95 protein-coding genes, 4 pseudogenes, 1 riboswitch and 1 other annotated feature (2 of these 101 running past the window's edge) are annotated in these 115,343 nt (G+C 52.1%); of the genes and pseudogenes, 48 read left to right on the top strand and 51 right to left on the bottom strand.

Annotation, left to right across the window (positions count from 1 at the left end):
* Positions 1–954, bottom strand: partial view of an FUSC family protein gene (locus AAH446_RS10405; RefSeq protein ID WP_342906637.1) — the 5' portion only. Its footprint begins 105 nt before the window's first position; the window shows 954 of its 1,059 coding nt (coding positions 1–954); the start codon lies at positions 952–954; the stop codon falls past the left edge of the window.
* A 220-nt stretch (positions 955–1,174) separates the two neighbouring features.
* Here AAH446_RS10405 and AAH446_RS10400 point away from each other — a divergent pair, with 220 nt between their 5' ends.
* The 3 genes from AAH446_RS10400 to AAH446_RS10390 are packed head-to-tail and all read left to right on the top strand — an operon-like array spanning position 1,175 to position 4,921.
* A complete protein-coding gene (locus tag AAH446_RS10400) occupies positions 1,175–1,930 on the top strand; it encodes a gluconate 2-dehydrogenase subunit 3 family protein (RefSeq protein WP_342906636.1) in 756 nt (251 codons plus the stop codon).
* 1 nt (position 1,931) lies between these two features.
* Positions 1,932–3,698, top strand: coding sequence for a GMC family oxidoreductase (locus AAH446_RS10395; protein ID WP_342906635.1), 1,767 nt, complete (start codon positions 1,932–1,934; stop codon positions 3,696–3,698).
* Entirely contained in the window at positions 3,695–4,921 is a 1,227-nt protein-coding gene (locus AAH446_RS10390; protein WP_342906634.1) for a c-type cytochrome, read from the top strand. The genes AAH446_RS10395 and AAH446_RS10390 overlap by 4 nt, the downstream gene beginning before the upstream one ends.
* A 49-nt stretch (positions 4,922–4,970) precedes the next feature.
* Here AAH446_RS10390 and sbmC read toward each other — a convergent pair whose 3' ends face one another.
* The 3 genes and pseudogenes from sbmC to AAH446_RS10375 all read right to left on the bottom strand — a co-directional run.
* Positions 4,971–5,438, bottom strand: coding sequence for a DNA gyrase inhibitor SbmC (gene sbmC, locus AAH446_RS10385; protein ID WP_342906633.1), 468 nt, complete (start codon positions 5,436–5,438; stop codon positions 4,971–4,973).
* A gap of 607 nt (positions 5,439–6,045) precedes the next feature.
* On the bottom strand, positions 6,046–7,098 hold the full coding sequence (locus tag AAH446_RS10380; RefSeq protein WP_342906632.1) for an acyltransferase family protein: 1,053 nt from the start codon (positions 7,096–7,098) through the stop codon (positions 6,046–6,048).
* A 511-nt stretch (positions 7,099–7,609) separates the two neighbouring features.
* A pseudogene (locus AAH446_RS10375) lies at positions 7,610–7,836 on the bottom strand (Arm DNA-binding domain-containing protein); the annotation flags it as partial.
* A gap of 176 nt (positions 7,837–8,012) precedes the next feature.
* On the opposite strand from AAH446_RS10375, the gene sbcB reads away from it, so the two are divergent.
* Positions 8,013–9,440, top strand: coding sequence for an exodeoxyribonuclease I (sbcB, locus tag AAH446_RS10370; protein WP_342906631.1), 1,428 nt, complete (start codon positions 8,013–8,015; stop codon positions 9,438–9,440).
* An 89-nt stretch (positions 9,441–9,529) separates the two neighbouring features.
* Here sbcB and AAH446_RS10365 read toward each other — a convergent pair whose 3' ends face one another.
* The 3 genes from AAH446_RS10365 to AAH446_RS10355 all read right to left on the bottom strand — a co-directional run bounded on the left by AAH446_RS10365 (position 9,530) and on the right by AAH446_RS10355 (position 13,947).
* Positions 9,530–10,897, bottom strand: a complete 1,368-nt coding sequence (locus tag AAH446_RS10365) for an APC family permease (protein WP_342906630.1) — start codon at positions 10,895–10,897, stop codon at positions 9,530–9,532.
* 321 nt (positions 10,898–11,218) lie between these two features.
* Complete coding sequence (gabT, locus tag AAH446_RS10360) at positions 11,219–12,517, bottom strand: 4-aminobutyrate--2-oxoglutarate transaminase (RefSeq protein ID WP_342906629.1); 1,299 nt, start codon at positions 12,515–12,517, stop codon at positions 11,219–11,221.
* Positions 12,518–12,528: 11 nt separating this feature from the next.
* The gene (locus AAH446_RS10355; protein WP_342906628.1) at positions 12,529–13,947 is read right to left on the bottom strand and encodes a glutamine synthetase family protein; all 1,419 of its coding nucleotides are present in this window, start codon (positions 13,945–13,947) and stop codon (positions 12,529–12,531) included.
* A gap of 223 nt (positions 13,948–14,170) precedes the next feature.
* On the opposite strand from AAH446_RS10355, the gene puuD reads away from it, so the two are divergent.
* The 3 genes from puuD (at position 14,171) to AAH446_RS10340 (ending at position 16,839) form a co-directional block, all read left to right on the top strand.
* Positions 14,171–14,935: a gamma-glutamyl-gamma-aminobutyrate hydrolase gene (puuD, locus tag AAH446_RS10350; RefSeq protein ID WP_342906627.1), complete on the top strand. Its 765-nt coding sequence runs from the start codon at positions 14,171–14,173 to the stop codon at positions 14,933–14,935.
* On the top strand, positions 14,932–15,489 hold the full coding sequence (gene puuR / locus AAH446_RS10345) for an HTH-type transcriptional regulator PuuR (protein ID WP_342906626.1): 558 nt from the start codon (positions 14,932–14,934) through the stop codon (positions 15,487–15,489). The genes puuD and puuR overlap by 4 nt, the downstream gene beginning before the upstream one ends.
* A 72-nt stretch (positions 15,490–15,561) precedes the next feature.
* Entirely contained in the window at positions 15,562–16,839 is a 1,278-nt protein-coding gene (locus AAH446_RS10340; RefSeq protein WP_342906625.1) for an NAD(P)/FAD-dependent oxidoreductase, read from the top strand.
* Positions 16,840–16,873: 34 nt separating this feature from the next.
* Here the strand turns inward: AAH446_RS10340 and AAH446_RS10335 are convergent, their stop codons facing one another.
* Positions 16,874–17,701, bottom strand: a complete 828-nt coding sequence (locus AAH446_RS10335) for an SDR family oxidoreductase (RefSeq protein WP_342906761.1) — start codon at positions 17,699–17,701, stop codon at positions 16,874–16,876.
* Between the two features lie 176 nt (positions 17,702–17,877).
* Here AAH446_RS10335 and hisL point away from each other — a divergent pair, with 176 nt between their 5' ends.
* The 9 genes from hisL (at position 17,878) to hisIE (ending at position 25,157) form a co-directional block, all read left to right on the top strand.
* Positions 17,878–17,925, top strand: coding sequence for a his operon leader peptide (hisL, locus tag AAH446_RS10330; protein ID WP_100396937.1), 48 nt, complete (start codon positions 17,878–17,880; stop codon positions 17,923–17,925).
* Positions 17,901–18,022, top strand: a sequence feature (His leader region). (Overlaps the previous gene by 25 nt.)
* Before the next feature lie 79 nt (positions 18,023–18,101).
* A complete protein-coding gene (gene hisG, locus AAH446_RS10325) occupies positions 18,102–19,001 on the top strand; it encodes an ATP phosphoribosyltransferase (protein WP_342906624.1) in 900 nt (299 codons plus the stop codon).
* A 6-nt stretch (positions 19,002–19,007) separates the two neighbouring features.
* Positions 19,008–20,312, top strand: coding sequence for a histidinol dehydrogenase (gene hisD, locus AAH446_RS10320; protein WP_342906623.1), 1,305 nt, complete (start codon positions 19,008–19,010; stop codon positions 20,310–20,312).
* Positions 20,312–21,403: a histidinol-phosphate transaminase gene (hisC, locus tag AAH446_RS10315; RefSeq protein ID WP_342906622.1), complete on the top strand. Its 1,092-nt coding sequence runs from the start codon at positions 20,312–20,314 to the stop codon at positions 21,401–21,403. The genes hisD and hisC overlap by 1 nt, the downstream gene beginning before the upstream one ends.
* Complete coding sequence (gene hisB, locus AAH446_RS10310) at positions 21,400–22,467, top strand: bifunctional histidinol-phosphatase/imidazoleglycerol-phosphate dehydratase HisB (RefSeq protein ID WP_342906621.1); 1,068 nt, start codon at positions 21,400–21,402, stop codon at positions 22,465–22,467. Before hisC ends, hisB begins: the two co-directional genes overlap by 4 nt.
* Complete coding sequence (gene hisH, locus AAH446_RS10305; RefSeq protein ID WP_342906620.1) at positions 22,467–23,057, top strand: imidazole glycerol phosphate synthase subunit HisH; 591 nt, start codon at positions 22,467–22,469, stop codon at positions 23,055–23,057. Before hisB ends, hisH begins: the two co-directional genes overlap by 1 nt.
* Positions 23,058–23,059: 2 nt before the next feature.
* Positions 23,060–23,794, top strand: a complete 735-nt coding sequence (gene hisA / locus AAH446_RS10300) for a 1-(5-phosphoribosyl)-5-[(5-phosphoribosylamino)methylideneamino]imidazole-4-carboxamide isomerase (protein WP_342906619.1) — start codon at positions 23,060–23,062, stop codon at positions 23,792–23,794.
* Positions 23,776–24,552, top strand: coding sequence for an imidazole glycerol phosphate synthase subunit HisF (gene hisF / locus AAH446_RS10295; RefSeq protein WP_342906618.1), 777 nt, complete (start codon positions 23,776–23,778; stop codon positions 24,550–24,552). The genes hisA and hisF overlap by 19 nt, the downstream gene beginning before the upstream one ends.
* Positions 24,546–25,157 carry a bifunctional phosphoribosyl-AMP cyclohydrolase/phosphoribosyl-ATP diphosphatase HisIE gene (hisIE, locus tag AAH446_RS10290; protein WP_342906617.1) on the top strand — a complete coding sequence of 204 codons (612 nt, stop codon included), beginning with the start codon at positions 24,546–24,548 and terminating at the stop codon, positions 25,155–25,157. The genes hisF and hisIE overlap by 7 nt, the downstream gene beginning before the upstream one ends.
* A 139-nt stretch (positions 25,158–25,296) precedes the next feature.
* Here hisIE and AAH446_RS10285 read toward each other — a convergent pair whose 3' ends face one another.
* Positions 25,297–26,001 carry an SGNH/GDSL hydrolase family protein gene (locus AAH446_RS10285; protein ID WP_342906616.1) on the bottom strand — a complete coding sequence of 235 codons (705 nt, stop codon included), beginning with the start codon at positions 25,999–26,001 and terminating at the stop codon, positions 25,297–25,299.
* Between the two features lie 754 nt (positions 26,002–26,755).
* On the opposite strand from AAH446_RS10285, the gene AAH446_RS10280 reads away from it, so the two are divergent.
* Complete coding sequence (locus AAH446_RS10280; protein WP_342906615.1) at positions 26,756–27,886, top strand: acyltransferase family protein; 1,131 nt, start codon at positions 26,756–26,758, stop codon at positions 27,884–27,886.
* Positions 27,887–28,315: 429 nt separating this feature from the next.
* Here AAH446_RS10280 and wzzB read toward each other — a convergent pair whose 3' ends face one another.
* From wzzB to wbaP, 32 genes are all read right to left on the bottom strand, one after another.
* Positions 28,316–29,326 carry an LPS O-antigen chain length determinant protein WzzB gene (wzzB, locus tag AAH446_RS10275; protein WP_342906614.1) on the bottom strand — a complete coding sequence of 337 codons (1,011 nt, stop codon included), beginning with the start codon at positions 29,324–29,326 and terminating at the stop codon, positions 28,316–28,318.
* Positions 29,327–29,463: 137 nt separating this feature from the next.
* On the bottom strand, positions 29,464–30,870 hold the full coding sequence (gene gndA / locus AAH446_RS10270) for an NADP-dependent phosphogluconate dehydrogenase (RefSeq protein ID WP_342906613.1): 1,407 nt from the start codon (positions 30,868–30,870) through the stop codon (positions 29,464–29,466).
* A gap of 170 nt (positions 30,871–31,040) precedes the next feature.
* Positions 31,041–31,454: a WbuC family cupin fold metalloprotein gene (locus AAH446_RS10265; RefSeq protein WP_342906612.1), complete on the bottom strand. Its 414-nt coding sequence runs from the start codon at positions 31,452–31,454 to the stop codon at positions 31,041–31,043.
* The gene (locus AAH446_RS10260; protein WP_342906611.1) at positions 31,441–32,655 is read right to left on the bottom strand and encodes a glycosyltransferase family 4 protein; all 1,215 of its coding nucleotides are present in this window, start codon (positions 32,653–32,655) and stop codon (positions 31,441–31,443) included. The genes AAH446_RS10265 and AAH446_RS10260 overlap by 14 nt, the downstream gene beginning before the upstream one ends.
* Positions 32,655–33,785 (bottom strand): non-hydrolyzing UDP-N-acetylglucosamine 2-epimerase, encoded by a 1,131-nt coding sequence (gene wecB / locus AAH446_RS10255; protein WP_342906610.1) that lies wholly within the window; start codon positions 33,783–33,785, stop codon positions 32,655–32,657. The genes AAH446_RS10260 and wecB overlap by 1 nt, the downstream gene beginning before the upstream one ends.
* The gene (gene wbjC / locus AAH446_RS10250) at positions 33,782–34,888 is read right to left on the bottom strand and encodes a UDP-2-acetamido-2,6-beta-L-arabino-hexul-4-ose reductase (protein ID WP_342906609.1); all 1,107 of its coding nucleotides are present in this window, start codon (positions 34,886–34,888) and stop codon (positions 33,782–33,784) included. The genes wecB and wbjC overlap by 4 nt, the downstream gene beginning before the upstream one ends.
* Before the next feature lies 1 nt (position 34,889).
* A complete protein-coding gene (fnlA, locus tag AAH446_RS10245) occupies positions 34,890–35,924 on the bottom strand; it encodes a UDP-N-acetylglucosamine 4,6-dehydratase/5-epimerase (RefSeq protein WP_342906608.1) in 1,035 nt (344 codons plus the stop codon).
* Between the two features lie 28 nt (positions 35,925–35,952).
* Positions 35,953–37,224 carry an oligosaccharide flippase family protein gene (locus AAH446_RS10240; RefSeq protein ID WP_342906607.1) on the bottom strand — a complete coding sequence of 424 codons (1,272 nt, stop codon included), beginning with the start codon at positions 37,222–37,224 and terminating at the stop codon, positions 35,953–35,955.
* Positions 37,225–37,226: 2 nt separating this feature from the next.
* Positions 37,227–38,303, bottom strand: a complete 1,077-nt coding sequence (locus AAH446_RS10235) for a hypothetical protein (RefSeq protein ID WP_342906606.1) — start codon at positions 38,301–38,303, stop codon at positions 37,227–37,229.
* A complete protein-coding gene (locus AAH446_RS10230) occupies positions 38,300–39,445 on the bottom strand; it encodes an LTA synthase family protein (protein ID WP_342906605.1) in 1,146 nt (381 codons plus the stop codon). The genes AAH446_RS10235 and AAH446_RS10230 overlap by 4 nt, the downstream gene beginning before the upstream one ends.
* Before the next feature lie 199 nt (positions 39,446–39,644).
* Entirely contained in the window at positions 39,645–40,403 is a 759-nt protein-coding gene (locus AAH446_RS10225) for an oxidoreductase (RefSeq protein ID WP_342906604.1), read from the bottom strand.
* Positions 40,390–41,094, bottom strand: a complete 705-nt coding sequence (locus tag AAH446_RS10220; protein WP_342906603.1) for an acylneuraminate cytidylyltransferase family protein — start codon at positions 41,092–41,094, stop codon at positions 40,390–40,392. Before AAH446_RS10220 ends, AAH446_RS10225 begins: the two co-directional genes overlap by 14 nt.
* Position 41,095: 1 nt before the next feature.
* A complete protein-coding gene (locus AAH446_RS10215) occupies positions 41,096–42,049 on the bottom strand; it encodes a Gfo/Idh/MocA family protein (protein WP_342906602.1) in 954 nt (317 codons plus the stop codon).
* On the bottom strand, positions 42,042–43,109 hold the full coding sequence (locus AAH446_RS10210; RefSeq protein ID WP_342906601.1) for a nucleotidyltransferase family protein: 1,068 nt from the start codon (positions 43,107–43,109) through the stop codon (positions 42,042–42,044). Before AAH446_RS10210 ends, AAH446_RS10215 begins: the two co-directional genes overlap by 8 nt.
* Positions 43,096–43,746 (bottom strand): acetyltransferase, encoded by a 651-nt coding sequence (locus tag AAH446_RS10205; protein WP_342906600.1) that lies wholly within the window; start codon positions 43,744–43,746, stop codon positions 43,096–43,098. The genes AAH446_RS10210 and AAH446_RS10205 overlap by 14 nt, the downstream gene beginning before the upstream one ends.
* A complete protein-coding gene (neuB, locus tag AAH446_RS10200; protein ID WP_342906599.1) occupies positions 43,739–44,818 on the bottom strand; it encodes an N-acetylneuraminate synthase in 1,080 nt (359 codons plus the stop codon). The genes AAH446_RS10205 and neuB overlap by 8 nt, the downstream gene beginning before the upstream one ends.
* Positions 44,819–44,834: 16 nt before the next feature.
* Complete coding sequence (gene neuC / locus AAH446_RS10195; RefSeq protein ID WP_342906598.1) at positions 44,835–45,986, bottom strand: UDP-N-acetylglucosamine 2-epimerase; 1,152 nt, start codon at positions 45,984–45,986, stop codon at positions 44,835–44,837.
* Complete coding sequence (locus AAH446_RS10190) at positions 45,986–47,140, bottom strand: LegC family aminotransferase (protein ID WP_342906597.1); 1,155 nt, start codon at positions 47,138–47,140, stop codon at positions 45,986–45,988. Before AAH446_RS10190 ends, neuC begins: the two co-directional genes overlap by 1 nt.
* 7 nt (positions 47,141–47,147) lie before the next feature.
* On the bottom strand, positions 47,148–48,335 hold the full coding sequence (locus tag AAH446_RS10185; protein WP_342906596.1) for a UDP-N-acetylglucosamine 4,6-dehydratase: 1,188 nt from the start codon (positions 48,333–48,335) through the stop codon (positions 47,148–47,150).
* A 509-nt stretch (positions 48,336–48,844) separates the two neighbouring features.
* The gene (gene galE, locus AAH446_RS10180) at positions 48,845–49,858 is read right to left on the bottom strand and encodes a UDP-glucose 4-epimerase GalE (protein ID WP_342906595.1); all 1,014 of its coding nucleotides are present in this window, start codon (positions 49,856–49,858) and stop codon (positions 48,845–48,847) included.
* A gap of 51 nt (positions 49,859–49,909) precedes the next feature.
* A complete protein-coding gene (gene galF / locus AAH446_RS10175) occupies positions 49,910–50,806 on the bottom strand; it encodes a UTP--glucose-1-phosphate uridylyltransferase GalF (protein ID WP_342906594.1) in 897 nt (298 codons plus the stop codon).
* 596 nt (positions 50,807–51,402) lie between these two features.
* The gene (locus AAH446_RS10170) at positions 51,403–52,626 is read right to left on the bottom strand and encodes a glycosyltransferase (RefSeq protein ID WP_342906593.1); all 1,224 of its coding nucleotides are present in this window, start codon (positions 52,624–52,626) and stop codon (positions 51,403–51,405) included.
* Positions 52,627–52,635: 9 nt separating this feature from the next.
* The gene (locus AAH446_RS10165; RefSeq protein WP_342906592.1) at positions 52,636–52,893 is read right to left on the bottom strand and encodes a hypothetical protein; all 258 of its coding nucleotides are present in this window, start codon (positions 52,891–52,893) and stop codon (positions 52,636–52,638) included.
* A gap of 389 nt (positions 52,894–53,282) precedes the next feature.
* Positions 53,283–55,508: a phage tailspike protein gene (locus AAH446_RS10160; protein WP_342906591.1), complete on the bottom strand. Its 2,226-nt coding sequence runs from the start codon at positions 55,506–55,508 to the stop codon at positions 53,283–53,285.
* Positions 55,509–55,701: 193 nt separating this feature from the next.
* Positions 55,702–56,502 carry a glycosyltransferase gene (locus AAH446_RS10155; RefSeq protein ID WP_342906590.1) on the bottom strand — a complete coding sequence of 267 codons (801 nt, stop codon included), beginning with the start codon at positions 56,500–56,502 and terminating at the stop codon, positions 55,702–55,704.
* A gap of 12 nt (positions 56,503–56,514) precedes the next feature.
* Complete coding sequence (locus tag AAH446_RS10150) at positions 56,515–57,570, bottom strand: glycosyltransferase family 4 protein (RefSeq protein WP_342906589.1); 1,056 nt, start codon at positions 57,568–57,570, stop codon at positions 56,515–56,517.
* A gap of 178 nt (positions 57,571–57,748) precedes the next feature.
* A complete protein-coding gene (locus AAH446_RS10145) occupies positions 57,749–58,876 on the bottom strand; it encodes an EpsG family protein (RefSeq protein WP_342906588.1) in 1,128 nt (375 codons plus the stop codon).
* A gap of 33 nt (positions 58,877–58,909) precedes the next feature.
* The gene (locus AAH446_RS10140; protein WP_342906587.1) at positions 58,910–59,815 is read right to left on the bottom strand and encodes a glycosyltransferase family 2 protein; all 906 of its coding nucleotides are present in this window, start codon (positions 59,813–59,815) and stop codon (positions 58,910–58,912) included.
* 96 nt (positions 59,816–59,911) lie between these two features.
* Positions 59,912–62,092: a tyrosine-protein kinase Wzc gene (wzc, locus tag AAH446_RS10135; protein ID WP_342906586.1), complete on the bottom strand. Its 2,181-nt coding sequence runs from the start codon at positions 62,090–62,092 to the stop codon at positions 59,912–59,914.
* Positions 62,093–62,104: 12 nt separating this feature from the next.
* Entirely contained in the window at positions 62,105–62,539 is a 435-nt protein-coding gene (locus AAH446_RS10130; RefSeq protein WP_342906760.1) for an arsenate reductase/protein-tyrosine-phosphatase family protein, read from the bottom strand.
* A 15-nt stretch (positions 62,540–62,554) separates the two neighbouring features.
* Positions 62,555–63,688, bottom strand: a complete 1,134-nt coding sequence (locus tag AAH446_RS10125; protein ID WP_342906585.1) for a polysaccharide export protein — start codon at positions 63,686–63,688, stop codon at positions 62,555–62,557.
* 277 nt (positions 63,689–63,965) lie between these two features.
* Complete coding sequence (wbaP, locus tag AAH446_RS10120) at positions 63,966–65,399, bottom strand: undecaprenyl-phosphate galactose phosphotransferase WbaP (RefSeq protein WP_342906584.1); 1,434 nt, start codon at positions 65,397–65,399, stop codon at positions 63,966–63,968.
* 809 nt (positions 65,400–66,208) lie between these two features.
* Here wbaP and AAH446_RS10115 point away from each other — a divergent pair.
* Positions 66,209–67,789: a TerC family protein gene (locus AAH446_RS10115; protein WP_342906583.1), complete on the top strand. Its 1,581-nt coding sequence runs from the start codon at positions 66,209–66,211 to the stop codon at positions 67,787–67,789.
* A gap of 37 nt (positions 67,790–67,826) precedes the next feature.
* Here the strand turns inward: AAH446_RS10115 and asmA are convergent, their stop codons facing one another.
* The 3 genes from asmA to udk form a co-directional block, all read right to left on the bottom strand.
* Positions 67,827–69,668 carry an outer membrane assembly protein AsmA gene (gene asmA, locus AAH446_RS10110; RefSeq protein ID WP_342906582.1) on the bottom strand — a complete coding sequence of 614 codons (1,842 nt, stop codon included), beginning with the start codon at positions 69,666–69,668 and terminating at the stop codon, positions 67,827–67,829.
* Between the two features lie 114 nt (positions 69,669–69,782).
* Positions 69,783–70,364 (bottom strand): dCTP deaminase, encoded by a 582-nt coding sequence (gene dcd / locus AAH446_RS10105; protein ID WP_024965040.1) that lies wholly within the window; start codon positions 70,362–70,364, stop codon positions 69,783–69,785.
* Between the two features lie 112 nt (positions 70,365–70,476).
* Positions 70,477–71,118 carry a uridine kinase gene (gene udk / locus AAH446_RS10100; RefSeq protein ID WP_342906581.1) on the bottom strand — a complete coding sequence of 214 codons (642 nt, stop codon included), beginning with the start codon at positions 71,116–71,118 and terminating at the stop codon, positions 70,477–70,479.
* Between the two features lie 276 nt (positions 71,119–71,394).
* Here udk and AAH446_RS10095 point away from each other — a divergent pair, with 276 nt between their 5' ends.
* The 16 genes from AAH446_RS10095 (at position 71,395) to AAH446_RS10020 (ending at position 96,804) form a co-directional block, all read left to right on the top strand.
* Positions 71,395–72,024, top strand: coding sequence for a phosphatase PAP2 family protein (locus tag AAH446_RS10095; RefSeq protein ID WP_342906759.1), 630 nt, complete (start codon positions 71,395–71,397; stop codon positions 72,022–72,024).
* Positions 72,025–72,178: 154 nt separating this feature from the next.
* Positions 72,179–74,770 (top strand): diguanylate cyclase, encoded by a 2,592-nt coding sequence (locus AAH446_RS10090; RefSeq protein ID WP_342906580.1) that lies wholly within the window; start codon positions 72,179–72,181, stop codon positions 74,768–74,770.
* A 151-nt stretch (positions 74,771–74,921) separates the two neighbouring features.
* Positions 74,922–76,274 (top strand): molecular chaperone, encoded by a 1,353-nt coding sequence (gene yegD / locus AAH446_RS10085; protein ID WP_342906579.1) that lies wholly within the window; start codon positions 74,922–74,924, stop codon positions 76,272–76,274.
* A gap of 340 nt (positions 76,275–76,614) precedes the next feature.
* Entirely contained in the window at positions 76,615–77,841 is a 1,227-nt protein-coding gene (locus AAH446_RS10080; protein WP_342906578.1) for an MdtA/MuxA family multidrug efflux RND transporter periplasmic adaptor subunit, read from the top strand.
* Positions 77,841–80,960 (top strand): MdtB/MuxB family multidrug efflux RND transporter permease subunit, encoded by a 3,120-nt coding sequence (locus tag AAH446_RS10075; protein ID WP_342906577.1) that lies wholly within the window; start codon positions 77,841–77,843, stop codon positions 80,958–80,960. Before AAH446_RS10080 ends, AAH446_RS10075 begins: the two co-directional genes overlap by 1 nt.
* On the top strand, positions 80,957–84,031 hold the full coding sequence (gene mdtC / locus AAH446_RS10070; RefSeq protein ID WP_342906576.1) for a multidrug efflux RND transporter permease subunit MdtC: 3,075 nt from the start codon (positions 80,957–80,959) through the stop codon (positions 84,029–84,031). Before AAH446_RS10075 ends, mdtC begins: the two co-directional genes overlap by 4 nt.
* A gap of 33 nt (positions 84,032–84,064) precedes the next feature.
* Entirely contained in the window at positions 84,065–85,471 is a 1,407-nt protein-coding gene (mdtD, locus tag AAH446_RS10065) for a multidrug transporter subunit MdtD (protein ID WP_463322799.1), read from the top strand.
* Positions 85,471–86,856 carry an envelope stress sensor histidine kinase BaeS gene (gene baeS, locus AAH446_RS10060; protein ID WP_342906575.1) on the top strand — a complete coding sequence of 462 codons (1,386 nt, stop codon included), beginning with the start codon at positions 85,471–85,473 and terminating at the stop codon, positions 86,854–86,856. The genes mdtD and baeS overlap by 1 nt, the downstream gene beginning before the upstream one ends.
* Positions 86,857–86,885: 29 nt before the next feature.
* A complete protein-coding gene (gene baeR, locus AAH446_RS10055; RefSeq protein WP_342906574.1) occupies positions 86,886–87,593 on the top strand; it encodes an envelope stress response regulator BaeR in 708 nt (235 codons plus the stop codon).
* 283 nt (positions 87,594–87,876) lie between these two features.
* Positions 87,877–89,259, top strand: coding sequence for a prephenate-dependent tRNA uridine(34) hydroxylase TrhP (gene trhP / locus AAH446_RS10050; RefSeq protein WP_342906573.1), 1,383 nt, complete (start codon positions 87,877–87,879; stop codon positions 89,257–89,259).
* Between the two features lie 243 nt (positions 89,260–89,502).
* A complete protein-coding gene (gene yegS / locus AAH446_RS10045) occupies positions 89,503–90,402 on the top strand; it encodes a lipid kinase YegS (protein ID WP_342906572.1) in 900 nt (299 codons plus the stop codon).
* Between the two features lie 440 nt (positions 90,403–90,842).
* Positions 90,843–92,057 (top strand): D-mannonate dehydratase ManD, encoded by a 1,215-nt coding sequence (gene manD, locus AAH446_RS10040; protein WP_342906571.1) that lies wholly within the window; start codon positions 90,843–90,845, stop codon positions 92,055–92,057.
* Positions 92,058–92,067: 10 nt separating this feature from the next.
* Entirely contained in the window at positions 92,068–93,078 is a 1,011-nt protein-coding gene (locus AAH446_RS10035) for a Zn-dependent oxidoreductase (protein ID WP_342906758.1), read from the top strand.
* 124 nt (positions 93,079–93,202) lie between these two features.
* A complete protein-coding gene (locus tag AAH446_RS10030) occupies positions 93,203–94,492 on the top strand; it encodes an MFS transporter (RefSeq protein WP_342906570.1) in 1,290 nt (429 codons plus the stop codon).
* A 50-nt stretch (positions 94,493–94,542) separates the two neighbouring features.
* A complete protein-coding gene (locus tag AAH446_RS10025) occupies positions 94,543–96,015 on the top strand; it encodes a mannitol dehydrogenase family protein (RefSeq protein ID WP_342906569.1) in 1,473 nt (490 codons plus the stop codon).
* Positions 96,016–96,117: 102 nt separating this feature from the next.
* A complete protein-coding gene (locus AAH446_RS10020; RefSeq protein WP_342906568.1) occupies positions 96,118–96,804 on the top strand; it encodes a GntR family transcriptional regulator in 687 nt (228 codons plus the stop codon).
* 204 nt (positions 96,805–97,008) lie between these two features.
* On the opposite strand, the gene thiD is transcribed toward AAH446_RS10020, so the two are convergent.
* Together thiD and thiM are read right to left on the bottom strand one after the other, a co-directional pair.
* Complete coding sequence (thiD, locus tag AAH446_RS10015; RefSeq protein WP_342906567.1) at positions 97,009–97,809, bottom strand: bifunctional hydroxymethylpyrimidine kinase/phosphomethylpyrimidine kinase; 801 nt, start codon at positions 97,807–97,809, stop codon at positions 97,009–97,011.
* Positions 97,806–98,594: a hydroxyethylthiazole kinase gene (gene thiM / locus AAH446_RS10010; RefSeq protein ID WP_342906566.1), complete on the bottom strand. Its 789-nt coding sequence runs from the start codon at positions 98,592–98,594 to the stop codon at positions 97,806–97,808. The genes thiD and thiM overlap by 4 nt, the downstream gene beginning before the upstream one ends.
* 35 nt (positions 98,595–98,629) lie before the next feature.
* Positions 98,630–98,726, bottom strand: a riboswitch (TPP riboswitch).
* Positions 98,727–99,044: 318 nt separating this feature from the next.
* Between thiM and AAH446_RS10005 the strand changes: the two are divergent.
* The 6 genes and pseudogenes from AAH446_RS10005 to AAH446_RS09980 all read left to right on the top strand — a co-directional run bounded on the left by AAH446_RS10005 (position 99,045) and on the right by AAH446_RS09980 (position 104,689).
* Positions 99,045–100,091, top strand: a pseudogene (locus AAH446_RS10005) (IS630 family transposase).
* 119 nt (positions 100,092–100,210) lie between these two features.
* Entirely contained in the window at positions 100,211–102,511 is a 2,301-nt protein-coding gene (locus tag AAH446_RS10000) for an N-acetylmuramidase domain-containing protein (RefSeq protein WP_342906565.1), read from the top strand.
* Positions 102,498–102,941 (top strand): hypothetical protein, encoded by a 444-nt coding sequence (locus AAH446_RS09995; protein WP_342906564.1) that lies wholly within the window; start codon positions 102,498–102,500, stop codon positions 102,939–102,941. The genes AAH446_RS10000 and AAH446_RS09995 overlap by 14 nt, the downstream gene beginning before the upstream one ends.
* A gap of 159 nt (positions 102,942–103,100) precedes the next feature.
* On the top strand, positions 103,101–103,592 hold the full coding sequence (locus tag AAH446_RS09990) for a hypothetical protein (RefSeq protein WP_342906563.1): 492 nt from the start codon (positions 103,101–103,103) through the stop codon (positions 103,590–103,592).
* A gap of 235 nt (positions 103,593–103,827) precedes the next feature.
* Positions 103,828–104,175, top strand: coding sequence for a DUF4087 domain-containing protein (locus AAH446_RS09985; protein WP_342906562.1), 348 nt, complete (start codon positions 103,828–103,830; stop codon positions 104,173–104,175).
* Positions 104,176–104,356: 181 nt separating this feature from the next.
* Positions 104,357–104,689, top strand: coding sequence for a lysozyme family protein (locus tag AAH446_RS09980; protein WP_342906561.1), 333 nt, complete (start codon positions 104,357–104,359; stop codon positions 104,687–104,689).
* A gap of 491 nt (positions 104,690–105,180) precedes the next feature.
* Here the strand turns inward: AAH446_RS09980 and AAH446_RS09975 are convergent.
* The 3 genes and pseudogenes from AAH446_RS09975 to AAH446_RS19760 form a co-directional block, all read right to left on the bottom strand.
* Positions 105,181–105,410 (bottom strand): annotated as a pseudogene (locus AAH446_RS09975) (transposase); the annotation flags it as partial.
* 90 nt (positions 105,411–105,500) lie between these two features.
* Positions 105,501–105,869: a DUF1493 family protein gene (locus AAH446_RS09970; RefSeq protein ID WP_463322798.1), complete on the bottom strand. Its 369-nt coding sequence runs from the start codon at positions 105,867–105,869 to the stop codon at positions 105,501–105,503.
* Positions 105,869–106,006, bottom strand: a pseudogene (locus AAH446_RS19760) (STM2901 family protein); the annotation flags it as partial. The pseudogene AAH446_RS19760 and the gene AAH446_RS09970, both read right to left, overlap by 1 nt.
* Before the next feature lie 339 nt (positions 106,007–106,345).
* On the opposite strand from AAH446_RS19760, the gene AAH446_RS09965 reads away from it, so the two are divergent.
* Positions 106,346–106,594: a hypothetical protein gene (locus AAH446_RS09965; RefSeq protein ID WP_342906560.1), complete on the top strand. Its 249-nt coding sequence runs from the start codon at positions 106,346–106,348 to the stop codon at positions 106,592–106,594.
* 78 nt (positions 106,595–106,672) lie between these two features.
* On the top strand, positions 106,673–107,095 hold the full coding sequence (locus tag AAH446_RS09960) for a GNAT family N-acetyltransferase (RefSeq protein WP_342906559.1): 423 nt from the start codon (positions 106,673–106,675) through the stop codon (positions 107,093–107,095).
* Positions 107,096–107,158: 63 nt separating this feature from the next.
* On the opposite strand, the gene apbC is transcribed toward AAH446_RS09960, so the two are convergent.
* Positions 107,159–108,271: an iron-sulfur cluster carrier protein ApbC gene (gene apbC, locus AAH446_RS09955; RefSeq protein ID WP_342906558.1), complete on the bottom strand. Its 1,113-nt coding sequence runs from the start codon at positions 108,269–108,271 to the stop codon at positions 107,159–107,161.
* Between the two features lie 172 nt (positions 108,272–108,443).
* On the opposite strand from apbC, the gene metG reads away from it, so the two are divergent.
* The 5 genes from metG to AAH446_RS09930 all read left to right on the top strand — a co-directional run bounded on the left by metG (position 108,444) and on the right by AAH446_RS09930 (position 114,515).
* Positions 108,444–110,477: a methionine--tRNA ligase gene (gene metG, locus AAH446_RS09950; RefSeq protein WP_342906557.1), complete on the top strand. Its 2,034-nt coding sequence runs from the start codon at positions 108,444–108,446 to the stop codon at positions 110,475–110,477.
* Between the two features lie 126 nt (positions 110,478–110,603).
* Entirely contained in the window at positions 110,604–110,999 is a 396-nt protein-coding gene (locus AAH446_RS09945; protein WP_342906556.1) for a CidA/LrgA family protein, read from the top strand.
* Positions 110,992–111,684, top strand: coding sequence for a CidB/LrgB family autolysis modulator (locus AAH446_RS09940; RefSeq protein WP_342906555.1), 693 nt, complete (start codon positions 110,992–110,994; stop codon positions 111,682–111,684). Before AAH446_RS09945 ends, AAH446_RS09940 begins: the two co-directional genes overlap by 8 nt.
* Positions 111,685–111,810: 126 nt before the next feature.
* Positions 111,811–112,695: a cytidine deaminase gene (cdd, locus tag AAH446_RS09935; RefSeq protein ID WP_342906554.1), complete on the top strand. Its 885-nt coding sequence runs from the start codon at positions 111,811–111,813 to the stop codon at positions 112,693–112,695.
* A gap of 122 nt (positions 112,696–112,817) precedes the next feature.
* On the top strand, positions 112,818–114,515 hold the full coding sequence (locus AAH446_RS09930; protein ID WP_342906553.1) for an NAD-dependent malic enzyme: 1,698 nt from the start codon (positions 112,818–112,820) through the stop codon (positions 114,513–114,515).
* An 82-nt stretch (positions 114,516–114,597) separates the two neighbouring features.
* On the opposite strand, the gene AAH446_RS09925 is transcribed toward AAH446_RS09930, so the two are convergent.
* Positions 114,598–114,825 carry a hypothetical protein gene (locus AAH446_RS09925; RefSeq protein ID WP_342906552.1) on the bottom strand — a complete coding sequence of 76 codons (228 nt, stop codon included), beginning with the start codon at positions 114,823–114,825 and terminating at the stop codon, positions 114,598–114,600.
* A gap of 388 nt (positions 114,826–115,213) precedes the next feature.
* On the opposite strand from AAH446_RS09925, the gene sanA reads away from it, so the two are divergent.
* A protein-coding gene (gene sanA / locus AAH446_RS09920; protein ID WP_342906551.1) for an outer membrane permeability protein SanA crosses the window boundary here: on the top strand, positions 115,214–115,343 show its start. Its footprint extends 599 nt past the window's final position; the window shows 130 of its 729 coding nt (coding positions 1–130); the start codon lies at positions 115,214–115,216; the stop codon falls past the right edge of the window.

Raw genomic sequence — 115,343 nt, 5'->3', positions numbered from 1 at the left:
GGCGCTGTCCGACTCGTTAATTAACTGCCGCAGCTCCCGGGCAATGTCCGCCAGGCCAGCGCTGTTAGCGGCGATCTTTTGCGTATTGCCTTCGACAATCGCCGTCGACAGCGCCCGCAGCGTCTGCTCCGTCATCTGCTGGGTGCGGCGCAGCGCGGGCGCATTAAGCATGATCAGATGACTTTCGCGGGAGGTCCACCAGGCGTTCAGCTGAAGTTCCAGCGTGCAGACCATATTGCGGTTCAGCGTCTGGATCCCTTCAAAAACCGAGCGGGGAATGCGGGTCTCTTTGCTGGCAGGCTCTATCAGTGACCGCATCTTCACCACGCCGGTCAGCAGGCGCTGAAGGGGCCGCGTCAGGCGCGGCTTTTCAACCAGATTCGGTGAGAAGCCGGCATGATAAATTTTTGCGGTTTCCATCAGGGAGTCGGACAGCTGGATGCGCCAGTGAATGTACGCTTTTTGCGGCCAGATGCTGGTAAACAGCAGGGCCAGCAGCGATCCCAGGATAACGTCCCCGCCCCGCCAGAGCGCCATGGTCATATTGCCCGGCGGCGCCCCGCAAATGACGGCGAGCGTAATCCCTATCAGCAGCGCCATATAGGGGTGTTTGCCGAGGGTCAAAAAGCCGCAAATAAACATCACAATCGTGCACCAGACCAGCATCACCGGCAGCGACATCAGCTCCAGCTTCAGCGCAATCAGCCCGGAGACGGAGCCAAAAATGGTGCCGCCGATACGCTGGATCGCACGGGGAAAAACGTTCCCCCATGATGAGACAGGCCCCATCACCACCACCAGCGTGATCAGCGGCCAGCTTCCTTCGGGGATATCCAGCAGCCGCACCAGCAGAAAAGTCAGGACAAAGGCCAGCGCAATTCGGATGCCGTGTACGGTCCGGTAATTCCGGTAAAGGGTGTATTCGATTGCCGCAATGGGCTTATCCGGGCGCACACTGTTCTCCTGACGTCAGATATTCGTCGGGCATCATACCCGATCGATCTGCCAGCGTAAGCGCCTGCGCTGCCATTTTACTTATCAAATACCTTGCGGAAAAAAGGGAATAACACAAATTAACAATACAGAAACAAGTGTTATACATAGTATTGAGCGACCCGTACTGTTTTTACAATTACCGGGTATAACTTTACATTTTCACCCTTAAGGAAGCGCAATGCGTAAACCGTCCCCCACCTCACCCGGTGTCACCCGACGACAGGTTTTGACATGGTCAACAGGCGCGCTTGCGGCGACCGCGTCCGGCGTGGCCAAAGCGGTCACCCTGACCGGTGCGCCCGGCTGGACGCCGTTCTCTGATAATCCCCCTGAAACCTTTTCCAATGCCGGCTGGCTCTTTTTTACCGATGAGGAGGCCACAACGGTAGAAGCCATCGTCGATCGGCTCATTCCGGCGGATGAGCTGAGTATGGGCGGCAAAGAGGCAGGCTGCGCGGTATTTATCGATCGCCAGCTACAGGGTTTTTACGGCACTTTTGAGCGCCTTTATATGGAAGGTCCCTTCACTGAAGGCACCGCTCAACAGGGCGATCAGTCGCCGCTGGTTCCCCGCGAGCGCTACCGTAAAGGTCTTGCGGCACTCAATAAACATACCCAGGCGACGCAGCAAGAAGCGTTCAGGGATCTAACCCCTGAACAGCAGGATGAGATCCTGCATGGCCTGGAAAAAGGCGAAATTAAGCTGGAGGGGTATGACGGCGAGGCCTTTTTTGCGCAGATCCTGATTAATACTATGGAAGGATTTTTTGCCGATCCCATTTACGGCGGGAACAAAGACATGGTCTCCTGGAAAATGATTGGTTTTCCCGGCGCGCGATACGACTATCGCGATTTGATCGAGCGGCATAACGAAGACCTAAACCTGCAACCCGTCAGCATCGCCGACCTGTCAAACACGAAAAAAGGAGCCTGATATGGCAAAGAAACTTCCACGGACTGATGCGGTCGTGATTGGACTGGGCTGGGCCGGATCCATTATCGCCAATGAGCTGGCGGATGAAGGGCTGAGCGTGATGGGGCTTGAGCGCGGCCCGTGGCGGGATACCGCCCGCGATTTTAACGTGGCGACCGTCACCGATGAGCTTCGCTACGTTCAGCGTCAGGAACTGATGCTTCGTACCCGACAGAACACCTGCACCATGCGTAATAATCCCTCACAGACGGCGCTGCCGATGCGCAGCTGGGGCTCGTTTCATCCCGGTAACGGCACGGGCGGCGCGGGTAACCACTGGGCGGGTATTACCTTTCGCTTTCAGCCGGAAGAGTTTCGCCTGCGCAGCCATCTGACGGAACGCTACGGCGCTAACGCCATTTCATCCGATCTGTCGCTTCAGGACTGGGGCATGGAGTGGGGTGAGATCGAAAAGCACTATATGCAGTTTGAGCGCGTCGCCGGCACCTCCGGCAAAGCGGGCGTCCTCAACGGCGTGAAGCAGGAAGGCGGCAATCCGTTTGAAGGCTCCCGCTCCGGTGAGTATCCGACGCCTCCGCTTAAACAGCCCTACGGACCGACCCTGTTTGCCGAGGCGGCACGCAACATGGGCTATAAGCCGTTTGCCGTTCCCTCTTCGCTGGTTTCCGAAGCCTATACCAATCCGCTTGGCGTCACGATGGGCCCCTGCACCTTCTGCGGCTACTGTACCAATTTTGGCTGCGCCAACTATTCCAAAGCCAGCGCCATCACCACTATTTTGCCTGCCCTGATGCGCAAGCCCAACTTCACCGCTCACACCCATTGTGAAGTGTTAGAAGTGTTAACCGACCCGAGCGGCAAAAAAGCCACCGGCGTGATTTTCGTTGACTCCAGCGGCGACGAGTGGGAGCAGCCTGCGGATCTGGTCATCGTCGCGGCTTATACCTTCGAAAATGTCCGGCTGATGCTGCTGTCGAATATCGGCAAGCCTTACGATCCCGTCACCAATAGCGGCACGACCGGGCGTAACTACGCTTATCAGACGGCTAACGGCGTGACGCTCTATTTCGACGACAAAAACTTCAATCCGTTTATCGGTGCCGGTGCGGTCGGCATGGGTATCGATGAGTTCAATAACGATAACTTTGACCACAGCGGGCTGGGCTTTTTTGGCGGCGGCAGCATCCGCGTCACGCCGGTTGGCGCCGCGCCGATCAACAGCCGTCCTGTGCCTCCCGGTACGCCGAAATGGGGAACACAATGGAAGCAGGCGGTGGTCAAAAACTATCTGAGCACCATGAGCATTGGCTGCGAGGCCAGTAGCTACACCACGCCTACTAACTATCTGTCGCTCGATCCTAATTATAAGGATCCGCGTGGCCGTCCGCTGCTGCGCATTACCTTTGATTTTCCGGAGAACGATCTGCGTATGGCGCAGTACTGCACCGGCAAGGTGGCGGAAATTGCCAAATCTATGAATCCACGTGAGCTGGTAGCGAAGCCCACTACCGGCCACTGGGATAGTGTCCCCTACCAGTCTTCCCACGTTTGCGGCGGCTTTGTGATGGGTGCCGATCCCAGCACCAGTTCGGTGAATAAACACCTTCAGGTCTGGGATGTGCCAAACCTGTTTGTGGTCGGCGCCTCCGCCTTCCCGCAGAACCCGGGCTATAACCCCACGGGCACCGTCGGCGCGCTGGCCTTTAAGGCGGCTTATGACATCCGTAACTATTACCTCAAACGTCCCGGGGAGATGATTACCGCATGAAAAAGCGCACATTACTCGCACTTGCTGCGATTTCTCTCTCTGCCGTCACCGTTTCTCAGGCTTTTGCCCAGCCGGAGTACGATCAGGTGGCACGCGGCCGCTACATCGCCACGCTCGGCGACTGCACAGCCTGTCATACCGCCGATCCTGAGAAACCTTTCGCGGGCGGTATTCGCCTGAATACGCCGTTTGGTACGCTGGTTGGGGCGAATATCACGCCGGATCGCGAGACCGGCATCGGCAGCTGGACCTTTGACGATTTCCAGCGCGCCATGTCGGAAGGCGTGGGTCATAACGGCAAGCGGCTTTACGGCGCCATGCCCTTTACCGCCTACACCAAAGTGACCCGTAAAGATAACGAAGATTTATGGGCCTGGCTGCAGACCCTCCAGCCCGTTCATCAGAAAGTCGAAACGAACCAGCTGCCCTTCCCTTTCAATGTCCGCACCAGCCTTATCGTCTGGAACTGGATCAACTTTGACAAGGGCGAGTTTAAGCCGGATATGAGCAAGTCAGCAGAGTGGAACCGGGGGGCTTACCTGGTGGAGGCGCTGGGCCACTGCGGCACCTGCCATACGCCGAAAAACCTGCTGGGCGGCGATAAGAACAGCCAGTTTGTTTCCGGTGCGGTGGTCGAGGGATGGTGGGCGCCCGATCTGACCAGCAACGCGCATACCGGGCTGGGCAAGTGGACGCAGAAGGATATTGTCACCTATCTGCGCACCGGCATGAACCGCTATGACATCGCTTCCGGCCCGATGGCAGACGCGGTGAAACACTCCACGCAGTACTGGCGAGACGAGGATCTCAATGCGGTGGCGACTTATCTCAAAGCAATGCCAGCACGAGAGGACGATAAGCCCGCCCCACTCTCCGCCAGCGATCAACGGATGCAAACCGGCGCGCTTATTTATGAAACCAAATGCTCAGCCTGCCATGCACCACAAGGTCAGGGCGTTGAGCATATCTTCCCGCGCCTGGCGGGCAACCCGCTGGTTAATGCTCCGCAGGCCACCTCGCTAATCCATGTTGTGACCGCTGGCAGCCGCGGCGTGGATACCGATGCCCGCCCGACCGCACCGGCCATGCCCTCTTTCGAGGGGACGCTTAGCGATGAAGAGATGGCAGACGCCATCACTTATATTCGCAACAGCTGGGGGAATGCAGCGTCGCCGGTCAGCGCCAGCGACGTTAAAGATCTGAAAGAGGAACTGCGTAAGTAAGTTTACTGTACGATCTCTCCCTCTCCGCTGGAGGGGGAGAGTGCCCACCTTACTCTGGTTTATTGACCGGTATAAAGAGTTCAATATCCCATTCACCGCTCTCCGTCCCGTCATTCAGATAGTGATCAAAACAGGGCCCTTCTGCCATGACATAGCCACTGGCAGGCAGCCAGTCATCAAAGAACTGATACCAGGGCTTCGTGAAATCGTCATCAGTAACATGGACTCGCACCATGGCGTAGGTCCCGGCCGGCAACTCGGTTATGGACACCCCCTCACTCTCCTCCGGCAGTTCGAAATCTGACGGTACGCCAATCGCCGTATCAATTTCGAGCTGTTCTGCGGGCACCTGACGGGGATTGCCGTGATAAACGCTCATCCATGGCCCGACAAGCTGGTGCTTGTCCGTCCATGCGGCGAGTTTGTCATAACCCTGTGGCGCGGTCTCTTCAAATGGACCAACGAGATGGAAACCGGCGACGTGGCTGGCTTCTCGCTGCACTAATTCGATATTCATCTGCATACTCCTGAATGAGGATAAGGGTGAAAAATAGAGGTACAGGGCGACAGGTTCGAACTTCAAACGGTAATGATTCTATTGCGCGCGACCGCCTGCAAAAGAGGCGTTAACGCTGACTGGGTAAGCCCGGCCTGTAATGAAAGGAGCCTGTTAGTAACCTCTACGCTTGCTGTATAGGTTAGTAGAAAAAACGGGGTGATGGTGGGCAGGGGACTGTTACAGACTGAGAATGTAAGCAGGGGAATCATAGGGTAAGGCTGATGGGTGAAGGATATGATATGGCCGCCTCCATTGGAATGGCGGGCCATCATATTCAATCAGCCTCGACGCGGAAGGGTAATGGACAAAGAATGCTTCAGGCGCAAGAGGGGATCACCGTTAGCTGTTGCAGGTGACGGGGATCCTATATCAGTATCCTTCGTTATTCGGATTAACGAGCTGGTAGCTTCGCTCTCCCCCACCACACCCTATGTATTCCCGTACAGGGGCAGGTTATGCACAAAATCAGCCGGACTAAACTTGTGGCGGCCTCGCTCACTTATCCTGATGCTTGCCCTGAATACTACTGCTATAGCGGATTTTCGTGTTTAGCAATCCTATATTCTTAAGATTGATTCTTATCTTTGACTAAGAAATCAGAATCGCCTGACACAGTGTGCTTTCGGATAGAGAATGAGCTGTAAATCTTTATGATAGTAAAATAGGAGATAGTCATCAGAATGGATGTGTAAAGTACGGCCTGAAGCGGATCTTTAAGCTGTAACTTAACGCCAAATGCCAGGAGGATTGTGGGAACCATAACCTTCAGTATCTGCTCCGTCCCACAAAGAACGAGACTATTTCTGCCAAGATCTCTTATTGCCTTTATATTAATAAAGTATGCTAATGCAATGCTCGGCAAAAACATAAAGCAAGTCACGAAGAAGTAAATTAAATATCTTAACTCGGGGGATTGCACGCCTTTGAATTTAGAGAACGTACCATATTGATAAGAATAAGCGAAGTATGCAAATGAAAGCATCACAATAAAGGTTATTAACCCTCGCATCTTTCCTTCGTAAGCTACAGACCATTCTTTTTTAACTTTATTAGAAACTAAAACACCAAAGGAAAAGTAGCTTAAGTAATGGAGGGCACTATCAACATTGAAAATCATTGATGGCATTTTCGTGGCCCACACAGGTGTAAGACAATAAGCAACAAGTGATATAATAAAAATATAAAATGCATTTTTAATCAGTACATTTGCCACCGTATAATATACGATAACCATGAACAGGCAGGGCAGGAACCACAAAGATGTTATTGGAACTTGATTACGTATTCCCATAGCAGCTTTTATCAACATGTCATGAAGTCTTTCTGGCGGCAGGTTCCATTTTAACGCATATACAGCTATTCCTATAACAGAAAAGACGGCGTAAGGTATGATTATTTTTATAAATGATTTTATTATTTTCTGTAAACCTGCAGCCAGGTCAGAGCTTCTGTTATAAAAAAGACCTGACATAAAAAAGAAAAGCGGAACATGGAAAGAAAAAACAAAAGGATAAAGCTTATCGCCTACTGCCCCAAGATGCCCCAGGTAGATATAGAACATCCCGATAAATTTAAGATTATCAATCCATTCAATTCTGGGACCACTCGATTTTTCCATTTTACTTTCCAGAAGTATATTTACATGATGCTTTTAATCTTTACACTTTTTTTACCTAAAATCAACAATGTCAACATGAGTGTTTCATCAGGGAAAATACCATCAAGACATCTTCAGCATCGTGTCAGTTATGTCAGCGTTTTTCATGCATGCACCAGTTCTATTGAACAACCTCATTATGTGATTCCCAAGGATCAGAGCGGCGATAGCAAGGTTTGATACGGTTTTACTGCAAAAGTAAGCGCTACGGATGAATTGGTGAGGTATGAGGTGCCAACAAAAGGAGGCCAGAGATCTTTGCATCAGCAGCATTGATCGTGTTGGTAAAGCAATACTCCTTGAAATAAACACCATATTACCCAGGAATGTCTGTTTTTATGATTGCCGGAGATGCTCCTGACCCCTCTGTTGGTATCCATGTACTGGACTCTTCATAGCGATCCATTATCCCCATACTGTTTCCTGCATAATACAGTATTAAAATGCGGGTCTTTTCCATTGTCCTTCATATCCGCAGATCGGCAATAACAGACCTGGCATCCGTCAGGCTTACAGCCGGATACCGGCCAGGGCCAGGCCGCTGAACTGAGCTGTCCTGTGCTATCTGTAGCGGTATTGAAAGGTGATAACCCCTTTCGGTGAAATTCGCACGCCAGGTCCGTTGGTATCTGCCACTTCTGGACTTCCTGAATATGGTTTACCATGTAAGGTACGGAGTTGAGTCGTGTAGACGGCCATAATCCTCTTCTGTACGCGTGGTTTCAGAGATTCTGTATCCGCGTTGTACGCAATACTGCATAGACTAAAGTGAACACCTACAAACTCAAACACTAGTGAACGTAGAAGGCCGTAAGCATTAAATTGAGCACTGCGTTTTCAGGAAGTTAACGAACAGAAGTGAACAGAGAAAAACAGTGAAAGACAAATCAGTACAACCTACGTTCCTTTTCCATGACTATGAGACCTTTGGCAAAAGCCCGTCGCTGGACAGGCCTGCGCAGTTCGCCGGGATCCGTACGGATATGGACTTCAACATTATCGGTGAGCCGGAAGTTTTCTACTGCCGCCCTGCGGATGACTACCTGCCGCAGCCGGAAGCGGTGATGATCACCGGCATTACGCCGCAGCTGGCCCAGGCGAAAGGCCTCAGCGAGGCGGCGTTCACCCAGCGCATTCATCAGCTTTTCAGCGAACCCAACACCTGCATTGTCGGCTATAACAACGTGCGCTTCGACGATGAGGTGACGCGGAATCTCCTTTACCGCAACTTTTACGATCCTTATGGCTGGAGCTGGCAGAACGGCAACAGCCGCTGGGATCTGCTGGATGTGATGCGCGCCTGTTACGCGCTGCGACCGGAAGGCATTGAATGGCCGGAAAATGACGAGGGCTTTCCCAGCTTCCGCCTGGAGCATCTGACCAAAGCCAACGGCGTGGCTCATGAAAATGCGCACGATGCAATGTCTGACGTCTATGCCACCATCGCGATGGCGAAGCTGGTCAAGGAAAAGCAGCCGCGGCTGTATGATTTTCTTTTCAGCCACCGCAATAAGCAAAAGATCGCCGCGCTGATTGATATCCCGCAAATGAAACCGCTGGTGCATATTTCCGGCATGTTTGGCGCATTTCGCGGTAATACCAGCTGGATTGCGCCGCTGGCCTGGCACCCGGTAAATAAAAATGCGCTTATTGCCTGCGACCTTGCGGGTGATATTGCCCCGCTGCTGGCGCTTGATGCCGATCGGCTGCGCGAGCGGCTTTATACCCGTCGTGAAGATTTAGGCGGGGAATCCGCCGTGCCGGTGAAGCTGGTCCACATTAATAAATGTCCTGTTGTAGCGCCCGCCAGCACGCTGCGGCCAGAAGATGCGGCGAGACTGAGCATCGATCGTCAGCACTGCCTGGATAATCTTGCCCTGCTGCGCCAGCATCCCGAGATCCGCGAAAAGGTCGTCGCCCTGTTCGCCGAGGCAGAACCTTTCAGCCCTTCAGAGGATGTCGATGCGCAGCTCTATGACGGCTTCTTCAGCGACGCCGACCGTGCAGCGATGAAGATTATTCTGCAAACGGCGCCGGCGCATCTCCCCGCGCTGGATCTGACGTTTAATGACGCGCGCATCGAAAAGCTGCTGTTCCGCTACCGGGCGCGCAACTTCCCCGGCACGCTGGATGAAGCCGAGCAGAACCGCTGGTTACAGCATCGCCGTGAAGCGCTGAACCCTGAACGCGTGCAGGGATATGTTCAGGAACTGGAAAGCCTGTTTGCTCAGTATGAAGGGGACCAGGCTAAGATGAACCAGCTCAAGGCGCTGTTTGATTATGCGCGTGAACTGGTTTCTTAAGAAGATAGCTCTGTGTCCGCTCCGGCCTTGCACAGAGAGACAGCCAGCAAAAAGGGCGCCGTAGCGCCCTTTTTTCTTCACCGTTCTGTTCAGATCAGCTTTTCGTTACACTGCGGCACCGGATTACGGAAGCTGCGGGTGACGAACGCCAGATAAATCAGGCCAATCGTGCCCCAGACCAGACCCAGAATCATCGAACTCTCTTCCAGGTTAATCCACAAAGCGCCCACCGTCAGCGCACCGCACAGCGGTAACAGCAGAAAGTTGATGTTATCTTTCAGCGTCTTGTTGCGCTTTTCACGCACCCAGAACTGCGAAATCACCGACAGGTTCACGAAGGTGAAGGCCACCAGCGCACCAAAGTTAATCAGCGCCGTCGCGGTCACCAGATCGAAGGTGACGGATGAGAGGGCTATTACGCCGACCAGCAGCACGTTCAGCGCCGGGGTCCGCCACTTCGGATGAATGTAGCCGAAGAAACGCTCCGGGAATACGCCATCACGGCCCATCACATACATCAGGCGGGACACGCCAGCGTGCGCCGCCATGCCGGAAGCCAGCACGGTCACGCAGGAGAAAATCAGAATGCCGAACTGGAAGGCTTTGCCTGCCACGTAAAGCATGATTTCTGGCTGAGAAGCGTCCGGATCCTTAAAGCGGGAAATGTCCGGAAAGTAAAGCTGCAGGAAGTAAGAGACCACGACGAAGATCACGCCGCCAAACAGGGCGGTCAGGAAGATCGCTTTCGGGATCACGCGTTCCGCATCTTTCGTCTCTTCCGACAGCGAGCTGATACCGTCAAAGCCGAGGAACGAGAAGCAGAGAATAGTCGCCCCGGTAATCATCGGCACAACATGCGCATCTTCAGACCAGAAAGGCTGGCTGCTCACCAGAGTACCGGCACCTTCACCATGCGCCACGCCATAGATGACCATACCCATAATGACGACCATCACGGCGACCTGAAGCACCACGATCACGCTGTTAAAATTGGCCACCGTTTTAATGCCCTTCAGATTAGAAAGGGTCATAAAGCCGACCAGCATGAAGACAAAGATCCACGATGGGATCCCCGGCACCAGGGCTTCAAAATAGATTTTAGCCAGCAGGATGTTAATCATCGGCATGAACAGATAGTCCAGCAGCGATGACCAGCCGACCATGAAACCGACGTGCGGACTGATCGCCTTCTGGGCATAGGTATAGGCGGAACCGGCTGACGGGAAGCGGCGAACCAGCTTACCGTAGCTCAGGGCGGTAAATAATATCGCCACCAGCGCAAAGGCGTATGCCGTGGCAACGTGACCGTTGGTCAGCCCGGAAACAATACCAAAGGTATCGAACAGGGTCATAGGCTGCATATAGGCAAGACCCATCATCACCACGGGCAGAAGGGTGAGTGATTTTTTCAGATGCGCGCGCGGCTGGCCCGCAGGAGTCTGGTGATTAAGCGACATGATTCAGCCTCCCCATAGCGTCAACCTTTCTGGGCTGAACCACAGGGAAACTTCGCGTCATGCGATAGTTTTTCATGAGGGGGGGAACGGACTGACAGGCGGGAGTGAATGCAAAGCCTGACATGGCGCCGTAGTCATCGCGCTGGCGGGTGCCGGCGCGAGCCGGAGTAAATAAGTGCTGCCCCATTGTTCTTATTCCTCAACATGACACGTTCGTGCGTGTTTAAAGTGTGTGTATCTATCCGGTTTTAGACCGGCCTCTTGAATGCGATAAGGTTTCTGCAAAAAAATAACCGGCGCGGATAGCGTCGGTTAATAGCGTCATTTTGCAGGGCGCGTATTTTGCACTACCCGCAGGGAAGAAGACAAGCGTTTCAGGCCTTCCATCACAATTTCTTTGCTGGCCGTAAGCGGAATAAGAAAACGAATCACATTTCCACGCACGCCGCAGGAGAGCAAAATCAGCCCCTGCCGGCCAGCCTCCTGCACCAGCGCCTGGGTGATTGCCTTATCGGGCCTGCTGCCGTCGCCCGCCTCGACCAGCTCTATCGCCACCATCGCCCCGACCCCGCGCACCTCGCCAATAGCGTCAAACTCTTCCGCCATCTGTCGCAGCGCCGTCATCAGCCATTCCCCCTGCTGCACTGCCCGCTGGTTTAACTGCTCATCGTCAATCAGCTGCACAACTGCCAGCGCGGCGGCAATACTGACAGGCGATCCGGCATAGGTGCCGCCTAATCCCCCGGCCTGCGCGCGCGCCATCAGCGATTTTCGCCCCACGACCGCAGAGAGAGGAAAGCCTCCCGCAAGGCTTTTCGCCATCGTCACGATGTCCGGTTCCACACCGCTGTGCTCTATGGCAAAAGTTTTCCCGGTCCGGCAGAAGCCGCTCTGTATTTCATCGGCGATCAGGACAATCCCGTGCTCGCTGCAAACAGCGCGCAGCTGCTGTAGAAAGCTGGCAGGCGCGGCATAAAAGCCCCCTTCTCCCTGGACCGGCTCAATAATGATGGCCGCCACATCGTCAGGGGAGACGTCAGCGGCAAATATTCCCTGTAGCGCAGCCAGCGACTGAGATTCACTGATGCCGAGATAGCTACAGGGATAAGGCGCATGAAATATCCCACCGGGAAAAGGACCGTAGCCTTTTTTATAGGGCTGGACTTTTCCGGTCAGCGCCATGCCCAGCAGGGTCCGGCCGTGAAAGCCGCCGCGAAAGGCGATGACGCCGCTGCGCCCCGTGGCGATCCTCGCGATCTTAATGGCATTTTCCACCGCTTCCGCGCCGGTGGTCATCAGCAGCGTCTGGGTGGGTTCGCCGATCGGCACCCGTTCATTCAGCCGTTCGGCCAGTTCTATGTAGCTACCGTAGGGCGTGACCTGAAAACAGGGATGGGTAAAGCATTCCAGTTGCGCTGCTACCGCCCGGATGACTTCAGGATGGTTATGTCCGGTGTTGACGACCGCAATGCCGGAAGCGAAATCGATATAGTGTTTCCCCTCCACGTCCCAGATTTCCGCATTAAGCGCTTTTGCTACGTAAACCTGAAGTGAGTTCCCAACGCCCGCCGTGACCGCCGTTTCACGCCGCTGCTGCCACTGCTGATTAGTCTGACTCATCTTGCGCCCCCTCAGGCGTTTTTCAGCATCCAGTCGATTTCCGTTGCGGTAATCAGACGTTCAAAGTGCATCAGCTCATAATGTTTACAGCTGTGCCAGACGTAGGCGAAACGGCCACCCAGCAGCTGTTGCAGCGCCGCGCTTTGTTCAAATTCGCATAGCGCATCACTCTGACGAACCGGCAGGGGATTCCCTACCGCTTCATGGCCGTTGCCCTGTACCGCAGACGGCAGAGGTAACGGATTATCCAGACCGTGCAGTATCCCGGCCAGGACGGCCGCCACGACCAGATAAGGATTAGCGTCGGCGCCCGCAACGCGATATTCGATGCGGTGATTTTCACGCTCGCCACAGGGAATGCGTAGCGCAACGGTACGGTTATTGTGCCCCCAGGAAGCCTGTAGCGGCACAAAAGCATCGGGAAGGAATCGGCGGTAGGCGTTTACGTTTGGCGCCAGCAGCGCCATTGAGGCGGGCATCAGGTCGATCATCCCGGCCAGCGAGCGCTTAAGCAAAGGGGAGTCGCTGCCGTCATCACCGGCGAATGCGTTGTGGTCGGCGGCGTCCAGCATGCTGATATGAATATGCATGCCGCTTCCTGCATACTCTTCATAGGGTTTGGCCATAAAGGTGGCGTTCATCCCATGATTCTCTGCCACCTGTCGTACCAGCCGCTTAAGCTGCACCGCATGGTCGCAGGCGTTCAGCACGTTACGGGTATGGTGCAGGTTGATTTCAAACTGTCCCGGTGAGGCTTCCGCCAGGGCGCCATCGGCAGGAATGCCCTGTCGCCTGGCGAGTTCGTCGATATCGCTTAGCACTTCCGCAAAATGGTCGAGATTATCAACCGAGTAAACCTGACTTTGCCGGTTTCGCTCATCGCTACCCGGTGCGCAGGGCGGCTGAATAAAGCCGTCGGCATCGCGCTTTTTATCCACCAGATAGAACTCCAGCTCTACCGCTACCACCGGAAATAACCCTCTGTTACGCAGCTGCTGCCAGAGATGGTTAAGGACATTACGGGGTTCAACGTCAAAGGGAGTACCATCTTGATTACGCATGGTCAGAAGAATCTGCGCCAGGTTATCCGGATCGGCTGCGGAGGGAATGAGCGAGCCTTCTACCGGGACACAAATGTTATCGGGTTCACCCAGCGCCTGGCCGAGGCCAGCTTCTTCAACCGTATTACCGAGGATGTCCATGGCAAAGACAGAGGCGGGAAAATAGCAGCCTTTTTCCAGTTTCTTCAGGTTGGTAATGGGGATGCGTTTTCCCCGAAAGACGCCGTTGAGATCGTTAAGCAGAATATCGACAAATTGCGTTTGAGGATGGCGTTCCAGATAAGCGCTGACTTCTTGCTGGAACGCGCTGGTTCGTTTCTCTTCACTGTGCCGCGTGAAGTCTTCCACTTCGACAAGATTGGTCATCATACCACCCGCCTTCGTTCAGTCACTGAGCGTTGCTCAAAATAACAGCCACATTTCTAACATAGCGCCAACATTTGGCTTAATCAAATGCAACATTGAACTTTATCTGACCGCTAAATCCGTTTGAAAATTGAGCAGGTGATTGCTAAGTTGTAAATATATTGGACAAAACAGCGCCGTTTGCGCTTTCTGCGGTAGATATAGTTGACACGCTGGCAGGATGAAAATGGGCAATATATTGAACAAGCCGTTGATTGGCGTGGTGATGTGCCAGATTACTCATGACGGTCATCCGGCGCAGATGGTGCATAACAAATATCTGGATGCGGTGATGCTGGCGGGCGGGATACCTCTGGCGCTGCCGCATAACTTATCTTCTTTGCCTTCCCTGCCGGAGCAGATGCTTGACTCACTGCAAGGTGTGTTGCTGACCGGCAGCTCAAGTAATATTGAACCGCATCATTACGGCGACACCGCGGCGGGAGACGATGCCGACCCGGGGCGCGACCGGCTGGCCTTTGCCCTGACCGAAGCCGCTCTTCACCGGCAGTTACCGCTGTTGGGCATTTGTCGTGGTCTTCAGGAGCTTGTGGTTGCCACGGGCGGCAGCCTTCACCCGCGACTCCACCATGTACCCGGCTTTCAGGAGCATCGTGAAAATGCCAGCCAGCCCCTTAGTGAACGCTATGCCCCCGTTCATGATATTCATATTCAACCCGGTGGGCTGCTGGCAGAGCTGGCAGAAGGCCGGCAGGGGTTCAGCGTTAATTCGCTGCATCAGCAGGGGATCCGCTCGCTGGGCGCCCGGCTTCGCATCGAAGCGCTGGCCGGTGATGGCCTGCCGGAAGCCGTCAGCCTGCGGGACCACCCTTTTGCGCTGGCGGTGCAGTGGCATCCCGAATGGCAGAGCGAGAGCGCTCCGCTTTCGCGTCAGCTCTTCGGAGGATTTATCCAGGCCTGCCAAAGGCAACGAAAGGAAACAGGGTTATGACTGATACCACACTGGCTCCGGGTCGGCGGTTGTCCACTATCCGCCAGCAGATGGGATTATCGCAGCGGCGTGTTGCGGAGCTTGCCGGTCTGACGCACAGCGCCATCAGCACCATTGAGCAGGATAAGGTCAGCCCTGCGGTGAGCACGCTGCAAAAACTGCTGAAGGTGTACGGGCTGTCGCTTTCTGAGTTTTTCTCAGAACCGACAAGGGTCAAAACGCCTGAAGTGGTCGTTGAGGCGGAAGATCTGATTGATATCGGCGGTCAGGGCGTCTCGCTGCGGCTGATTCATAACGGTAATCCAGAGCGGACGCTGGCGATGCTGCTGGAAACCTACGAACCCGGTGCGACAACCGGGGAAAAAATCCGGCATCCGGGAGAGGAGACCGGTACGCTTCTTGAAGGACAAATCACGCTGACTATTAATGGCGAGAGTTACCATCTCCACGCCGGGCAGAGTTACGTTATAAATACCGGCCATCCTCACAGCTTTACTAACGCCTCAACGCAGCCGTGCCGCATTGTCAGTGCGCATACACCGGCAACGTTCTGATTAGCCCCTAGCCACCTTCTCTGCTGACAGGCGTTCAGCGTCCGGGGAGAGGATTCCATTCAGGAGGAAGTGATGGATTATGTGAAAAATTACTACACCGCCACGGCGAATCCTCATGCTCCCTGGCCGCAGCTTAACGACAGCATTCAGTGCGACGTTTGCGTGATTGGCGGCGGGTTTACCGGCCTCTCCTCTGCACTCTATCTGACTGAGGCGGGCTATGATGTGGTGCTGCTGGAGGCTGCCCGCATCGGCTATGGTGCCAGCGGCCGTAACGGCGGCCAGGTCGTTAACTCCTACAGCCGCGACGTCGATGTGATTGAGCAGCGCTACGGCAAAGAAATTGCCCAGCTGCTGGGCAGCATGATGTTCGAAGGCGCGGGCGTTATCCGCGACCGCATCGATCGCTACGCCATCGCCTGCGACTACCGTGCGGGCGGCATCTTTGCGGCGCTGAACAAGCGCCAGTTTCAGCATCTTAAAGCGCAGCATGCGCGCTGGCAGGCGTACGGAAATCATGAGACGGAGCTACTGGGCGAGGCGGGTATCCGGCGCGAAGTTGGCAGCGATCGCTACGTTGGCGGCCTGCTGGATCATCGCGGCGGTCATCTTCATCCGCTGAACCTGGCGCTGGGTGAAGCAGAAGCGATCCGCCGCCACGGAGGACGCATCTACGAAAGGTCGCCGGTAACCTCGGTCAGCTATGGTGCGCCGCACCAGATCCAGACGGCGCAGGGCAACGTTGCTGCAAAATATGTTATTTTCGCCGGTAATGCCTATCTTGCGCCGCATCTTGAACCCAGGCTGACCCGACTGAGCATTCCCTGCGGCTCACAGATCGTGACCAGTGAGCCGCTGTCAGCCGATAAAGCGCTGGCGCTGCTGCCTAATAACTACTGCGTGGAGGATTGTAACTATCTGCTGGATTACTTCCGCCTGACCGCCGATAACCGTCTTCTCTACGGCGGCGGCGTCATCTACGGGGCGAAGGAGCCGGATGATATCGCCGCGCTGATCCGGCCAAAACTGCTGAAAACATTCCCACAGCTGGCGGGCATCGCCTTCGATTACGCCTGGAGCGGCAATTTTCTGCTGACGCTCTCCCGCATGCCGCAAATCGGCCGGCTGGAGAACGGCGTTTATTATGTTCAGGGCGACAGCGGCCATGGCGTCACCTTTACGCATCTGGCCGGGAAGCTGGTGTCGGAAGCGATGGGCGGCCGCCCTGAACGCTTTGATGCCTTTGCAAAACTGCCGCATCAGCCCTTTCCCGGCGGTCGCCGTCTCAGCGTGCCGTTAACGGCGATTGGCGCGGCATGGTATTCACTGCGGGACAGGCTGGGGGTATAACGCCAGCCTTCCTCACCGGCGAACGCGGGCGTCGCTAAAGCAGCGGCATCCGGGCAGGATCGGCATAGCGGTATTCAAATCCCAGGTCTTTGCAAATCTGACTGCCGTCGACAATCTTCCCTTTATCCTCGCCCTCTTCCGGCTGGAATGTGGGCGGCGTCAGCTCAAGCTGGCGCGCTACCGCAGGATAGTATTCGCTGCGTGCAGGATGCTCTGGTGCGCTCAGGTTATAAATATGCCCCCCTTCAGGCGTCTCCAGCAGCAGCGTAATCGCTCCGATAACATCCTCAAGATGCACCAGATTCACGCCGTGCGAGCCGTTAGCCAGATCGCGTTTCCCGGCCAGAAAACGGCCAGGATGACGTTCCGGCCCCACCAGCCCGGAGAGCCTCAGGATATCAACGGAGGTACCGGGAAGCTGGTGTAGCCACTCTTCCAGCTCCTTCAACGTTTTGCCGGCAACGGTCACTGGCTCAAGCGGACTCTCTTCCTTCATCACGCCCGAGCCGCTGCCATAGACCGAGGTAGAGCTGGTGAATATAATCCTCGGCACAGCGTACGAGAGCGCACTGTCCACAATCTGCTGCACGGCAAGAAGGTAATTATCGCCTCCTTCCGCCGTCCGGCTGGCGGGGAGCGTTACGATCAGGGCATCTACCTTCATTAACGCTTCAAGATCGTCAGCGTCGCATTCCAGCTCGGGAGTCAGCGTCAACAGGTAGCCTTCGATGCCGCACATGCGGGCGGCATCCACGCCATCCTGCGTGGTTTTGCTGCCCACGACCTGCCATCCGCGCGCCTTCAGGGAAAGCCCCAGCGGCATTCCAAGCCAGCCTAACCCTACAATCGCCACTTTTTTCATGCCGTCCATCCTTTGCTTATCCAACGTCAATCCCTCTAAGCTACGTCAGGCCAGCGCCAGTGACAATCCGTCAGCGCCGTTTATCTTTCCTCACCGAAAAAAAGGGTTGCGCACGTCCGCTATCCCGGTTAGGTTATTGCTTACGAAATGAATATACATTCATCCAAGAGAATTTTATGACACGCGTTCAGTTCAACCATCATCATCACCATCACCCTGACTAGTCTTTCAGGCGATGTGTGCTGGAAGACATTCAGGATCTTCCAGTGGTGCAGAACGCAAGAGAGCCCCCGGAAGATCGTCTTCCGGGGGCTTTTTTTTTGGACGCGAGTCCGGCCCAGATTAGGTTGAATGCGGATAAACAGACGTCGAAGCAGACAGGCAAAGAGGATAAGTACCGATGTTAGATAACACACGTTTACGCATAGCTATGCAGAAATCCGGCCGTTTAAGCGATGAATCACGCGAATTGCTGGCCCGCTGCGGCATTAAAATTAACCTGCAACAGCAGCGTCTGATTGCCTTCGCAGAAAATATGCCCATCGATATTCTGCGCGTGCGCGACGACGATATCCCCGGTCTGGTGATGGACGGCGTGGTGGATCTGGGCATTATCGGTGAGAACGTGCTGGAAGAGGAGCTGCTTAACCGCCGCGCCCAGGGTGAAGATCCCCGCTATCTCACCCTGCGTCGTCTCGATTTCGGCGGCTGCCGCCTCTCGCTGGCAATGCCGGTCGATGATGAATATACCGGTCCGCAGTGTCTGCAAAACGCCCGCATCGCCACTTCTTATCCTCACCTGCTAAAGCAGTATCTCGACAAACAGGGTATTGCGTTTAAATCCTGCCTGCTAAACGGCTCCGTCGAAGTAGCGCCACGCGCTGGTCTGGCCGATGCCATCTGCGATCTGGTTTCAACCGGTGCCACCCTGGAGGCCAATGGCCTGCGTGAAGTCGATGTGATTTACCGCTCCAAAGCCTGCCTTATTCAGCGCGACGGCGAGATGCCGGGCACCAAGCAGGAGCTGATTGATAAGCTGATGACCCGCATTCAGGGCGTCATCCAGGCACGCGAATCCAAATACATCATGCTGCACGCGCCAAGCGAGAAGCTGGAAGACATTATCTCCCTTCTACCCGGCGCTGAACGTCCGACCGTCCTGCCGCTGGCGGGTGACAAGAGCCGCGTGGCTATGCACATGGTCAGCAGCGAAACTCTCTTCTGGGAAACCATGGAGAAGCTGAAGGCGCTGGGCGCCAGCTCCATTCTCGTGCTGCCTATTGAGAAGATGATGGAGTAACAATCAATGGCAAACTTCGCGACCCCCATCGACTGGCAGACCTGCGGCGCAGAGGAACAGCAAAGGCTGCTGACCCGCCCGGCTATCTCTGCCTCAGAAAACATAACCCTCACCGTACGCGCCATTCTGGATCGGGTGAAGGCGGAAGGTGATGACGCGCTGCGTTACTACAGCGCCACCTTTGATAAAACGCAGGTGGATGCGCTTAAAGTTACTGATGCACAGATAGAAGCCGCATCTGCCCGCCTGAGCGATGAACTTAAGCAGGCGATGGCCGTCGCCGTCAGCAATATTGAGACCTTCCACGTCGCACAAACGCTGCCGCCCGTCGATATCGAAACGCAGCCCGGCGTACGCTGCCAGCAGATTACCCGGCCGGTTGACGCGGTCGGCCTCTATATTCCGGGCGGTTCTGCGCCACTATTTTCAACGGTGCTGATGCTCGCCACGCCGGCGCGAATCGCAGGCTGCCGGCGCGTGGTGCTCTGCTCGCCGCCGCCGGTTGCTGACGAAATCCTCTATGCGGCGAAGCTGTGTGGGGTGAAGGAAGTGTTCCAGGTGGGCGGCGCGCAGGCCATCGCCGCGCTCGCGCTGGGGACGGCGTCCGTACCGAAAGTCGATAAAATTTTCGGTCCGGGCAACGCTTACGTGACCGAGGCCAAGCGCCAGGTCAGCCAGCGTCTGGACGGCGCCGCCATCGATATGCCAGCGGGTCCTTCAGAAGTGCTGGTGATTGCCGATGCCGGCGCGACGCCCGATTTTGTCGCCTCCGATCTGCTATCCCAGGCGGAACACGGGCCGGATTCGCAGGTTATCCTGCTGACGCCTTCGGCAGAGATGGCTACGGCCGTTGCTGCGGCGGTGGAGAATCAGCTTGCGGCGCTACCCCGGGCAGCAACCGCCCGTCAGGCGCTGGCGAGCAGCCGCCTGATCGTCACCCGGGATATCGCGCAGTGCGTGGAGATCAGCAACCGCTACGGGCCTGAGCATCTGATTATTCAGACCCGCAACGCCCGGGAACTGATTGACAGCATTACCAACGCCGGTTCGGTCTTCCTCGGTGACTGGTCTCCGGAATCGGCCGGGGATTACGCTTCCGGCACCAACCACGTGCTGCCCACTTATGGCTACACGTCAACCTGCTCAAGCCTGGGGCTGGCCGATTTTCAGAAGCGTATGACCGTGCAGGAGCTGACAAAGCAGGGCTTTATGGGACTGGCATCTACCATTGAAATACTGGCGGCGGCAGAGCAGCTGACCGCGCATAAAAATGCCGTCACGCTGCGCGTTGACGCGCTCCGGGAGGATTGATGAGCAGCAAAATTGAAGCGCTGGCCCGCGCCAATGTTCGTGCGTTAACGCCCTACCAGTCCGCCCGCCGGCTGGGCGGCAACGGCGACGTCTGGCTGAACGCTAATGAATATCCGCTGGCGGTGCCGTTCGATCTCAGCCAGCAGACGCTGAACCGCTATCCGGAGTGTCAGCCTAAAGAGCTTATCGCCCGCTATGCCGCCTATGCCGGTCTGGCGACGGAGCAGGTGCTGGTGAGCCGTGGCGCCGATGAGGGCATTGAGCTGTTGATCCGGGCCTTTTGCGAACCGGGCAAAGATGCGGTGCTGTTCTGCCCGCCCACCTACGGGATGTACAGCGTCAGCGCTGAAACCTTTGGCGTGGAATATCGCACGGTTGCAGCGCGTGACAACTGGCAGCTCAACCTACCTGCGATTGCAGACAAGCTTGACGGCGTTAAGGTGATTTACGTCTGTAGCCCCAATAATCCGACCGGCAATCTGGTGAATCCCGACGATCTCCGCCAGCTTCTGGAGATGACCCGCGACAAAGCGCTGGTGGTGGCGGATGAGGCATACATTGAGTTCTGCCCGGAAGCGACGCTCACCGGCTGGCTGGCGGAATATCCGCACCTCGTGGTGCTGCGCACGCTGTCCAAAGCTTTCGCGCTGGCGGGCCTGCGCTGCGGCTTTACGCTGGCTAATGCCGACGTCATTGCGCTGTTAATGAAGGTCATCGCGCCCTATCCGCTCTCGACGCCGGTTGCCGACATCGCGACCCAGGCGCTGAGCGAGCAGGGCCTGACGCTGATGAAACAGCACGTCAGCGAAACTATCGCCACCCGTGAATGGCTGACGGAGGAACTTCGTCAGTGTGCCTGCGTGGAGACCGTATTCGCGAGCCAGACTAACTACCTTCTTGTCCGCTTCACCGCTGCCAGTGAGGTCTTTAAATCGCTGTGGGATCGGGGCATTATTCTGCGGGACCAGAATAAGCAGCAGGGGCTTTCCGGCTGTCTGCGCATCTCAATTGGCACCCGTGAAGAGAGCGAACGCCTAATCAGCGCGCTGAAAACCTTACCCGGCACGTCCGTTTCCATGGAGCAAGCATGAGCCAGAAAGTTCTTTTTATCGATCGTGACGGCACGATTATCGCCGAGCCACCGGAAGATTTTCAGGTGGACAGCCTGAGCAAGCTGGCCTTTGAGCCGGATGTGATCCCTGCCCTGCTGGCGCTGCAGACCGCAGGTTACCGCCTGGTGATGATCACCAATCAGGACGGACTGGGCAGCAGCAGCTTCCCTCAGGCGGACTTTGATGGCCCGCATAACCTGATGATGCAGATACTGAGTTCACAGGGCGTAAAATTTGACGATGTCCTGATTTGCCCGCATCTGCCCGAGGATAACTGCCTCTGCCGTAAGCCTGGCACCAAAATGGTGGAAACCTGGCTGGCAGAGGGCGTACTGGATACCATCAACAGCTATGTGATTGGCGATCGCCTCACGGACGTACAGCTGGCGAACAATATGGGAATCGGCGCGCTGCACTACTCGCAGAACGGCCTGACCTGGCAGATGATTCAGCAGCAGCTGACGCAGCGCGATCGCCATGCGCTGGTGAACCGTAATACGAAAGAAACGCAGGTTAAGGTTGAAGTCTGGCTGGATCGCGAAGGTGAGAGCCGTTTCAACACCGGCGTGGGCTTTTTCGATCATATGCTGGATCAGATTGCCACCCATGGCGGCTTCCGCATGAATGTTGAGGTAAAAGGCGATCTCTATATCGACGATCATCACACGGTAGAAGATACCGGTCTGGCGCTGGGCGAAGCGCTGCTCAAGGCGCTTGGGGATAAGCGCGGCATCGGCCGCTTCGGCTTCGTGCTGCCGATGGATGAGTGCCTGGCGCGCTGCGCGCTTGATATCTCCGGCCGTCCACATCTGGAATATAAAGCGGAGTTCAACTATCAGCGTGTGGGGGATTTGAGCACTGAGATGGTCGAGCACTTCTTCCGCTCGCTCTCCTACACGATGGCCAGCACCCTGCACCTGAAAACCAAAGGCAAAAACGATCACCACCGCGTCGAGAGTCTGTTTAAAGTCTTTGGCCGCACGCTGCGCCAGGCCATTCGCGTGGAGGGCAACACCCTGCCCAGCTCAAAAGGAGTGCTGTGATGGATGTGGTCATTCTGGATACCGGCTGCGCCAACCTCTCTTCGGTAAAATGGGCGGTGCAGCGCCTGGGCTACGATCCCGTTGTCAGCCGCGAGTCTGAAATCGTGCTGCAGGCGGATAAACTTTTCCTGCCCGGCGTCGGTACCGCCCGGGCCGCGATGGACCAGCTGGCGGAGCGCGAGCTGATCGAGCTGATCAGAGCCTGTACCCAGCCCGTTCTCGGCATCTGTCTCGGAATGCAGCTGCTGGGTGCGGAAAGCGATGAAAGTGGCGGCATCAAAACGCTCGGCATTATCGACCGGCCGGTGAAGCGCATGATCGACCACGGCCTGCCGCTGCCCCACATGGGCTGGAACCAGATTACTTCTCAGGCGGGTAACCATCTGTTTCGCGGCATTCCCGACGGTTCGTACTTCTATTTCGTTCATGGCTATGCCATGCCGGTGAATGAGTACACCATCGCGCAGTGCAGCTATGGTGAAGCCTTCACCGCCGCCGTGGAGAAAGATAACTTCTTCGGCGTGCAGTTCCACCCCGAGCGTTCCGGCGCCGCTGGCGCACAGCTGCTGAAAAACTTTCTGGAGATGTAACGGTGATCATTCCCGCACTAGATTTGATTGATGGCAACGTAGTGCGCCTCCATCAGGGTGACTACGGCCAGCAGCGCGACTACGGCAGCGATCCGCTGCCCCGCCTGCAGGATTACGAAGCTCAGGGCGCTAGCATCCTGCACCTGGTCGATCTGACCGGCGCGAAAACGCCGTCGGCTCGCCAGATCCCTTTGCTGAAAAAGCTGCTGGCAGGCGTCAGCGTCCCGGTACAGGTTGGTGGCGGCATCCGCAGTCGTGAAGATGTGGAAGCCCTGCTGGAAGCGGGAGCGAGCCGGGTTGTGGTCGGCTCCACCGCCGTAAAGCAGCCGGAAGAAGTCCAGAACTGGTTCCGGCAGTATGGCGCTGAGGCGATTGTGCTGGCGCTGGATGTCCGCATTGAGGGCGACCGTAAGGAAGTGGCGATCAGCGGCTGGCAGGAAGCGGCTGGCGTCACGCTGGAAGAGGTAATTGAACAGTACAGTCCCTTCGGCCTGAAGCACGTTCTCTGTACCGATATTTCGCGCGACGGGACGCTCAGCGGTTCCAACGTCGCGCTCTATCGCGAGGTGGCTGCACGCTATCCCGCTATTGCGTTTCAGTCCTCGGGCGGCATCGGTTCGCTGGACGATATTGCGGCCCTTCGCGGCAGCGGCGCTCAGGGCGTGATCGTGGGCCGTGCGCTGCTCGAAGGCAAATTCACCGTCACGGAGGCAATCTCATGCTGGCAAAACGGATAATCCCCTGCCTGGACGTGCGTGACGGCCAGGTGGTTAAGGGCGTACAGTTCCGCAATCACGAAATCATCGGCGATATCGTGCCGCTGGCGCAGCGTTATGCGCAGGAAGGGGCCGATGAGCTGGTTTTTTATGATATTACCGCCTCTTCCGACGGCAGAGTCGTGGATAAAAGCTGGGTGTCACGCGTTGCCGAAGTGATCGATATCCCTTTCTGCGTCGCGGGCGGCATTAAGTCAGCCGAAGATGCAGCGCATATCCTCTCCTTCGGCGCGGACAAAATTTCCATCAATTCTCCGGCGCTGGCCGACCCAACGCTGATTAACCGACTGGCCGATCGTTTTGGCGTGCAGTGCATCGTGGTGGGAATTGATACCTGGCATGACAGCCAGAGCGGCAAGTATCACGTTAACCAGTACACCGGTGATGAAAGCCGTACCAAAGTCACCGGGTGGGAAACGCTTGAGTGGGTCAGAGAGGTGCAGCTGCGCGGCGCGGGCGAAATCGTCCTGAATATGATGAATCAGGATGGCGTACGTAATGGCTACGACCTGATCCAGCTGCAAAAAGTCCGTGAAGTGTGCAACGTACCGCTGATCGCTTCCGGCGGCGCTGGCACGATGGAGCACTTCCATCAGGCTTTCCGCGATGCGGACGTCGATGGTGCGCTGGCCGCCTCCGTCTTTCATAAGCAGATTATCAATATCGGTGAGCTGAAAAGGTTCCTGATTGAAAAAGGTGTGGAGATCCGCGCGTGTTAACAGAACAACAGCTGGCCCGGCTTGACTGGGAAAAAACCGACGGCATGATGCCGGCCATCGTACAGCACGCCGTCTCCGGTGAAGTGCTGATGCATGGCTATATGAACCAGCAGGCGCTGGCAAAAACGCTGGAGATAGGTAAAGTGACCTTCTGGTCACGTACCAAACAGCGGCTCTGGACGAAAGGTGAAACCTCGGAAAACTACCTTAACGTAGTCAGTATCACCCCGGACTGCGACAACGATACGCTGTTGATCCTGGCCAACCCCATCGGGCCGACCTGTCATCTGGGTACATCAAGCTGCTTTTCACCGGCGGTACCGGAATGGACGTTTCTGTATCAGTTGGAACAGCTGCTGGCGGAGCGGAAACATGCCGATCCGAACAGTTCCTATACCGCCAGCCTCTATGCCAGCGGAACGAAACGCATCGCCCAGAAAGTGGGTGAGGAAGGCGTGGAGACTGCGCTGGCTGCCACGGTAAACGACCGTGAAGAGCTGACCAACGAAGCTTCCGATCTGATCTATCACCTGCTGGTTCTGCTTCAGGATCAGGAGCTTGATCTCAGCCACGTGATCAATAATCTTCGTCAGCGTCACAAGTAACCTGTTACGTCTCTAAGGCCGGGAAACCGGCCTTTTTTATTGGGAAAAAACGTGGTGCGGCTGACGCATAGGCTGTCCTGCGCGGCAAACCAGCCCTTTCCCTACCCTCTGGATGTTAAGCACTGTCCCTGGCTGAAGCTCAGTTTTTCGCTAACAGCGCAGTAAAATTTTCGTCAATCACTTTATATGACTCTTCCGCTTTAATCTTATAAAGCTCGCTGGAAGGATGGATACAGTCAGGTGACATCTTTTTCTGCCAGTCAGGCATAGCCTGGATGCGCTGATATTGCTTAACCAGCGGCACTGACAGCGTTTTCGCCAGGGAGTCCAGACGGGCATTAAAAGGTGAGACGTTCCAGCTTTCGGCTTTACCACACAGCGGGTGAGGCTCCTGCAGTATCACTTCTTTGCCGTTTTTACGCGCGATGGTCACCAGCCGGCTCATCACATCCTCATACTGCTCCGGACTCAATACGTAGCTGGGTTTAACATCCTTAAAATGAAAATGGCGGGCATCATTGGTAGCAAAATTCAGGATGATAATTTTTGCCGTGGATTTTTTCATCTCATCGGCCCATCTTTCGTTATTTTTATATCTGTAGGTCCCGTAGAGTAATTCGATTGCCTGTGCGGAGGGCTTGCCTTTATTAACGACTTCTATCTCTTTACCATATTTTTTCTGCAAAAAATCGCTGAGGAAATGCATTTCATTATGCCCGGCGATCACATTGGTCAGCCTGCCATCCGGCTTCCTGACCGCTACCACGCCTGCAGTGCTGGAACCGCCATAAGCTTCGATAATCACTTTATCATCACTATTTTTCGACTGTGCCACGAATGGCATGAGAGCGATTAAGAAAAAAATGATATATGCGCGCATAAAAGACCTTTGATAATAATAGAAGTTAAAGCCGTTTTTTAGAAATAGCGCCAGTACAAAGCATTGTCTATTCCAAAATAAAACAGTAACACATGGCTCTACCGGGTAAAATAATCAAATTCCTGGATTCATTTATGGAGTGCACACTTTCAGGGAACTGATGATGTGCCTGCCACATCAGAACGCTGGGTAAAGCAGGCTGTGCTAGCAACCAAAATGATAGGAATGCGCTGAAAAGTTTTCCGTTAAAAAAATAAACATATAAGTTACATAATAGCAACATTAGAGCGCCTTACCGGTCTCAGCGCTCTGCAAACGATAACTTAAGCCGCTTATTACACCCTAATTAAATTTTATAGATCGCTGTAATAGAGTGTTTTTATTAACTATTTACACCTAACTGAAAAAAAATCCACCCTATTTATGTTATTCAAAAGATAACTTTTGTAATTTCAGAATAAGACCTATACCAAAAAGCCAGAATGCGACAGCGCCTTTTATAACAAAAATAATCGTTAAGTAACAACTTGGGGTATTGTCTGAATCTTATTCCTAATTGTAAATCCTTGCTGACAAGGGTGGTATGATCCCCGGCACTTAGCAGAAAAAATATACTTTGCGCGTTTCGCGTATCAGATGCGCTTTGTGCAAAGCGATGATGTGTTACCAGACACAAGTATTAACAAAAAACTGCTCTTTCATTATTTAAGGCAATACTATGGAAACCTCACCTTTTTTAGCCAGAAGAAATATAGGTCTCGACTTTCTACGAGCCATACTAATCCTTGAGGGGGTGCTTTATCATGCCGCAAGAAGCCTGCCGGGTAATAATAATAGCTGGTACTATATCGCCAACAAAAATGAATCGATCGCTTTTTCATCGCTGATTGAATTTGTCCATACTTTCCGGATGGAGGCGTTTTTCTTCCTCTCCGGTATGTTCTCAGCCATGGTTATCCTGCGTAAGGGAAAGGATTTCTTTATCGACAACAGGAAGAAGCGCGTGCTGCTACCGTTGGTGGGTGCATTCGCCTTTATTCCACCAGTCATGTACCTCATCACTTCCTTTATCGACGGTGAGCAGATTACCAACACCGGATTGCTGCACTCCTGGGGTTATCTGCACCATTTGTGGTTCCTGGTGTCGCTGTCGATCATGTCGCTAATCGTGCCGGTGAGCTGGTGTGAAAAGATCTCAGTACTATTTCGCAAGTTACCCCTTCCGGTCATCGTCGCGGCGATCATTATCGCCTGTAACTTCTTCTTTGCGGTGAAGTACGTGGTGAAAGATATGGGTGAACTGGTAGCTCTGCTGCCAGTAACGGCGCGCTTCTTTATCTACTATGTCGCGGGTTATGCGCTGTACGTCAACAGAGATCAAATCCCGCGGATTAAAACCAGTTTTATACTCAAATCCTGGCTACTGCTTCCTTTCGGCCTGCTTACCTACCTCTCCTTCTATGTGATCCTGGATCGCCAGATTGAAGGGATGATGAAATATATCCCGACCCTGATTGCCAGCGTCTTCTCCGTGCTGTTCTCTTTCTGGCTGGTGTTTTTCTTTGAGAAGATGTCGATCAAAGAGAGTAAAACTGTAAAGCTCGTCGTGGATTCCGCGCTGGTGGTCTATATCATGCACTATCCCGTGGTGATCTTTTTCTCCTGGTTCGCGGATGCCTGGCTGGGGAAAGCGTATTCTCTCAGCTACGTAGCGACGATAACGCTGATTGGGTTAAGCTGCAGCCTGCTGCTCTACTTTGTGGTGAAGCGTAGTAAGGTGCTCTCCACGGTATTTGGTCTGAAACCTGCTACTGCGAAGCCTGCTACCGCACCCTTACGACCCGAGTGATGGGCGTGACGTTGTAAATAAAAAAGCCTGCTGATGCAGGCTTTTTTTCAGGCTTGGCCTGTGGTATTTCAGGCATGTTTACAACTTCAATCTGGGGAGTGTGATAATGGCTGAGTTTAAAGGCACACAACGTACTATCCTTTGTCTTTAAAAATCACTGTTGCTGAGCATAACTCATCCTGCAAGCTGGCAGGGTCCCATACTCCTCCAGATGTTCATGAATACGATTGCCCCACCATTCTTTTGCAATCCAGATAGCTATACCGTGCGCATTTATGACGTCAGCCCAGAAGCCCTCTCGCATAGAATTCACGTACAGTTAAAAAGCAGCGGTCGGTAACGGGTAAGAACAGCTAAACAGCATGCCAGAATGAGTAATAACAAACACAAAAAAACCCGGCTGTTGCCGGGTTTCTGAATGCTTGTTGCTTAATGATTTTCACGGTATCTGCGTGCTATATTACGCCCCAATACAATCGCTGAGCCAATAATCCCGCCAAGTAATACTGCAAAGATAACCGTCAGACCGCGTTTCGGGCTATCGCGACGTAAAGGTAAATCCGGCTGCATGATATAGCGGAAGGATTGTAGGTTATCTACCTGGATCCTCAGGTCCTGTATTGAGCGTAACGCTCGCTGCGTTGCATAGTAATTTTCGTCCAGCGGTAAGGGGCGAGTCGCTTCATTGGTTATTGCGGCATTCAACGATTTGGCGCCCAACAGGTAAAGCGTATCATCTGATAAGTGCTCTGCCTGGGTCAGTTGTGAATTGGCAATGCCAGAAGCTTCCGCAACCTTAAGCGCCTGCTTCAGAGCCTCAATACGCTGCTCTTTTTTATCCTGCGCAACCTTCATCTGTGAGTTTAGCGAGTCGCTAAGCTCCCTGGATTTAACCTCCATGCTGCGTTTAATGTCCGCCCCATAATCGTCAACCACCTCATCATTCATTTTCTCGATAAAGTGCGTTACCTGCGCCTGCGCTTCTTTAGCGGTTTGCGCACTAAACGTCACGCGTAGCGGTTCCGTCTGTCCAACAGTAACGGGGGTGACTTTCAAATCCAGCGGATCCTGCAGATTCTGTAGTGAGTCTGAAAGCGCATAAAGGGATGAGCTAAAACGCCCAAAAAGCTGGTCCTGTAGTTCAGCCAGACCAGGTTTATCCTGCGGATACTGTGAATAAAGCACGTTAAGCGCGGCGTTATAGTTGGCTACCTGCCCTGCGCTGGGCTGTGTGACAATCGTTTGTGACGTCCATTTTTCTTTAGCGATGAACAGGTAAGCTACTGCCAGTAAAACGAAAATAATGATCGTCGCTACAACCGTTTTTTTGCCTTTCCACAATTGAGCCACCACATCAAGCAGGTCAAGCTCATCATCATTGTTAAAAAAAGTCTGACGAAGTAAAGACTGGTCCGTGTTTGTCTTATTTTCTTGAGTCATGTTTCTGGTATACCCAACTTAATAATTAAAAAGTGGAATGATAAACGACTGGGAAAACAATAACAAAAAGATGCATATTGCGTTATCTCAATCCAATAAAAAACCTCCCAAAGGGAGGTTTTTTAAGCAAACCAGGATTAATCCAGCCATTCCGTGTGGAAAACACCTTCTTTATCCGTACGCTTATAGGTATGCGCACCGAAGTAGTCGCGCTGAGCCTGAATCAAGTTCGCTGGCAGTACTGCTGAACGGTAGCTGTCGTAGTATGCGATAGCTGCAGAAAAAGTTGGCGTTGGGATACCATTTTGTACTGCATAAGCCACAACGTCACGCAGCGCCTGCTGATATTCATCAGCAATGTTTTTAAAGTAAGGTGCCAGCAGCAGGTTAGCGATGTTTGCATCATCAGCATAGGCATCAGTGATCTTCTGCAGGAACTGAGCGCGAATGATGCAGCCAGCACGGAAGATTTTAGCAATCTCACCGTAGTGCAGATCCCAGTTGTTCTCAGTAGATGCCGCTTTCAGCTGAGAGAAGCCCTGAGCATAAGAAACGATTTTACCGAGGTAAAGCGCGCGACGCACTTTCTCAACAAATTCGTCTTTCTCACCGCTGATGGTTTTAACCTGCGGGCCGCTCAGTACCTTGGATGCAGCAACACGCTGAGTTTTTAATGAGGAAAGATAACGGGCAAACACAGATTCAGTGATCAGTGACAGCGGCTCACCGAGATCCAGGGAGCTCTGGCTGGTCCACTTACCCGTGCCTTTATTGGCCGCTTCATCCAGGATCACATCGACCAGATAGTTACCGTCTTCATCTTTTTTCGTGAAGATGTCTTTGGTGATGTCGATCAGATAGCTGCTCAGCTCACCTTCGTTCCATTCGCTAAAGGTCTTAGCCAGCTCTTCGTTACTCAGGTTGAGGGCATTTTTCAGCAAAGAGTAGGCTTCAGCAATTAGCTGCATGTCGCCGTACTCAATACCATTGTGCACCATCTTAACGTAGTGACCTGCACCATCTGGTCCCATATAAGCTACGCAAGCTTCACCTTCTGCACGGGCGGCGATCTCATTAAGGATCGGCGCAACCAGCTCGTAAGCTTCTTTCTGGCCACCAGGCATGATTGAAGGGCCTTTCAGTGCACCCTCTTCGCCACCGGATACACCAGTGCCGATAAAGTTGAAGCCCTGTTCTGACAGCTCTCGGTTACGACGGATAGTATCTTTATAGAAGGTGTTACCACCATCAATCAGGATATCGCCTTTATCAAGGTGTGGAGTCAACGAAGCAATAGTTTTGTCTGTCGCTTCACCAGCCTGCACCATCAGCAGGATGCGACGAGGTTTCTCAAGCGAATCCACAAACTCTTCGATGCTGTAATGAGGAACCAGTTTTTTACCCGGATTCTCTGCAACGACTTCATCCGTTTTCTCACGCGAGCGGTTAAAGATAGATACTGAATAGCCGCGGCTCTCAATATTGAGCGCCAGATTACGGCCCATTACAGCCATACCTACAACGCCGATCTGTTGCTTGGACATTACATTCTCCTGTGAGGTGTGTTCACTGCGACTTAACAGCAGCGCAAAGTATGATTGATATTAACTCAATACTAGCGCCCGATAATAGCGTTTGATGCTGATTAATGTATAACTGTTCAAATGCTAAACAGAAGAAAATTTAAAGCAATCGTTCTGATTGCTTGAACATATCAAACGGACAACCAGTGTGGAAAAGCCTTGGCATAATGAGGGTCAAATGGCCCCTCTTTAACTTCCATCATTAATGCCCGTTCGGAAACGCATTCAACACTATGTATATCACCGGGTTGGAATTCAACGATAGAAACAGGTAATGATTGACCGACTTCAAAAGACTTAATGATATTGCCTTTATCATCATAGAGTTTTATTCTTAAAACCCCCTGGACAACGATAAACATTTCCCACTGGCCTGGCAGCTCATGATAATGTGGGTCAACAAAACTCCCTTTGACAAAAGCAATAATCAAACGCTGTACTTTTTCCTGATGAGATTTATGCAACAGAAGGTGTGAGCGCTTGCGTTCAGAAGACTCAGCTTCGTGGTATAAATCATTTATTATTGTTTCATCAAACAGATGCATTATTACCCTTGATTTTCATTTCGATTAGCTGTGCAGCTGCGGTGACGGAAAACTCCTTACAAAGCAAATTATAAGCGCAGCCCCCCATTTCGTTACGTAATTCAGTACTATGGTAAAGTTTCTTTGCGGAAGTAAGGAGTTTTTCATCTTCACCGTTGATATGGATAAATCCGGCATTATTGTCAGTGATGATATCTTGTAAATCATTTCCGCGGTTAACGCTGCCGAGTACAGGTAGTGACTCGACCATATATCCCAGCAATTTACCAGGAAAGTTATGCGCAGTATGCTGAGATGAAAGGGAAAAAAGACCAATATCAATCTCAGCAAGGAGATGCTTAAATTCCTTCTGATTGACAGATGACAAATAGCTGAAGTTTTCAAGGTGCCATTCTGTGGCTAAATTATTAATTAGTTCAACTTCATCACCTTGCCCGACAAAAAGAAAATGTGCGTTTTTCTCATCCCGCATTCCCCGAACCAGACGCATCAGGTTAGCCATATCCTGCGCATGGCCAATGTTTCCGCCATAAAAAAATATGACTTTACTTTGCAAACCTAAACGTTGCCGGACGGGAATGTAATCAGAATGTGCTTCCTTGACAGGCTGTAAATCTGCCCAATTACGCAATACTTCACATGAGTAATTATTATTTACCTCTGAAAAAATCTGCAGGTTTTTTTCAGACATCAGACCAATAAAATCCGCCTGGCGATATGAATAATGTTCGAAATGACGGAAATACTTCTCCACCAAAGAGCCTGCTTTCAGCATACCTGCATCAATTACCCATTGAGGAAAAAGATCGCGTAGTACTAAATATGCCGGACAGCGACAGCGTTTTTTTATACGTTGAACAAGCCCCCCCCAAAAAATTGATGGAGAATAATATATAGCACTGTCAAAAGTATCCGGTTTAATCAGATGTTTTGTTGCACCCCAGGCTTTGAAGGATAAAAAAGTTTCATTGCCAGCGCGACGGATCTTTCCAACATCTTTAATCGGACCACTTTTGAAGCGCCAGACCGTGATGCCATCAACTTCATCAACTGTCAGTGCAGTTTTCTGATTAAAATCAGGCGTAATGACAGTAATACGATGCCCCCTGTGACTAAGTTCAACAGCAAGTTCGTGAAACATTTTAGCCCCAACGCGCGTACTATGGGGTAAATAATCATCAATGATTAAAACCAGATTCATTAGTACTCTTTCCAGACAACCCGTTTAATATAATCAGTATAAGAATGAATGATTCTGACCACCTTGTCAGATACATTCGGCATACTGTAATCGTATACCTGACGTAAGAGACGCTCCTCTCCACGAGGCTGCGAAGCGAGGATCTCCAGCGCTTGCAAAACCCTATTGGTTTCTAATCCTACCATCATTACCGAAGCTTCCTCGAAACCTTCAGGGCGCTCATGAGCTTCACGAATATTCAGTGCCGGGAAATTCATAATAGATGATTCTTCGGTAATTGTGCCGCTGTCTGACAGCACTGCCATGGCATTTTTTTGCAAATGGTTATAGTCGTGGAAGCCAAGGGGTTTTAACAGGTGAATATTGGTATGGAAGGTAATGCCATTTTCTTCAATACGATGCCGTGTACGCGGATGCGTTGAAACTATGACAGGTAAATTGTAGCGTTCAGCGATAGTGTTGAGGATGTCAGCAAGTTTTGCTAAATTTTTAGGCGAATCAACATTTTCCTCCCGATGAGCACTTACTACGAAAAACTTTTCTGCAGTCAGATTTAATCTTGCCAGTACGTCAGAAGCATCGATTTGGGGCATATAATGCGTTAACACTTCGTACATAGGGCTACCAGTTTTGATAATACGGTCAGCTGGTAATCCCTCAGTAAGAAGATAATCACGTGCTATATCGCTATAGGTAAGATTCACATCCGCAGTGTGATCAACAATACGTCGATTGGTTTCCTCAGGAACGCGCTGATCAAAGCAACGATTTCCTGCCTCCATATGGAAAATCGGGATTTTACGTCGCTTAGCCGGCAATGCTGAAATACAAGAGTTAGTATCACCAAGTACAAGCATCGCTTCAGGTTTTATTAAAGCTAATACTTCATCGACTTTGATGATTACCTGTCCAATAGTTTCCGCAGCGCTTTTACCAGCAGCGTTGAGGAAATAATCCGGTTTTCTAACCCCAAGATCGTTAAAAAACACTTCATTCAACTCATAGTCGTAGTTTTGCCCTGTATGGACAATGATATGGTCGCAGTAAAGATCAAGCTTTGCCAAAACACGAGAGAGACGAATGATTTCAGGACGGGTACCAACGACAGAGACTACTTTTAGTTTTTTCATGATAAAGCTCTCGCTATAGTATCAGGCACTTCACGATCGAATATTTCATTAGCCCACAGCATTACTAGCAACTCATCATCACCGATATTAGTGATATCGTGAGACCAGCCGGGAGCCGTTTCAACTATCTCAAAACTATCAGAGGAAGTGACAAGTTCATACTTCTCGCCGGTGATAACATGCTCGAATTTGAAACGGGCTTGGCCTTTGATAACAAGAAATTTTTCATTTTTTGTATGGTGGTAATGGCCACCACGCGTAATGCCGGGATGCGCCGAGAAAAAAGAAAATTGGCCCGCGCTTGGTGTTTTAAGCATTTCACAAAAAACGCCCCTTTCATCACTATAAGCTGGCACTTTATAACTAAAACTTTCCGGATTTAAGTAACTTAGCCAGGTAGAGTAAAGCGCACGAACGAAACCTTGACCTACCTCCTCCGTTATTAATGTATCTCTGCTTTTCTTAAAAGAATTAAGCATATTGGCTACATAACCAACGGTTACAGCATATATAGGAGATATCTGACGGAAGCCGCTTTCTCTTTCATCGCGCACAAGAGTTATCATCTCACTGCAAAAATCATCGATATAAATCATCGTGACTTCGGCATCAGGATTATGGATGGAGATCTCTTTATCATTAGCAAGATTATGACAAAATGTAGCAACGAAAGAGTTATATCCAGGTTTACACCATTTCCCAAAAACATTAGGTAACCGATAGATATAATAGCGGGCTTTACTGATTTTACCATAATCAGTAATCCACTTCTCCGCCAGCGCTTTGCTATGACCGTAAGTGTTTTCGCATACTGCCTGCGTTGAAGAACTTAGCATAACAGGGGGTTTTTTATCCGTAGTAGCTAAAACATTAACGATTTTTTTAGTAAATTCACTATTGCCTGTTTCGAATTCACTATCGTTTTCTGGACGATTAATTCCAGCCAGATGAAAAACAAAATCTGCCTGAACCAGTCCATCAATAAGTTGCTCCTCGGATGTAGCCCGCGTAATTTTGATGATTTTATTAAAACCGGCTTCAACAAGTCTTAAACAAAGATTTTTACCAAGGAAACCATCCGCACCTGTAACTAAAATATTCATATTATGCATCCAATTCGTAATCTTCTCCGGCCTGTAAAGCATGGATAAAAGGTAGCTTTAGCAACAAAGCTTTCATTCCTTCAACATCCAATCGGTGAGTATTATGAGAATTATAGTCGGTAACTTCAGAGATTCGTTTATCACCCTGCTCAACATATTTTCCATAATTAAGATCACGTAAATCAGGCGGAATCCGATAGTAATCCCCCATATCTATAGCAGCAATCATCTCTTCACGACTTAATAACGCTTCATAAAGCTTTTCACCATGACGCGTACCGATGATATTAACAGGATGTTGTTGTGCCTCTAACAACTCTTTTAAAGCAACTGTCAGTGTCTCAATAGTAGCAGCTGGGGCTTTTTGAACAAAAATATCACCGTTATTTCCATGCTCAAATGCATATAGAACAAGATCTACTGCATCTTCGAGTGTCATCATAAAGCGAGTCATATTTGGATCGGTGATAGTAATAGGTTGACCGGAACGAATTAAGTCAACAAATAGAGGTATGACCGAGCCACGCGAAGCCATAACATTTCCATAGCGAGTCCCGCAAATTACGGTTTTAGAACTATCAATATTGCGGGATTTGGCCACCATGACTTTTTCCATCATCGCCTTAGATATACCCATTGCATTAATAGGATACACGGCTTTATCAGTACTAAGACAAACAACCCTTTTAACTTGATTAGCAATTGCAGCTTCGAGAACATTTTCCGTACCGATAACATTCGTTTTGACTGCTTCCATAGGATGAAATTCACAAGATGGCACCTGCTTTAATGCAGCAGCATGGTAAATATAATCTACCCCACGAGAAGCATTCAGAATACTTGCATAATCACGAACATCGCCTATATAAAACTTTAACTTAGGATCATTATATTTCTTTCGCATATCATCTTGTTTTTTTTCATCACGTGAAAATATACGAATTTCTTTAATATCAGTTTTAAGAAAACGGTTGAGCACAGCATTTCCAAAAGATCCCGTACCGCCAGTAATAAGTAAAGTTTTACTTTCAAACATAATATATTAATCCCAATAATAAATATCATCAGTTCAGGAGGTGCAAATAGCTAAAATTTGCGTAGAAAATTACTGCTATCGTAGTTGAAATAGAAAATATAAGGGGTAAAATTAAATTTTTAACAGCTTTACTTTTCCTTGCTTCTCTGTAAGACAAGTATGCATAAAGCAAATATGATAGGGCCGTACTTGCGGCTGCTCCTGCAATACCTAGCCAAAACGTTAATACTACAGTAATCGCAACGTTGATAATTGCAATCTTAATAGTAATTACGGATAATTCCTTTGCTTTTCTTTCATAAAATATAAAGGCCGCATAATAATAATAAAATGACAGGAAATACATCCCAACAGCGATCAGTAGAAAAACAGGCATTGATTCTTTAAATAAATACCTCTCAGGAAAATAAGGGGAAGCTATAGCAACGAAAGAAACAAACACTAACCAAAGAAGTGAGACCGCAGTAAAATATTTTTTGTAAAATCTTTTACTCGAATATAAATCATGCTTATTGACGCATAATTGCGGCATACCCAAGGCTAATGAGCTGTTTACCAGCATAAATACAGCAGCAACCGAATATGCAAAGGAATATATTCCTAGCTCTACGTTTCCTGTAAACGCTTTTACAATAAATCTATCAGAGCCTGAAGTGATCCACTGCGCCACGATATGGGGCATTAAACTTATAGAAAAAATAAGCAGTGTTTTTTTTGAAGATAAATAATTTATGCATTTAATTAATGGCAAAAAAGTGTGGAAAATAATCTTAAAAAAAGGAATGGCGACAACTAAATTCGCTAATGCGAAAATAATTAACAAGTAATGTAAGTTACCCAGAAAAGATTTCTCGACATACCAGGTTATACCAATAAATGCCGCCAAAAGGCAAACTTTTGCAAGCGAAGTATAGAAAAAATATTCAACTTTACTTTTGAACCTTATAAGCGTTGTATTTACCAGAAATACGGCTTCAAGTATCGCATACAAAATCACTTCTAATGTGATATTCCTTTCAATCAGGATAAATATCGCTAAAAGCATGATGAATACTAACGTTACTTTATTAAAGACAGAGACAAAACTTAGGGTTGCCCGCCAGTTATCTGTAGTTTCACGTGCAATGATTGATGATATATTTAAACTTAATAATGGAATAAGAAACTGAACGATTATCACGTAAAGGGTAAAATCACCAAAATCATCAACGCTTAATAATGGGGATAATAACGGGATTATCACAAAGGCACTTAAACGGTTAAATCCAGTAGCAAGTCCATAAAGCAGGAAATTACGCATTATTAAACCATTTTTATTATTTTATCTGTATTGGTTGAGTCATCCCACCAAAATACTTGATATCCCGCGCTTTCATATTCGAGTCCCAGCGTTGAATCACGACAAAGGCACAAGTTGGCATCAGGAAAACGCTCATCTAAACATAAATCGGTCAATCTCACTTGCGATAATAGCTTATCGTTAAGATAAAGTGGATGAGGTCTAAACAATGTCTTCAGTCCTGATTCTATTAGTGTATGATAAAACACCAACTCCTCCTTCACATAAAAAGGATTACTAATAATTAGCACATCGCATTTATCATTCTCTATGACAATTATATCTAAAGTGGCATGTTTAACGATTTCAACTTTACTTAAAAAAATATTATTATCAAAAATATTTTGTTGCTGATTATTAAAGCAAGTCAGTTTCTTAACATTAGTTATTTTATTTTTTACGCAATAGCTGGGGTCTAAAAGCCCATGCTGAATTAATTCTATATCAAATAAATCTGACAGTGAACATATGGTAATCCATCTATCATAATGATTGGTGAGTATTAATTTATTGACACCTGCAGAATTTATTTTTTTTAGATAATTACTGAAGAGAACCAGCTCCAGGACAGAGGTGAGATGAAGATAATAAATAGGTTTCAAATGAATTGCTAATTTCAAGGAAAACCATATAGATTTAATATACCCCTTCATTACATCTTTATAAGAAAGATGGTTTAAAAAGTTAAGTATCCGATTCTCTACACATAACGTATAAGAAACTTCACCCTCATATTTTCTCCATAAAGATTTTATTTTAGGGTGCGATGTAAATGAAAGAAATATTTTTCTTGAATTAACAAAACAACATTGATCCCGTGCACGTATAGAAATGAAAATTACATATATAAAATAAAACATAAGTAAGGGCAGACAAAGATAATTAAAGTAGTTTGGAATCTTGTTTTTGAATCGAGCAACCTTGAAAACAGCAGCACCTTTTTTCTTGTACTTAAACTTGGAGACAAGGAATTCATCAATAGCAATTTCGTTTTCAATCGCTTTTCGCACGATATCAAAATTTTTCATTTCATTATTCATGATTCTAACTGAACCTTATCAGAAGATCTTTCATTACTTTTTTTGTTACAGATAAAGCCAGCAACCAGCCAATAGAGATAAGCTACAGGCCAAATATTTAAGATATTTGTAGTTACAGAAGCAAGAAATATACACAGCATAAACTGGGTGAAAGCCTTTTTACTATTATTGAAAATACTCAGATATATCAATAATAAAGAAAAAGAAATATATAAAACAAACCCAAAAAAACCAAGATTTATCCACGTATATACGAAGGCATTATCTGCATAAAGGTCAGGATGTGCAATTAGAGGATAGAATATATTGTCTGCAACGTTAGTGATGAAGCGAGTAAGATAATCGAATCTAGCAGTCACATTATCCATTCCCACTGAATCAGCACTTCTAAGATACTTATCCATATCTACAAGGTAAACCATAGTTATTATAGAAACTAACCCTATAATAGAAAGCGCAATGAAACGATAATATTTAGTAGCTTTAACCTTTAGACTAACCAGATCAATTATATTTAAGGCAAAAAGAAATAAAATAATGACTACGCCCGTCATCGAACCACTTAAAATGACTGAAACTGAACTACAAATCCAAACCCACAATCTGGACTTAGTATAAATGCTATTTTTAGAACCTGTTAGCAATGAAAGTGCAAGGCAGATGACAACAGCAAAATTATTTGGGTTGACAAATATTGATATACTTCTGAAACCTGTACTATTAAATCGCTCACTTATTTCATCAAAGAATAAAATTTCTAACACTGAAAATAAAGTAGCCAAATATATAATAAACCTCATCAACCTCAAGAGATTTTCATACTTAAATGCACCCGGCAATAAGAAAAAAAGAACAGGAATTAAAAAAGTTATGACTGAAAAAATTTGCGTATTATTAAGTATATAATATAAGGCAGTAAAAATTAAATATAATAAAAAGGTTGATAAGATAAAAATATTATCAGGCTTCAGTTCTATAAACTTAAAAGAAAAAATAAAAATAGCAATAATTAAGAAATATTTTAATAACTTTACAGGATTGTCTGGATTGTATATATCACCAGAATAAAAATACAGAAACCCATGGCAAAAAAATAGCATAACCAATACCATGTTATATTTCTCTAACTTGCTACTCATCATATCTTAAGCCATATATAAGTTAATGCATAATAATGCAAAATCACAGTTTTTCCGGAATCGCTAAACTACTATATATTTTTACCACATATCATAGCAATCATAATTGGCCCCCCTCTCCTGCTCGCTCTACGCAGGATAATGCGATCGTATCGATGGTTTCACGCTAAAAGACCACTGCTAACTTTATTTTCGTATTTTTTTATAAGCTGAAACCATCATCAACAATTATATTTTGGCCTGTAATATATTTTGCTTCATCTGAGAGCAAAAACTTCACCGCTCCAAGCATGTCCTTAACGTCCAACATGCCGGTTCCATTAGTATTGCTTTTGTAAGCACCGAGAAAGGCATCCGGTTGGTGGTCAAATATGCCGCCTGGGCTAACACTGTTTATTCTGAATTTACTATCCTTAACATATTTGACAACATACTTATTCAAATGCAAAAGCGCTGACTTTATAGCAGCATATTCAACTGGCATTGTCATTATAGTATCATTATAAATATCAAATTTGGGTGGAATAACGCCATAAACTGAAGAAATATTTACTAATGAAAACGGTGTACCATGACGTTTAAAATACTTTGCAGCCTGTTGGGTAAAAAGAAAGGAAGAACCGAGATGCAATGACAAGTTTTCATTAAAACTGTTTAGCGTAACATCAAAAAAATGTTTCCCGTATTCCTTATTTCTTGGATAAGTACAATTGACTGCGCCATCAATATGACCAAGACTATCAAACAGCATTATAACATTTTTTTCATTGGTGATATCAGCATCAATTAACTTAATGTTACAGGAATTGAGTTTCGCAAGGGCTTGAAATTGATCCGCATGTTTTTTTGGATTAATATCCATAGCGATAACATCAGTACCTTCTTCGAGCAGGGATTTGGTAACTGTCGCGCCTAAAAGCCCAGAACAGCCAGCAACAAGGTATGTTTTATTCTTCTTCACTATGCGTCCTTCTTTCCATTATTACTTCGGCCAAAAGGAAATCAGTTTCATCATCAATATCAACTGCTCTTTCTTTTGGTATTTCCACGCCAACGACTTTCCCGTCAAAAATACCGTTACTTTTGAGGATGAAATCTGGCTTAGAAATATAAACAACGGTTGTAATATCGTATACCGCTGGCGCGTCCTGACGTCTTGTTACCTGCCCCACAGGTTTTATTGCTAATCTTAATTGCTTTTGGCTATCCTGCACCACCATATTGAAGTAAGGGCTGCGATTTGCAGGAGTGATACCTATACAGAGATCGGCATCTCTTTCAACAAACGTTTTTAATGCCCTGTTTACATCATCAACAATCCTCAGCGGGCTGGTTGCAGGCAAGCTGATAAAGATATCAAACTCTCCTCTTTCCTTTTGCACCCACTCAATAGCATGACGCCATGATAACCATTCCGGACTTGTATCCGAAGCTAACTCAGCAGGACGATTAATGACGGTAGCTCCATATTCATTCGCTACTCGGGCAATCTCATTGTCATCGGTGGATACAAAAACCTCATCCACCGACGAAACGTTTTGAGCAATTATGATGGACCAGGCGATAAGAGGTTTACCACTCAAATATTTGACGTTTTTCCCCGGCAATCCTTTAGAACCACCGCGTGCGAATATAAAGGCATACTGCTGCATATTATCCCCAGATAGCTTTACTTTTGATAGCATCAATAACAGACATCACCTGCATTCCCTGCTGAAAGGATACACAACTATTACTTTCACATTTTATAAGTTTTATAAAATCCTGTAGCATATCAATGTACATAATGTTTTTATCAAAATCTGTGTCTTTATATAGCACCGTCTTACCAGATGCGTTATATAATAGCACACTATTTTTAATGATATCCCAGTCAACCCTTCCTTGCCTGCCAATTATACTAATAAATCTGGATGGTACTTTTTGGATGAAGTCTAAGTGAATTGTACAATAAATCTTTTTATTGCTGAGTAACACAATATCGGCAATCTCTTCAACGTCTAATCCTAACTCAACATCCTTCCTCAGGAAAGCAGACATAACCTCCAAATCGCCAAACAAATAATTTATCAAATCAATTTCATGACTTAACTCAAGAACCGCCCCGCCACCAAGTTTACTGCTAGCTGATACAGAGCTTTTATAATCCTTATCTTTTCTCCAGTCGGGTAAATACTGGCCTACACTTGCAACAACATTATAGATGTCGCCTAAAAGCATTTCATCCAAAATCTCTTTGACGATTTTTGTAGCTGGTAAATAACGAAGGCAGTAGGCGACTGCAATTTTATCTGAATTAACCTGATGGCGAATTAATTCAATCGCGCTTGCCGCCAGGGGCTTTTCTGACAGCACAGGGACGTTATTTCTTTGAAAGAAGGCTATATGTTCAGCATGAAATGGCGCTGGGGATGCTACGATAGCTGCCTCTGGCCTGAACTCAAGAGCTGATTGCAGGCTATCTAGTGAGATATAATCATCAGATTTTTCATATATTTTTCCGGAGGGGCTCAGCACGGCTATGGTACATTCAGGGTAAATCTTTTTTATATTATATATATGTTTTTTACCGATGCTGCCCAAACCGATAAGAACTAATTTATTCATGAAAGTTCAGTTCCAGATTGCATATGTCATTTTGTGCTCTGTTATAATCATCCATTCTGCCAATATCAAGCCAGTATTCATGGATGGGAAACATCATGACGCTGCCCTCTTCTGCTATCTTGTTTTCTAAAAGCGTGGGCATATCTATTCTACTATTTTTCTTAACACTTGTAACAATACTGCTATTTAATACGTAAATACCTGCGTTTACGTGAAATCTCTGTACAGGTTTTTCTTCCATACGAATAATTTTGCTTTTTTCGCCATAAATTACGCCATAAGGAATTTGATATTCATATTCGCGCACACACATAGTAGCATCAGCATTTGAATTATTATGAAAATCCAACAACTTATCAAAATCAATATTAGTCAATACATCGCCATTCATCATGATTAAAGGCAATCTATTGATATCATCGGGCAATAATCCCAAGGCCCCTCCAGTTCCGAGTGGGCTTTCTTCATAAACATAATGAATATTTATACCCCACTTCGATCCATCGCCAAAATGCTCCATGATTTTTTCAGGCATATAATGAGTTGAAATATAAAAATTTTTAAAACCATAACTGACAAACTCAGTAAGGGTTATTTCTAAGATAGGTTTATTACCGACCTTAAGCAGAGGTTTAGGGCAATTATCAGTCAGTGGTCGGAGTCGGGTGCCAAAGCCTCCGGCCATAAGAAAAACAGGATTATCATGAGAAATAACATCACGACTATCGTAGAGATCCCTAAGGCCTTTGACAATCCCTGCCTCAACTAAGGGGAGTGATAATATTCTATGATCTGTCATTATTTTTTTATGTATTTTAACAGATATACCAGGTTCAGAAGTAATTGGATTTTTATTCATAATACTATCTACGCTGGCATCCATAGATATATTATTTAATAAGCCCCTTCTGATATCCCCGTCGGTCACGGTGCCTAAAAGCCGACTAGCATCGTCAACAATCAAAACTATCCGTGACGCCTGCTCGTCGATGATTTTAAGTGCCTGGCGGATAGTTTCTTGTGGACCTAAAAGGATTTTTTCCCAATTACTTGACATCATTTAAGCTCCGTATGTGAGGCCTTGCGGGGTATAGAATAGAACAGGCATCAACCATCTTATTTACGACTACACCAGCACCTATTATGGAATTTTGACCAATTGTTATGCCTTGTATCACTGTAGCATTGGTTCCAATATGCACTTCAGAGCCAATCCTGACTCCTCCGCTTAACACTGAGCCAGGAGCTAAATGTACTGAAGCTCCAATCTGACAATCATGTTCAACAATCGATCCAGTATTAACGATTACGTCTCTATCAATTGTGCATCCAGGTTGTATCACCGCACGTGGCATAACTTGTACGCCTTCAGCAAGCTTAGATGCTGGCGAAACATAGGCGTCGGGAGAAACGATAGTCATGAATTGCAGTCCATTTTGACGGGCATTTTCCGCTATCCTGGTACGGAGCGTATTCCCTGGCATCGAACCTATGCCATTGACCAGAATATATTTATCCGGAGAGAGAGTGTAAATAATATCATCGCTATGCCAATATTCTGCGCCATTAAATAAAATAGTTTTCTCCGGTGGCTCTGGAGAAACGACAGCAAAAACTTTCATTCCTGACCGGGAAAGTATTTCAGCTAATACCGAAGCATGTCCACCACCACCGATGATAACTATTTTTTTATTCAACTATCAACTCTCCGATACCGTAATCTTTAGTCGCTATCTTACCTTTGAGAGACCAGTACATAGCAGGTGATATTCCAGTGCCGGGCCGCTTTACCTCAAGATTATTGTCATCAAAAATCTCTCCTTTCTTGATTGAAATTGCGGCAACCAGACTTTTTCTTGCAACATTTTTATTTTCGATTTCAGAATGTGATGGTCCTTTACGTCCAGAGCCGATCGCACTTTCAACTTCACGTATTGCTTTGACCATAGCTGATAGTTCATCTGGATTTAATGAAGCCTTATGATCGGGGCCTTCCATTTCCTTATCCAGCGTAAAATGCTTTTCAATCAGCACCGCTCCCCTCGCTACTGCAGCTATCGAAACTGAAAGCCCTTCAGTATGATCGGAGTAACCTACCGGCAATTCAAAAGCTGATGCGAGTGTATCCATAACCTTGAGATTTATTTCATCAAAAGGCGCAGGGTATTCGGTTGTGCAATGCAGTAATGTCACTTTATTTTTGATCGCTTCTCTTCCCGAAACCGAAAAGTAAGCCTTTTCAAACGCAGCGGTAGAGGGTTCCTGATCGGCAGGAGCAGTATAACCAAAGGCAATAACGCTTAATGCCGCTTCTATCTCTGCCAGATTCGCCATGCCAGTCGAGACTATCAAGTCAGCACCTGTTCGGGCATGAGCCAGAACTAAAGGAGCATTCGTTATTTCACCCGAAGGTATTTTGAGTTTTTTTAAGCCAAGATCATCTACAAGAAAGTGAAGACTTTCATGGTCAAAGGCAGTTGACAGGAATTCAATCCCTTTTTGTTCACAATATGCAATCAGCTTATGATGCACCTCATAACTCAGTTCTAAACGTGTTAGCATTTCTAACTGCGATTCAATTTTTTGCGTATTCTGTATTTGATAATTCGCCTGTCTGGCCGAAGCAGTAACTAAATTCTTCGCTTTAAACGTTTGGAACTTCACTACGTCAGCGCCTGCTGCAACTGCCGCATCCACTAATCGAAATGCCAAATCCTCATTTCCATTATGATTTACGCCGGCTTCAGCGATGATATAAGTTTTTTTCATTCTACCTTCCTTTAACTCAGGTGATGTCATTGAATTTTTTAGTTGTACCGGGGTTAAACGTTTTTAACTTCTTCATAATCCTCCCCGTTGTTGCACCATCACCGTAAGGATTTATAATGCCGCTATTTTCAAAATTCTCCGTAACTATAAGCGCATCGCTGATTGCAGAAGAAATTTGTAGTCGGTTTGGTTCACAATGTATAACTGACGCTGCGGCAGCTCTTCCTTTTTGTCTGCTACCAATATTAACCGTAGCTACATTCAGCGAGGGAACCTCGATTATCCCACTTGATGAATTACCAATTACAGCTGACGAATATTTAATGGCACTCAAATAGCGTTTATATCCCAGTGAAGGCACTGCTTTGATCCTTTCAGGATCCCTGGCAGCCCACTGTTCAATCAGTGGAATAATTTTACGTCCACCATCATCAGCATTGGGCCAGGTGACAATAACTTTGTAGTTTCTATGCAAGTCTATTGCTTCTGTCATTGCCTTAAACGTTTCTACCGCATCTTCTTCAGCAAGGGTTACAGGGTGATACGTAACAACAAAAAACGGGTCATCCAACTTGAATTCTAGTGACTCAGATAAGTCTTCACGGCTCATCAATTGAGTGGTTTTTATATGATCAAGGCCAATAGCGCCGACGTTAAATACAGTATCAGGCTGCTCACCCATCTGAATAATTCTTTTACGGTGTTCTTCGGTAGATGCAAAGTGGAGGTGGCTAAGCTTCGTTATTGCATGCCGGATCGCATCATCATATGCGCCTTCCGTAATCTCTCCGCCGTGTATATGGACAACGGGTAAGCGCATTATCATTGCAGTCTGCGCCATCGCCAGCGCCTCGAATCGGTCACCCAGTATGACTATACAGTCTGCTTTAATTCTGACTAATGCATCAGCAAAACCCAGTATGCCGAGTCCCATACTTTTTGCTGTGCCAACGGCGGTATCGGAAGAAAGGAGGATCTCGATCTTTTCATCAATCTCAAAACCATCCTCTTCAATTTGATGCCATGTTTGTCCAAACTCAGGAGACAGATGCATACCTGTTACGATAAGTTTCAGCACTAGCGTCTCGTCCCGCTTGATTGCTGAAATTAATGGCTGAAGAAGACCATATTCTGCTCGGGTACCTGTAAAAATTGCAATCGTTTTCATTATGCCTGACCTGGCATAACAGGCGTACTGGGAAGATTGATCAGGTGTGCTTCAATCCATTCAGAGTTACTCAAATCCCCCCGACGAGCTTGCGCAAACATCGGCAACCGATGCATCAATTTCCAGATTGGGCGTGTCATAACACCCTGCTCATTTGTTTCTTTCAGTAAATTATCTCGAGTCTGTACATCGGGACAGATGATAGCATTGAGCCAATAATTTGAGTGCGCATAAGCGGGTTCAGTGACAAACTGGAAATCCGATCCGCTAAAGAAATCGCAATAAAGGCTGGCGATGGCCCGTTTTTGCCTCAAAAATGCAGGCAGACTTTCCATCTGCGCGCATCCCAGCGCAGCATTGAGATTTGGCATTCGAAAATTGAAGCCCGGTTCATCATGGAAGAATTCAAAAGGATGGGGCACTTTTGCCGTCGTGGTAACATGCTTCGTACGCTTGCCATCCTCTTCAGTAGCGCAGAGAACCATACCGCCACCGCCAGTAGTAATAACTTTATTACCATTGAAACTTAATGCAGCAAAACGGCTAAGTGTGCCTGTATGTTTTCCTTTATACCAGGACCCCAGGCTCTCTGCTGCATCTTCAACAAGCGTGATATGCCATTTATTACATACCGCATTGATTTCATCTAACTCTACCGGATGACCAAAAGTATGCATGGGCACAACAGCACGGATGATTTTGCCATTGCTACGCTCACGGCAAACGCCATGGTCATCGACCATAGCATTATTCTCAAGCCATAACGCCAGCGCTTGTGGACAAAGCCCTAAACTGACTTTGGATACATCAACAAATACGGGCTCCGCTCCGATATGGAAAAGGGCATTACAAGTTGCAACAAAGGTCAATGCCTGGGTAATAACGATATCACCCGCTCTTACACCTGCCATATAAAGTGCAGTATGGAGTGCTGCAGTTCCATTAACGGTGGCCACTGCCTTTACCGTACCTGTATAAGATTTGATCTCATCTTCGAATCTGTCTACAAACTTACCAACACTTGAAACAAATGTGCTTTCTATTGTTTCAAGGACATATTCTTTTTCGTGACCATTAAATGTTGGCGCATGGAGAGGAATAAATTCATTTGTTGAATATATTTCTCTGACAAATTTCACAAGTTGTGTATTCATTATAGGCTCACATTTTACCATCAAGATACTTACCAGTTTCTTTATGAGCAAAGCCAGGCAGCATTTTAAAGAAAAGTTCTACGATATCTTTTTTCACCCAGCTTTTTTGATTTTTGAGCTCACTTATTCTGGATTCAAAATGCTCAACCAGCTCTTTGTCATAGATAAGCTCATTCTTGATGATGCCGAGGTTTTCAAATCGCTCAAGGTCCAGCGTTTCTTCACTTGTAAAAAACTCTTCAAAATCCTTTTCCCCTGTCGTGTCGCTACCCGTGAAGAGACAAGGCCATTTTTTCTCAGCAGGCAATGTTTTAATTAACTCACGCGCTTCTTCTTCTGACTGGCAAAGATAGGGCTCAAATCCTTTTTGTAGCAAAAATTTTTCAGCTACTTCTGCGAAAGTGATTAAATGCAAACTCTCACTAAGTTTTGGGAAGAAAATATCGCGGTTATCTCCCAGCAGGCATGACATAAGGCAGAGTTCGCCTGACTCTTTAGGCACGACAAAATAACGCTTGATATCATTGGGAGCTACAATAGGCTGCATTTTTGCAATGCGTTGATTGAAACCGTGTAACAGGGAACCATCTGAGAAAGCGACGTTTGCGAACCTGGCGGTTGAGATATCTATAGATGAACTTCTACGCATTAAAAACATTTCCATAATGCGCTTGGATGCTCCCATCATGTTAACAGGATTAGCAGCTTTATCAGTCGAGACACAGAAATATTTTTTAACGCCATTAGCAACAGACTGTTCAATGGTTTTATCAGTGTTAAATATATTCACATCAATCATACGCATCAATGTAAATGGATCTTTTTCACTACGAACATGCTTAAGAGCAGACAAGTTCAGTACGTAATCATATTTACCATCAGAGTTAATAAAGGCATCGTATTCCACACTACCAATATCTAGTGCAAATGTCTTGAATTCACCACTGATATAACCTAATGAACTTCGTATATCACGCACAAGTTCTACCATGTTATTTTCGCTGATATCAACAACATGAAGTTTTTCAGGATTACGTTTAAATATTTCTTTTGTGACTGCCTGTCCGATAGAACCTGCACCGCCTAAAACCAGAAACCGGGAGCGCTCAACGATTGCTTTTAGTTGTTCTTCATGTTGAGCAATATCAGACGTAAAGAGTTCCTCTGAACGGCCAATCAAAGATAACATATCCATAATAATGATCACCTTAACAAATCTGATAATGGACTGATCGACTATACAATCAGACCTTTTTTTCTGAGCAGTTTAGCGCCTGATATCAGGCATTGCGCCTCAGCGTGAAAAGTCTGGCATTAGCTGTTCAGGACTCAACACCTACATGAGACTGTTGTTAATCTACGATGAACAGGCAGGTTACAGGTTAATAATCTCGATTATAATCACTTGAATAGTAATGATTTTATTGCATCTGCATTGGTTAATGCCCACGCTACCGCCCCTGGCTATCGTTACCAGTCACGGGGATAACATCTCCTGCTTTTTTAGTGATGCTGTATACCTTAAGGTATGCTTTTAACGCCAGGAAATGATAGCAAAGTTCGTACCGTTTCTCATGCTTCCCTACCGTCAAAACAACACTTTAAATGCAATTATTTTATCCAGTACTAAATGCCGCTTATCTTTCATACACCCCCCAAAACTAAAAAACTCCCATGAGGGAGTTTGATAGTAAAACAGGAGCGTTAACGATACCCGTTCGGGTTCTTACTCTGCCAGTTCCAGGTATCCCGCATCATCTCATCAATGCCGCGAGAGACGCGCCAGTCCAGTTCTTTATCGGCCAGTGACGCATCGGCCCAGAACGCAGCGAGGTCGCCGTCGCGGCGCGGAGAGATCTGGTAAGGAATTTCTTTACCCGCTGCCCTCTCAAACGCCTTCACCATCTCCAGCACGGAATAGCCTACGCCCGCCCCCAGGTTATAGGCTTTATAGCCGGTGATGGCGTCAATGTGATCCAGCGCTTTGAGATGTCCTTCAGCCAGATCCATGACGTGGATATAGTCACGCTCGCCCGTGCCATCTTTGGTTGGATAATCACCGCCAAAGATGCCGAGCTTCTCCAGACGGCCAATCGCAACCTGCGCAATGTAAGGCAGCAGGTTATTAGGGATACCGTTAGGATCTTCACCAATATCACCTGATTCATGCGCGCCAACGGGGTTAAAGTAGCGCAGCGCGATAGCCTTAAACTCCGGGTTCGCTTTCGCGTAATCACGCAGAATAAATTCAACCATCAGTTTCGAGGTGCCGTAAGGGCTGGTCGTTCCGCCGATGGGCGTGGTTTCCACATAAGGTACTGGCGCATCAGCACCATACACCGTCGCGGATGAACTAAAGATAAACTGATTGACGCCAGCGGCACGCATTTCTTCCAGCAGCACCAGCGTACCGGTAACGTTATTCTGATAGTAAGCCAGTGGTATACGGGTCGACTCCCCTACCGCTTTCAGGCCGGCGAAGTGAATGACCGCTGAAATATCATGCTGGGTGAAAAGATCGCGCAGGCAGGCACGATCCAGGATGTCGCCTTCACAGAAGGTAGCCGTTTTGCCTGTCAGTTTCTCTACCCGGCTGAGGGATTCCCGCGAAGCGTTACTCAGGTTATCCAGTACCACTACGTCGTCGCCGCGCTCAAGCAGCGTCAGCACCGTGTGAGAACCGATGTAGCCCGCTCCGCCCGTAACTAAAATAGCCATGTTGACTCCTTGCAACCGCGCACAGTGGCGCGGCCATGATCGAATGACAGATTATTTTGCCAGGATAGTTTTGATCGCGTCGCGGAATTCCCGGCCCTGGGCATTGTTACGCAGTCCCCAGGAAACAAACGCTTTCATATATCCCAGCTTGCGACCACAGTCAAAGCTGGTGCCGGAGAGCTGATGCGCATCGACCGGCTGTTTCTTCGCCAGGCTCGCGATTGCATCGGTCAACTGATAGCGGCCCCATGCGCCCGGCTCCAGATTTTCCAGCTCTGTCCAGATATCCGCAGAGAGCACATAGCGTCCCACGGCAGCGAGGTCAGAATCAAGCGTCTGTGGATTTTCAGGTTTTTCCACGAAGTCGACGATCTCACTGATCTGCCCTGGATTATCCATCACTTCACGGGTTTTGATCACCGAGTATTCACTCAGATCGGCCTCTGGCATATGGTGAACAAGTACCTGGCTGCGGCTGGTTTCTTCGAAGCGGGCCACCATAGCGGCAAGGTTATAGCGCAGAGGATCGGCGGTTGAATCATCCAGCAGCACATCCGGCAACAGGACGACAAAGGCTTCATCGTGCAGCATCGGGCGTGCACAGAGAATCGAGTCAGCCAGGCCCAGCGGCTGCGGCTGGCGAACGTTCATAATGGTCACGCCCGGCGGACAAATTGACTGAACTTCACTTAGCAGTGAGCGTTTAACGCGTGCTTCCAGCAGCGCTTCCAGTTCATACGAGGTATCGAAGTGGTTTTCAACGGCGTTTTTGGAAGCATGGGTGACCAGGACGATTTCCTTGATACCTGCCGCCACGCACTCGTCGATGATGTACTGAATCATCGGCTTATCCACGACAGGCAGCATCTCTTTAGGAATGGCTTTTGTAGCAGGGAGCATGTGCATACCCAGACCCGCAACGGGGATAACTGCTTTAAGCTTGGTCATATTTTTTCCATCTAAATGAAGTAAAAAGCGTTCAACGATTATGCATTAAAGAAATGATTAGCAAGTATAATCTTAATCTGAAAATCCGCCGTTGATGGCCCTTAATTCCGCGCTATGGCACCTGTCATATAGTCTTAAAACGGCACGCCGGGATTAATATTTGTTAATAAACGTCGACGCATTGCCGCCTGAATTTATCCGCTTTTATTCCTCAGGCATTAAACAGGCCAAAATAAAAAAGGCAACCACCTGCGTGGTTACCTTTTGTTTCGCCTTGAGTTTTTAGGCTCTAAGCCAGCGGATGAACCACTCGGGCATAATATAAAGATTATCCTGACTGACAACCCGTATAATACTCTACCGCTCGCAACTGACTGCCTTACATAACGCATAAAGCCAATGCCAGGCAGCACGTTATGAAGTATGGATGCGGAAGAGATTGAAATCAGCATACGCTAAATGAAAGAAAGGCCAACAGCATGATGACCAGTCTCATTTCCACCAGCAGAACCCTGCGCCTGACGTTAATAAAGCGCACCGGGTATAACGGCCGCGCTTCAGCATCAAGCAGCCATGCGGCCTGCTTTTTGAGCCCTTTACGCCAGCTGTTCCAGAATTCTCGCCAGCTCACGATAGGCGATATGCTGATTGAATTCCGTCTCTACTTTTTCTCTGGCGGCGTGCACTATGGGTGCAACATCCACTTCGCTATTGGCAAGCTTACGCAGGATCTCACCCAGTGCTTTCGCATCCCCTTCCGGTGCCAGCCAGCCTGAGACGTTGTTTTCAATCAGCTCAGGGATACCGCTGTGATCGCTCGACACGACGGGCAGCCCCACCGCCATCGCTTCCATCAGCGCAACGGGGATCCCCTCCATATCGCCATCGGCGGCGGTTAAAGAAGGTAACAGGAAAATGTCCGCTTCATCGAGATAGCGTTTTATCTCTTCCTGCGGCTTAAAGCCCACCATTTTCACGTTCTCTTCCAGCTTCCAGGTACGGATATCTTCCTTGAGTTTCCCTTCAAGATCGCCATCCCCGATAATGGTGTACTCAAAATTTGCGCCCTGATCCCTGAGATATTTGCAGGCCTCAACGGCGATGTTAAGGCCTTTTTTCTCGGTAAGGCGCGCTACGGTCAGGATACGCAGCGGCGAGTGAAGGGACTCACGCGCTTTGAAATTGAATTTTTCAGGTTCAATCCCCATCCGGGTAACCTGAATTTTTTCAGGCGGACAGCCCATCGTAATCAACTTATTTTTCCATAAATTGCTGATGGGCAGCAGCAGCTCGCTCTGACGAAAGAGATTCTGATAGTCCTGCTTGTGCTCTTCCAGGATATGCCGGCGTGAAATATCGGCACCATGGAATACGGTGACCTGCTTCCCGCGTAGCACGTTAAGCTCACGGAGCTTGTTCGCCAGCGCGCCCGCATATCCAAAGTGCACAAGGAAGACATCCGCCGTAATGGTTTCTTTCGCATGAGCAACAATCGCCGGCAGCAGCAGTTTGATCGATTGTGCGCCATAGCGGCCTACGTTAAGTGATTTAAACGTAGCCGGCTTGAAAATTTTTGGCAGGACAATCTGCAACCGCTGCTTCAGCTTTTCCGTACTGGTATCTTTATCTTCCGGCAGAAGATAGCGGATCTTATCGGCCAGGTTATAACGATCAAAGGCACCATGCCGGTTGACCAGATCGCCTGGAAAGACCGAAATAATGTCCACGTCATAACCGCTGTCAATAAAATGGGTGACCTGATTGAGTACGAAGGTCTCTGACGAGACCGGAAATCGCATTGTGAAGAAAGTTAGTTTCATCGATTCACCCTAAAACTCTGACAACGTCTTCGGTAATTTTGTTACCCAGGACTCGTTCCTTTTCAACCGCAAGACCGACCTGCGCTTCATCGCCTCGTCGTTATCCGGAACGAACCATCCTCCGTTCTGGATAACAGCGCCATACTGCTGAAGCTTGTTGGTAAAATCCTGCAAATAATTTGGTACAGCAAAAGCCTTAAATAGCCCGCGACCGCTAAAAGATGCCCTCTCTGTTTCTGGCATCAGACAGTACTTAACTTTATCCATCAACCGGCTCTTGTTTTCGTGCTCAGATAGCAGGCTTCCGGCATGTTCTCCCGCAGGGGAAAGATTTCAGAACAGGTGAAAGAGCAGCCGGGCATCTCTTTTTCCCAGATCTTTTCTTTCGGGGTTAAGCGGATCAAGAATCCTACTTAAAACGGCGTCCTCCCCCTGATTTCCACAAATTTGATTGCCAACCCGTAAAATCGCCTGGGGTCCCACAATTTTTTTTGTAATTTTACAACATATTATTAACCACGCCGGCTAAATTATTTAGAGTAATTATCCTAAAAATCAAGAGAGTACTCTTCCTGATGTGGTGCAGGCCGAGATGACGCAACGTGACATAAGGTGACATTATGGTGATGCGCCGGGCATGACACCCGGCAATGGTATTACTTTTTTAAGGCAAACCAGGGCACGGCCACCTGCTGGCCGTTGACCACCACAGAGATGTAGCCACCCGCCTGTGACGTGTCGACCTCATCCTCGCTCAGACGCCGCGACTGCATCAACAAATCGCCCTGCTCGTTGGCGCCAATGCCCGCTTTGCCGTTATGCAGCGAAAAACGCCGTACAGCACGATGTGCCCTGTCGCCTTTAGGCGGATTTTTAGCTTCCATCCTGCTGTCGAAGCGGGCGCACTGGCCGGTGGTGAAACGATCTTTTGCCGTCGTTTTCATCATCACACCCGCCGAGCCTAACCAGCCCGCCAGTTTTACATAAACCTCAGTGTTTGCATCCTGCGGCGTAGTATAGGCTACATCAAGAATCGGGCTGCTGCCTTCAGCGTGCCAGCTACCTTCAAAGCCTTTCACCTTTCTGTGCAAACTGATCAGCGCTTTACCGCCCGTGTTACGGTCATTTACCACATTTTTCAGTGGATTATTATCGGTACCATTGCTGAACTGCGACTGGCCAAGAATTTCAATTTCCCAGCTGTCACCCACGTCAGGCGTGTGAATATTACCGAGCAGAAACCATTTTTCCTGATTACTGTGATTCTCAAGGCGAAAGCGGGAAGTCAGATAGTTGTACTTCATACTGCCGTCGATCGCGATCCCCCAGGACTCCACGCGGGTTGAGCCACGTTCGAAGGCGCTTAACCATTCGTCTCCGCTCTGGGAGTTGTCAATCCAGCTGCCCGATTGCAAATTAGTCTGGCGCATATTCAGCCGGGAATAGTGAGCATTCAGCGGGTTCTTACAATCCTCAAGGCTTAGCGCATCGACAATCCACTGGCCGTTAGAGATATCGCCGGGAAATTCGCTATGTTCAATCCAGCCGTTATGAATCAGCGACTGCGTACAGCGAGGCAGGTTAAGCACCTTCCCTTTACGGCAATATTGCACGTTGAAGTTTGACAGCTCGATGGCAGTGCTGTGATCCCAGTTGCCTTTTTTGGTCATTGACCAGGCCGCTTTGATCACATCGCCGGTACATTTTTTGGCATACCACTGATCAACTTTACAATCGAGCGTGTCGATCAGGCTGAGGGAGACGCCGCCAACGTTAACAAAGTGCAGGCAGGAGCCCCGGAAATACTGACCGGCTGGACAGCTGTTATGGAAAATCCCCTGCGTGTTGGGCCTTTTATCGATCTGGCCGTCGAAGCTGATATTGCTGATTTCGACCCAGCGGGCATTCACCCTGAACATGAAACCGGATTTGCCGTCTGAGACCAGCGTGGTGGACGGGAAATAGCCGAAATTAACCGGCGCGCCCGACAGCCTGAAAAAGGGGAGATATTTTTCTGAAATATCAAACGAAGAGATGAAGAAGCGGCCTGCGGGGAACTGAATGGACAGTCTCTGATTGTTTTTTTGTGCCCAGCGGTACATCGCCATCACGGCAGGCTGGCAATCCGTTTCACCATCCGCAATCGCGCCGAAGTCAAATAGCGTCAGGCGGTTAAGATCGTCCGCCACCCGACGCCAGTGATACTCTTTACCCGCCGAAGCGATGTAGCCACCGTCATCCTCTGCGGGCGACAGTTCGCCAACAAACGCGCCGCCACCCACATTCGATCCCGCATGCCAGCCCTGCAAACGTACCTTCGCACCGGAATAGAGCGGTCGGGTCTGCTGCAGAGCCTCCCAGGAGGCAATCTCACCGATAAGCTGATAGCCTGAAGGCTGAGCAAGACGGCGGCTGAATTCAGAGACGCCGCTGTTTTTCACATCGGGAACGTAGAAGAGTTGCTCATCGCGATCGTTATAGAGCGCCATGGAGTATTCGCTGTCCGACCAGAGCGCGCCCTTTTCAGCTATAAACTTCTTCAGCGTTTCGCTGGTCAGCATAATGGGCTGCTGAAGCAGCGCAACTTCACCCTGCGCGTTTTTAAAAAACACGTCGGCGATGTTCTGCGGCTGGGTGGGATCCATCCCCGCTTTGCCGATATAGAGCTTGCCTTTAAAGTCCTGCCAGAACTGCTCCGGCATGGTAAATACATCATCAGGAGAAAAAATAGGCACATCGCTTTTGGGAATGGCTTCTTTGGGCACTTTTTTTAGTTTTATTTGCCCCCACTCCTCGCTACGTGCAGGTAAGGGCAACGCGCCCAGGGCCGCCGTTGCTACAACAGAAGAGAATGCTGTCCGGATTAAATCTCTGCGTTTCATAAAAAATTCCGTGGTTAAGTAATGAATTGCGGTTATTCATCCAGAGTGCTTTCCAGCCGGGCTGTTTTTCTTATCTTTTACGTAACAGAAGCGAGTGCCGCATAAAACTCACGCAGCTGGCCAGGATGAATCCGTGCCTGCATGCCTTCCGCTCTACCGGTTACTGAAGACGCACCCAAGGAGCGTCGCTGGCTCAGCCTTTGCGGTCTTTCTCATAGAGAAACTGCATAACGCTTGCCGGCATCACGCGCGTGGAAGTGCGGATCAGAAAATAGAGCGTACCGTTGATCAGGTTGGTCTGCTTCAGCTTCATCTTGAGTGAATAGAGCTGCATTTCACTTTTGATGTAGGTCATTCCGCGACGTTTACTGACCATCTCGCTGCCGGCCCGGACTTTCATCAACACATCATGCTGATTGGCAACCTGATATCCCTGCGCCATCATGCGCAGCCACAGGTTGTAATCTTCCATAAACAGGTGATGCTGATAGCTACCTGCCGCGATGACTTTATCCTTACGGAACACCACGCACATATGGTTGAACGGGTTTTTCATCCGCGCGAACTGCCGGATCTCCTCATTGCTGAGCGGCAGGCGTTTCAGGCGCTCTTTGCCATGCTCATCAAATTCAATGACCGCCGCGCCCAGCAGCGCCACATCCGGATGCGCTTCCATATAGGGGATCTGTCTGGCAAAGCGCTCCGGCAGGCAGATGTCATCGGTGTCCATGCGCGCAACAATATTGTGCGTGCAGCGGTCAAGGCCGGCATTCAGCGCTTTTCCAAGACCGACATTCTTTTCGAGCGGTAAGATGATTATCGGTAGCAAACCCATCCACTTTTCCACCACGGCTTTCAGCGCATCGCCTACCGGGCCGTCATAGACCAATACAATCTCATCAGCTTGCAGCGTCTGCTGCTGTAAACTTTGAAGGCACTGTTCAAGATTCTCGGGCTTTTCCCGGTTATAAAGTGAAATAAGTACTGAAAACATATTACCTTCTTATTAATTCAGGATGTCGTTCCATTTCTTTAAGATCAGCGTCGGGCCGTAATTTTCAGAATTACGCCAGGCCGCCTGCGCTAAGGCTTTTCGCTTTTCGCCGTCAGCAATCAGCTCATTAAGATGACGGACAAAAAGGTCGTCATCTTCATAACCGACGACGTAGCCATCATCCTTAATGATCTCAGCCGGACCGGTTTTACAGTCAAACGCAATCGCCGGCAGCGCAAAATCCTTCGCTTCAATCAATACCATCGGCAGCCCTTCATAGCGGGACGTCATGATAATTAAGCCCGCAGAGCGGTAAAATTCATTGATTTGCTTATTCGGCGTGACAATCTCCGTGCTCTCTTCCAGGCCGGTGGATTTAATTTTTTGCAGCAGCTCGTCCTGTTCTTCACCTTTGCCGACAATCTGTAACTGCCATCCCCGCTTATCGACTTTTTTCCAGACATCCAGCATGCGGCCGAAGTTTTTCTGATAGGTCAGGCGTCCGACCGCCAGCACTTTATTTTGCTTCTGCGCGAATAGCGTATCGAAGCTGACCGATTCCCGCTCTCCGGCGAAAGGCGAAATATTCCTCATCACGTGAACGTTTTTAACCTTGTACTGAGTTTCAAGGTAACGCTTATCGTGGTTGGTCAATACGGCGATTTTATCGGCAAGGGAATAGCAGAAAACTTTCAGCCTGCGGATGGCGGGTTTGAATGTTTCAATGGAGACATGGTCGCAGCAGATGATTTTGGCTTTGATGCGAAACAGCTTCAGCGCCAGAATCGACTGAACGGAAAGTTTACCCATTGAAATGATCATTATGCCATCCGGGTGCTCTTTACGCGCAAAGCGGACAAACTCCAACATTTTTAGCTGGCGGACGGATGAGGTGGCATAGCGGATTTTGACCTCAGGCGCGATTGGATAAAAAGGTTCGCCTTCTTCAAGAGAGAACAGCGTGACGTCATAATTATCTTTGCACAGTAAGCTGGAGAGGGTGCTGGCAACACGGTCTGTACCACCGCTGTTTGAAATCCTGTCGATAAGAATCAGCAATTTGTACATTCAAATCATCCCATTAATAAAATCAAAATATCAAGGTAATCTCTCACCAGATAAAACAACTGGTTAGTTTAACCAGAGAATGCTTCATTTTTAAAAAACAAAAGTTACTGTCGCCAGTAACTTTTGTGTCGTACATATTTCCACTCAGGCGTGCCACTAAGTCCGGACGCTTAAGGGATCACCCAAACATTCTGAACAGTGGTGCCACGCTATAGCCCTGAATAGACTGCGCGGAAAGTATGGTGTTGTAGGCCAGATAATAGGAAGTAATCGCAAACAACAGCCCAAAGTTTAAAAATATATTTCTTATCCGCAGCATAAGGAACGCGAACAGCAGAGGCTCAGTATGCAGGAAGAGATTCCCCACCCTACCGCCAAATATTGTAAAGTCGGAGAAGGTAATACGAATTGCGGCACCTAAACTGTAGGTAATCAGCAAAAGATAGACAAAGCGGTCTTCCTTCACGATCCCATTACGGAAGTAATAGAGGGTGAACATAAAGACAAAGGCGATATTTTTCAGGTTTGCCAGCCCAAAGACCGGCGCTGATGCATCAAAGCTCGTGCCGGTATAGCTGACTGCCCTTTCCCCCAGTCCCGGTACGATCCCAAGCGAATCCAGGAACAGTTTTCTACCGCCAATAATGCCTAAGGGGATGGCGCAGAAAATCAGGATAAGCGGCAAATATTTCCTTTCCCGGATAAAGATAAAAGGCAGCACCAGTATGATCGTGTAGCCTGTTGCATGAGACTGCGTGCTCAGCACAAAGAAGCAGGCAGCCAGGAAATATTTGCGCGTAGCTAAAGAACAGACGAAAGCGACAGCAAAGGCGCTGGACAGCCCAAAGCGAATCTGGTTCATATCCTTGTTTATAAACAGGTGAGCTGAATATAAGCAAAGCGAGCAGAGCATCAGGGGTGCATATTTTTTATAGCAATAGGCGTTAGTCGTGACTGCAATTGCGCAAATAAAGAACAGAAAATAGTAACTCTCCCGGGTAATCAAAGAGAAAAACCAGGCCAGCAGCATGAACAACTTTTCATAACGATAGGTATCGGTGATGGCCGCATAATCAGTTATCTGTAACTGATAATAAAAATTATGAAAGAAATCCAGATACTGATGATCGTCCATTCCGGAATGCGCACCACGGACGCCGCCAAAAACGATCAGCGTCAGCGTGCATATCAACGTCAGATAGCTGACAAATTGCTTTATCCTGGTGTCTTGCAGTTGGTTTATTGCTGCCAACTCAAAAATACAGCATGCCATAATGCTGTAACTGATAATCCAATATATTGCCATTCTTTTTTTTCCGCCGTATTATTCTAACCGGTGCTATTTTTTCGACAAGCGCTCAGAAAATTTCTGTTTTATACGACCGATAAAATAATTGCGGTTACCTTTATTTGTCAGGAAGAAATATTGAGCAAAGCTGAGGCCGGCGTGAAGGACTTTTCCGTCCATTTTATAGCGCAGCGGAAGTTTATATGCCTTATAGGTGTAGACATCCCGCTTGCTCAGATAGGGCCCCATACTTTCCAGCCAGAAGCTGGAGTACTTCACCGACTCGCCCTTATGTTTTGAGTTAAATGACGTGACCATATGATAATTCGCCAGCGGTTTGGCAATCATATTGAATTCAAAACCACTTTTATCCGCACGAATGCAAAAGTCGTAGTCCTGATGGCGGATAAAGCGCTCGTCAAATTTAATCTCTGCGGCGTGCTCACGCTTCAGCACAATGGTGCTGGTCTGAATAAAGCCATAACAGCCGAAAAGATATTCAGCAATGCTCTCGTTGCTGGCGGGCAGGTTCAGCGGCATAACCTTCAGAAAGGCCCCATCCTGCATGATGTTGACCTGGCTGAAGATCACGAACCGATCTTTGCCCTGCGCGGTCAGTTCTGTAATTCTTTTGGCCGTTTCGAGCAGCTTATCCTGATGCCACTCATCGTCAGCATCCAGGAAGCATACATAGTCGCCGGTCGCCAGATCGATGCCTCTGTTTCTGGCCCCTGCGCCATTGAGTTTCACCTCAGACAGAACCAGCGTTATCTTCAGTTCGCTGTAGCGCTCGCCGTTAACTACCTCAGCCAGCCTGGCTGCATCAGCTGATTTATCGTCAACGATAATCACTTCAAAGTTCTGATAACTTTGCGCCTTAACGCAGTCGAGCGTGGTGATAATTGATTCTGATGCATTATATGCAGGAATGACGATGGAAAAGAAAATATCCTTCATTGCCAGGCACCTTTTAACGTTACGAAGAAACAACTTAAATAGAGATGATTTACGGTAAAGAGGGCCGTTCAGCCAGCGGCTGAAAGGCCCCTCTCCTTACGCTTTGCTTTTGGCATCACCCTTGTAGCTGTATTCGTAATAATCGTAGCCGTAGCCATAAGCATTAGCGGCACGACGCACGACGGCATTGAGAATAACGCCTTTAATATCGATGCCATTTTGTGCGAAGCGCTTGTAGCTAAAGTCCACTTCTTTCAGCGTATTGGTTTCGAAACGCGCCACCATCAGCGAGGTGCCGGCAAGTTTACCGATAATGGTCGCATCGGTGACGGCCAGCACAGGTGGCGTATCAATCAGAACCAGATCGTAGTTCTTGTTCGCCCATTCCAGCAGCTCAGCCATACGGTTATGCATCAGCAGTTCGGAAGGGTTAGGCGGAACCTGACCGCGAGCAATAAAGTCGAAGCCATACTCACCGCTCTGAATCATTTCAGTGGTGAAGGCTTTTTTACCGGACAGAATATCCGACAGGCCGACTTTGCTGTTGGCACCTAATAACTCGTGGGTATAACCACGACGCATATCGCCATCGATAAACAGGACTTTCTGACCGGCTTTCGCTACCAGCGTCGCCAGGTTGGCGCAGATAAAGGTTTTACCAATGCCCGGGCTGGCGCCGGTGATCATCAGGACATTGTTTTTCGCTTCCATCATGGCGAAATGCAGGCTGGTTCGCAGGCTGCGAATGGCTTCGATAGAAAGGTCGGTCGGATTGCCTAACGCGAGCAGCGTATTGTGTGGGTCCTGCTTATTGTTGACGCCACGTTTCAGCAATGCTTCCGCATCCTTCTTACGCTGCCACTCGGAAAGCGGCACGCTGGCATAGACATTCATGCCGTGCTCTTCAAGCTGGTCAGGGCTGGAAATGCCGTGATGGAACAGCGCTTTCAGCAGCACGAGTCCGACGGAAAGAAGCAGGCCGAGGATCAGGCTGACCAGCATGATCATCGCTTTCTTCGGTGCGACAGGTTTAGAGCCCGTGGCGGCGTGATCGATGATGCGGACATCACCAACCGTACTGGCTTTGCTGATACGCAGTTCCTGCTGACGGTTAAGCAGCTGCATATAGATTTCCTGCCCTGCCTGAACATCACGCGTCAGACGCAGAATTTCCTGCTGGGTCTGCGGCATCTGACCAATCTTCTGGTTCAGTTTTTTCTGCTCGTCTTCCAGCGTTTTACGTTTCTCTAACAGCGCACGGTAGGTCGGGTGATCCTTTTTGAACAGCTGCGACACTTCCGCTTCGCGGAACGTCAGCTCGTTCAGCTGGGTCTGGACGCTCACGGACGAATCCAGCGCAGACTTGGCTTCCAGCGACATATCAACTGACTCGTTGTTACGGCGATAGGTGTTGAGTTTGTCTTCAGCTTCGTCAAGCTTCCCGCGCACCACCGGCATCTGGTGTTCCAGGAACTCCAGGCTATTCTGCGCTTCGGCAGATTTACGCTGAACGTTCTGCGCCAGATAGTTATTAATCACCTGATTCAGAATTTTGCTGATCTGTTCAGGATTTTTCCCCGTGTAAGTCAGCCCCAGAACACCGGTGTCGGCACCTTTGTCTGCGATGGCCAGGTTACCAACGACCATTTTGATGGCAGCCAGTTCGGACATCTTGGTGATGGTGAAGCTGGTACCCGGCTCGGCATCAATGCCGCTGATCAGCATGGTTACGCCGTTATGGTTTTCAAGCTGGTTGATTTTGCCTTTAAACAGCTCATCACCCTCTTTAGAGACGGTATAGCTGTCCGGGCCATCGATCTCCACTTCCAGCGTATTCTCACCCCAGGCATCCGGCATCGTCAGTCGGGAAACCGCAATCTCGGCTGGCTTATTGCCCATCAGGCGGGACAGACCCTCTCCGATGACCGGCAGAAAATTCTGCTCCACCAGAATATCCAGACCCAGATCCTCAACCGTTTTACCAATGACCAGACGTGACTGCAGGATTTGGATTTCTGTCGCCGAAGCAGGTGCTGGCGGCAACTCACCCAGCTGATTCAGCACGGTGTTCGGGCTTTTCTGCTCAACCTGTACCAGCGCATCGGCGCTGTAGATCGGTGTAGCCAGCAGGCTGTATAACGTTCCTATCAGCAGGAAAAAGGCGGTGACGGCGACAATTACCCAGCGGTGATCGACAAGTTGTCCCACAAGATGCGCCAAATCCCAACCATTGGCGCCCTCTTTCGGCGATGACGGTACCTTACTTTTTATATTCATGGATAATCCCAACTATCGGCTTAATGCGTTGACCCATTTCTGGGCAGCGTTTTCGAGTAATCCGTACACGGCTTCAAAGGCTTCGCGGCTTTTCTTGTAAGGATCCGCTATCTCCTGCTGGTTGAGCCAGTGACCAAATAACATGGTCTTGCCGCGTACGGAGGGGTTGATGCGATTGACCAGTTCGACATGTCTTTTCTCCATCACCAGAATCAGGTCATGGTCCCGGCACATGTCTGAGGTCAGCTGTTGGGCCACGTGCCCCTCCAGCGATACCCCATGCGCACTGGCGACGCTTGCGGCAGTCTCATCCGCCGCGTGGCCAGTCATCGCGCTCAGTCCCGCAGAGGCAATCTTTTTATCCGGCAGTGACGCGCTAAGCAGCCGTTCCGCCGTCGGAGAGCGACAGATGTTGCCGACGCAAACCACTAAGATTGAGTTAATCATCATATCTTCCGGTGATTACCAGTTATGAAGCGTCTGAACGTTGCGCGTTGCATCGTAAAGGCCGCTGATGGTTGGCACCAGCTGCGAAATCACACGGTTCCAACGGGTCAGAGGCGTGGAGGTCACATAAACGATGTCATAAGGCTGTAACTGGAACTCAGAGCCCATAACCATCGCCGAAGCATCTTTGGTGTTCAACTGATAGATATTGGCGATCTTTTTGCGATTCTTGCCTGGGATCTGGCGAATCACAAACACCCCGGTCGCGTCCGCAGTATTCTGCTCCATCCCCTGTGAGCTGCCCAGCGCTTCGGCCAGCGTCATACCGCTGCGGTCCATTTTCAGGGTCGTCTGCTGTCTGACTTCGCCCATCACAAAGACTTTCAGATTGTCATTGCGCGGAATATAGAGGATGTCACCGGGGTAAAGCAGGTGGTTTTGCTGCAGATCGCCATTTTGCATCAGCGCCTGCAGAGAGATACGCTGGTCCCTGCCGTTATGAGTCAGTACCACATTACGCCAGTCGGCGTCCTGAGTAAGGCCGCCGGCGGCGTTGACGGCGTCAAGGATAGTCAGCGGAACGTTAGTAATAGGCTGCTGACCTGAATTGGTCACTTCACCTGTCACATAGGCTTTCTGAGATTTAAAGGAGGCAACGCTCACGTCAACCTGCGGGCTCTCGATGTACTGCGCCAGACGCCGTGCAATCTCGCCGCGCACTTCCTGTACGGAACGGCCAGCAACACGCACTTTACCGATATAGGGATAGAAAATGGTGCCGTCGGAGTGAACCCAGTTACCTGTGTCACTCGCGCTGCGGTACTGACCGGCAGGCGTGGTCAGTTCAGGGTGATCCCAGACGATAACGGTCAGGACATCGCCTACACCGATGCGATAGTCGTAGTTCCGCAGCTCATTTTGCAGCTCTGGATTCTGGCGCGCCACGATGGGTTCCGGACGCATCTGTTCAACCAGGCCTGGCGTCATCGGGAAGACGTTGACGTACTGATCGATATCAAAATTGCTGTCTTGCTGCTTAATTACATCTTTTCCGCTGGTGGAGAGTTTTGAGCCCGGCGTAACGGTACATCCGGACAGAATGGCTGCCGATACCAACAGAGGTATCAATTTGGTTTTGATTTTAATCATCTATATCATCGCTATCAGTAATTTGAATGATAGTGGCGAGATCGCCGCTGTGTAGCGTCATGCAAAAGTATTCAGGTGAATCTGTTGTTCAGGCCCGGTTACTGTCGGTCATTTAATTTAACTCCCTATCCTTATATGGCTTGCCGGCGCTGTTAATCCGGCGCTTAACAGTAAGTTCAAAGAAAATGTTTAGCTTGCAAACTAATGACGAACAGTTACCGAAGCGGGTTCAGGCTGTGCAGATAATTAACCCGCTTATTACCGTTAAAACAGGCCGTTAATAAGCCCCGTCGCGTTTCAATACAACGCCAATGGTTTTAAACAAAATGGCAATATCGTTCCAGAGCGACCAGTTCTTTACGTACCATGAATCGAAATAAACCCGGGTTTCATAATCCACATCGTTACGACCGCTTACCTGCCACAAACCGGTCATGCCCGGTTTCGCCATGAAATAGTAATCAACATCCCCGGCATAACGCTCCAGCTCATCTTCGATAACCGGACGCGGGCCCACCAGGCTCATCTCTCCGCGCACCACGTTCCAGAGCTGCGGAAGCTCATCAAGGCTGGTTTTACGGATGAAGTGGCCAATGCGGGTGATACGCGGATCGTTTTTCAGCTTGAAGTCTTTATCCCATTCCGCACGGGCAACAGGATCGGTGCGCAGGACTTCTTCCAGCACCTCTTTGGAATTGATCACCATTGAGCGGAACTTGAGGCATTTGAATTTACGGCCATTCATACCCACACGTTCGTGACCGTAGATAGGGTTGCCACCGTCGCGGGCCACCATAAAGATCAGTACCGCCAGGGCGGGCATCAGCATGGTGATAATGCCCAGCGCTCCCACGATATCGAAAGCGCGTTTCAGAATGCGTGAGGTGCGCTTCGCCAGGTTGTTGCTAACCCGCAGAATCATCACTTCATGGCTGAATATATACGCCATATCGGTGCCGTAAAGCGGGACGCCGCGCAGCGAAGGGATGACCGAGACGGAGCGGCAGTTATGCTTCGCCAGATTTTTCAGCCAGAGATCGCGGTACTGACTCTGCTCATACTCAACCGCCACGATAAACTGCGTTTCGCTGTTAACCAGCTGCCACAACTCACCCTCTTCGCGGAGCACCGGAACACCAAAAAGCGCAGGTGCCGGCGTGGTGCCATCAACGTCATAGAAGGCCACGACGTCAAAGCCCATGACTTCCTCGCTCTGCAACGCCAGCCAGGCTTCTTCCGCATTTTTGCCGCTGCCGATGATAATCGACTGCTTTTTCCACAGGCCATAATGATTCAGCACGCGTTTAACCATCGCCCGTCCCAGCGGAATTAACGCCAGCGCCAGCAGCCAGGTAAATACCCAGACCCAGCGGGACATTTCCCATTTAGAGAGCGCGGTAATCGACAGATCAATAACCGAGAAAATCAGCACGCTTCTGAATACTTCTTTTAACTCAAACCAGAAAGGTTTGCGGTAGGTATAGTGTCGCAGGCGAACCCAGAACCACCCTACGCAGATAACAGACAGGATGATATGCGTAACAATTTTTAATTGTAACGTCGAGGAGGAAATATCATTAAGCAGTTCCCCTGGGAGGGCACTAATGAACAGAATGGCAATAAATAAAGAGGCATTGAAACAAATCAGATCGGAGAGTGCCAATGACAGCTTTATTAATAGCCCTTTAAATGTGTATTCAATATCGCGCATAATTAACTCTTAATTTCTTCTTCGGAAGCCTGTGATTTATTAATTTCCACTGCTGGAAATAATTGCGTGCTTTCTACTCACGTCATTTATTACACAGGAAACGTATTTGGGAGTTGTGTATATAAGGTCATCGTAACAGGCGCTGCTGGTAAGAGAATTGACATGTAAAATCAACAACAACGCCGGCTTTTCCCGGGCATTTCCGTCGGGCTTTCGCTCCGTCAGACACGCTACCGCCCCTGGCTTGTAGCTACCAATGCACTGTACCGGTCGACGCTTTGTTGGTTTTATCCTGTCCTCTCTGACCGGCAGGCTTGCGCGTTTGCCACCTTACGCGTTGCTGTACGCATAAAATGCCAATCAGACGCCGTTACCGCGTTAATTTTTAGATTAACTCAGACATTTACTAACACGTTGCTATACTAGTTATAAATGGCCTGTTTACAAGAGTTCGTCCCCGTCCCTACTCCCTTTTAGGATTAAGACTACCTTCCGTTCCAGCCAGAACCTGGCATTTCATCTTCCCCCCATCCGTTAAAATTCAGAATAATTCGATCTTAAAATAAGAATAATCCTTAACGCCTTTTCATTGCCAGATAAGTATCCCCCAGTTCCGTTAATCTACCTATGCGAATATTCTTGAAAAAATCTCCAGATATTTCCGGAATTTTTAGGGTTATTAGCCCCGGAACAGCATGGCAATTTTGGTGATAATCTGTTCATTCCTGCGACAGCGGGATTATTAGTTGAATTGCTTCTGCGCCACCTTCATCATGAATGCTTCTGAAACATGTTCTGGTGAGAATGCAATGTTTGAGTGGATTGCCGACCCATCAATCTGGGCAGGTCTGGTCACCCTGGTCGTGTTAGAGCTGGTGCTGGGCATCGATAATCTGGTTTTTATTGCCATTCTGGCGGAGAAGCTGCCTCCCGCTCAGCGTGACAGAGCGCGGATTACCGGGCTGCTCCTTGCGCTGGTCATGCGTTTGCTGCTGCTTGCCTCCATCTCCTGGCTCTCTTCATTAACCGATCCTTTCATCACCCTTGGCGGACATCCGTTCAGCGCGCGCGACCTGATCATGCTGGTCGGCGGTATTTTTCTGCTGTTCAAAGCCACTGTGGAACTGAACGAACGGCTTGAAGGGAAAGATGAGGCGGATAATCAACAAAAGCGCGGCGCTAAATTCTGGCCGGTTGTCGCGCAAATAGTGGTCCTGGATGCGGTCTTTTCACTCGACTCGGTTATCACGGCAGTGGGAATGGTCGATCATCTCGCCGTGATGATGGCGGCGGTCATCATCGCTATCAGCCTGATGATGCTCGCCAGTAAACCGCTGACCCGCTTTGTTAACGACCATCCGACGATCGTTATCCTCTGCCTGAGCTTCCTGCTGATGATTGGCTTTAGTCTGGTGGCTGACGGGTTTGGGTATCCGGTACCAAAAGGCTATCTTTATGCCGCGATTGGTTTCTCTATCGTCATTGAAGGACTTAACCAGCTCGCCCAGTTTAACCGCCGCCGTTTCCTGTCAGCCAATACGCCGCTGCGTCAGCGGACGGCAGAAGCGGTTTTACGCTTAATGCGCGGCAGTCACGAACCGGTCGCGCTGGATGCGGATACCTCCCTGATGGTGGCAGACAGCATTGAGAGTCAGCCGGTATTCAACAAGCAGGAGCGTATGATGATCGCCCGGGTGCTCGGCCTGGGGCAGCGAACGGTCAGCAGCATCATGACCTCGCGGCATGACGTGAAGCATCTGGACCTCAGTGAATCACCGGACAAAATTATGACTATGCTGGACAGCAATCACCATACGAGGATGGTCGTCACCGACAGCGGCGAGGATCCGCTGGGCGTGGTACACGTCATTGATCTTCTCCATCAGTCCCTGCACAGCGACAATCTGGATATCCGCGCGCTTGTCCGCCAGCCGCTGGTGTTCCCGGAACAGCTGACCTTGCTGACCGCGCTTGAGCAATTCCGGACGGCCAGAACGCACTTTGCTTTTGTGGTGGATGAGTTTGGTTCGGTGGAAGGCGTGGTGACGCTGAGCGACGTGATGGAAACCATCGCGGGTAACCTGCCCCACGAAGGCGAGCGCCTCGATCCCCGTTATGATATTCAGCAACTTCCCGAGGGAATCTGGATCGCTAACGGTCATATGCCGCTGGAGGATCTGGTGATGTATGTGGAGCTGCCGCTGAGTGAAAAGCGTGAATACCATACGCTGGCAGGGCTACTGATGGAGCATATGCAGCGCGTGCCGAAGGAAGGCGAAGAGATCCAGGTAGGCGACTATCTGTTCCGTATTTTGCAGATTGAAAGCCATCGGGTGCAGAAAGTCCAGATTATGCCGCTGGAAAAACGTGAACAGGATTATGAGGTATAGCGGAGATAACGCCGCCCGTAAGCGGCGTTATCTGCGGCTATAGCTTGTTAAGCAGCTTTTGCGCCGGGCTTTTCGTCTCGCTGTTTTGCGTACGTTCAGCCCAGTTTTTAAGCCTCTTTTCCGCTTCATCCCGGAGCTGCTGACGCAGCACCTGATCGACCTGTAGTGAATAATGCAGTCCCGCCCAGGGCCCGTAAATCCTCAGGGGGACCGGCGTCTGCTGTAGCCGCCTGACCAGTTCCCCTTCGCCCTGCCATCCTTTGGTCACGGTAACGCCAAAGTTGAAATCCGCCTGGCGGTTAACCAGATCAACACTGCCCTTCCCCTGGTAGTCAATCATGCTGGTGTGGCCCCTGAGCGCGGTAAATGCCAGCGTGCCGTTATCCAGCGTGGCGCTGCCTTCGATCTTCTGAAGCGCGCTGTTTACCGTCGCGTCATCCGGACCATGCACGCGATCGCTGCTGCGTTCTACCGCCCGCTGGATCATCTGCTGGAAGTTAAGCCCGGCCATTTCGGCATCGCTGAGGCTGACTTTCGCCCTGCCCTGCCAGTTGCGCTTGAAGGCCGCTACCGAAAGGCCCGTGCCGGTAAAGCTCCCCGCCAGTGACAGATCGCCACTGAGCGATGCGGGCATATCGAAGGCTTTCAGCAGCGGTGCCACCGCAATATTAGTGAACGCGGGCCGCAGGCTGACAGCGGTGCTGCTATGACGCGCATCAATGCTGCCGGGCAGTGAAAACGCCCCTTTACCGGCTTTGCCTTCCAGCGTGTTCAGCGTCAGTACTCCCTGTTCGCTGGCCGCTTTCAGCGCGACCTGCTGGAAATCCATCCCCCGCCAGCGCAGCTTGTCCGCCGCAAGCGCCATCTCGCCATCAATGGCATTCACTATTTCATTCACGCCCTCTTCTTCATGCGTACGGGAGATTACCGGTCCGGGCGCCGAGCGCTGAGGCGCTATACGCTCAGCATTCTCCTCGCCGCCGGAAACCAGCCCGAGCAGTGAATCCATATCCAGCACCGGGGAATGAAGATCGATCCTTAGCTGAGGGCGTTCCGCTATTTTTCCACTGACGCTGCCCGAAAGCTGGCTGTCATTGACGCTCATCGCGAGATCTTTCAGGGTAAAGGCTTGATTGCTCCCGGCCCAGGCTGCCTGCATTTTCGCCTGGCCTGCCACCCCCTGCGTCGGCAGACTTGCGCCGGTTAACTGATAATCAAGCTGCTGGATGGTGGCGGAAAGGTGCTGTGGATAATGGCTGACGTCCATATCGGCGTTCAGCTTGACCTGCAGTTCGCGCTGATCGCGGTTAATGCGGCTGCTCAGCTCGACGTGCGCCTGGCGGTGCCGGTTCTGTGACATTTGCAGGTTCAGATCGCGGACGTTCAGCTGCTCACCGCTTGCCTGCTGCCAGATCAGCAGGCTGTCCGCCACCCGCAGATCTGCAATATCGAACTTCCAGCCCTGCGTGCTGACCGGCGGTGCGGCGTCCCGTGGTCCGACCGGCGCGTCAGCCGGACGCTGAGCTTCGCTGTCGGGCGTCAGACGGATCACTGCTCCTTTGAGCATTACCTGCTTCACCGCCAGCTGATGGGAGAGTAAGGGAAGAAGATTCACATCGAGCCGCATATTGTCGGCGCTGACGACCGGCTGCGCCGCGCCGGGCGCGGTCAGGGTCATTTTACCGGACAAGATGCTGAGCTGAGGCCAGACGTGCCAGCGCAGATCGCCGGTCAGTGCCAGACGGTATCCGCTGCGCTGCTCAACCTGTTGCGCCATGTAGTCGCGAAAATCGTTGGGATTGACCAGCAGAACCAGCGCGGACATTCCCGCCACGATCACCACCAGCAAAATAGCCAGCGTGGTAATGAATCTTCTCATTCCTTCCCCTTACTGCTGTCGGCTTGCTGCATGAGCTGACCTGTTTCCCATAATTCGTCCCGTAACCAGGCAAAACAGGCGCAGGCCTGCAACATCAATCCGGCAGCGCTTTTGTTAATCTTTATCTATCCGGCTGGCATCGGCGCCCTGCTGCCCCTTATATTTCGCATCCTGGCGGCGGTTATAAGGGCGCGCCGCCGGGCCGGAAAGCGGTTCGAAACTCAGCGCGCCAATCAGCATACCCGGGCGCAGCGCCAGAGGCAGCTTACCTGAATTGTAGAACTCAAGCACGATACGGCCCTGCCAGCCGGGGTCAATGCGGTGTGCGGTGACGTGAACCATCAGTCCCAGACGCGCCAGCGATGAACGTCCATCCAGCCAGCCGACCAGGTTATCCGGCAGGGTCACGGACTCAAAGGTTACCGCCAGCGCCAGTTCACCAGGATGTAAAAAGAAGGCTTCCCCTTCCGGGAGCACGATCTCATCGCTCATGACGCGGTCAAGCGCCTCGCTGACTTCCGCTTTGGGGCCGCTCAGATCGATAAAGGCGGCCGTATGGCCACGGAAGGTACGAAACTGGTTACCCAGACGGACATCAACCGTCGCCCCGTTAATCCGCTCTACCGGCGGACGGGGAGAAATGTCGAGCTGGCCGCTGTCCAGCCAGGCTTCAATATCGCGATCGCATAATCTCATGGCGGGAACTCCACATGGGTCAAAAGTGCCTGAACTGTCTCAGGAAGCCGTGCGCTTCCTGCATGTCGGGATAGCCTGCCTGGCAGATAAGCCGGACAGGCTGCCGTCACGACTATTCGAAGAATTGGTTTATTTTCGCCTTCAGAATATCGATCGCGATGCGGTTTTTACCGCCGCGCGGCACGATAATGTCGGCATACTGCTTGGAAGGTTCAATAAACTGCAAAAACATTGGCCGGACGGTTTTCTGATACTGCGCCATCACGGAATCCATTGAGCGGCCGCGCTCGTTGACGTCGCGCTTCATGCGGCGCATCAGGCAGATGTCCAGCGGCGTATCAACGAAAATAGAGAAGTTCATCTCCTGACGCAGACGCGCGTCGGTCAGCAGCAGGATACCCTCAAGGATAATCACTTTTTTCGGCTTAAGCTGGAGGGTCTGTTCGGTACGGGTATGCTCAACATAGCTGTACACCGGCAGATCGATGGCCTTGCCCGTCTTCAGCATCTGTAAATGCTGGAGCAGCAGGCTGTGATCCATCGCGCTGGGGTGGTCGTAGTTGGTTTTAACCCGCTCATCCATCGTCAGATGGCTTTGGTCTTTGTAATACGCGTCCTCAGGGATCACACCTATATTTTCATCACCCACCCGCTCGCGCACTTCGCGATACAGGGTACTGGCGATAAGACTTTTTCCCGAGGCAGATGCGCCGGCAATACCTACGATGACGCACTGATGCGACTTGTCAGTCATAAATTAAAGACCTGATTACTGGTTGTCAGAGACAATGGAGAGGAGATTTCGCGCGTAATTATAGGGATTTCGCAGGGTTGATGCCAGTGAAAAGCGCCGGAATGCTTTTCAGACTTTCCCGTTAGGCGCGGTTTAGGTTCACCGGTAAACTGGCATTATTGAGACCAGCTTCACATTTTGAGCCCAGGACCCGTCCTCCACGCTGCGCAGGTTAATCTCAGCATTAGCCTGACTTGCCGCGCGTCTGGCTCCTTAACACAGCAAAAAGGAAACATGGTGTACTGGCAAATTATTCATACTCTGACCTACTTTGGCGACAGCATGTTACTGATCCCAACCGCCGCTATTATGGCTATCCTGATCGCCTGGAAAAACAGCAACCCCCGGGCCGTTTGGTACTGGATCGTCGCCTTTTGTGCCGCCGGCGCCATCGTCAGTCTCTCAAAAATCGCTTTTCTGGGCTTTGGCATTGGCAGCGCGCGCTACAATTTTACCGGCTTTAGCGGTCACAGTGCGATGTCCGCCACCCTCTGGCCGGTCATGCTCTGGCTGCTCAGCGCGCGCCTGACGGGTTTCTGGCGCGGCGTTGCCGTCGGCACCGGCTACCTCATTCCGCTGCTGGTCGGTGCCTCAAGGCTGATACTGCATTATCACTCACACAGCGAAGTAATTACCGGCCTGCTGCTCGGCTTTACGCTCAGTACCGCTTTTCTGGTCAGCCAGCGCGGCTCGCAGCTGAAGACCTTCTCCATCAGCCAGCTCTGCGTGGCGCTTTTATTGCCGCTGCTTCTGCTGAGCCATGGCCGTATCGCCACCACGCAGCAGTTCCTGCAGCGGCTTTCGGTCGAAATAGCCGGTATCGATCACCCCTGGACGCGCAGCGATCTGTTAAAGCTCCAGCAGTAATGATTCACGCCCGTTACAGAGGCATAGCGGGTCAATCGTCCGAACAGAGGGGTGTTTTGAATTAGCGGCAGGCAGGAAGAAAACGTTATGTTAGCATGATCAAAGTACCGATGAATGCGCTGACAGGACCGTCTGGCACTCTGCTGGATTTGAGATGAAGACTGAGACCTTTTTTAACGTAAACCGCGCTTTTCTGCCGTGGCGAAGCGCCCTGGCGTTTGGCGCAATCACGTTTGCGTTAACCCTCTTTTGCCTGAAGCTGATTGAAATCAGCGATCCGGTTTCGCCGCTCTGGTTCAGTACGGCGTTGATGACGGTGCTGACTTTTCGCCAGCCTTTAAGAGCGCTGCCGTTAATTTTATCTGCGTGCACACTCGGTAATGCCTGCGCCAGTGCCTGGATTTTAGGCCCTGAATTTCCTCATCTGTTTTTTCCGCTGATTAACCTCGTTCAGGCGGTGATGGGCGGCGCGCTGCTGCGGCGGCTGCTGGATCAGAAGTCGCCCCTTGGGTCGCTGCTCAGCTGGAGCAAAATGGTCATTGCGACGGGCCTTTGTACCCCCCTGGCAGGCGCATTAATGGCCAGCTGGCTGCTGACGCTTGTCGATCGTGCCAGCCCGCTGCTCTTCTCGACATGGGTGGTTTCTGAGATGATCGGGATGCTCTCGCTTGGCCCGGTTTGTCTGCTCTGGCGTGGGGATTACTTCCGCCACAATTTCAATCCAGCCGTGCTGTCTGAAACGCTGCTGACGCTGGCAATCACCCTGGCGCTCACCTGGTTTTCCCTGCGTTTTCTTCCCTGGCCCTTTACCTTTGTGATTGTGGTGCTGTTTTACAGCGCCGTGCGGCTGCCGCGTTTTGAAGCCTTTATGGTCTTTCTGGCAACGCTGACGATGATGACGCTGATGCTGGCGATGAACAGGCTGAATATCAGCGTGGATGCGGGCATCTTCAGCAGCGTACCCTGGCTGCCTTTCCTGATGGCAATTATCCCCAGCCATATGATGGCGCTGGTGATGCACTCCTTTCGCAAAGAGAAAAGACATATCACCGAAAGCGAAACCCGCTTCCGCCACGCGATGGAATATTCGGCGATCGGCATGGCGCTGGTCTCCCCGCAGGGTCAGTGGCTCCAGGTGAATAAATCGCTCTGTCGCCTGCTTGGCTATAGCGAAAAAGAGCTAAGCACGATGACCTTTCAGCAGCTCACCCATCCTGACGATCTGGAAGCTGACGTCAGCCAGCTCTATGCGCTGCTGCTGGGCGATATCGAAACCTACAGCATGGAAAAACGCTATTTCCGCAAGGATGGCGAGCTTGTCCGGGCCTCGCTGACGGTTTCGCTGGTCAGAGACAGCGAACAGCTGCCGCTCTATTTTATCTCTCAGATTGAAGATATTACCGACCTCAGGCGCACGGAAGAGGTCAATAAGCGGCTGATGCAGCGCATCACGCTGGCGAATGAGGCCGGCGGCATTGCCGTCTGGGACTGGAATCTGAAAACCGGCGTCATGCAGTGGGATAAACGGATGTTTCAGATTTATGGCCTGAAGCCTGAAGGCGAGGCTACTTATCTGACCTGGGTTAACAGCATGCTCCCTGCCGACAGGCAGAACGCGATCGACGCCTTCGATGAAAGCATTAAGAGCGCCTCGCCCATCGATATTCAGTTTCGCATTGAAACCGATCAGGGGATCCGCTATATCCGCAGCCAGGCCAGGATGATGATGGATGAAAACGGCGAGGTGGAGAAGATGCTGGGCATCAATCAGGATGTCACCGCCATGCACCAGCTGACCGATGCGCTCTATCAGGAGAAAGAGCGAATGCATATTACCCTGGACGCGATCGGCGAAGCGGTGATCAGCACGGATGAGGAAATGCGGGTTATTTTTATGAACCCGGTGGCGGAAGAGATGAGCGGCTGGCGTCAGGAAGATGCCGTCGCCAGGCCCATCAGCGAGATCCTGCGTATTACCGAGGGCAACGACGGCCCCGAAGTCGAGAACCTGTTGCTCTGTAAACTTCCGACCAAAAAATCCGTCCCCGACCTCGATCGGGGCCTTGTGCTGCACAACAGCGCCGGAGAACGGTTTGATATTCACTACAGCATTACCCCGCTAAAGACGCAGGAGGGGGAAGATATCGGCAGCGTGATGGTGATTCAGGATGTCAGTGAATCCCGCGAAATGCTACGCCATCTGAGCTACAGCGCCTCTCATGATATGCTGACCCGCCTGCCAAATCGGGTCAGCTTTGAACATCAGCTGATGACGATGCTGCACTCTGCCAGCGAACAGGGGCGGCAACACGTGCTGGTCTTCCTCGATCTTGACCGCTTTAAAACGGTCAACGATACGGCGGGACACGCGGCGGGCGATGCGCTTTTACGTGAAATTGCCGTGGTGATGAAAAGTCACCTCCGCCATAACGACGTGCTTGCCCGGCTTGGCGGCGATGAGTTTGGTATCCTGCTCCAGGATTGCCCGCTGGAGAACGGCTGTGAGCGGGTGGATCAGATTATCAGGACGGTCATCCAGTACCATTTCGTCTGGGAAAACGGCGTACACCGCATCGGTGCCAGTGCCGGGATCGCCGCCATCGGTACGGATAACCTCAGCGCCAGCGAAGTGATGGCCCGGGCGGATCTGGCCTGTTATCGCGCCAAACACAGCGGTCGCGGCCAGCTTGCCGTTTATGATGATTACCCGCAAACGGCCACGCCGGTAAGACGTGCGAAAAACTGATCCCGCCAGCTTCGCCCTCTCAGCCCCTCTCCATGCCCGGTAAACGTCATCAACGCCGCCGGTTTTGCGACAAAATGCGCCCCGCTTCTTGCTCTGCCGTCAGCCCTGGGCTAAAGTCGCCCCCTTTTTTCACCGTCAGCGGAGGGGACGAATGTTCATCGGCTTTGATTACGGCACGGCAAACTGCTCGGTCGGTATTATGAACGGGGGCAGCCCGCAGCTGCTGCCTCTTGAGCAGGGCTCCACGCTACTGCCTTCTATGCTTTGCGCCCCCACGCGCGACGCGGTCAGCGAATGGCTGTTCCGCCATCACCAGGTTCCCACCCCCGAGGCGGAAAACCAGGCGATCCTGCGCCGGGCGCTGACGCTGAATCGCGAAGAGGATATTGAAGTGCTGCCCGGCAGCGTCCAGTTCGGCCTTGCCTCGTTAGCTCACTATATGGCCGATCCGGAAGATGTCTGGTTTGTGAAGTCACCCAAGTCATTCCTGGGCGCTAACGGCCTTAAGCCGCAGCAGGTCGCCTTCTTTGAGGATCTGGTTTGCGCCACCATGCTGCACATTCGCCAGACCGCCGAACAGCAGCTCAATGAGAGCATCACGCAGGCGGTTATCGGTCGCCCGGTGAATTTCCAGGGGCTGGGCGGCGACGAGGCAAACCGCCAGGCGCAGGGCATTCTGGCGCGCGCCGCCGGTCGCGCCGGCTTCAGGGACGTTGAGTTCCAGTTTGAACCCGTGGCGGCGGGGCTCGATTTTGAAGCCACGCTGGATAAAGAAACCCGCGTGCTGGTGGTGGATATTGGCGGCGGTACCACCGACTGCTCAATGCTGCTGATGGGGCCGGAGTGGCACGGCAAAGCGGAACGCAGCGGCAGCCTGCTGGGCCACAGCGGTTGCCGGGTCGGCGGTAACGATCTTGATATCATGCTGGCGTTTAAAGAGCTGATGCCGCTGCTGGGGCTGGGCGGCGCAACGGAGAAAGGAATTGCCCTACCCGCGCTGCCATGGTGGAACGCGGTCGCCATTAATGATGTTCCCGCGCAGAGCGATTTTTACGCCACGGCCAGCCGCAAGCAGCTACAGGAACTGATACGCGATGCCGCTGAGCCTGATAAGGTGAAGCGACTGCTGAAAGTCTGGCAGCAGCGCCTCAGCTACCGCCTGGTACGCGCGGCGGAAGAGAGTAAAATCGCCCTTTCCGACCGTCAGGAGGTCATCAGCACCCTGCACTTTATTGAGCAGGCACTGGAAACGACCGTTGCTGCCGACACGCTGGAGACGGCGATCGCCCAGCCGCTTGAGCGCATCAAAGAACAGGTGAAGCTGGCGCTGGACGGCAGCAGCGTTCGTCCGGACGTGGTGTTCCTGACCGGCGGCAGCGCCCGGTCGCCGGTGCTGCGACAGGCGATTAGTCAGATGCTGCCAGGGATCCCGCTGGCCAGCGGCGACGATTTTGGTTCCGTCACCGCCGGTCTGGCGCGCTGGGCGCAGGTCATGTTCCGCTAAACCCGCCAGAAACGGATTTCTGTCACTTCACGGACAGAGCTGCCGCATATAGGGCGGCAGCCTTCCGCTTATTCTGTTGGGCAAGCGCCCTCCTGCCTGGCCACCGCGCTTTACACGCCAGCGGCTCTGCCTTCCGGCATCATCTATCGCGTTGAAACCGCGGTCGCTTTCCCTCGTAAAGATAAGGTAAAAGTAGGTAAGGACATGATTACTTACACCTCCTGCGCAAGTTATCCTTAATTCCTTCAATTTTTTGTCCTGCAAACTCGTTAAACTAGCGCCTTATGGGGCGTATTTTGCCCCTGACTTTGTTATTTGCTATCGGAGAGCTCACCACAGCATGAACGTCAAACGCCGCTTCCCTTCGCTCGTCTTACTCCTGATCGCCCTGGCCGTTGCGGCAGGCGGCTATTTCTGGTGGCAGAGTCACAACACCCCAGCCGCAGAGTCCTCCTCCAGCGCCGGGAAGCCCCGGGGACCGGGCGGTAAAGGTCGCGGCCCCCTTTCGCCGGTGCAGGCCTCCGCCGCGTCGCGCCAGAGCGTTCCGCTTTACCTTTCCGGATTGGGCACGGTGACGGCCGCGAATACCGTCACCCTGCGTAGCCGCGTGGAGGGCAACCTGATTGCGCTCCATTTTAAGGAGGGTGAGGAAGTCGAAGCCGGACAGCTGCTGGCGGAAATCGATCCGCGTCCCTATCAGGTCGCGCTGATGCAGGCGCAGGGCCAGCTGGCAAAAGACCAGGCGACGCTGGCAAACGCCCGTCGCGATCTGGCGCGCTATGAAAAGCTCGTGAAGACCAACCTCGTTTCCCAGCAGGAACTCGATACCCAGCGCGCGCTGGTCAGCGAGACGCTCGGCACCCTGAAAGCCGACGAGGGCAGCGTGGCCAGCGCACAGCTTAACCTGACCTACAGCCGCATTACCGCGCCGGTTGCCGGACGCGTCGGGCTGAAGCAGGTGGATATTGGCAACTACATTACCAGCGGTGACACCAACGGTATCGTGGTCATCACCCAGACGCACCCCATCGATGTGATATTCAGCCTTCCGGAAAACGACATCAGTACGGTAGTCACTGCACAGAAAGGCGGCGAGCCGATTCTGGTCGAGGCCTGGGACAGAAGTAACAGCAAACTGCTGACGACCGGCACCCTGCTGAGTATGGATAATCAGATCGATACCACCACCGGGACGGTGAAGCTGAAAGCCCGCTTTACCAACGCTGACGACGAACTTTTCCCCAACCAGTTTGTGAATGCGCGGCTAAAAGTTAATACGCTGCAAAATGCCATTGTTATTCCCGCAGCCGCACTGCAAATGGGCAATGAGGGCAACTTCGTCTGGGTGGTCAACAGCGACAATAAAGTGAGCAAAAAAAGCGTGACGGTCGGACTTCAGGAGAGCACCAGAGTGGTGATCAACGCCGGTCTGGACGTTGGCGACCGCGTGGTCACCGACGGTATCGACCGCCTGACCGAAGGCGCCACCGTGGAAGTGGTTGCGCCGCAGGCCGCGCCGCTGACCTCCGGTAAAAGCGTTCAGCCAGCGAAGGGAGCCAGCGACTGATGCAGGTCACCTCTCAAGGCGCCAGCGGCGGGCCTTCCCGTCACTTTATTCTCCGGCCGGTCGCCACCACGCTGCTGATGGTGGCGATTCTGCTGGCCGGGATACTGGGCTATCGCGCCCTGCCCGTCTCCGCGCTGCCGGAGGTGGACTATCCCACGATTCAGGTGGTTACCCTCTATCCCGGCGCCAGTCCGGACGTGGTGACCTCCTCGATAACCGCCCCGCTCGAACGACAGTTTGGTCAGATGTCCGGCCTCAAGCAGATGTCTTCGCAAAGTTCCGGCGGCGCATCGGTGGTCACGCTCCAGTTTCAGCTGACGCTGCCGCTGGACGTGGCCGAGCAGGAGGTACAGGCCGCCATAAACGCGGCGACGAACCTGCTGCCTTCTGACCTGCCTAACCCGCCGGTTTACAGCAAGGTTAACCCGGCCGATCCGCCCATTATGACGCTCGCCGTGACCACGACCAGTATGCCAATGACCCAGGTCGAGGACATGGTGGAAACGCGCATCGCGCAGAAGATCTCTCAGGTTTCCGGCGTGGGGCTGGTGACGATCTCCGGCGGGCAGCGTCCCGCCGTGCGCGTGAGGCTGAACGCCCAGGCGCTGGCCGCGCTGGGGCTCGACAGCGAAACGGTACGCACGGCTATCAGCAACGCCAACGTCAACTCAGCGAAGGGCAGCCTCGATGGCCCGGAGCGCTCCATTACGCTCTCTGCCAACGATCAGATGAAGTCCGCCGAGGACTATCGTCAGCTGATCGTGGCTTATCAGAACGGTTCGCCGGTTCGCCTGCGGGATGTGGCAAAAGTTGAAACGGGCGCGGAAAACCGCCTGCTCGGGGCCTGGGCGAACCGCCAGCCCGCCATTGTGCTCAACGTGCAGCGCCAGCCCGGTGCGAATATTATTACCACCGCTGACAGCATCCGCCGGATGCTGCCGGGCCTGACCGCCTCCCTGCCGAAATCGGTCGAGGTTAAGGTCCTGAGCGACCGCACCACCAACATCCGCGCCTCCGTTCATGATGTGCAGTTTGAGCTGATGCTGGCGCTGGCGCTGGTGGTGATGATTATCTACCTGTTTCTGCGTAACGTCCCGGCGACCATTATCCCCGCCGTGGCCGTACCGCTGTCGCTGGTCGGCACCTTTGCCGTTATCTATTTCCTCGGCTTCTCGGTTAATAACCTGACGCTGATGGCGCTGACGATCGCCACCGGCTTTGTGGTCGATGACGCCATCGTGGTGATCGAAAACATCTCGCGCTATATCGAAAAAGGCGAAAAGCCGATGGCCGCAGCGCTGAAAGGCACCGGCGAAATCGTCTTTACGATTATTTCCCTGACCTTCTCGCTGATTGCCGTTCTGATCCCGCTGCTCTTTATGGGGGATATTGTCGGCAGGCTCTTCCGTGAGTTTGCGGTCACGCTGGCCGTTTCTATCCTGATTTCAGCCGTGGTTTCGCTGACGCTGACGCCGATGATGTGCGCCCGGATGCTCAGCGCCGAATCACTGCGTAAGCAGAACCGCTTTTCCCGCGCCAGCGAAGCGCTCTTTGAGCGCATCATCGCCGGCTACGGCCAGCTGCTGCGGCGCGTGCTCAGCCACCCCTGGCTCACCCTGAGCGTGGCGCTGGGCACCCTGGCGATCACCGTGCTGCTCTGGATTGCGATCCCGAAAGGCTTCTTTCCCCTACAGGACAACGGCATTATCCAGGGAACGTTGCAGGCGCCGCAGTCGGTTTCCTATGCCAATATGACCGAACGGCAGCAGCAGGTCGCCGCGATCGTGATGAAAGACCCGGCCGTAGAAAGCCTGACCTCCTTTGTGGGAGTGGACGGCACCAATCCGGCGCTTAACAGCGGACGCTTGCAGATCAACCTTAAGCCGCTGGACGAGCGTGACGATCGCATCCCGGCCATTATTGAACGCCTCCAGGCCGAAGCAGACCGGCTGCCGGGCATTAAGCTCTATCTGCAACCGGTGCAGGATCTGACCATTGATACTCAGGTGAGCCGCACCCAGTATCAGTTTACGCTCCAGACCGGCTCGCTCGACTCGCTCAGCCTGTGGGTGCCGCAGCTGCTAAAAGAACTGGGGACGCTGCCGCAGCTGAAAGATGTCAGCAGCGACTGGCAGGATCAGGGGCTGGAAGCCTATATCCGGGTTGACCGCGACAGCGCCAGCCGGCTGGGCATCAGCATGGCGGACGTTGATAATGCGCTCTATAACGCCTTCGGCCAGCGCCTGATCTCCACCATCTATACGCAGGCCAGCCAGTATCGCGTGGTGCTTGAACACGACACCTCAAACACGCCGGGCCTCGCAGCCCTGGATGCGATCCGCCTGACCGGCAGCGACGGCGGCACGGTGCCGCTCAGCGCTATCGCCAAAGTTGAACAGCGTCACGGCGCGCTGAGTATCAACCATTTAGATCAGTTTCCCTCCACCACCTTCTCGTTTAACGTCAGCGACGGTTACTCGCTGGAGCAGGCGGTGAATGCCATCAGCCAGGCTGAGCGGGATCTGGCGATGCCGGCGGAGATCATGACCCAGTTCCAGGGCAGCACCCTGGCTTTCCAGGCCGCGCTTTCCAGCACCGTCTGGCTGATCGTTGCCGCTATCGTAGCAATGTATATCGTGCTGGGCGTGCTGTATGAGAGTTTTATTCATCCTGTCACCATCCTCTCCACCCTCCCTACGGCGGGCGTGGGTGCCTTACTGGCGCTGATGCTGAGCGGCAACGAGCTGGACGTCATCGCCATTATCGGGATTATTCTGCTGATCGGGATCGTGAAGAAGAACGCCATCATGATGATCGACTTTGCGCTGGCCGCCGAGCGTGAGCAGGGCATGGCGCCTTATGACGCCATTTATCAGGCCTGTCTGCTGCGCTTCCGCCCGATACTGATGACCACGCTGGCCGCGCTGCTTGGCGCGCTGCCGCTGATGCTGAGTCAGGGCGTCGGCGCGGAGCTGCGGCGTCCGCTTGGCGTGGCGATGGTGGGCGGGCTGATCCTCAGCCAGGTACTGACCCTGTTTACCACGCCGGTTATCTATCTGCTGTTTGACCGCCTGGCACACGCCACCCGTCGTCGCCTGAGCCGTGAGGAGGCAGAGTGAGGTTTTTTGCGCTGTTTATTCACCGGCCGGTCGCCACCATTCTGCTGACCATCGCCATCACCCTCGCGGGGATTATGGGTTTCCGCCTGCTTCCCGTCGCCCCGCTGCCGCAGGTGGACTTCCCGGTGATTCTGGTTTCTGCCTCGCTGCCGGGCGCGTCGCCGGAGACGATGGCCTCCTCAGTCGCCACGCCGCTGGAGCGGGCGCTGGGCCGTATTGCCGGCGTCAGTGAGATGACCTCCACCAGCTCGCTGGGCAGTACGCGGGTCATTCTGGTCTTTGATTACGATCGCGATATTAACGGCGCCGCCCGCGACGTTCAGGGCGCGATCAACGCCGCGCAAAGCCTGCTGCCAACCGGCATGCCGAGCCGCCCGACCTACCGTAAAATTAACCCCTCCGACGCACCGATTATGATCCTGTCGCTGACGTCAGACACTTATTCACCCGGTCAGCTTTATGACTTCGCCTCGACCCAGCTGGCGCAGAAGCTGGCGCAGATCGAAGGGGTCGGCGACGTGAGCATCGGCGGCAGTTCGCTGCCCGCCGTGCGCGTCGATCTTAATCCGCAGGCGCTGTTTAACCAGGGCGTGTCGCTGGATGCGGTACGGGAGGCGATCGCCAGCGCCAACCAGCGCAGACCCCAGGGCGCCATTGAGGAAGATCTCCACCGCTGGCAGCTGAAAACGAACGACGAACTGCAAACCGCCGCCGAATACCGCTCGCTGGTGGTGCATTACAGCAACGGGGCCGCCGTCCGCCTGGCGGATGTGGCAAATGTGACCGATTCGGTAGAGGATGTCCGCAACGCCGGGATGGCCAACGCCAAACCGGCCATCCTGGTGCTGGTGCGCAAACTCCCCGAAGCCAATATTATCGATACCGTCGATCGTATCCGTGCGGAGGCGCCCGAGCTGCGTAATATCATTCCGGCTTCAATACATCTCGAGATCGCGCAGGATCGTTCCCCTACCATCCGCGCCTCGCTGGCCGAAGTGGAGCATTCGCTGGTCATCTCGGTTGGGCTGGTTATCCTGGTGGTCTTTGTTTTTCTGCGATCCGGGCGCGCCACCCTTATTCCCGCCGTCGCCGTACCGGTGTCGCTGATTGGCACCTTCGCCGCCATGTACCTTTGCGGCTTCAGCCTGAACAATCTGTCGCTGATGGCGCTGACGGTGGCGACCGGGTTTGTGGTCGATGACGCTATCGTGGTGCTGGAAAATATTTCCCGCCACGTTGAGGCTGGCATGAAGCCGGTCCAGGCCGCCCTGCAGGGCGTACAGGAAGTGGGCTTTACCGTGCTGTCGATGAGCCTTTCGCTGATTGCGGTTTTCCTGCCGCTGCTGATGCTGGGCGGGCTGATTGGCCGCTTCTTCACGGAGTTTGCCGTCACCCTTTCGGTGTCGATCGCGATTTCGCTGCTGATCTCAGTTACGCTGACGCCGATGATGTGCGCCCGGCTGCTGCGCCCTCACCGCAAGCATGAGCAGCCGCGAACCCGCGGCGCGGGCAAGCTGTTTCTGCGCCTGCAGCAGGGCTATGGCCGCTCGCTGGGCTGGGTGCTCAATCACTCCCGCTGGATGCTGCTGGTCTTTCTCGGCACCATCGGACTGACGATGTATCTCTATGTAGTTATTCCCAAAACCTTTATGCCGGAGCAGGATACCGGCCGGGTGATGGGCTTTATTCAGGCTGACCAGAGCATCTCCTTCCAGTCTATGCGCAGCAAGCTGGAGAATTTTATGAAGATTGTCCGCGACGATCCGGCAGTGGAAAACGTGGTGGGCTTTACCGGCGGCTCCAGGACCAACAGCGGCTCGATGTTTATCTCGCTCAAGCCGCTCGACCAGCGTAGTGAGAGCGCCCAGGCGGTTATCGCCCGGCTGCGCGTTAAGCTGGCGAAAGAGCCGGGCGCCAGCCTCTTTCTGATGGCGGTGCAGGATCTCCGCGTCGGCGGACGTGAGTCCAGCGCCAGCTATCAGTATTCGCTGCTGTCGGACAGCCTGGACGATCTGCGGGAATGGGAACCTAAAATCCGCCGGGCCTTTGCCACCCTGCCGGAGCTGGCGGACGTCAACTCCGATCAGCAGGATAAAGGTTCGGAAATGGCGCTGATCTACGATCGCGAAAGCATGGCGAGGCTGGGCATTGACGTTTCAGATGCCAATAATTTGCTGAATAACGCCTTTGGCCAGCGGCAGATCTCCACCATCTACCAGCCCCTTAACCAGTATAAAGTGGTGATGCAGGTCGATCCGCGCTATACCCAGGATATCAGCGCGCTGGATCAGATGTATGTGATTAACGGTGACGGCAAGGCGATCCCCCTCTCCTGGTTCGCGAAGTGGCAGCCGGCGAATTCGCCGCTGTCGGTCAACCATGAGGGCCTCTCCGCCGCCTCCACTATCTCATTCAATCTGCCGGAGGGCGTTTCCCTGTCGCAGGCGTCTGAGGCGATCGAACGGAGTATGACTTCGCTTGGCGTGCCCTCCAGCGTGCGCGGCAGCTTTGCCGGCACGGCTCAGGTCTTTGAGGATACGCAAAACAGCCAGCTCTGGCTGATCCTGGCGGCCATCGCCACGGTCTATATCGTGCTGGGAATGCTCTATGAGAGCTACGTGCATCCGCTGACCATTCTCTCCACGCTTCCTTCTGCGGGCGTGGGCGCACTGCTGGCGCTGGAGCTGTTCGGCGCGCCCTTCAGCCTGATCGCGCTTATCGGTATTCTGCTGCTTATCGGTATTGTGAAGAAGAACGCCATTATGATGGTGGACTTTGCGCTTGATGCGCAGCGCAGCGGCAATCTGACCGCCCGTGAGGCGATCTTCCAGGCAAGCCTGCTGCGCTTCCGGCCCATCATGATGACCACCCTGGCGGCGCTCTTCGGCGCGCTGCCGCTGGTGCTGACCTCCGGTGACGGCGCCGAGCTGCGTCAGCCGCTGGGGATCACCATTGTCGGCGGCCTGGTAATGAGCCAGCTGCTGACGCTTTACACCACGCCGGTGGTCTATATCTATATGGATAAGCTGCGGCGTAAGAAAACCACAGAGCGCCTCGGTGCTATTTCGTAACCGGCGCAGCATGAACGAGGAACCCGGCAGGCGATGAATACGCTTCCCCAAAATGTGCGCTGGCAGCTCTGGATCGTTGCCTTCGGGTTTTTCATGCAGACGCTGGACACCACCATCGTCAATACCGCCCTGCCCTCAATGGCGGCCAGCCTGAATGAAGATCCGCTGCATATGCATTCGGTGATCGTCGCCTACGTCCTGACGGTCGCCATTATGCTGCCGGTCAGCGGCTGGCTGGCCGATCGCTGTGGAGTGCGCAATATTTTTTTCAGCGCCATCGTGCTGTTCAGCCTTGGTTCGCTCTTTTGCGCCCTCTCCTCCTCGCTCGATCAGCTTATCGCCGCGCGCGTGGTGCAGGGGATCGGCGGCGCGATGATGGTGCCCGTTGGGCGGCTGACGGTGATGAAACTGGTACCGCGTGAGCAGTATATGGCCGCGATGACCTTTGTCACCCTGCCCGGCCAGATCGGCCCGCTGCTTGGCCCTGCGCTGGGAGGCGTACTGGTTGAGTACGCCAGCTGGCACTGGATATTCCTGATCAATCTGCCCGTCGGGCTGGTTGGCGCCACGGCCACGATGATGCTGATGGCCAATCTGCGCATGCCGCCCCGGCGCTTTGACTTCACGGGATTTCTGCTGATCGCCACCGGTATGGCGACGCTGACCCTGGCGCTGGATGGGCAACGTAGCCTGGGGAGCGCTCCGCTGCTGACCGGCGCAGTGATCCTGCTGGGCCTCTTCTCACTGCTGTGCTATCTGCTGCATGCGCGAGGTAACGACGGCGCGCTCTTCAGCCTGAAGCTGTTCGATAACCGTCTCTATTCGCTGGGCCTGCTGGGCAGCCTGACTGGCCGTATCGGCAGCGGCATGCTGCCGTTTATGACGCCGCTCTTTCTCCAGGTCGGCATGGGCTTTACCCCGTTTCACGCCGGCCTGATGATGATCCCGATGGTGCTGGGCAATATGGGCATTAAGCGCATCGTGGTGCAGATCGTTAACCGCTTCGGCTACCGTCATGTGCTGGTGGGATCGACGCTGGCCCTGGCGGGCGTTGTGCTGCTTTTCGCCGCCGTTGCGCTGCTTGAATGGAATTATCTGCTGCCCGTTGTGCTCTTTTTTCAGGGCATGGTGAACGGTATCCGCTTCTCGGCGATGAACACGCTGACGCTGAAGGCGCTGCCGGACGATTTGACCAGCAGCGGCAACAGCCTTCTCTCCATGGTGATGCAGCTGTCGATGAGTATCGGCGTCACCGTCGCCGGTCTGCTGCTCGGCACCTTTGGTCAGCAGGCGCTGGCGGGCAGCCCGATGCTTCATCAGGCCTTTATTTATAGCTGGCTGTGCGTGGCGGTGGTGATTGCGCTGCCCGCGCTGATTTTCTGGCGGGTGCCGCTGGACGCCAGTAAAAACGTACTGCTCAGCCGCAGGAGAAACCGCTAATGTTTGCGAAAATACGCATCGGCATTACCGCCAAGCTGTTCGCCGCCATCTTTTCCACCTGCATGCTGGTGCTGATTACCATGCACTGGGGCGTACGGCTCAGCTTTGAGCATGGGTTTATCGACTACATCAAAAAAGGCAATGAGCAGCGGCTGATCATGCTGAGCGATGCCCTTTCCGACCAGTATGAACAGCATGGGAACTGGGATTTTCTGCGGCAGAATAACCGGCTGATTTTCCAGATCCTTCGCTCGCTTGAGCAGAATCCGGACGCCACGCACACGCTGCCGCCCCACGGCTGGCGAGCGCCGTTCTGGGTTATCGATCAGCATTTTCACGTGATGATTGGTCCACGCGGACCGGTCCCGCCCGAAGGAACGCGGCGCAACATCACCACCAGCGATGGCCGTATCGTCGGCTGGGTTATCGGCTCGCCGCCGGAGCGGCTGACGCGCAGCGCGGATATTAACTTCGATCAGCAGCAGCGGCGCACCAGCTGGATTATCGTGGCGCTGACCATGCTGCTGGCGGCGCTGGTCACCTGGCTGATGTCGCGCGGGCTGCTGGCGCCGGTGAAGCGCCTTGTCGAGGGCACCCATCATCTGGCGGCAGGCGATTTCACCAGCCGCGTGCAGGCCAGCAGCCGCGACGAGCTGGGCCGGTTAGCCCAGGATTTTAACCGGCTGGCCGGCACGCTGGAGAAAAATGAGCGGATGCGTCGCGCCTTTATGGCCGATATCTCGCATGAACTGCGCACCCCGCTGGCGATCCTGCGCGGCGAGCTGGAGGCGATTCAGGATGGCGTACGCAAGCTGACGCCGGAATCCATCGTCTCGCTCCAGGGCGAAGTAAGTACGCTGACCAAGCTGGTGGAGGATGTGCATCAGCTTTCATTATCGGACGAGGGAGCGCTCGCCTACCGTAAAAGCCACACCGATCTGGTGCCGCTGCTGGAAATGGTGGCGGGCAACTTTACCAACCGCTTCAGCAGCCAGGGACTCGCACTGACGCTGAAGCTGCCGGAACAGGCGCCGCTCTTCGGCGATCCTGACCGTCTGATGCAGCTGTTTACCAATCTGATGGAGAACAGCCTGCGCTACACCGACGCCGGCGGCGGGCTGACGATCTCGCTCGAAAGCCGCCCCGACGGACACTGGCTCTTCTTTGACGACTCGGCACCGGGTATCAGTGACGAACAGTGCCAGCAGATCTTTGAGCGTTTTTACCGGGCTGAAAGCTCGCGTAACCGCGCCAGCGGCGGCTCGGGGCTGGGCCTGGCGATCTGTCAGAACATCGTTGAAGCGCACGATGGTACGATTAAAGCGGATCACTCTGATGCCGGCGGGCTGCGAATTACGGTACACTTACCGCCTAAAAATCACTGAGCGATCTGAACGCGTTAAGCGGGTATGCCATGAATCAAGAAACGCTTGCCCCACTGATTTTGGTGGTAGAAGACGAACCCAAACTGGGTCAGTTACTGACGGACTATTTGCAGGCAGCCAACTACCGCACGCACCATATATTACAGGGTGGTGAGGTTATTGAGTGGGTAAAACACGCCTCACCGGACATGATTCTGCTGGACCTGATGCTGCCCGGCGTGGATGGTCTGACGCTCTGTCGTGAAATCCGCCGTTTCTCAGACGTGCCGGTGATGATGGTGACGGCCAAAAGCGAAGAGATCGATCGCCTGCTCGGGCTGGAAATCGGCGCAGATGACTACATCTGCAAGCCCTTCAGCCCGCGTGAAGTCGTCGCCAGGGTCAAAACGATTTTACGGCGCTGCTCCCGTACGCCGGAAGAGGCGGAAAAAGCGTCGCGGCTGCAGGTCAACGAAGATCGCTTCCAGGCGAGCTGGGATGGCGCGAATCTTGATCTGACGCCCGCAGAATTTCGCCTGTTAAAGACGCTGGCACAGGAACCGGGGAAAGTCTTCTCACGCGAACAGCTGCTTAATCATCTCTATGACGACTATCGCGTGGTCACTGACCGCACTATCGACAGCCATATTAAAAACCTGCGGCGCAAGCTGGAGGGCCTTGATGCCGACCAGCCGTTTATCCGCGCGGTCTACGGTATGGGGTATCGCTGGGAGGCCGATGTCTGCCGTTTGATCTAGCGCAATTTACATTTGTTTTGCCAGCTTCTACAATCCCCGCACTTTCAGTAAGGCTGCCCGTAAAGCAGCCTTACCCGCTTTTACCCTTGTCCGTTCTGTTCCCGCTCACGCCAGCAGGGCCCGGAAACAGCGGCAGACGAAATTATCTTTTGAATTTCGAATGACGGCATGGTAGCCCCCTGCCCGCTTTTCTGGATAAATGACCGGGAGCAGGCAGATGCTGCCAGCAAAGCTTGAGCGCGAAAAACGACGGGTAATGCTGACCTGATATCAGGAGATCCCTATGTTCAAACCGGAACTGCTCTCCCCAGCCGGTACGCTGAAAAATATGCGCTACGCCTTTGCGTATGGCGCTGACGCCGTGTACGCGGGGCAGCCGCGTTACAGCCTTCGGGTGCGTAATAACGAATTCAACCATGAAAACCTGGCTATTGGCATTAATGAAGCCCATGCTGCGGGAAAGAAGTTTTACGTTGTGGTGAATATCGCCCCGCATAACGCCAAGCTGAAAACCTTTATCCGCGATCTCACCCCGGTGGTGGAGATGGGGCCGGACGCGCTGATTATGTCCGATCCCGGCCTGATCATGCTGGTCCGGGACGCCTTTCCGCAGATGGACATCCACCTCTCGGTGCAGGCCAACGCGGTGAACTGGGCGACGGTAAAATTCTGGAAGCAGATGGGACTCTCAAGAGTGATTCTTTCACGCGAGCTGTCGCTGGAAGAGATTGCAGAAATTCGCCAGCAGGTGCCCGATATGGAGCTGGAGATTTTCGTCCATGGCGCGCTCTGTATGGCCTACTCGGGTCGCTGTCTGCTTTCCGGCTATATCAATAAGCGCGATCCTAACCAGGGCACCTGTACCAACGCCTGCCGCTGGGAATATAAAGTTCAGGAAGGCAAACAGGATGAGATCGGCAATATTGTTCATCAGCATGAGCCGATCCCGGTCCGCAATGTAGAGCCGGTGCTGGGCGAAGGCCAGCCAACCGATAAAGTGTTTATGATTGAGGAAGCGCTGCGTCCCGGGGAGTATATGACCGCCTTTGAGGATGAACACGGCACTTATATTATGAACTCTAAGGATCTGCGCGCGGTAGCACACGTTGAGCGGCTGACGCAGATGGGCATTCACTCGCTGAAAATTGAAGGCCGGACCAAATCCTTCTATTACTGCGCCCGTACCGCGCAGGTTTACCGCCGCGCGATTGACGATGCCGCTGCGGGTAAGCCCTTCGATCCCACGCTGCTGGAGACGCTGGAGTGCCTGGCGCACCGGGGCTATACCGAAGGTTTCCTGCGTCGTCATACTCATGACAGCTACCAGACCTACGATCGCAGCTACTCCGCCTCGGACAGTCAGCAGTTTGTCGGCGAGTTCACCGGGGAGCGCCGTGACGGGCTGGCGTTGGTTGACGTGAAAAATAAATTCAGCGTAGGCGACAGCCTGGAAATGATGACCCCCGCGGGTAACCTCACCTTTACTCTGGCCCGGATGGAGAACCGTCAAGCGCAGCCGGTTGAGGTCGCGCCCGGCAATGGACATTTCGTCTGGATCCCGGTGCCCGGAGAGATCGATCTCGCCTGGGCGTTACTGATGCGTAACCTCGCGACAGGCGCCTCTGGTGTGGCGGCAGTTGACAGTAATCACGTTAAAGTTACCTGAAGTTACCTTTATTAGAATTTGATCACATAACCCTATGCAGGATCTGGCTAGAATAAGCCCTGCTAAAAATGAGCAAGACGAAACGGCAGGCTTTACCAGGTACCACCTCATTCGCCCGTCCGGCTCCCCCGGGCGGGCTTTTCTTTGCCCCGATTTCAGACGGAACCCCGTTCCGGCTCTTCCTGAATATGCTATAACAAAAGCTCTTCCGGCCTGATGGCCCGTTCTGAGGAGATTTCAATTATGGACAAACATTCGCTGACTTTCGTGATCCTCAATGGCAAAGGCGCAGATAATGAGCCGCTGCGCGAGGCGATCTTCGCCCTGCGTGAAGAAGGTCTGCCGATTGAGGTTCGCGTTACCTGGGAATATGGCGACGGCGGACGTTACGTTAAGGAAGCCATTGCTCACCAGGCGGCGACGGTCGTGGCCGGCGGCGGCGACGGCACGGTGAATGAGATCGCCACCGCCCTGGCAGGCGTGGAGGCCGCACAACGCCCGGTATTAGGGATCCTCCCCCTCGGCACGGCCAATGATTTTGCCACCAGCGCGGGCATTCCCGAAGAGATGGAAAACGCGCTGCGGCTGGCGATTATTGGTAAAGCCACCCCTGTCGACCTGGCGTGCGTAAACCGGGAGCGTTACTTCATCAATATGGCGACCGGCGGCTTTGGCACCCGTATTACCACCGAGACGCCGGCCAAACTGAAATCGGCGCTGGGTGGGGTTTCCTACTTTATTCACGGGCTGATGCGGATGGATGAGCTGAAAGCGGATAGCTGCGAACTGAGCGGACCGGGCTTTCACTGGCAGGGCGATGCGCTGGTGATCGGGATTGGCAACGGGCGTCAGGCGGGTGGCGGTCAGCGCCTCTGTCCGACGGCGTTAATTAATGATGGCCTGCTGGACTTGAGCATCGTTACCTCACAGGAGCTGCTCTCTACCGTACTGCATTCACTGACCAGTAATGAACATAATCCGAATATCGTTTCAGCCACGCTGCCATGGCTTAGCATCACGTCGCCGAATGAGATGACGTTTAATCTTGATGGCGAACCACTCAGCGGCACCGAATTTTATATTCAGGTTATGCCGGGTGCGCTACTTTGCCGGCTTCCGCCACAGTGTGAACTCCTGGCCTGACCTCCGCTCTTTTCTGGCTGAATGAAAATTTCAGCCTTGACGCTATTCATCACCGTGTTCCCTGCCACAATCTTCCTTAACAGTGCTTGCAGGCTGGCAGGCAAAACCAACCGCCCTGTTAAGGCGTGATAATGAACCAGGCGCGGGCTTCCGTCATTGCCAATACGCAAACAGCCATCCATCGCTCTGTCACATAGCCACCGCATCCGCTATCCACACCGCCACAAATACGATGACTTTTCACCCTTAGCACCACCTTAAGACTCTTCTGAGAACCACGCTTTTTTCCTTCGTCACGCAGATTAACAAGTCTTACATCAGCGCCAAGCGGGTAAAAAAACTCTGTGATCGCGATCGCTGATTTGACCCGACCAACTTGTATGGTAGTACGATAGTGATTAACTTTCAGGCATTGAAGGTCATTATCAAAGGCAGAAGATATGAAGATCGTGAAGGCTGAAGTATTTGTTACCTGCCCCGGCAGGAATTTTGTCACTGTTAAAATCACCACGGATGAAGGACTTACCGGCATTGGCGACGCCACGCTGAACGGGCGTGAGCTGCCCGTCGCCTCTTACTTAAAAGATCACATCTGCCCACAGCTGATTGGCCGCAATGCGCACCAGATCGAAGATATCTGGCAATATTTCTACAAAGGGGCCTACTGGCGTCGTGGCCCGGTGACGATGTCCGCGATTTCCGCCGTGGATCAGGCGCTGTGGGACATCAAAGGGAAAGCGGCTAATATGCCGGTATACCAGCTGCTGGGCGGCGCATCGCGCACCGGAGTAATGGTTTACTGCCACACGACCGGCCACAGCATTGATGAAGTGATGGATGATTACGCCCGCCATAAAGAGATGGGCTTTAAGGCGATTCGCGCCCAGTGCGGCGTTCCCGGCATGAAAACCACCTATGGTATGGCAAAAGGCAAAGGGCTTGCCTATGAGCCGGCCACCAAAGGTGACTGGCCGGAAGAGCAGCTCTGGTCAACCGAAAAGTATCTCGACTTCACGCCGAAGCTGTTTGCCGCCATCCGCGACAAGTTTGGCTTTGACGAACACCTGCTGCATGACATGCACCACCGCCTGACGCCGATTGAAGCCGCCCGCTTCGGCAAAAGCGTTGAGGATTACCGTCTGTTCTGGATGGAAGACCCGACGCCTGCGGAAAACCAGGAGAGCTTCCGCCTGATCCGTCAGCACACCGTGACGCCGATTGCGGTTGGCGAAGTGTTTAACAGCATCTGGGACTGTAAACAGCTGATCGAAGAACAGCTGATCGACTACATCCGTACCACCATTACCCACGCTGGCGGCATTACCGGCATGCGCCGCATCGCGGACTTTGCCTCACTCTATCAGGTTCGTACCGGCTCCCACGGCCCGTCCGATCTCTCGCCTGTTTGTATGGCCGCCGCGCTGCACTTCGATCTCTGGGTGCCGAACTTCGGCGTGCAGGAATATATGGGCTACTCCGAACAGATGATGGAAGTCTTCCAGCATAACTGGACGTTCGATAACGGCTATATGCATCCGGGCGATAAGCCGGGCCTGGGCATCGAATTCGATGAGAAGCTGGCGGCGAAGTATCCCTATGAGCCTGCCTATCTGCCGGTCGCCCGTCTTGAAGACGGCACCCTCTGGAACTGGTAAGGAGATGATGATGAAAAGTGTGGTAATCGAACGTCCGGGCGAGCTGGTTTTACAGGATCGCCCCCTTCCGGAACCGGCAAAAGGTGAAGTCCGCGTTAGCGTGAAGTATGCCAGCATCTGCGGTTCTGATGTCCATATCTGGCACGGTCACAATCCCTTCGCCCGCTATCCGCGCGTTATCGGCCATGAGTTTTTTGGCCTGATTGACGCCGTTGGCGAAGGCGTTGACGAAAGCCGTATTGGTGAGCGCGTCGCCGTGGACCCGGTCGTCAGCTGCGGCCACTGCTATCCCTGCTCTGTGGGCCGTCCTAACGTCTGCAGCGAACTGAAGGTCATTGGCGTCCACCGGGACGGCGGCTTCAGCGAGTATGCCGTCGCGCCGGCGTCAAACGCTTATACCCTGCCGGAAAGCATTCCGGATAAACTGGCAAGCCTGGTTGAACCTTTCACCATCGCGGCCAATATCACCGCCTTCCTGAAACCGCAGCCGGATGACGTGGCGCTGATTTACGGTTCCGGCCCGATGGGCCTGACGGCGATCCAGGTGCTGAAAGGCGTTTATAAGGTACGGAAAGTTATTGTGGCCGATCGCCTGCCGGAACGTCTGGCGATGGCGCGCGACAGCGGTGCGGACGTGGTGCTGAATAACAGCGAGCAGCCGCTCTCTGACCTGCTGCAGGGAGAAATGCCGACGTTGATTATCGACGCTGCCTGCCACCCGACGATTCTGTCGGAAGCTGTCGCGCTCGCTTCACCGGCGGCCCGTATTGGCCTGCTCGGCTTCTCCGGTGAGCCCTGTACGCTCACCCAGCAGAGCCTGACCAGTAAAGAGCTTTCCCTCTTCACCTCACGCCTTAACAGTCATCGCTTCCCTGAGGTGATCGACTGGATGAAGCAGGGTCTGATCCAGCCGGAAAAACTGGTGACGCACTATTTCCCGCTGGCGGAAATCGAACAGGCCATGACGTTGTTTGAAAAAGATCCACGACGCTGTTGCAAGGTCATACTGACCGTCGGATAACACCCGGCCCGCCGGTCAGCGGCGTATTCGGTTTGCGGTGACAGGGAGCGTACCCGGACCAGGCTCAATGACCGGCGGGAGAAATCCCTCAAATTATAAAGATAAATATAATCAAGGATTTATTATGTTTAAGAACCTCCGCTGGATTATCGTACTCCTGCTGTTCATGGTCTATATGATCAACTACCTCGATCGGGTCGCGCTCTCACTGACGCTGCCGCTGATTGAAAAAGATCTGATGCTCAATGCTGAAGAATTCGGTCTGATTTTCAGTAGCTTTTTCTTTGGCTACGCCATCTTCAACTTCGTTGGTGGCCTGGCTACCGATAAATTTGGCCCCACGATAGTGCTTGGCGTGGCGGTCGGTCTCTGGTCGCTGTTCTGCGGCTTTACCGCCCTGGCGACCGGCTTCTGGTCGATGCTGATCCTGCGCGTACTCTTTGGCATGGCCGAAGGCCCAATCTGCGCCTCCGCCAATAAAGCGATTAACGGCTGGTTTCCCAAGAAGCAGGCCGCTACCGCGATGGGCTTTCTCAGCGCCGGATCGCCGCTTGGCGGCGCGGTGGCCGGTCCGATTATTGGCTATCTCGCCCTCGCCTTCGGCTGGCGCCCGGCCTTTATGATCATCTGCTCCATCGGCCTCGTCTGGATGGTGTTCTGGTTCTTCCTTTCTGCGGATAACCCGCTGAAAAGCAGCCGCGTCAGCGAGGCTGAACGTGCGCTGATCCTGCAGATGAAAGAGGAGCAGGCGGCGATGGAAGAGTCAGAAGAAACTCAGTCTTCCTACGGCCTGGGCCACTATCTGCGTCAGCCGATTATCCTGGTTACCGCTTTCGCCTTCTTCTGCTACAACTACATTCTGTTTTTCTTTCTCAGCTGGTTCCCTGCCTATCTGGTGCAGGCGCATAACCTTGATATTAAATCGATGAGTTTCACCACCATGATCCCCTGGATCGTCGGTTTCGTGGGGCTGGCCCTGGGCGGCTGGATCTCAGATAAAATTTTCAATATTACCGGGCGCTTACTGCTTTCGCGCAAAATCGTGCTGGTGGTTTCCCTGCTGGCGGCGGCGATCTGTGTTGCCCTGGCCGGCTCCGTGCAGGGCGTCTACCCGGCGGTAATCCTGATGTCAGTCTCCATCTTCTTCCTCTACATCACCGGGGCGATTTACTGGGCGATCGTGCAGGATGTGGTGCATAAAAGTCGTGTAGGCGGCATCAGCGGCTTTATCCATCTGATCGGCAGCCTCTCCGGCATTATTGGTCCCTACGTGACCGGGGTGATTGTTCAGCAGACCGGCAAATTCGACAGCGCCTTTGTGCTGGCGGGCGGAGTGGCCGCGCTGGGCGCGCTGCTGGTGCTGTTCGTGATTAAGAGTCCGAAAGGATCTGCCGCTAAACCTGTTTCTGTCTGAGTTTATCTGGGCGCGCAGAGGCGCGCCCGCGACTTCACTAAGGATTGACCATGTTAACACTTGACCACTTGCCAGAAGGCACCCTGATCCCCCGTTACGATCGTTCCGGGCTGCATACGCGCATCGTACACATTGGCTTCGGGGCTTTTCACCGCTCCCACCAGGCCGTCTGTGCGGATATCCTGGCGGCTGAACATCACAGCGACTGGGGGTATTGTGAATGTGAAACCAACACCTTTAATCAGGGTGAGTTGATCAACGCGCTGCGCCAGCAGGATATGCTTTACAGCGTGACCGAAATGGCCGACAGCGGCCTGAGCACCCGCGTCGTTGGCGTGGTGAAGCAGGCGCTCTACCGCAACGGTGACGGCATCGATACCATTATCGCCACCATGTGCCAGCCGGATGTGGCCATTGTTTCCATTACCGTGACCGAAAAAGGGTACTGCTATCAGCCCGCTACCGGGCAGCTTATCTCCGACCATCCCGCTATTGTTCACGATCTGGCGCACCCTGAGGATCCGCAATCGGTGCCGGGCGTCATTCTGGCCGCCATCCGCCGCCGCCGTGATGCCGGTTTAGCGGCTTTCAGCGTGATGTCCTGCGACAATATGCCGGAAAACGGCCACGTCACCCGCAACGTGGTGACCCAGCTCGCTGAGCGTCTCGATCCGGCACTGGCAGACTATATCCGCGCCAACATTACCTTCCCTTCAACGATGGTAGACCGCATCGTTCCCGCCATGACCGCAGAGGCGTTCAACGCCCTGAAGGAGACGCTGGGCTGTGCCGATCCGGTCGGCGTTGAGTGCGAGCCGTTCTTCCAGTGGGTGATTGAAGATAACTTCGTCAGCGGTCGTCCCGAGTGGGAGAAAGCGGGCGCCGAGCTGGTTGCTGACGTGCTGCCTTTTGAAGAGATGAAGCTGCGTATGCTTAACGGCAGCCACTCGCTGCTGGCCTATCTCGGCTACCTGGCCGGCTATGAGCACATCAGTGACTGCATGGAAGATGCGGCCTTTTTACAGGCGGCAAGAAAGCTGATGTTAGACGAGCAGGCGCCGACGTTACGCACCGAAAATGTGGATCTGGTCGCCTATGCGGATTCGCTGATCGCCCGCTACCAGAACCGGGCTATCCGTCACCGCACTTATCAGATCGCCACCGACGGTACGCAGAAGCTGCCGCAGCGCTGGCTGGACAGCATTCGCTGGCACCTGAATAACGGCAGCCGTTTCGATCTGCTGGCGCTGGGCGTGGCGGGCTGGATCCGCTATGTTGGCGGCGTTGACGAAAAGGGCCAGCCGATTGAGATTAACGATCCTATGCATGAAGAGCTTGCGCGCCTTGTAGCGTCAAGCCAGGAAGGCGAAGCGCGCGTCACCGCGCTTCTTTCGCTGAAGTCGGTATTCGGTGACGATCTGCCGGACAGTACGCTGTTCCGCGAAAAGGTGATCCACGCCTATCAGCTCCTGCTTAAGCTGGGAGCAAAAGAAGCGGTCAGGCAGGTCGTTACGGCTGACTGATTGTTTCACGGCGAAAGGGCTGGCGCTGGTGCATCAGGCTGATTAGACTGGATGTTCCTGCGCCAGCTTCACTGACGCCTTACCCATAACGAATCGTGCCGAATGTCTATTGCTTACACCATTACCGCCAGTGAACCCGTTAATCAGCAGATCTATCGCTTTTTACGCCAGGATATTGTGACCTGCGCCATTCCGCCGGGCTCCCTGCTCTCCGAAAAAGAGGTCTCAGCCCGCTTCAACGTTTCGCGCCAGCCGGTGCGTGAGGCCTTTATCAAGCTGGCCGAGGCGGGTCTGGTGCAGGTGCTTCCCCAGCGCGGCACCTTTGTGCGAAAAATTTCCGCGCAGCGCGTCGCCGACGGTCGTTTTATCCGCGAGGCGGTAGAGGTGGCGGTGGTACGCCGGGCGGCCACGGAAGCCTCTGCGGCTTCCCTGGCGCGACTGGAACATAATCTCCAGCTACAGAAAATGGCCGCGGCACGCCATGACAGTCACGCCTTTCTGCTGCTGGATGATGAATTCCATCTGATCATCGCCCAGAGCATTCAGTGCGAACTTGCCTGGCAAACCATTGAAAACATCAAAGCCGCGATGGATCGGGTGCGTTTTCTGACCCTGAGTAAAGTTTCCCCGCCGGATATTCTTATCGAGCAGCATTATGAGATTTATGAAGCGCTGGTGGCGAAGGATGTCGCCGGCGCTGAACGCGCACTGCGTCACCATCTTCAGGAGATGATCTTTTCGATCACGCCGATTGCCGAACAGAACAGCGAATGGTTTGAGCAAACCTGATGTGTCGATAAGCGCGAACCCGCAGGCACAGGGCCTGCGGGTTTGTGCTGCAAGGCGCCCGGAATACGCTTCCCGCATGACAAACTGGTAAAATTACCGGGCAATGAGATCGCTCCCGGCCCCCAGCAGCTCTGACGCTCAGCGCACCCTTACTCACTTCAACTGACGCGACTTTTTACTGAGAAACCACTAAAAGCCCGCCCGCTACCACCAGCGCCAGAAATGATGCACCGGACCGTTGCCCTTACCCACCTCCAGCGTACCGGCATGTTCAAGCGCGCCCTGTAACCAGCCTTTAGCTTCATGCAGCGTGTTCTCCCAGCTTTCATGCCGGGGCCGGAGCGCGGCCAGCGCCGCGGAGAGCGTACAGCCGGTGCCGTGAGTGTGCCGGGTTAGCACGCGCGGCGCGGAGAAACGCCGTTCACCGTCGCGGGTAATCAGCCAGTCGGGGCTTTCCGTATCGCTGAGATGGCCGCCTTTCATCAGGACCGCCTGGCAGCCTGACGCCAGCAGCGCTCTGCCCTGCTGCCGCATCTCCTGCTCACTGGTGGCGACCGGGCATTCCAGCAACGCTGCGGCTTCGGGCAGGTTCGGGGTGATCAGCGACACTTTTGGCAGCAGCCGCTGGCGCAGCGTCGCCACCGCGCCGGGCGTGAGCAGGGCATCGCCACTTTTCGCCAGCATCACCGTATCCAGCACGATCCAGGGCACCGGTGCGGCCTGTAGTCCTTCCGCCACCGCCTCGATAATATCGCTCTCCGCCAGCATGCCGATTTTGACACTGTCGATGCGTACATCGCTCAGCACCGAGGCCAGCTGCGCCGCGACGAACTCAGGCTCAATGCGATACAGCGACTGTACGCCGCAGGTGTTTTGCGCGACCAGCGCGGTAATCACGCTGGTGCCGTAAGCACCAAGGGCGGAGAAGGTTTTCAGATCGGCCTGGATGCCCGCGCCGCCGCTGGGATCGGTACCGGCAATGGTCAGTGCGTTAATGCGTTTCATTGCAGCGTCTCCCCCTTCAGGCTGTAGAGCGTATCCAGAAAGGCGGCAACAAAGCTGCCCGGTCCGCCCGCCGTGGCAGCCCGCTCTCCCGCCAGGCTCATCACCCGGCAGGCGCTGGCGACGTGACTGAGCCGATCGCCCGGCAGCGCGGTGAACGCGGCCACCACCGCCGACAGCGCGCAGCCCGTGCCGACAACGCGCGTCATCAGCGGCGATCCGCCCGGCACCCGCAGGCAGCGCTGACCATCGGCGATAAAATCCTCCTCGCCGGTCACGGCGACGATGGCACCACAGTCGAGCGCCAGCTGGTGAGCGGCTTCCAGGGCAGCGCTGGATGCGTGCAGGCTGTCCACGCCGCGTCCGGAGACGGCCTGACGCGCCAGCGCCAGAATTTCAGAGGCGTTGCCGCGGATAGCCGCAGGCCGGTGCGCCAGCAGCCGCTGGCAAAACTCGCTGCGAAAGCTCAGCGCGCCTACCGCGACGGGGTCGAGCGTCCAGGGTTTGTCCGCCTTGACGGCAGCCAGCACCGCCGCCAGCATCGCTTCGCTGCGTGACTGCGTCAGCGTACCGACGTTAATCAGTACCGCATCGGCCAGCGCGGCAAACTGTTCTGCTTCCTGAGGCTCGATAACCATGGCAGGCGAGGCGCCGAGCGCCAGCAGCACATTGGCGGTAAAAGTTTGCACAACGTCATTGGTCAGGCAGTGTACGAGCGAAGGATTTTGATGAAAAAGGGCCAGTGAGGCGGCGGCATTGTCAGTGGTAAAGCAGTGAGGTTGGATCATGGTAAAGCTCCCAACCGGCGATCAAGAAGGCGATGCGGTCAGGCATCTGACTTCCCTCCGCTGGCATTATCCAGTTCAGGTTCAACGGGTATTTCTCAGCCTTCACAAAGAAGGGCACCCCGAGTCATTTAGTACAAATTAGCTTACTTTTTTCCAGCTTAGGGGAAGTGGCTTGCTGGTGCAAGCCTGCCCTCCCAAGGGATCGCTTCTTCACCTTGAAAATGCGCATGACCCCTTTTTAAACCTCATCCCACACACGAAAAAAAGGCTTAGTGCCCCTTTGTTATACCGCCCGCCCGTAATGCTTTGACCACTTCTCATAGAAAGCGTGAGCGATTGCAGGAAGCTGGCTTGTGAGGCTTTAATCTGGAAGTCTACATAATCGATTAATCTTCCGGTGTTACTGTGGATCAATCGCCAAACATCCCAAACCACCAACCGGACTGAGCGATGCCGATCATAGCACCAATTCACCGCGACGAACGACGTCTGATGCAGAAAGCGATCCATCAAACACGTGACAAGAACCATACCCGCAGGCTGACCGCCATGCTGATGCTGCACCGAGGTGACCGTGTCAGCGATGTCGCCAGAACGCTCTGCTGCGCCCGTTCATCCATTGGGCGCTGGATTAACTGGTTTACGCTTACGGGTGTCGAAGGTCTGAAATCATTGCCCACCGGACATTCCCGTCGTGGCCCTTCGGGCATATCTGCGTACTGTACGTGAACTTATAAAGTATTCTTCCGGCGATTTTGGTTATCAGCGCTCTCGCTGGAGTACTAAACTGTTAGCCTTAAAATCAAAGAGATAACTGGCTGTCGCTTACATGCTTCAACGGTAAGTCGCTGGCTTCCCGCTGCTGGTCTGGCGAAGGGCTGCCCCTACGTTGCGTATTCGCGACCCACATAAAGAAGAAAAATGGCCGCTATTGCAAAAGTGCTCGCCGGATGTAGCGCTGAACATCCCGTATTTTACGAGGATGAGGTGGATATCCATCTCAACCCAAAAACCGGTGCAGACTGGCAATTACGCGGCTAGCAAAAAAGCGTTGTCACACCGGGGCAGCATGAAAAATATTATCTTGCAGATTCTCTGCACAGCGGTACCGGTCGGGTCAGTTATACAGGCGGGAGCAGCAGAGGTTCAGTCCTGTTCATCAGCCTGCTGAAACACCTTAAAGCCACATATCGTCGGGCAAAAACTGTCACGCTGATGGTGGATAACTACATCATCCATAAAAGTCAGCAGACGCTGCACTGGCTGAAGCAGGATCCGAATTTCCGGGTAATTTATCAATCGGTTTACTCACCATGTGTCAACCATGTTGAACGGTTGTGGCAGGCGCTGCATAACACAATAACCCGAAACCATCAGTGTCGCTCAATGTGGCTGCTGCTACAGAAGGTTCATCACTTTATGAAAACGGTAAGCTCATTCCCTGGAGGGAAATACGGGCAGCCAATAAGTGTAGCGGTATTAGGAACAGCTATTTAGTATATTTCCATTTACTACTGCTTTATTCAGTAGCAAATTTATCCACTTATGGAAGTTTGGGTTATGTCTTAAGCAGTGTATGATGAACAAATAACCACCATAAGTTCAGGGAGAACAAGATGAAAATGGTACTGCCAGTTGATGGCTACCGTTCGGCAACGGAGTTCATGGAAGCAATACAGGGCAGTGAGGGAGATACTCACTGGTTGATGAAAAAGGCGGAGCATTGGCATGGTGGCATCCATCTTTATGATAGTTTTGCGGGTAATGCTGTATTTAAACCCGACAGCCACGGTCTGAAATGCATGACTGATGGTCAGGTGGTCGCCTGGCGATTAAATGATGATTACCAGACCGCCCCGTTCAAAAAGAAGATGCTAAAATTCAGCTCCACTTTTGTTCTCATCAAATCAATCTGTACCCCGGATAAAGACAAACCCGATAACTCACTGGACTTCTATACACTGTGGATGCAGATAGCTCCGCTTTCTGAATATGGCATTACAGACACACGAATCGCGACAGTGACCGCCAGTGCGCTGAAAATTCGCCAGGACAACACCTCTCCCGGCTGGATACGCAGTGGGCTGAGGGAAGGGGTCAACGTCCCCCGTGATGCGCTGCGTCACTATGAGGTGCCGCAGGATACGCAGACCACACTGCCGCGCGGTACTGTGGTGGAGATTAAGCAGGAGGCTTCATTTCTGCTGAACGGCAGGCCGGCCCCGTTTATCTTCATGTCCGTGGTGTCGGTACCGGAAGGCACGAAAAGCGGATTATCCGCCGGTGAGTCCGGCTGGATCTCCGGGCTGGATAAGTTTGTGAAGCGGCAGGGCGATGCGCTGCCGGCGTGGATGCAGGCAGCCCGTCAGCACGGGGTGTTTAATCAGGTGGTGACGGTTTCCGGCGAGAATGCGCCGGCGGTGAAGGCCGGGGAGATTATCGGTCACCTGAGTCTGAACGAACGTCCGTCCGGCGGGCCACAGCACTTCTGCCATCTGGAAGTATTCAGCCAGGATACCCGGATGAAGGATTTTCTGGCGAACAAGACCGGGGTAACGACCGGCGCGGCAGAGCTGCACACGCTGGCGGATAAAACCCGCTGGATGCACCGGGAGCAGGATAATTCGTTTGTGGTGGCCGGCGTGGGGGGAGATCCTTCCCCCACAACTGCAGAGCGATGCACCCCGGAGAGCGAGTGTCGCCGGCTGGACGCTGACGGGAAGAGCTGGTATTACATTCCCGGCGAGCTGGCATGGATGGCGGCGGCGGATGTGGAGAGAGCGAACCAGTTCGACCTCGAAAAACGGGGGTTTATGCCACTGGAGCAGGAGGACGCGCCGCAAAGCATTTTCCAGACGCCGAAAGAGGGCTGGCTGCGCCAGGTGTACGGGCAGCTGGAAGCGCTGGCCCGGAGTGAAACGCGGGATATGTATTCCTCGAGTTACACCGGGCAATACCAGAAGCTACTGAAACAGATGGATCTGAACCAGGATGGTGTGATTGATGCCGGCGAGCTGTGGCGATTTCTGCATAACACGCAGCCGCATATCCAGTATCAGGTACAGCGCTTTGTGGTGAAACATCACAGCGAATGGCTGAAGGATGGCATGTCAGCACTGTGGCAGGCCGCGCTGGATGAACAGGCGAAGAAATACCCGGACATGGCGCTGTATAACCGCGATTTCATTAATAAACTGGTGTGGATGAAGGATGTGCCGGAGATCCGCAGCAGCGAAGCGCTGTGGCATATGCATCCTATTGTGTTTCTTGATGCTATTAGGTCTCAAGAGTTCCCCAAAACTCCTGTTAATGGAGAATTAACTCCTTTGGAGTTTATCAATTTCTATAATGGAGAGAAAATTGATGATACTGATTATGAAGAGGCTGCAAAAGAATTAGCATGCGAAGTTGCAGCAATTAAAGCTGTGGCAAAAACAGAAACAGGGTCTTATGGCTCTTATTTTAAATTTAAAGATAATGATGATTACGTTCCTGCAATTTTATTTGAAAGGCACCACTTTCATAAATATACGAATGGAAGGTATGATCAATTCGAAGATATATCAAACCCTGGTGCAGGTGGATATGGTACAATATCAGTGCAGTATGCAAAACTCGTCAAAGCGTATGCCTTAGACAAAACAGCCGCTTTAAAATCAACTTCTTGGGGTAAGTTCCAGATTTTAGCATCAAACTATATCGCAGCAGGCTACTCCAGCCCTGAGAATTTCGCTTTTGCATTAAGTAAGTCAGAGAAAAATCAGTTAAAAGCATTCGTCAATTTTATTGAGGCTGATAGTGTTTTATTGCGTTCCATTCGTGCTAAAGACTGGCTCTCATTCGCAAAAAGATATAACGGTCCAAAGCAGAAGGGGTATGATTTAAAAATGGAGAAAAATTACAATGCGTCATTATAATCTCTTGTTGTTAATTGTAATATTTTTGTGCGGTTCATCGTTTGCGAGTGATGAATATTTTTTGTGCAATACTGCAAAAGGAATAATTAAACTGGACGAAAACAAAGGTGTACTACGTTACACCTTAACGAAAGATCAAAAAGTTGAGTTTAAATATGAGTCAAAAGGGGATGGTTTTTCAGGGTTTAAATACAATCATTACTCGCGATTTCAAACAGACTACTTCAATGTGTCATTTATGAATGCAGGGTATAAATACACTATATTTAGTAATTATGAATATGAGAGTGAAAACCGTGGGGTTAGTGTTACGAATCTGAATAGAAAAAAGGAATCTATTTACAATTGTAAGTCCGTTGGCATCGACCTCCTTAATGATTTGTCGGAAAAATTGGCCTGTGATAAGGACTCAGCTCTTGGTTGTGGTTAGATGCATTTTCTAATGACATATAGCGATAGTTGGCAGTTTTAAAAGGATCTTCTTGAGATCCTTTCTTTTCTGCAAATAATCTCTTGGTTTGTAAATGAAAAAAAACTTGGAGAACTGCATAACACGCAGCCGCATATTCAGTATCAGGTGCAGCGCTTTGTGGTGAAACATCACAGCGAATGGCTGAAGGATGGCATGTCAGCACTGTGGCAGGCCGCGCTGGATGAACAGGCGAAGAAATACCCGGACATGGCGCTGTATAAACGCGATTTCATTAATAAACTGGTGTGGATGAAGGATGTGCCGGAGATCCGCAGCAGCGAAGCGCTGTGGCATATGCATCCGGTGGTGTTCCTTGATGCAATAAAAGCTGATGAATATGATTTCTCAACAAGAGAAAGCACGATCAGAGCCATCGTTGCAGAAAGTAAGAAACTAGGTTTTTCTCTCAACACCCAAGTTGCTTATATTTTAGCCACGGTCAAGCGCGAGACAGGAGATACTTTCAGACCAGTCAGAGAAGGGGATTGGGCAGGCCACACCTCAACGGATGATTACAGACGAACCCACTACAGGTATTATCCGTATTATGCCGTGGATTTGTCCAAATCACATGGGATTATAACTACCGAGCTTATTCCGAGAAATTAGGGGTTGATCTGGTTGCTGATCCAGACAAAACCTTAGATCCACATATTGCGCTGTTTATTCTTATCGATGGTTTCAAGAATGGAGTGTTCACTGGTAAAAAATTAACCGATTATGTCAGTACCACTAGCACTGATTTTTATCACGCAAGACGCTGTATCAATGGTCTTTATCATGCAGAACAAATCAAAGGCTTTGCTGATTATTTTTTAAGCAAATTGGATGCGGGAGAATGGCAATGAGGAAATACATACCATTGGTGTTAATCATTTTAAGCGGATACACATTTGCCAGTGAACTGAGATGCGGCTGGTTACAAAACCCCAGTCCAGCCAATCAGTGGCTCACAGATCGAGACGGTACATGGGATATTTCCTTGCAAGGTGGCTATTCTTCATCAGGAATAGAAAAGCTAAAAGATTTCCCGGATGATCAATATGTTAGAACCAATGGAAATTACGGATATGGATGCTCCTGCATCAGGGTCGATGTGAACACCAAAGAGAAAAAAATCACTCAAATATACAGTTCCAAAGTACTCCCACTTGAGCGCTGTCAGTCAGATAAAAAACTCCCTCTTCCCTAAACATTTAAGCATACGCGGAGGTATTATTCCCTCCGCGAGTATTAACTTTTCTTAAAAATCCTTAGCGTTAAGCTCAAAAGTCGCCCCTACCCAACATCCATTACTTGCTTACAAAATCTGATGGTTTTTTTCGATCACAAGGGGCAATTCAACCTCATCAGCAGCAGGTGCATATCAGGTAATGGGGTATACTTGGAATGATCCCAAAATGATCTCACATTGTACGCAAGCAGGTATTGTAGACTTCATACCAAAATATCAAGATGAGTTTTGCGTTATAATATTCAAATATAAAAGAAAACACTCTTTAGATAAAATTATTTCTGGTGATATTGAAGGCGCGTTAGACATATTAAGTTATGAATGGGCAAGTCTCCCTCCAGGTCGATATGGGCAGCCAGCTAAAACCAAACAAGAAGCACTTTCATATTATAATCTATATTTTGATGAAGAACTTAAAGGAAAAACAGATCTTCATCTTGACATTGGATATATTAGAAAAATATCGGAGTAAAAATAATGAAAATATGGCCTTTTACTTTATTATTGATATCAGTAGCAACACATGCAGACTCGAATTTCGGCATGTGAAGTACTAGTTGTGATGATGACAGTTTCTCTATTCTTATCGACAACAAACCCAGTCCACTTGTTGTTAATGACAACCAGATCGTTGTTAATGTTCATGCTAAGGAAATATCCAAAGATAAAGTTGATATTTTCTATGATAGCGAAGCCGATCTTGGTCGAGGTGGAATGAATTTTGATTGGAAAAATGTAAGTTCAACTACCCCACTGGCGGAGCTAACTATCGTTAATCAATATGGAGAATTACGATGAAAAGGATTTTACGATAATAAAAAATCAAAATATTATTGGGTGAATGACCCTGATTTTGTACAATTTTATGCAGAAAACGGCGTAATCAAATTGCATAAATGCAATAAATAATGAATATTGCGAAGGGGCGAAACCTGTCAGTAATTCTGTGTAATTGCCCACTCGTTATAGGCGATCGCTAAGGCGATCACCGAACTCGATAATAAAACGGCTCATCGCAAGCCGCCAGTTCTGGATCGACATGCTCCATTTTTTGATGCATCCTTGATCGCCAGATAAATAACCTTCCGCACTGGGTCGTCCGTCGGGAACACCTTGCGTTTCTTTATCGACTGACGGATCACGCTGTTCAGCGATTCGATGGCATTCGTGATGTAGATGGCTTTGCGGCTATCGGGCGAGTTCGGCAGCAAGTGCCCTGAGTTTCTTTTCGTCCATAATTTTCCTGTCTTCGTTGTTGGAGTGAACATTTCAAAAACAGGCAATTACATAAATTTGTGTACAAGCTCATGCAAATCCCTTAACCATCGGCCAGCTTTAGCAGACTCAGCAAACATCCGGGCAGTCAGGGGCTTTCTTGTCTTTTCCACTTCTTTTCTCTTTGCCTTAAACCATCGAGTCAGCAAGGGTAAATTCTCCCACGGGAAGTAATGGCGCCAGTGTATATCTGACACATCAACATCAAAGCGTTTACCATAATTCTCAACCGCATACAGGAATTCATCGCCTTCCGCATAATCCTGTAAAAGAGTATCTAACTCTAATGGAATTTCCTTCCAGTCGTCAGACAGGACGATCGATAACTCATCCCTAAAAAATGATAATACCTGCTCTTCAACGCTGGTTTCATTCATTAGAAAGATGTCAATGCAATACGGTCTTCAGACCGCGCTATTAAGTTATATTGCCTTCTCGTATCAGCGGCAACTAGTTGTAGAGGAATCACAACTTCAGCATAACCCAACCACGGAATGGAGCGCCCAATAAAAGCTGCATCCATTAGTAACCCTTTAATCCCCACAGGAGTTGGTCGTTAATCGTACACCTGTGCAATCGGACTGGGAAAGGTTTCTTTCGCAAAAATTTCTAATTTATTCTCAAGCCAGACCATCAATCACATAACAGACTGTAGAAAGTGGGAACCTATGCAAATACCGCCTGATGATTCCTTATCCGCTTTTCTTATGACCAACAACGTGCCACAAGTGTGTCCATGATGTGCTGTATACGGCGAATCCCTCTCCCCACCGTTGCCGCTTTTTGCTAAAGTCCGGCCAGCAATTTTTTTGATAACCGCCCGGTCAGAGAGCGGCAGACGACGGAAGACAACATGACCAGACCTCTTAACGAACAGTACGGTATCAGCGTGGCCGCGCTCGGAATGCTCAATTACCTCCAGCGGATTTCCCGCGGCGATCCGGCGTTCTCTATCCAGGATACCGTGCTGAATCATCGCTGCAACGTGACGCCTGCGGATAACTTCAGCCTGCTCGATCAGCTGTTTGATGCCGGAAAGGTCGACTATGATTATCGCGGTAGCGGCCTTGACGGCGAGCGGCACGTCAAGCTGGTACGCTAAACCGGTCCGGTTAAAAAACAGCCTGGCTGATGCCCCGTTAATCCATAGACGTTCACCGCCAGGAAAAAGGTTTATATCATGCACGTGCGTCCCTTTACCGAAGCCGATCGCCCCTTTTTACGCACGCTGTTTCTGGCCTCGCGTCGGGCAAACTGGCACTGGCTGGATGACAGCGACTGGCAGCTGGAAGACTTTGACCGGGTGACGCTGGGAGAACGTATTCTGGTTGCCGAAGAGGATGGACACCGCACCGGCTTCGCGGCCGTGCTGCCCAACGACAATTTCCTGCACAGCCTTTTTGTCGATCCCGCCTGGCAGGGGCGCGGCGTTGGCACGACCCTGCTGGACGCCGTGCAGCAAAGCTTTACCTCTACAGGTGCGCTTAAATGCATGAAAGCCAATGCGGCGGCGGTAAAGTTCTATCAGAAGCATGGCTGGAAGGTGATAACCGATGGGGAAAGTGAGCACGGTGAATACTGGCTGATGCACTACGTCCTGTGAGCAGCGCGCTCAGCGCCGCCGTGGCCTTCTACTCCCGGCTGGGGAACCGGGAGAGAGGCGCAATCAGATCACGCGGAATGCGATGTCGTCAGGGATAACGTCGCCCTGCCAGTAAAGCTGTGCAGCGACCGCGCCCGCCAGCTCACGGTAAATGCGGGTAAACTCACTTTCCGGCCGGCGAACCACGGTTGGCTGTCCGTCATCCAGATCTTCCCTGAGCGTGATATGCAGCGGCAGCTGGCTCAGCAGGCGCGTATGATACTGCTCCGCCAGTTTCAGCGCGCCGCCGCTGCCGAAAATCGCTTCGTGATGGCCGCACTGGCTGCAAATATGCATGCTCATGTTTTCCACGATGCCCAGCACCGGCACATTCACTTTTTCAAACATTACAATGCCTTTGCGGGCGTCAACCAGCGCAATATCCTGTGGCGTGGTCACCACCAGCGCGCCGGTAACCGGAACGTTTTGCGCCAGCGTCAGCTGGATATCGCCCGTTCCCGGCGGCATATCCAGCACCAGATAATCCAGATCGGGCCACAGCGTTTCGTTAAGCAGCTGCATCAGCGCCTTGCTGGCCATCGGGCCGCGCCATACCATCGCGTTGTCATCGGTGACCAGGTAGCCGATGGAGTTGGTCGCCAGGCCATGCGCCATAATCGGCGCCATATGGGTGCCGTCCGGCGAGGTTGGCCGCTCGTCGCGCGTTCCCAGCATGTCGGGGATTGACGGACCGTAAATATCCGCATCGAGCAGGCCCACTTTCGCCCCTTCGGCAGCCAGCGCCAGCGCCAGATTGACCGCCGTGCTGGACTTGCCGACGCCGCCCTTTCCGGAGCTGACGGCGATAAGGTTCTTCACCCCCTTCACGCCCGCCTGGTTTTTCACCCGTTTCATGGTGGCGACCTCATGCTTCAGCCGCCAGCTGATCGCTTCAGCGCCGGTGAGCCGCAGCAGTTCCGCGCTGGTTTGCTCCTGTAGCGCCTCAAACCCGCTGTTCCAGACAAACGGCATCACCAGATCGATATGCAGCGTATTGTCCAGCAGCGTGCAGTGGTGCAGCGCTTTCAGCGTGGTCAGGTTATGCGTCAGCGTGGTGTGCTCGAACGCCGTTAACACGCCCATCACCATCGCGCGCAGCGCCTCCGGTGAGTGTTGCCCCTGGGATTGTGACTTCATCCGGGCTCCTTGTTTTCATTGTTGGTTTTCGTGTTTTAAGCATATCAGAAGTGACTGGATATGAGACGCCGGGAAATCAAAAACGGCGCGGGGATCGCGGGAATGTTTACGCAGGGACGACACTCAGTTACCATCTAAGCCCCCTATTTAAACAGGTATAGCAAGTCTCACTATGACTCAAGTCGCGAAAAAAATATTGGTAACGTGCGCACTGCCGTACGCTAACGGTTCCATTCATCTCGGCCACATGCTCGAGCATATCCAGGCAGATATTTGGGTTCGTTACCAGCGAATGCGCGGCAACCAGGTTTACTTCATCTGTGCGGACGACGCGCACGGTACCCCGATCATGCTGAAGGCGCAGCAGCTGGGTATCGAACCTGAACAGATGATTGCCGAAATGAGTCAGGAACATCAGACCGATTTTGCCGGCTTTAACATCAGCTACGATAACTATCACTCCACGCACAGTGATGAGAACCGCGAGCTTTCCGCGCTGATCTATACCCGTCTGAAAGAGAATGGTTTTATCAAGAACCGCACTATTTCGCAGCTCTACGATCCGGAAAAAGGCATGTTCCTGCCCGATCGTTTTGTGAAGGGAACCTGCCCGAAATGCAAATCGCCCGATCAGTATGGCGATAACTGCGAAGTCTGTAGCGCCACCTACAGCCCGACCGAGCTTATCGATCCGAAGTCCGTGGTCTCCGGCGCCACGCCGGTGCTGCGTGACTCTGAACACTTCTTCTTCGATCTGCCGGAATTCAGCGCCATGTTACAGGCCTGGACGCGCTCTGGCGCGCTGCAGGAGCAGGTTGCGAACAAAATGCAGGAGTGGTTCGAGTCAGGCCTGCATCAGTGGGATATCTCCCGCGATGCCCCCTACTTCGGTTTTGAAATCCCAGGGGCGCCGGGCAAATATTTTTACGTCTGGCTGGATGCGCCTATCGGCTATATGGGCTCGTTCAAAAACCTGTGCGACAAGCGCGGCAATATCGATTTTGACGCCTTCTGGCAGAAAGACTCCGATGCCGATCTTTATCATTTTATCGGTAAAGATATCGTCTACTTCCACAGCCTGTTCTGGCCTGCGATGCTGGAAGGCAGTAATTTCCGCAAGCCGACCAACCTGTTTGTTCACGGCTACGTGACGGTGAACGGCGCGAAGATGTCCAAATCGCGCGGCACCTTTATTAAAGCCAGCACCTGGTTGCAGCATCTCGATGCTGACAGCCTGCGTTACTACTACGCGGCGAAACTTTCGTCACGCATTGACGATATTGACCTGAATCTGGAAGATTTTGTGCAGCGCGTTAACGCCGATATCGTGAACAAAGTGGTTAACCTCGCGTCGCGTAACGCGGGCTTTATCAATAAACGCTTTGACGGCAAGCTCTCGGCTGAACTGGCCGATCCGGCGCTTTATAAAACCTTTACCGATGCGTCAGCCAGCATTGGCGAAGCCTGGAGCAGCCGCGAGTTTGGCCGCGCCGTGCGTGAAATTATGGCGCTGGCTGATGTGGCCAACCGCTATGTGGATGAGCAGGCTCCGTGGGTGGTGGCGAAGCAGGAAGGCCGCGACGCCGATTTGCAGGCCATCTGCTCAATGGGCATTAATATGTTCCGCGTCCTGATGACCTGGCTCAAGCCGGTGCTGCCGTCGCTGAGCGAGCGCGCTGAAGCCTTCCTGAATCAGGAGCTGAGCTGGGAGGGCATTGAACAGCCGCTGCTGGACCATAAGGTCGCCGGCTTTAAGGCGCTCTACAGCCGCGTGGAGATGGACAAGGTTAACGCGCTGATTGAGGCGTCGAAGGAAGATGCCGCGGCCGCCAGCAAGCCCGCGCTGACCGGTCCGCTGGCCGACGATCCGATTCAGGAAACCATCAGCTTTGATGATTTCGCTAAGGTCGATATGCGTATTGCGCGCATTGAGAACGCCGAACTCGTGGAGAAGTCGGACAAGCTGCTGCGCCTGACGCTGGATCTGGGCGGCGAAACCCGCCAGGTCTTCTCCGGCATCCGTGCGGCCTACCCCGATCCCGCCGTGCTGGTGGGGCGTCTGACGGTGATGGTCGCGAACCTGGCGCCGCGTAAAATGCGCTTCGGTCTTTCCGAAGGGATGGTGATGGCCGCAGGCCCTGGCGGTGAAGATATTTTCCTGCTGGCACCTGACAGCGGTGCGCAGCCCGGTATGCAGGTGAAGTAACCGCCTGACCGGTAAAACCAGAAAGGGGCGAGCTGATTCGCCCCTTTTTTTATCCTCAGAGCGTGAGCCATAGCACGCTTTATTATTTCGACGTATGATTAACGTTCTGAATACCGGGAGCTTATCATGCGCAGCGCGCTGTCCGTTATCTGGCGTTATTTACGCGCCTTTATCATTATCTACCTCTGCCTTTATGCCGGCATCGGCCTGGCCGCCCTGCTTCCCGTCACCATTCCGGGCAGTATCTTAGGCATGCTGATCCTCTTTTTCCTGCTCGCTTTCCGTCTGCTGCCCGTAAGCTGGGTTAAGCCCGGCAGCCTTCTGCTGATCCGCTATATGGCGCTGCTGTTTGTGCCGATAAGCGTGGGCGTGATGAGCTATATGGATGTGCTGACCGCCCAGTTCGGCCCGATTGTGGTCTCCTGCGTCGCCAGCACCTTTATCGTTCTGCTGACCGTCGGACTGACCTCGCACCGGGTGCACGGCAGGGTGCCGACAAAGAAAGGGGTGGGCGATGAGTGATATCTGGTGGTCGCTACCGCTGACCGTCCTGGTCTTCTTCGCCGCCCGCAAGCTGGCGGCGAAGGTGAAAATCTCGCTGCTGAATCCGCTACTGATCTCCATGGCGGTGATTATTCCCCTGCTGCTGCTGTTGCAGATGCCTTACGCGCGCTACTTTCAGGGCAGCGCCGTGCTGAACCACCTTCTTCAGCCTGCCGTCGTGGCGCTGGCGCTGCCGCTCTATGAGCAGATGCATCAGATCCGCGCGCGATGGAAATCGATTTTCGGCATCTGCTTTATTGGCAGCCTGACCGCGATGATCTCCGGCACGGCCATCGCGCTGTGGATGGGGGCAACGCCGCAGATTGCCGCCACCATTCTGCCCAAGTCGGTGACCACACCGATTGCCATGGCTATCTCCGGCACGCTTGGTGGCATTCCCGCTATCAGCGCTATATGCGTACTGATCGCCGGCGTGCTGGGCGCGGTATTCGGTCATATGCTGCTTAATCTCTTTAACATAAAGGGCAAACCTTCACGCGGACTGGCGATAGGCAATGCCTCTCACGCGCTGGGGACCGCGCGCTGCGTTGAGCTGGACTATCAGGAAGGCGCATGGAGTTCGCTGGCGCTGGTGATCTGCGGCATCATTACCTCGCTGCTGGCCCCTTTTGTTTTCCCGCTGCTGATGGCGCTCTGGGGATAAAACTTGCGATAAGTCCCGCATTTAAAAAATGAATTTCATAAATTACATTGTAAATGTGATAAAAATCACATACAACGCGGTGACGGCCCGCCAGAATAAGCGGCCGACCACCCTGAGAGGCCCGATATGCACCCACGTTTCCAGACCGCTTTTGCCACGCTGCCCACCCTGCTGCAAAGCGCCCTGCAACCCATTCTTGCTGCCGATGACTTTGCCGCTTTTCTGACGCCGGAACAGTGTGATGAGGTCAAAAACCATACCGGCCTGAACGACAGCGAGCTGGCTTTTGCCCTGCTGCCGCTGGCGGCGGCCTGCGCCGTAACGCCGCTGTCCAACTTTAACGTGGGCGCGCTGGCACGCGGGCGCAGCGGACATCTCTATTTTGGCGCCAATATGGAGTTTGCCGGCAGCACCATGCAGCAGACGGTACACGCCGAGCAGAGCGCCATTACGCACGCCTGGCTGCGGGGCGAGTCGTCGCTGGAGGCTATCACCGTAAACTATACGCCCTGTGGTCACTGCCGACAGTTTATGAACGAGCTTAACAGCGGCACCGCCCTGAACATCCATCTGCCGGGCCGGGAACCGTCCACGCTGGGCGACTACCTGCCGGATGCCTTCGGCCCGCGCGATCTGGATATCAAGACGCTGCTGCTGGATGAGGTCGATCACGGTTTTCCGCTGAAGGGCGACCCGCTCAGCCAGGCGGCGCTTCAGGCCGCTAACCGCAGCCATGCGCCTTACACGGAGGCCTGGAGCGGTGTGGCATTGCAGAGTGAAGATGGGGCGATTTTCGCCGGAAGCTATGCGGAAAATGCGGCGTTTAACCCCAGCCTCCCCCCGCTTCAGGGCGCACTGAACCTGCTCAGTCTTTCCGGGCACGACGTGCTGAAAATCCAGCGGGCGGTGCTGGCGGAAGCGCCTGATGCGAAGGTCATTCAGCGCCAGGCGACCCTGGCCACGCTACAGGCGCTTGGCTGCGCCAATGTCACCACCGTCCCGCTGCAGTAACCCCGCCTGCGGCGTCGTCGCACCCAGCTCACAGCTTTTGTTATCAGCAGGTAACAAAAGCTGTACTTTCAGATGAATTATTTTAGGATTGGGCCCACATCCCGATTTGATGAGTAGATTGCATGGAACTTGAGTACGAAAGTAAACGTCCGCTTTATATCCCTTATGCTGGTCCTATTTTGCTGGAATTCCCCCTGCTGAATAAAGGCAGCGCTTTCTCGGTTGAGGAGCGCAACGAATTCAACCTGCGCGGCCTGCTGCCAGAGACGGTGGAAACCATTGAAGAGCAGGCCAAGCGCGCCTGGCGCCAGTTTCAGGATTTTAAAAACGATAACGATAAGCACGTTTACCTGCGTAATATCCAGGATACCAACGAGACGCTATTCTACCGCCTGCTGGATAATCATCTGGAAGAGATGATGCCAATCATTTATACCCCGACGGTAGGCGCCGCCTGCGAACACTTCTCAGAGATCTATCGTCGCGCCCGTGGCGTGTTTATCTCTTACCCTAACCGCGGCAACATTGAAGATATGTTGCAGAACGCCACCAAGCAGAACGTTAAAGTGATCGTTGTCACCGACGGCGAACGCATTCTTGGCCTGGGCGATCAGGGCATCGGCGGTATGGGTATTCCCATCGGCAAACTGTCGCTTTATACCGCCTGTGGCGGCATCAGCCCGGCCTACACCCTGCCGGTGGTACTGGATGTGGGCACCAATAACCCGCAGTTGCTGAACGATCCGCTCTATATGGGCTGGCGTCATCCGCGTATTACTGGCGAAGAGTATGACAACTTCGTCAATGAATTTATTCAGGCGGTAAAAAGCCGCTGGCCAAACGTGCTGCTGCAGTTTGAAGACTTTGCGCAGAAGAATGCGATGCCGCTGCTGGAGCGCTACCGCGATGAAGTGTGCTGCTTCAACGATGACATTCAGGGCACCGCCGCCGTTACCCTCGGTACGCTGATTGCCGCGAGTCGCGCGGCGGGCAGTAAAATGAGCGAGCAGACAGTGGTGTTCCTCGGCGCCGGCTCCGCGGGCTGCGGCATTGCCGAACAGATTATCGCGCAGATGAAATCGGAAGGGCTGAGCGACGAAGAGGCTCGCGCCCGGGTCTTCATGGTGGACCGCTTCGGCCTGCTGACCGATAAGCTGCCGAACCTGCTGAACTTCCAGAGCAAGCTGGTCCAGAAAAGCGACGCGCTGGCAGGCTGGGACGTCACCTCTGACTCCCTCTCGCTGCTGGATGTGGTGCGTAACGCGCATCCGGATATCCTGATTGGCGTTTCCGGCCAGCCGGGCCTGTTCAGCGAAGAGATCATCCGCGAGATGCATAAGCACTGCCCACGCCCTATTGTGATGCCGCTCTCCAACCCGACCTCACGCGTTGAGGCCACGCCGCAGGATATTATTGCCTGGACCGAAGGCGCGGCGCTGGTTGCCACCGGCAGCCCGTTCGCCCCGGCCATGTGGAAAGAGAAGGTTTTCCCGATTGCCCAGTGCAATAACTCCTACATCTTCCCCGGCATCGGGCTTGGCGTGATCGCCTCCGGCGCCACCCGCGTCACTGACAGCATGCTGATGGCCGCCAGCCGGGCGCTGGCTGACTGCTCGCCGCTGGTCAATGACGGTGTTGGCCCGGTGCTGCCGGAAGTGAAAGATATTCAGGGCGTGTCAAAGCTGATCGCGATGGCGGTTGGCAAGGCGGCACAGCTGGCGGGCGTCGCCGTGGTCACCTCGGAAGATGTGCTTTCACGCGCCATTGCCGCCAACTTCTGGCTGCCGCAGTACCGTAACTATCGTCGTACCTCTATCTGAGGAGAGCCGCCGGGTACATCCGTACCCGGCCTGCTTCCATCCCGTCTGATATCCCGCACCGTGACGGGCCAACCTCGGACGGCTACCAGCCGGCAGGTCGCCCGCAATCCGTACTGTTATCCACGCATCCCCGATCCCGGACATGCTCCATCCGCCGGTCTCTTCTCAGCTTTCCATGGTCATCAACAGAATATATCGGTCTGGCACCCGGCTGTATCGCAGGTTTATCCTGACGCGCATCGTAATCCGTGGAGATACAAGCCGTGAGCGCCACGCTAAGTAACAGGACAGAAGATTGTAGAAGTTTCATTTCAGCTCCATCTAAAATTGCGGTGAAAAAGAGTAAACGCAATACTTAATGCGTGTCGTACCGGGAGGGATCGTAAAACAATCTCTGCGTTGCGGTTTCGATGAATGTCTCTTTTTCAGCATAAGTGAGATCCAAAACAGCATCCGGCAGAGGGCCTCCTGAGCTTGCCTCCGACAATAAGCCGTCTCAGCGTCGCTTCTGACTGCGCCCGGATGCCAGGCCCGCTCGGCGTGTCGGTGTCTTAACGCCGCTTTCATTTACCCTGCGGGACTGTCGCCCCTGAAAATTGTGCGAAAACCCATCATACGACGCCCCCCGGCTTGCTTCACCTGCGCAGGTAAAGTAGCCTTGAGCCACCCTTTTTCCGCAAGTCTGAGCACCGTCCGGCATGATAAAACGCTTGATATTTGGTCTTATTATCATTGTGACGCTGATAGTAGTGACCGCGCTCGGTCTCGATCGCTGGATAAGCGTCAAAACGGCCCCCTACGTTTACGACGATCTCAAGACGCTGCCTC

It is taken from the genome of Erwinia psychrophila (assembly GCF_039023475.1).
Taxonomy (GTDB): Bacteria; Pseudomonadota; Gammaproteobacteria; order Enterobacterales; family Enterobacteriaceae; genus Erwinia.
The sequence above is the reverse complement of the archived record's forward strand: the minus strand, read 5'-3'. Positions and strand labels throughout refer to the sequence as shown.

What these genes read in the sequence shown, in the direction of transcription:
- metG (WP_342906557.1), top strand. Translation starts at nt 108,444, where the DNA reads ATGACTCAAGTCGCGAAAAAAATATTGGTAACGTGCGCACTGCCGTAC.
- AAH446_RS10400 (WP_342906636.1), top strand. Translation starts at nt 1,175, where the DNA reads ATGCGTAAACCGTCCCCCACCTCACCCGGTGTCACCCGACGACAGGTT.
- hisB (WP_342906621.1), top strand. Translation starts at nt 21,400, where the DNA reads ATGAGCCAGAAAGTTCTTTTTATCGATCGTGACGGCACGATTATCGCC.
- puuR (WP_342906626.1), top strand. Translation starts at nt 14,932, where the DNA reads ATGACTGATACCACACTGGCTCCGGGTCGGCGGTTGTCCACTATCCGC.
- AAH446_RS10390 (WP_342906634.1), top strand. Translation starts at nt 3,695, where the DNA reads ATGAAAAAGCGCACATTACTCGCACTTGCTGCGATTTCTCTCTCTGCC.
- AAH446_RS10160 (WP_342906591.1), bottom strand. Translation starts at nt 55,508, where the DNA reads ATGAAACGCAGAGATTTAATCCGGACAGCATTCTCTTCTGTTGTAGCA.
- AAH446_RS10340 (WP_342906625.1), top strand. Translation starts at nt 15,562, where the DNA reads ATGGATTATGTGAAAAATTACTACACCGCCACGGCGAATCCTCATGCT.
- AAH446_RS10285 (WP_342906616.1), bottom strand. Translation starts at nt 26,001, where the DNA reads ATGCCATTCGTGGCACAGTCGAAAAATAGTGATGATAAAGTGATTATC.
- asmA (WP_342906582.1), bottom strand. Translation starts at nt 69,668, where the DNA reads ATGAGAAGATTCATTACCACGCTGGCTATTTTGCTGGTGGTGATCGTG.
- yegS (WP_342906572.1), top strand. Translation starts at nt 89,503, where the DNA reads ATGGACAAACATTCGCTGACTTTCGTGATCCTCAATGGCAAAGGCGCA.
- yegD (WP_342906579.1), top strand. Translation starts at nt 74,922, where the DNA reads ATGTTCATCGGCTTTGATTACGGCACGGCAAACTGCTCGGTCGGTATT.
- hisG (WP_342906624.1), top strand. Translation starts at nt 18,102, where the DNA reads ATGTTAGATAACACACGTTTACGCATAGCTATGCAGAAATCCGGCCGT.
- AAH446_RS10090 (WP_342906580.1), top strand. Translation starts at nt 72,179, where the DNA reads ATGAAGACTGAGACCTTTTTTAACGTAAACCGCGCTTTTCTGCCGTGG.
- AAH446_RS10260 (WP_342906611.1), bottom strand. Translation starts at nt 32,655, where the DNA reads ATGAATCTGGTTTTAATCATTGATGATTATTTACCCCATAGTACGCGC.
- AAH446_RS10125 (WP_342906585.1), bottom strand. Translation starts at nt 63,688, where the DNA reads ATGATTAAAATCAAAACCAAATTGATACCTCTGTTGGTATCGGCAGCC.
- wbjC (WP_342906609.1), bottom strand. Translation starts at nt 34,888, where the DNA reads ATGAATATTTTAGTTACAGGTGCGGATGGTTTCCTTGGTAAAAATCTT.
- galF (WP_342906594.1), bottom strand. Translation starts at nt 50,806, where the DNA reads ATGACCAAGCTTAAAGCAGTTATCCCCGTTGCGGGTCTGGGTATGCAC.
- AAH446_RS10115 (WP_342906583.1), top strand. Translation starts at nt 66,209, where the DNA reads ATGTTTGAGTGGATTGCCGACCCATCAATCTGGGCAGGTCTGGTCACC.
- sbmC (WP_342906633.1), bottom strand. Translation starts at nt 5,438, where the DNA reads ATGAATATCGAATTAGTGCAGCGAGAAGCCAGCCACGTCGCCGGTTTC.
- hisF (WP_342906618.1), top strand. Translation starts at nt 23,776, where the DNA reads ATGCTGGCAAAACGGATAATCCCCTGCCTGGACGTGCGTGACGGCCAG.
- hisD (WP_342906623.1), top strand. Translation starts at nt 19,008, where the DNA reads ATGGCAAACTTCGCGACCCCCATCGACTGGCAGACCTGCGGCGCAGAG.
- gndA (WP_342906613.1), bottom strand. Translation starts at nt 30,870, where the DNA reads ATGTCCAAGCAACAGATCGGCGTTGTAGGTATGGCTGTAATGGGCCGT.
- apbC (WP_342906558.1), bottom strand. Translation starts at nt 108,271, where the DNA reads ATGAAGTCACAATCCCAGGGGCAACACTCACCGGAGGCGCTGCGCGCG.
- AAH446_RS09965 (WP_342906560.1), top strand. Translation starts at nt 106,346, where the DNA reads ATGACCAGACCTCTTAACGAACAGTACGGTATCAGCGTGGCCGCGCTC.
- thiD (WP_342906567.1), bottom strand. Translation starts at nt 97,809, where the DNA reads ATGAAACGCATTAACGCACTGACCATTGCCGGTACCGATCCCAGCGGC.
- AAH446_RS09960 (WP_342906559.1), top strand. Translation starts at nt 106,673, where the DNA reads ATGCACGTGCGTCCCTTTACCGAAGCCGATCGCCCCTTTTTACGCACG.
- baeS (WP_342906575.1), top strand. Translation starts at nt 85,471, where the DNA reads ATGTTTGCGAAAATACGCATCGGCATTACCGCCAAGCTGTTCGCCGCC.
- AAH446_RS10150 (WP_342906589.1), bottom strand. Translation starts at nt 57,570, where the DNA reads ATGTACAAATTGCTGATTCTTATCGACAGGATTTCAAACAGCGGTGGT.
- AAH446_RS10165 (WP_342906592.1), bottom strand. Translation starts at nt 52,893, where the DNA reads ATGGATAAAGTTAAGTACTGTCTGATGCCAGAAACAGAGAGGGCATCT.
- thiM (WP_342906566.1), bottom strand. Translation starts at nt 98,594, where the DNA reads ATGATCCAACCTCACTGCTTTACCACTGACAATGCCGCCGCCTCACTG.
- hisC (WP_342906622.1), top strand. Translation starts at nt 20,312, where the DNA reads ATGAGCAGCAAAATTGAAGCGCTGGCCCGCGCCAATGTTCGTGCGTTA.
- AAH446_RS10210 (WP_342906601.1), bottom strand. Translation starts at nt 43,109, where the DNA reads ATGATGTCAAGTAATTGGGAAAAAATCCTTTTAGGTCCACAAGAAACT.
- AAH446_RS10025 (WP_342906569.1), top strand. Translation starts at nt 94,543, where the DNA reads ATGTTAACACTTGACCACTTGCCAGAAGGCACCCTGATCCCCCGTTAC.
- AAH446_RS10215 (WP_342906602.1), bottom strand. Translation starts at nt 42,049, where the DNA reads ATGAATAAATTAGTTCTTATCGGTTTGGGCAGCATCGGTAAAAAACAT.
- neuB (WP_342906599.1), bottom strand. Translation starts at nt 44,818, where the DNA reads ATGAAAAAAACTTATATCATCGCTGAAGCCGGCGTAAATCATAATGGA.
- neuC (WP_342906598.1), bottom strand. Translation starts at nt 45,986, where the DNA reads ATGAAAACGATTGCAATTTTTACAGGTACCCGAGCAGAATATGGTCTT.
- hisH (WP_342906620.1), top strand. Translation starts at nt 22,467, where the DNA reads ATGGATGTGGTCATTCTGGATACCGGCTGCGCCAACCTCTCTTCGGTA.
- AAH446_RS10235 (WP_342906606.1), bottom strand. Translation starts at nt 38,303, where the DNA reads ATGAATAATGAAATGAAAAATTTTGATATCGTGCGAAAAGCGATTGAA.
- wzc (WP_342906586.1), bottom strand. Translation starts at nt 62,092, where the DNA reads ATGAATATAAAAAGTAAGGTACCGTCATCGCCGAAAGAGGGCGCCAAT.
- AAH446_RS10170 (WP_342906593.1), bottom strand. Translation starts at nt 52,626, where the DNA reads ATGAAACTAACTTTCTTCACAATGCGATTTCCGGTCTCGTCAGAGACC.
- AAH446_RS09985 (WP_342906562.1), top strand. Translation starts at nt 103,828, where the DNA reads ATGAGGAAATACATACCATTGGTGTTAATCATTTTAAGCGGATACACA.
- mdtD (WP_463322799.1), top strand. Translation starts at nt 84,065, where the DNA reads ATGAATACGCTTCCCCAAAATGTGCGCTGGCAGCTCTGGATCGTTGCC.
- AAH446_RS10155 (WP_342906590.1), bottom strand. Translation starts at nt 56,502, where the DNA reads ATGTTTTCAGTACTTATTTCACTTTATAACCGGGAAAAGCCCGAGAAT.
- AAH446_RS10080 (WP_342906578.1), top strand. Translation starts at nt 76,615, where the DNA reads ATGAACGTCAAACGCCGCTTCCCTTCGCTCGTCTTACTCCTGATCGCC.
- AAH446_RS09970 (WP_463322798.1), bottom strand. Translation starts at nt 105,869, where the DNA reads ATGAATGAAACCAGCGTTGAAGAGCAGGTATTATCATTTTTTAGGGAT.
- AAH446_RS09930 (WP_342906553.1), top strand. Translation starts at nt 112,818, where the DNA reads ATGGAACTTGAGTACGAAAGTAAACGTCCGCTTTATATCCCTTATGCT.
- AAH446_RS09995 (WP_342906564.1), top strand. Translation starts at nt 102,498, where the DNA reads ATGCGTCATTATAATCTCTTGTTGTTAATTGTAATATTTTTGTGCGGT.
- trhP (WP_342906573.1), top strand. Translation starts at nt 87,877, where the DNA reads ATGTTCAAACCGGAACTGCTCTCCCCAGCCGGTACGCTGAAAAATATG.
- AAH446_RS09925 (WP_342906552.1), bottom strand. Translation starts at nt 114,825, where the DNA reads ATGAAACTTCTACAATCTTCTGTCCTGTTACTTAGCGTGGCGCTCACG.
- AAH446_RS10140 (WP_342906587.1), bottom strand. Translation starts at nt 59,815, where the DNA reads ATGAAGGATATTTTCTTTTCCATCGTCATTCCTGCATATAATGCATCA.
- AAH446_RS09945 (WP_342906556.1), top strand. Translation starts at nt 110,604, where the DNA reads ATGCGCAGCGCGCTGTCCGTTATCTGGCGTTATTTACGCGCCTTTATC.
- galE (WP_342906595.1), bottom strand. Translation starts at nt 49,858, where the DNA reads ATGGCTATTTTAGTTACGGGCGGAGCGGGCTACATCGGTTCTCACACG.
- AAH446_RS10130 (WP_342906760.1), bottom strand. Translation starts at nt 62,539, where the DNA reads ATGATTAACTCAATCTTAGTGGTTTGCGTCGGCAACATCTGTCGCTCT.
- AAH446_RS10220 (WP_342906603.1), bottom strand. Translation starts at nt 41,094, where the DNA reads ATGCAGCAGTATGCCTTTATATTCGCACGCGGTGGTTCTAAAGGATTG.
- AAH446_RS10075 (WP_342906577.1), top strand. Translation starts at nt 77,841, where the DNA reads ATGCAGGTCACCTCTCAAGGCGCCAGCGGCGGGCCTTCCCGTCACTTT.
- wbaP (WP_342906584.1), bottom strand. Translation starts at nt 65,399, where the DNA reads ATGCGCGATATTGAATACACATTTAAAGGGCTATTAATAAAGCTGTCA.
- wecB (WP_342906610.1), bottom strand. Translation starts at nt 33,785, where the DNA reads ATGAAAAAACTAAAAGTAGTCTCTGTCGTTGGTACCCGTCCTGAAATC.
- AAH446_RS10395 (WP_342906635.1), top strand. Translation starts at nt 1,932, where the DNA reads ATGGCAAAGAAACTTCCACGGACTGATGCGGTCGTGATTGGACTGGGC.
- gabT (WP_342906629.1), bottom strand. Translation starts at nt 12,517, where the DNA reads ATGAGTCAGACTAATCAGCAGTGGCAGCAGCGGCGTGAAACGGCGGTC.
- wzzB (WP_342906614.1), bottom strand. Translation starts at nt 29,326, where the DNA reads ATGACTCAAGAAAATAAGACAAACACGGACCAGTCTTTACTTCGTCAG.
- dcd (WP_024965040.1), bottom strand. Translation starts at nt 70,364, where the DNA reads ATGAGATTATGCGATCGCGATATTGAAGCCTGGCTGGACAGCGGCCAG.
- AAH446_RS10230 (WP_342906605.1), bottom strand. Translation starts at nt 39,445, where the DNA reads ATGATGAGTAGCAAGTTAGAGAAATATAACATGGTATTGGTTATGCTA.
- udk (WP_342906581.1), bottom strand. Translation starts at nt 71,118, where the DNA reads ATGACTGACAAGTCGCATCAGTGCGTCATCGTAGGTATTGCCGGCGCA.
- manD (WP_342906571.1), top strand. Translation starts at nt 90,843, where the DNA reads ATGAAGATCGTGAAGGCTGAAGTATTTGTTACCTGCCCCGGCAGGAAT.
- AAH446_RS10185 (WP_342906596.1), bottom strand. Translation starts at nt 48,335, where the DNA reads ATGGATATGTTATCTTTGATTGGCCGTTCAGAGGAACTCTTTACGTCT.
- AAH446_RS10030 (WP_342906570.1), top strand. Translation starts at nt 93,203, where the DNA reads ATGTTTAAGAACCTCCGCTGGATTATCGTACTCCTGCTGTTCATGGTC.
- AAH446_RS09980 (WP_342906561.1), top strand. Translation starts at nt 104,357, where the DNA reads ATGGGGTATACTTGGAATGATCCCAAAATGATCTCACATTGTACGCAA.
- AAH446_RS10145 (WP_342906588.1), bottom strand. Translation starts at nt 58,876, where the DNA reads ATGGCAATATATTGGATTATCAGTTACAGCATTATGGCATGCTGTATT.
- baeR (WP_342906574.1), top strand. Translation starts at nt 86,886, where the DNA reads ATGAATCAAGAAACGCTTGCCCCACTGATTTTGGTGGTAGAAGACGAA.
- AAH446_RS10000 (WP_342906565.1), top strand. Translation starts at nt 100,211, where the DNA reads ATGAAAATGGTACTGCCAGTTGATGGCTACCGTTCGGCAACGGAGTTC.
- AAH446_RS10380 (WP_342906632.1), bottom strand. Translation starts at nt 7,098, where the DNA reads ATGGAAAAATCGAGTGGTCCCAGAATTGAATGGATTGATAATCTTAAA.
- AAH446_RS10035 (WP_342906758.1), top strand. Translation starts at nt 92,068, where the DNA reads ATGAAAAGTGTGGTAATCGAACGTCCGGGCGAGCTGGTTTTACAGGAT.
- AAH446_RS10265 (WP_342906612.1), bottom strand. Translation starts at nt 31,454, where the DNA reads ATGCATCTGTTTGATGAAACAATAATAAATGATTTATACCACGAAGCT.
- AAH446_RS10240 (WP_342906607.1), bottom strand. Translation starts at nt 37,224, where the DNA reads ATGCGTAATTTCCTGCTTTATGGACTTGCTACTGGATTTAACCGTTTA.
- AAH446_RS10020 (WP_342906568.1), top strand. Translation starts at nt 96,118, where the DNA reads ATGTCTATTGCTTACACCATTACCGCCAGTGAACCCGTTAATCAGCAG.
- fnlA (WP_342906608.1), bottom strand. Translation starts at nt 35,924, where the DNA reads ATGTTTGAAAGTAAAACTTTACTTATTACTGGCGGTACGGGATCTTTT.
- AAH446_RS10365 (WP_342906630.1), bottom strand. Translation starts at nt 10,897, where the DNA reads ATGTCGCTTAATCACCAGACTCCTGCGGGCCAGCCGCGCGCGCATCTG.
- AAH446_RS10335 (WP_342906761.1), bottom strand. Translation starts at nt 17,701, where the DNA reads ATGAAAAAAGTGGCGATTGTAGGGTTAGGCTGGCTTGGAATGCCGCTG.
- cdd (WP_342906554.1), top strand. Translation starts at nt 111,811, where the DNA reads ATGCACCCACGTTTCCAGACCGCTTTTGCCACGCTGCCCACCCTGCTG.
- puuD (WP_342906627.1), top strand. Translation starts at nt 14,171, where the DNA reads ATGGGCAATATATTGAACAAGCCGTTGATTGGCGTGGTGATGTGCCAG.
- AAH446_RS09940 (WP_342906555.1), top strand. Translation starts at nt 110,992, where the DNA reads ATGAGTGATATCTGGTGGTCGCTACCGCTGACCGTCCTGGTCTTCTTC.
- AAH446_RS10190 (WP_342906597.1), bottom strand. Translation starts at nt 47,140, where the DNA reads ATGAATACACAACTTGTGAAATTTGTCAGAGAAATATATTCAACAAAT.
- AAH446_RS10280 (WP_342906615.1), top strand. Translation starts at nt 26,756, where the DNA reads ATGGAAACCTCACCTTTTTTAGCCAGAAGAAATATAGGTCTCGACTTT.
- AAH446_RS10355 (WP_342906628.1), bottom strand. Translation starts at nt 13,947, where the DNA reads ATGATGACCAATCTTGTCGAAGTGGAAGACTTCACGCGGCACAGTGAA.